Genomic DNA, 111,541 nt, shown 5'->3' on the forward strand with positions numbered 1-111,541 from the left:
CGAGGAATTCGCTCCACAAATGAGGAAGAAGGGGCGGCTGCAAGTAGGAATGGATGCCGACATTGTCGTCTTTGACCCTACGACCGTATCAGACCTAGCCACCTACGAAAACGCGAACCAACCTGCCAAAGGTCTCCATACCGTTCTCGTAAACGGCTCATTAGTCGTTGAGAATAGTGTACTCAAAATAGACGCTGATTCAGGTCAACCAATCCGCCGCAAGCTCGAACGATAAGGTGACCGCTTTGGGCTCAAAGCCGACATTCATCGAACGCGCGACATTGGTAAAGATGGGCTCGGTGCGGTCATTCGGAAAAATTTCGTGAACGTCTGCCTTGCGGACAAAGCCGACCTTTGTCTCGGTATAATCCGTGCGCAGTGTGCGCTAAAATCAGTCATATTCGTAATTTGATGTGTATCAATGTAATTTGATGTGAATTTCACAATACTCCCAGATGCTTGGCTGCTTGAATTGGGAGGGCTTAAGATGCCAGTGATAGTAAAATGCTTGAAGATAGCTGCAGCAATAGTGGTTGTTTTAAGTGGATGCACTGAAGGCCCAGCATATCAAGAGGCGGTCGCGACCCAATCTGCAATTCCGGCTGGTAAAGGGCGGATCGCAGTATTTCGCACGCAACAAGTTCAGGGTTTTGGTGTGAAACCAGCTGTTTTGGTTAATGGTTTGCCAACCGGGAAGTGCGAAGTGGATAGTGTGTTCTTTGTGGATGTTCCCCCTGGCCAACACACGGTGAGCGCAAGCACGATGGAAACGAGCGTCGTCAGAGTAAACGTAGCAGCGGGACAGACAACATACGTACTTTGCACAATCAACGTTGGTGCAGTGATGGGCGTTGTACAACTTGTTCCCGTTAGCGCGGCGAGTGCCACACCAAAGATGAATGAGTTGGTTTTCACTGGACAGTATTAGACACCTTTAGTATGCACCACTGCGATGGCTGCTCCGGGCTCCGAGCTGCTGTTCGCTGCAGGTTTCTCCAACGTCCGCTTTGAGCGGCTGCTGGGAATAAACTGTATCGAAGGTCGCGGTAGGCAGGTAGTCGTTATCGATAAGCGGAAAGACACAGCCACTTAGCCGTTTGCGGGCAGCGGTCTCGTCGCTAACGTGGCGGGCAATGAATGTTGAACACCTGCAGCGATACATTAACGAGGACATGCGTATGTCGCATGTTTATCAACCCGTCATGCTGCTTGAGCTTCTCAAGTTTGGCGGCGAAGCGAGCATCGAGCAGATCGCGAAAGCTATGCTGCTACACGATAGGTCACAAATCGAGTACTAGGAAATCCGTACTAAGAATATGGTTGGGAAGGTGCTGACAAATAACGGCATCGTGGACCCAGTGAAACTTGCGGGCCGGATTGTTGGATACCGCTTAAAAGACATAAGTAATATGAGCGCAGAAGATCGATCTACTTTGATCGGCCAATGTGAAGGCAAGATTGCTGACTACATTGAAAAACGCGGTGACAGCATTTGGAAGCATCGCTTCAACGCGAAGGGTTATGTGCCGGGGTCGGTTCGCTATGAAGTCCTAAAGCAGGCTAAGTATCGCTGTGAATTATGCGGTGCATCTGCCGCGGAAATCGCCTTGCATGTGGATCACATCATCCCTCGTAGCAAAGGCGGTCAGGATGATCTGAGCAACTTTCAAGCACTTTGCATCACGTGCAATACCAATAAACGAGATACAGACGACGCTGATTTTCGCGACGTGGCGAAGGCGTATGCGCATCGAGAGAAAGGGTGCGTCTTTCGTGAAGTATCAGCAGATCGTGTCATCGCTGAAAACGAACTGTGCTACGCTATCCTAGATGGATTTCCTGTTACACCTTTACACACATTGGTAATCCCGAAGCGGCATGTGTCAGACTATTTCGATCTTTTTCAGCCTGAGCTGAACGCAATGCGGCGCATGCTCGAAGAAATGCGCTCTGATATTCTCAACAAGGACTGTTCAGTTTCGGGTTTCATCGGTCGGCAAGGTTTCCTACCACCCCAGCCATGATTTTCCCTAAAATCACGCACTGGATATTTGGCCGCCTATTACCGCTTGTTTTCAGGAGGTTATCATCCGGCTATTCCAGCTGAGACCCGAGTTTATGCGCAACAATGGTCGATTTCGGAGCGCAGCGAACTGCTTGTGCTGATCTGACCAGATAGCCGGGAAGCCGGACTTGATCAGGTAATCCGTGGTCGGGCCGTCAGGCTGATCGCCCGCAGCGATGGCATCCAGAACATCAGGTGCCAGCATTGCCAGGTAGACATCATCCTGAACACGGCGCTTGGAGGTACCTTCTTCTCCCGCGATTTTTGAGAACGTTCAACCAACAACAATCATGGCCAACCACCGGCGCGTTTTGATGACGTTGCGGACAAGTGTTTGATCGATCTGAGGAGGCGGATCAGGTGAGAATTGTGCTCTTCGTCGTTCCATCTGAATACTCGACTTCCAGAATCCAATCCTGCTCGTTGCGGCCCACATATATATATGTCGGACCATCGCCTGGCGCAGGTCGGTCTGTGGTTACGGAACAGGTGAACTGATCGCCATTATCAGCGACTGTAAAGGTCTCCTGATCCACTGTGTCTTCGGCCTTCCCGTTCGCGAAAGGAAACGGTGCCCATAACGCCGATGTGTGAACCGACACAAACCGCGCGACGTGGTCTCCGTTCGTCTCGCTGAGGTCAACCGTCGCGAAACACGCGCGGTGTTCATCGCCGGAAAGGAAGACAACATGAGAGATCTCGTTTTTTGCGATGTGAAGCAGCACCTCTCGCATCGTTGCAAGGTAACCGTCCCAACCGTCGGAATGGATGGCGCTGAGGTTCGTTGGGTCGAGCGACGCGTCACGCTGCACGGCCCGCCTGTGGCGCGGCAGAAAGAGCGAAGGTGTGATGACGAACTTTGGCCCATCGTGGCTGCTGAGGAATGTCTTTAGCGCGGCCATATTTGTGTTCAGTGGATCAGCGTCAAACAGTTTGGCACCGCCCAGGCTGTTGACCTGTCGCCTGCTTCTATCCGTGCGTGTGTCCAGCAGGAAGAACGGGAAACCGTCAAAATCGAACTCAACCCGGTTCGCGCGCAGGCCGTGTTGGTATTTCTTGTAAGCGTCAACTGCGGTCGCAAACCAAGTGGCAGGCGGCTGTCCCGACGGTTCCCAATTGTCGACCAACTCATGATCATCGAGCAACATGTACGATGGGCCCGACCGAAGCGCGGTTCTGACCGGGTTGGCGCGCAACCAATTCTCGTAGGGTGCGCGATAGCGGTCATCCTGATCTCTCGGGTCAAAAACCCCCGCAGTAGCATCAGAATAGATCTGGTCACCTACAAACAGCATGAAACGTGGGGCAGTCGCAGCAGGACCGCGCAGGCGATGCGCCAGACCCGCGTAGGACCTGTACGCCGTCGGACCGTCGAACATCCCGGCGGGGTACTGACAGGATCCGAACACGAACCGCGTGGTGTCTGCCCCGATCGGCGGTTTACGATCCGGCACGATTCCATCATGCAAATCGAAACTCTGATCGCGAAGACTTTCCAGCGCGGCAGTCCCAAAAACCGTATCGGGACCAAACTGCATTTCCGTGACTGCTTGCCGACTTACGCCGGTCTCTGCCTCGGGATCGATCATCAATCGGTCAACTGTACGCAGACCTTTGAAGTTGATCTCTTCGTAAGGTTTCGCGCCCTCTGGTCTCTCCACCGAAAGATGGCGGGCCATCGCTTTTGTCACCGCGTCGCGCATGGCCTGAAAGCTCTCTAGTGTGATTTCGCGCGACACCACATCAGACCGCTTGCCGGTGCGATCAAATTCCTTCAGTGTCTGCCTGTTTTCGACCATGTAATAACGCGCTGCGACGACCGGCGCGAGGCCCCGCGCTTCGTCGTAGACGATGAGGATCAGCGTCGCGTTCCCGGGATGCGCAGGATCATGGTTCGGCATGACATCCGCTGCGGGAATCTCGAACGCATCCCACAATTTTTGTTCAAGCTGACTCGAACGATACACTGCCATGGAATCGAGAATGTCGTCCTCTGTCCACGGGCCGGTCTGGTCCGGTTTCAGGATGCTGTTTCCGGAAACGTGAACCCGCAGCAATACGACCCCTTCGGGTTTGCGATGCGATGGCGCCGCGCCGATCCGCGCGATGTAGCCTTCTTCGGCAACATTGTCCGGTTCCTCAAGCGTCATGATCGGCCCGATCCACGGGGGATAGGCGACTCGCTCTTCGTTTCGAACGTGATTGTTCTGGCCCACATCAGCATCAAGGAACGTTCTAATATTTTCGAACGTTTCCAATCGATCCGCGCCGATCAAACAATCTTGATGCCCCGCTCCTTCAATAATCTTAGGAGCAAGATACTGGACACCGGCATCATGCAGGATCTGCTCCATCCGATCCACCGTCGCGACATTGGAAAGCCCATTGTCGCTACCATGCACGCTCAGAATCGGGATCTTTTTCAAACCTTTCTCCAGCAAATCCCGGGACACCAACGCGTTGCGGCCACGATGGTCGGTCATCAGATCATGGCGTGCAAAATGCAGGGTCGATGCAACAGTGCGCAGGCTCAGAGCACCAAAATGATCGTCGATATGGTTAAGGACCCCGTCTTCCATCCGTGCTGCAGTGAAGTCGCGCCCGTACAGCGCATCCATCCGATGCCGCGTGCGTGTCCAAGGTGTCCGCTTCCAGGGCAGGATCGGGTTCTCGATGTCAAATTCTTCTACCGGGTAAGGCAAGGTGGTGACGACACGATCCCATAGATCGTCGGCCAGCGTCGGGTTTTCAGGCCGGAACTCGTACGCGTCAGGCAGGAATTCCACCAGATAGCGCATAACGTAGCCGCGCAGGATGTTGATGGGGGAAAACACAACAAGCGGTCCCACCTGCGTAAAGGCCATGCGTCCGATTTTCTTGAACAAAGCGTCCGCCGGGGGATTCCCTTGCGCAGACTCCAATATCGCCTGACTGACGACGATCGTGCCCATGCAATGCGCCACCACATCCACTTGCTGAGCCCCGGTGAGTTCCAATGCCTTGTCGATAACCCAATGAACATCCTGCTTTGCGATCTGCTCGAAGGCCCAAGGCTGCTTTGCCGTCTGCTTGAAATATGGGCTCGTGCGCATGTCGGCGATCATCACGTCACGTCCGCTTTCGTACAGATGGCTTGCAATGTTCGGCGTGACGGCCTTGTGGGCAAAGGTCGTTCCGCCGGCGCTGTAACCGTGAAACATCACCACAGGGCGTTCTGTGGTGTTTGAGTTCCGATACCGCGTGATACGCACCTTACCTTCGATCAATTCTTCCGATGCCGAAAACGCTGGTTTCTCTGGCTGGATCGCTCCTTCATCAAAATGCGGCTCTGCCGTGACGGGCAAACCGACAGAGAGTTTCAGCTTGGCAGGTGGTTCAAAATCCACCTGCGGTTCGGATGGCCATTCGTCCGGCGCGCGGAAGCTCCAGATATGGATGCCAAGCAAGAGACGCAGGAAATAGCCCAAAAAGCCGCCAAGATCGGCGATCGCCTTAACCGAGTCCGCTTGCTTCACAATGCGGAACAACGGAACGCCAATCCTTGCCAGATACGCGGTATCGAGTTTCAGAACGCGCGGATGCGCAGTATCAATTCCAGGAAACCCCTCCAACTCGATTTCCATAAGCTGACGCCAGGGGTTTCCGCGTCGATTGTAGGTGAAGCGTTTTATCCCGACGATACGGTCTCCTGACAGCGTGAAATCTCCGCCCGGTGCCGCGTTTCCAATCTGAAGGTCATAGACAAATCTGCGGACCTCGCCCGCGCGACTGGCAATGGCGAAGCCAGATTTGATCCTGCTTAGAAAACCCGGTCCCGGCGGGCCGGAGCCGCCGTCAAAAGCGGCCTGATAAATGTCCCTGAGCCCGCGGTTCCAGAACCAGGCGCGTCCTGCGCGCCAGATCCGACCAAGGAACCAACTGTCCTCCCGCTCCAGCACCTTGAGCGTTCCGCTAAGCGGTGCCCGGAACTTTGCCATAGCGTCAAGCTTCAGCTCTCGCACAGTCGGCGGGTCCCATTTCCTGGCCAATTGATCCCACTCATTCTTGTCAAAAACCCTGATCTCACTCTGGATCAGTCGCTCGCCGGTCGACGTAGAAACATCGAGCACCGGAAGCCCAGGCTGCCCGGGATTCAAGCTTTGCACCGGTTTGGGCTCGAAACGCATTGTCAACTCGACAACAAACAGGCCCGGCGGTTTGCCCTGCGGAGAAAACCGGACCGGGCCGTGCAGGCGTTCTATGACCTCGACCTCGGTCGGTTCGGGCTCAACGGCATGGTCCGTCTCACGAAATACCGGGCGTTCGAATGGTTGCGGTTGTGGTGCCGGGGGTTGCGCGGGATCGTATCCCCAGAATGCGGCCAGATGTCTGGCTGATCGCAGCGCCAGTGCCGCGATTGTCAGAGCCGGGTTCGTTCCAAGCGCAGTTGGAACAATCGACCCGTCCAGCACGACAAGCCCCTCATAGGCATCCGGGGAACTGTCGGACCTGAAGACCCGGCCGGTCGGGTTCACCACCCCGTCAGAGCCATGATCGGCCATGATCAGCCCCCCCAGCGGGTGAACGGTTGTCACCGGGCCGCGCTGGCCTCCGGTCAGAAACGAAAGATCTTCTGGTAAAAGCCGCCACGCCGGGTTTGCTATGAACCGCCCACCCGACCCGGTCGTTAGGTTGGAAAGGGTATCAACACCATTGACGAAGGTTGACGGTTCGTCGCCCGGCCATAGCATTCGCGCTGTTCCGTCAACCTCGAAATCCTTGGACTTGTCACAGACCTCAATCTCACCTTTCGCGCCATCGTCGCCCATAATAGCAAAGACAGCAGTCTGTTTGATCGACTGCGGTGGAATGGCATAACCATCATCGCTCGGGAATCCGGTTCCGTGCGAAGACCAGTCCATGTCCTGCAACGCATGGAGCGCGTTGACGGACCCGAAAACTTCACCAAAGACCACGCGAAGTGAGGCCGGAACCGAAATCTCCTGAATCAGAACGCCCTTGTCCTCGCGCAGGTCGATCACCCCGGTGATGGTCGGGCCAATATTTCGGGTCGACGGTTGAACGGCCTCATCGGCGACCGTGTTGACCTCGGAGCTTGTCGAAAAATCAGCTGCAAGCATGTCACCATTGGTCGAACAGCGTTGCCCCAGCATTTGTGCCGACAAAGCCAACCCATTCGCATGAGAACGTGCAAGGATTTCATTCGACCCCATCGTGCCAGCCGCGATGATGATTTTCGATGCCCGAATACGGGTGACCGAATTCTCGCGCAGGCGCAGGTTTTTGTCGGTGAAAACCGTGTTCGCAATCCAGTTATCCCCATCTTTTGAAACGTATAAAACAGTACCACCGCAATAAATCTCAGCCCCGACCTGATGCGCTTGCACCAGCAAACCGAGATCCAGCGATTCTTTTGCTCCAAAATTGCATCCCGTGGCACAGTCGCCGCACCTGATGCACTTCTTGAGCCGGACATTCGCTCCGTTTGTACGGTCCGTCATGGCGACGGTAATGTCAGCCGACCGAAAGTGCGACGGTGCCATACTTTCTAGCGCCTGATGTTTTTCAAGCGGCCCGTCCGGGTGATTGCCGATCTGGTTGGGCACGCCTCCGATCCTGGCCCCCAGCATTTCTGCCGCCTCATCGTAGAAATTCTGCCACGTGGTGAAGGTCGAGAGTTCAGCTGGCCATCCGGACTGGAACCGTTCAGGAGACGGCGTTTCCATGACCCCTGCATTGATAAGCGACCCGCCGCCAAGGCCATTTGCAACAACCACATTAACCTTGGGGCCTAACCTGACATCAAAAAGCCCCTGCCGGTTGCCATCCCGTCTCAGATATGTTGGCAGTTCGGCAAGACCACTGGGAAAGGCCCCCGGCAAGTACTCGTTTCCGCGTTCCAGCACTCCAACCCGGACAAGTGACCCGCCGTTGGAGCGCCCTGCAAGGGTTGCTGCGGCAACCGCCCCACCATAACCGCTGCCGATGATGAGAACGTCGAAATGAACCTCATTATTGGGTGCGGCACTGACTTCAGCTGCAAGGTGTTCGAACCCTTTTGATAACCAGGCCGTCCGAGATTCCGTATCAAAGCTACTCATTAATGAACCTGTTTGTTTGGTCCGGAAAACGATGGCGCAACGCAGTACTAGATCGGACCAGGATCCAGTTGCATCACCGATCAATTCGGCTGGGACTCGCGAAACCACGAAGAGAAAAAGAGAGATGCGTCAGACGTCCCACTTTGCATTATAGCACATTTCCAGGCGGTCTTCGCGCGACACCACTGACCGGCGTTCCTTAGTGAAATTCACCGGTGCATTGGCTGAACATTCATAAATCGCGGATTCTGTGCAAAACTGGCCCCGGGCAGGCAGCTCGTCGATTGATCGCCTGCCAGCTTTGTTTGCACGCTGGCACGGCAGCGCGGAGACGTTTCGAGTATTGGTGGGACCGGAGGTTTGTCTTGGAAAACGCGTTGATTACGCTTGACAATCTGCTTCCTCTTTCCCTTGTGAAACGGTTGCATGGCACAGACGGTTTGCGGCCCGCAGAGGTGAACCTGTCGGGTGCAACACTCCTGATCGATGTGTCACGGTCCACAGCCTTGGTCGAGCGTGCATCACAACGCGGGCAAGCGGGGCTGGAACAGATCGGCAGGCTTCTCAACCAGTCTTACACGCGCTGCGTCGACTTGATCATTTCGCTTGATGGTGAGGTTGTCAGATTCACAGGTGATTCCATTTTGGCCTTTTGGCCGGACGACAAAGCAGGGGCACAGCGCGCCGTCGTTCAGGCCAAGCGATTTGCGGACACGATTTGCGGCCAGACTGACCTTGGCACCGAAACCCTTGGAACGGCGCAAGAAACCGCTTTCCATGCGGGCATCGGCCATGGCGACCTTAGGCTTCTGGCAGTCGGTGGCGATCCGAATTGGAACCTTGTGATAGGTGGTGATGCGCTGGATCAGGCTGCGCGCGCGCTCGACCAGACTGGCGTGGGCGAAGTCGCATTATCCGGAATGGCACAATTGGCCTATGGCAGTACCGACAAGGCAAAATGGACACCCGCTGCACCGCCTGTCAAGCGCGACGTTGATCCCGACACGGACTGGCTGCTTGGATTCGTGCCCCCATCTGTGCGGAACTCGATGGAATCAGGGTACGTGCAAGGAACACCTGACCCGTCTGTCAGTTCGTCGGGCAATTCCGAGATCAGGCCCGTGTCGGTTCTCTTTGCCCGATTGACCCGCCCCGCTGAAGAGCATCCTAACAAGGTTTTTGACCTGACTGACCTGCATGACCTGTGCCGCGATATTCAATTAGAGTTGCGCGCACGGGACGGGCCAGCAAGTGAGTTCTTCTTTGATGGGAATGGTCTGGTCTGCCTTGCCGGCTTTGGCGGACCTGGCGTTTTCCATCGTGATGACCCGCGACGCGCACTGGACATGGCCCAGGCGATCGTCGCCCTGGCCCACCGAAGAAAGTTGCGCGCTGCCGTCGGTGTAGCAACTGGTGATGCGCTTTACAGGGTGGCGGGCAGTTCCAAAAGGCTTCAACCGATGCTGTTCGGACAGTCGGTCAACCGCGCCGCGCGTTTGATGGCACAAGTTGACGACGACATACTGTGTGACTCACGGACTCAACGGCTGGCTCGAGGTGAGTTCGAATTCACACAAAGCAGATCGCTGCAACTGACCGGCCTTGGTGAAGTTGTTCCGGTCTTTCACCCGGCCCCACGACGCCAACAGATGGAGCGCGAGACAAAACTGATCGGGCGCGGTTCGGAGCTCGAATTCCTCAATACAGCGTTTGAGCACGTCAGCTCAGGTGCAAAACGACTTGTTGTCGTCGTCGGCGAGCCGGGCACGGGCAAGACGACGCTGATCAATGCCTTTGAAGACGGTCTGAAGGAACGTGGGGCTTCGGTTTTTGTTGCGCGCGCCGAACGGGATGACCGGCGAAGCTCACTCCACGTATGGCGGCAACTGCTGCACGCCCTGACCGGTCTGCAAGATCTACGAGATGGTCAAGCTGTCTTTGACGTGATTCAGCAGCACGTTGGCGACGACCCCCGAATTGCTGCAGGCTTGCCTTTGCTCAGCGACGTGCTGGCGATCGAATTGCCTGAATCTCAAAACACGATGCACCTGTCAGGTGCCCACAGAGCCGATGCGACGATGCGTTTGATCGCCGACATCGTCGGGTTACTGGCACCGCGCCCGGTCGCGTTTATTTTAGAGGACAGTCAATGGCTGGACTCGGCTTCTTGGCGTCTTGTCGAATGGGTTCTAACCTCTCTCGACACGCTACTGGTGGTCCTTTGCGTCCGCGCAGGTGAAATACCGCAACCCCTGTCCGATTTAAGCCGGAGCGCGGAAGAGATTGCATCGGGCGCTACGCCAAACCCGGCTGACCTGGCGCAGTATTACCGCCGAGTCGATCTTACGGAACTGGACGAAACCTCGATGCGTCAGCTGATCACGCGGACTCTGGACGGCACGCCAGCAGGGGCGGAAATCGAACATCAGATATTGTCACTGGCAAGCGGGAACCCGTTATTTGCAGAAGAGATCGCCTTGTCGTTGAAAAGCGAGGGAATGATCTTCGAGCGTGACGGCCACTGGCAGTCGGCGCGCCCCCTGCCCGACCTCGGCTATTTCGAAGGCATCGAAAGAGTGATCCGGGAACGTTTCGAACAACTCGATGGCGCCTCTCGCGAAGTTCTGAGCGCTGCATCGATCATTGGTCGCACGTTTGCAGAGCGGCCTCTGCAAGCGCTTCTGGGACACTCGGTGGCTACGGCGCTACAGCGCCTTGTCGACGCGCAACTTATCGTGCGCCAACAACAGGAAAGCCTGTACCAGTTTCGGCACGATCAGATTCGGGATGTTGTCTACAATTCGATTACCAATGATCGTCGGCGACATCTGCATAAGTCCTTGGCCACATGGCTGGAACTGGAACAACCCGATGCGACTGCAAACGGCATCGCGACCCTGGCCCGGCATTTCGAAGCTGCGGGCGCATACGATCAGGCCGTCAAATATGCCGATAGCGCCGCGACCAGTGCATTGCGCAGTGGTGCCTATCGCGAAGTAGAATCTTTCCTCGCCATCTGTCTGGATCACGAGCCTCCGCACAGCAGTTGGACACCCGAGCAAAGGCTGCGATCGGTGACGTGGCGACGGCAGTTGGCAGAGGCGCATTATGGGCGTGGCGACATCCAGGCACAGGGCGTGGCCATTCGCTCGGCTCTTGACGTGGCGGGGCACACCGTACCGAATTCGGCCGTGTCCATTGGCCTGCACCTGGCCACACGCGGCTTGCGTATTCTCACCCGCCAAGCCTTGCCACATAATCGCGACTTTCGCACAGATACTGACGGGGCGCGATGGAATGGTGAAATCGCTCGGTGCCTGAACCAGGCAGCGACCGTCGACTATTTTGAACTGAGGTTCGCGCGTGGCATGTGCAATCTGCTGGGCGCCGTTATCCGGGCAGAGTGGACCGACGTGTCGGTTGAAACGGTTTTGTCCAACTGTCAGTTGGCTGCAGGGCTTGGCATGATGGGGTGGCGCAGGATGAACGCCCGACTGATGAACCGCGCCGAAGACGTGGCGATCAAGCTGGAAGACCCCGCGCTGCAATCGCATGTATGTACGCTCGATGCGCTTTGGCGCGTGGGTGTTTGCGATTGGGGCATGCTCGACAAACGTATTGATCAGGCCCAAAAACTTGCACTGGAATCTGGCGATCAGCTTCGGTGGTGCAACGCGCAAGGCATTCGTTTCTGGTCGCAATACTATCGCGGCAATCTCGATGCGCTGGAAGAGACGACGCGTCTGCTTCTTCTGCGGGCGCAAAACGCCGGAAACATTCAGCAAGAAATTTGGGCGCTTCGCTGCAAGGCGCTTTACCTGCTGCATATCGACAATCCGCGTCAGGCCGTCGATCTGCTGCGTGTGGCAAACACGAGCATGTCTGAATCCGCCGATATTGCAGCCCGGATTTCGGCGACAGGTGCGATGGCGCTTGCTTTGACGCGGATTGGCAAGCATTCCGAAAGCTACGACGCTGCGGTGACAACTATGGAGTTCCTCGACCAGATGCGTCGGCCATCCTCACACAGCGTGATCGTCGGAATTTCGAGCGTGCTCGAAGTCCTTCTGCGCGGTCGGGAAGCGGGTTTGTGGTCAAACCAAAACGAAAAACGCGACTTGGAAGCGCGCGCGCTCGCAAAGCTGTCACGCTACAGCAAGGTCTTTCCCGTCGGAAAGGCACAGCTTGGGCTTTGGCGTGGGCTCAGCCATTTTCTGGACGGAGCCCAGGGCGAAGCGATGTCCGAATGGAAGCAAGCGCGGGACTGGGCCGACAAGCTTCAACTGCGTAAGGATGCAACATTGCTAAATGCAGAAATCCGCCGCTGGCAGGCACGTTGAAACTGACTGGCCGGTTCTGAAAGGGAATTCCGCAAGACAACAGATCAACCGTGTAGTCGCTTTAGAGTTAGCCCCCCGCGATTTCCCGCCACTGGTGCAAAGCCAAGCCTTTAGGATGAAACCGAACCTGAGTTTGCAGGATGCCATTGCCGGGCCATCGGGTCGCTGATTTTCAGGCTATCCACAGCGCGGCTTGCAATTTGGTCAATGATCTCAACAAGATTGACCGGCTTCAGGTAGAAGGCAGGTACTGGCGGCATGATAATGGCCCCCATTTCGGCAACGGCCGTCATATTGCGCAGATGTGCAAGGGTCAGAGGCGCTTCGCGGGCCAACAGAACCAGCGGCCTGCGCTCCTTAAGTTGAACACTGGCGGCACGGGTCAACAGGTTGTCATCCAACCCATGCGCTATGGCAGCCAGTGTGCGCATGGAACACGGCGCGACGATCATACCTGACACAGGGACGGAACCGGACGCGATCGAAGCTCCTATGTCATCTGAGGCGTGAGACCGAGAAACAAGTCGTTGCAAATCCGCAAACGCAGTGGGACCGCACTCTTGGTGTAACGTGAGCTTGGCAGCGGCACTGACAACAAGGTCTGTTTCTACACCTGCGGCCGCCAATCGCCGTGCAACCGCCGGGCCAAGAGCCGCCCCCGAGGCCCCAGATACGCCCAGAACAACCCGAACCTGTTTCATGGCTGCAACTCCGGCATTCTCTTGTTTACAAGGTTTTGCGCGAATTCCAGATCCGCTTCAGAACTGCGCATGACCGTTCCCCATTCCCGTTTCGTTTCGCTTTGAATCTTGGTCGTCGCGTCCAGGCCAATCTTTCCTGCGAGACCAGGCTCGGGTGACGCGAAATCGAGGTAATCCATTGGTGTTCTGTCTAAAGTGATCACATCGCGGCCAGGGTCCATGCGCGTAGCAAGCGCCCAGGCAATATCATCCCAGTTTCGGGTGTTGATGTCAGCGTCGACGGCAACAATCATCTTTGTATAGCTAAATTGCGGCAGCATCCCCCACAGGGCCATCATCACGCGACGCGCCTGCCCCGGATACCGTTTATCGATGGCAACGATAGCAATGCGATAAGAACAGGCGGCTGGCGGTAACCAAAGATCGCAGATTTCAGGAATCTGCGCACGGATCGTCGGCAAAGCCAGACGATTGAACACCTCGCCAATGATCGCCGGCTCGTCCGGCGGTCGCCCGGTATAGGTGGACAGGTACAAAGGCGCTTCGCAATAAGTCACTGCGGTGACATGCATTACAGGGAATGGCTCGGCAGGATTGTAATACCCCGTGTGATCGCCAAAAGGCCCTTCGGGTGCCATCTCGTTTGGTGAAACCCATCCCTCCAGAATGATCTCGGCATCTGCCGGAACCAACATTGGAACAGTTCGTGCAGGGACCAGGCGTGGGCGGCTTTGGTTCAGCGCACCTGCAAACGTCAATTCAGACACAGTTTCCGGCAATGGCAGGGCCGCCGACAACAACGTCGCAGGGTTCGCGCCGAGGACGATTGCGACCGGCATTTTTTTATTGTTCCGCGCCCAGCCTCGGTGGTGACCAGCCCCACCGCGATGGGGCAGCCAGCGCATAATCAGGCGGTTTCGATCCAGTACCTGAACGCGATAGACACCTGCGTTATAGCCCTGCGCGGCATTAGGTTCGCTGCCAAAAGGCCGAGTCAGGACAACGGGCCATGTAATCAGCGGCCCTGCGTCTTCCGGCCAGTGCGTTTGTATTGGCAGTGCGCGCAGGTCCACATCAGGTCCAATGTGGCAAGCATGTTGGACAGGTGCAGTTTTGACAACCTTTGGCCGTGTGGACAGAGCCGCCTTCAGCACTGGCCACCGCGACAGCGCGTCCCGCAATCCGTCCGGAGGTGTCGGCGCCCGCAACGCGGCCAGAAAACTGCCCAGATCGTCCAACCCGTCAAGCGAAACACCCAAACCGGCGGCAACCCGTTCCGTTGTTCCAAACAAATTGGTCACAACGGGGATCGAGGACCCTCTCGCAGAGAAACCCGTTGGCTGATCAAATTGCAGGACCGGCCCCTTGGCCTCTAACACCGCTCGGTGAACGGCAGTCATCTGATGGCGCACTGAAACCGGGTCAGGGATATGCCTGAATTGCCCGTTTTCGTCACACCATTTCAGAAAATGTCGAAGGCTGGGGTATTGCGGAAGGGTGCGAATGGTCTTGCTCCGTCGGTGGTTCCGATCCCCTAGCAGCAAAACCTCGGCATCGAATTGACAACCGTCAAATGCATGGCTTCGCTAACCGCTTAGGACATGTCCGTAATCACCATCTTGAGACAGCAGGAGGTCTGTTTGTCTGTTCCCCAAACCCAGATACCACAATGCCCGGTCGCTTTGGCAACCGCGCTGAGGTTCGTTCCACTCGTACCCCTTTCACTGTCACTGACAGCGTTCTCACGTCGGATCGCAAAAGCTCATCCAGACATGTTTCGCAGGCTCGGGAAACACAATCGGGCCTTGTTTGTTCTGGACCCCACGGATTTGCCGGTTGTTCTGCTTCTCAAGCCAAATAATGGGCTTCCAACGATAACCGTGAGCCGACAGCATGGGGACGGGACAGCGCGAATCTCTGGCCCTTTGGCGGCCCTGTTGGGGCTGGTGCATGGGGCTTTTGATGGCGATGCACTGTTTTTTTCGCGCGACCTTGTGATTCAAGGCGACACCGCAGCGGCTTTGGCTTTGAGAAACGCAATCGATGACGCGGAATTGGACCTCGCGCACGAGGTCACTATTGTGTCTGGCCCATTGGCACGCTCCTTGGAACAGGTAATTGCATTCGCAGAACGTCGAACTGGCCTGTGCCTGACCCGGCCGGAGGACTCTCTTTCATGGTAATGGAAATCGTCTGCCCCGCAGGCACACCCGCCGCCTTGAGAGCAGCGGTCAAGGCTGGCGCTCATACAATCTATTGCGGCTTCAATGACGAAACCAACGCGCGCAATTTTCCCGGTCTCAATTTTGACCGGACCGAGATGCGGTCCGGGATCTCTTTTGCACATGAACACGGCGCCAAAGTGCTGGTCGCGATCAACACGTTTCCCCGTGCAGGCAGCGAGTCCATCTGGCATCATGCGGTGGCAGACGCAGAAACCTGCGGCGCGGATGCGGTGATCCTGGCCGATCTGGGACTGCTGGATCATACCGCGCGGAACCATCCCGGCTTGCGCAGGCATCTGTCCGTTCAGGCAGCTGCAGCCAATGCCGATGTGATCAACTTTTATGCCGAGACGTTTGGCGTCAGACGGGTGGTCTTGCCACGTGTGCTATCCGTACACGAGATTTCCGCCATCAATGCCGAGACCGACGTCGAGACCGAGGTTTTTGTCTTCGGCGGTCTATGCGTCATGGCCGAGGGGCGATGCTCACTGTCCTCCTATGCCACAGGGCTGTCCCCAAATATGAACGGTGTCTGCTCACCGGCTAGCCACGTAGAGTATGAGGAAGATGACGGAGCTCTGGATGCCCGACTTGGCGGCTATCTGATTCATCGCGTCGAACGGAATGCGCCTGCACCATACCCAACGCTTTGCAAAGGGTGTTTTTCTGCAGGAGGAAAGACCGGACATCTGTTCGAAGACCCCGTCAGTTTGAATGCTGAACGGTTGATCCCGCAATTGCAAAAGGCCGGTGTGACCGCCTTGAAAATCGAAGGGCGTCAACGTTCAAAATCCTATGTCGCGCAAGTCGTTCGAAACTTCCGTGCTGCGGTCGATGCATTGGATGCCGGACGTCCGCTGCCCCAGGGGATGCTCGCCCGTTTGTCCGAGGGGCAAGCCATGACAACCGGCGCATACAAAAAGACCTGGAGATAGTCTGATGGAATTGACCGTTGGCCCAAACCAGTTTTTCTGGTCAGCCGAACGCTGGGAATCCTTTTACAGCGATTTGACTCAGTCAACTGTTGACCGGGTCGTGATCGGGGAGCTGGTGTGTTCCAAACGCTTGCCGTTCTATCAAGATCGCATCCCAGAAGCCGTATCCCGACTTTTGGATGCCGGGAAAGAGGTCACGTTGACGACTCTGGCTTTGGTGACACTGAAGCGAGAGCTCAAATTGACTGCGGAGCTGGCAGACATGGGTGTCATGGTCGAGATAAACGACCTGACGGCTCTGGCGTACATCCCCAATGGGTGCGCGTTTTCCGTTGGACCGCTGGTGAACGTGTATAACGAAAGCACGGTGAACTGGTTGGCATCACGAGGCGCCCGACGCATTTGCCTGCCGCCTGAACTCCCTGTCGAGTCCGTCAAGGTTTTGGCTCAGGCCGCAAAGGACAAGGGTGTCGCGATCGAGGTATGGGGTCACGGCCGTCTGCCTCTGGCCATTTCCGGTCGCTGCTATCACGCCAGGCTAAACGGGCGCAGCAAGGACAATTGTCAGTTCGCCTGCGAAGATGACCCGGACGGGCTTGACGTTGTGACCAGTGACGGTGTGCCAATCATGGCGATGAACGGGGTGCAGACCCTGTCGGACAGCTATGCCTGTACGGATCACCAGATTGATCTTTTACGGGATGCCGGAGTATCCGCCCTGCGCCTGTCACCGCAGGCCGACGGTTTCTTGGAGTTGTGCGATTTGTACCGGCGGCGAGTTGATGGCGTGTTGGCCCAAGGTGAATTGGGGCAGGCTATGCGCGACAAACATCCGGATATCCGGCTGAGCGACGGTTTCCTGACGGGTCGCTGCGGTGCCGAATGGTCAGGCACTTCAGACCAGCCCTCCAAGGCGCCGTGACGCCCAAAACAGATAGCAATCGGACTCTTGCGTCTTTTTGGGCGGCACCGTACCGCCCATTGTTCCTCGCGGCTTATCTTTGCGCTTTTATTACAGTGGGCTGGTGGCCCTTGGGCGATTGGATCGGCCTACCCGGCCCAGCCTGCACTCCCAAGGTCCTCTGGCATGTCCACGAACTCATTTTCGGGTTCGCCGGGGCGGCGATTGGCGGGTACATACTGACTGCACTCCCCGGTTGGACAAGGGCTTTGCCAACGCAGGGCTCATGTTTAAAAGCACTGTTTGCTCTCTGGCTGGGTGCGCGTATCGCTACAGCATTTGCCTGCAACACTTTTCCGTTTGTCCCGCTTGCGTTCAACGCCGGTTATTTCGGACTTTTGGCGGTCGTGGTTGGTCGCCACCTATGGTGTGCGCGTGCCTTCAACAAGCTCGGGTTTCTTTGCGCTATCCTTGCGCTCGGTATCAGCGAAGCCTTGTTTATGAGCGCGACTTCTTTTGGTATGCCATGGGTCGCCGTTGACATGACGCTGCCCATGACGCTTGGGGCCACTATGCTGTTGAATGGGGTCGGCTCTCGGGCCATTCCGGCCTTCACCAGCAATTGGCTGCTCAGTAAGGGGCGATCCAATACAATCCCCTTACCAATGGCCGCCTACACAATACTGACACAGGCGTTGCTGGTTGTGTGCATTCTCGCAGCGCTCAATGGTTGGAGTGTCTGTCAAAGCCTAGCGATGATAGCCACAGCACTTTTGCTGATTTGGCAAATGCGCAGATGGCAAACGTTTGACGTGCTGGCAAACCCGCTTCTGGCGGCCTTGCATCTGTCTTACCTGTGGCTGCCCATAGGGTTGCTGATCATGGGCTTGTCGGGGCTGGTATCTGATGTCTATCGCATTGAAGACGCCTTGCACGCAATCACCATTGGAGGGTTGAGCGGTTTGATCATGGCCATCTCGGGCCGAGCTGCCGCCCATACAAAAGCCGGTGACATGAAAGCTCGCAATCCCTTTGTAGTCGGCGTCGTGTTGGTGTGGATGTCTGCAGTGACCCGTCTGACCTCACCGCTGATGCCGGCCTTTCAGCTGGAAGTTCTTGCAGCCGTCGTTTGGTGCATCGGTTGGGCGGTTTTTACCGTCGGCTTTCTTCCCGCCTTGACCGGCCCCGTTCATCGACCAGCTTTTAGTGGCACGAAATACAACCGTTTCGAAAAAATCAGAGACCAATGATGCCAATTAACCTGAATTCGAACCCGACATGGGGTGAACGCTGCACCCGCCAAAGCAAACATCAGTCCACCGCAAAGATGTGCGTCTCAGCAATCCGGCCCGGCTGAAACAGCCGGGCCAGTCTAACTCACGCTGTTGCCGAGGTTCAGTCGTATAGAACCGCCGCGATTTTCGGGTCGTCAATGTTCGACGCGTCGTAATAGTAGAAGCCCGTATCGATCAGGTTCGGAACATCTTCACCGTTCAACGCTGAAACAGCGGCCTTGACGGTCTCATAGCCGATGCCGACCGGGTTCTGGGTGATGGCGCCCGTCATAAGACCGCTTTTGATCGCGTCTTTCTGGGCCTTGCCGCTGTCATAGCCGATGATGACCAGACCTTCGGTGCCCAGTTCCTGAACGCCGTTGACCACACCGATGGCTGAACCCTCATTTGTGCCGAAGATACCCTTCAAATCCGGGTTCGCGGTCAGGATCGCCTTTGTCACCTCTGTCGATTTCAGGTGGTCGCCCTGACCGTACTGAATCGTGACGACCTCGATATCGGGATACTTCTCGGCCATGCGATTGACGAACCCATCACGGCGGTCGATGCCTGTCCGGCTGGTCTGGTCATGTGCCACGACAGCAACCTTGCCCTTACCGCCGAGTTTTTCAGCCATCTTGTCTGCCGCAAGCCCGGCAGCCGCCAGATTGTCGGTGGTGGCAGTTGAAAGCGGGATATCGCTGTCGACACCGCTGTCAAACGCGATGATCGGAATTCCCTTTTCGTTTGCCTGCTTCAGCAACGGGATCGCGGCCTGGCTGTCCAGCGCGGCAAACCCAATTGCCTTGGGATTATTGGCCAACGCAGCCGCCAGCATGTCGATCTGGCGATCGACCATGGTTTCGTTATCCGGGCCTTCAAACGTGATGGTGACGCCATAATCGTCCGCCGCCTGCTCGGCACCCGATTTCACAGCCTGCCAGAATTGATGCTGAAATCCTTTCGAGACCAGTGGGATATAGATATCTTCTGCAGCCGCCATGGAAGCGGGTCCTGCAAGAGTGACCGCGCTTAGGGCCCCCAGAATAAATCGACGTGAAAACATTTCTCTCCTCCAGTTGGTTGATTTCGACTTTGATGAATCGCCCTGATCACCCTGCCTTCTTGCGTCGCGCCATGTCGGCGTAGACGGCAAGGATGATGATTGCGCCGGTCACAACGGTCTGCCATTCCTGTGCAACGGACAGTACGCGCAGGCCATTGGTCAGAACCGCCATGATCAGCGCGCCAATCAATGTGCCCAGAATTGTCCCGCGCCCTCCGGACAGAGACGTGCCGCCGATGACCACGGCCGCGATGGCCTCAAGCTCGTACCCTAGACCCAATGCCGGTTGGGCCGAGTTGAGACGCGACGCAATCAGAATGCCAGCAATGCCGCAGATCGCCCCCGCCAAGGCGTAGATACGCATCTTCCACATATCGGTGTTCACACCCGACAGCCGGACCGCCTCTTCGTTCGAGCCCAGCGCAAATGCATACCGCCCCAGCACCGTACGTCCCAAAATGTACGAGGCCGCGATGGCCACAAGGAACAGGATCAACACACCGTTGGGAATAGGCAGATTCGGGAAGATCTCGCCAATCAATGATCCGCGCGAGATCTGATCAAACCCCGGCGTGTCGTTGAAATAGATTGGGCGCGTGCCCGAAATAACAAGCGACAGCCCCTTTAGGATCAGCATCATGCCAAGCGTGGCAATGAAGGGCGGTATTTTCATCTTGGCCACAAACGTGCCCGAGCACAGACCACACAGCGCGCCTGCCGCAATGGCCGCCGCCACGCCCAACAGCAAGGGCATCCCCAGAAAGGTCAGCGCTACGCCCGCAATCACAGCGCAGAAGGTCATCAGCGTGCCCAGCGAAAGGTCGATCCCGCCAGTAATGATGATCAGCGTTGCCGCTACAGCGAGCACCCCATTGACCGAGGTAGCCTGCAATATGGCGATCATGTTCGAAGTCTGCATGAAATTGGGCGACGCGATCGAAAAGCCGATCAGCAATACGATCAGGCTGGCGAAGGCCAGCAGCTTTTGGTACGCGCCGCTTTCCGACAGACCCGCGAGGGGTTTCTTCTTGTCGACATCCGTTGCTGTGGTCATTGCAATGTCCCTGTTACCTGCATCGCTGCGGCGCGTTGTGTGGCCAGATGCATTATGTCTTCCTGAGTGGTGTTTCTTCCTCCGGGAAGAATGCCGGTCAGGCGGCCTTCGCACATCACCGCGATGCGATGGCTGAGGCGCATGATCTCGGGCAATTCAGACGAGATCACGATGATGGTCTTTCCCTGCTCTGCCAGGTCTTCGAGCAGCTTGTAGATCTCGGATTTCGCCCCTACGTCGATGCCGCGTGTCGGCTCATCAAAGATCAGAATGTCGCAATCGCGCAGCAACCATTTGGCGATGACAACTTTTTGCTGGTTGCCGCCCGACAACAGCCTGACTTCTTGCACGTCCGAGGGTGTGCGGATGCCCAACTGGCTGATATAGCTTTTGGCTGTAGAACTGATCTCACTGTCGTCGAGAACACCACCCGCGCCGGTGAACATATCCATCGAGGCCAGCGCGATGTTGTCGCGCACGTTCATGCCAGTGGCGAGGCCAAAGTGCTTGCGATCCTCGGACAGGTACCCGATCCCTGCTTTGACCGCGTCGGAAGGGGACTTGATCGTAACCACCTTGCCGTGCACCCGGATTTCTCCGCCATCCTTTGGGTCAGCGCCAAATATCGCGCGTGCAACCTCGGTTCGACCCGCCCCCATCAGGCCCGCAAAACCGAGGATTTCCCCCTTCTGCATCGCAAAGCTGACTTCGTGAATCTCATTGTCACGGCTCAGCCCCGTGACTTGCAGAGACACCTCGGCATCGTCCAGATTTGGCGGATCCAGCGGCTCTTCCTTGACTTCGCGACCCACCATCATGGCGATGATCTGGCTGATCGGCGTGTCCGCGGCCCCTACTGTGCCAACATATTCGCCATCCCGCATCACCGTCACGCGATCCGATATCTGTTTCAGCTCGTCCATCTTATGACTGATGTAAACGATCCCCACGCCTTCGGCCTTGAGGCGTCGGATGATCACAAACAATTCAGCGATCTCGGCGTCGTTCAGCGCCGCAGTCGGCTCATCCATGATCAGAACCTTGGAGCGGAAAGATAAGGCTTTGGCGATCTCGACCATCTGCTGTTTGGCGATGGTCAGACTGCCCACCAGAGCTTTTGGATCAAGGTTCAGGTTCATCGAGGCAAAAATATCGGCTGTCTGCGCGTTCAACGCGGCCTCATCCAGGCGACCAAAGCTCTTGCGTGGCTCGCGCCCGATAAAGATATTCTGCGCCACGGTCAGATCATTCATCAGGCTCAGTTCCTGATGAATAATGCCGATGCCCAGATCCTGCGCCTCGCGCGGGCTTGTGGGACTGACCTCACGCCCTTCGACTTTCAGGCCTCCTTCGTCACGCTGATAAATGCCCGACAAAACTTTCATCAAAGTGCTTTTGCCGGCCCCGTTCTCGCCCATCAGTGCGTGAACTTCACCCGGCTCCAGATCGAACTGCACAGATTTCAGCGCGTGCACGCCGGGGAAGAACTTTTCGATCCCCGCCATTTCGACCAACTTAGACATGTTTCCTCCCATTTGCCCCTCTCCCCAGGGGCTGCGCGCGGGTTACATCACCGCGCCAATTTGCCAGGGCACGAATTCCACGCCCCCGAAACCAAGCTCCTCACTTTTGGTTTTCTCGCCCGAGGCGACACGGATCAGAATTTCGAACAGTTCCTCGCCCTTGGCTTCGATGCTGACACCGTCGGTAACGATGTCGCCGCAGTTCAGGTCCATGTCCTCGGACATGCGCGCATACATTTCGGAATTGGTGGCGAGCTTGATGCAGGGCGTGGGCTGATAGCCTGAAACCGAGCCGCGCCCCGTAGTGAACACGATCAGGTTCGCCCCCGAGGCCACCTGCCCCGTGACTGAACATGGATCGAAGCCGGGGCTGTCCATGAAAACAAAACCGCGCTTGTTGATTTGTTCGCCAAACTTGTAAACGGCGCGCAGTGGCGCGGTGCCACCTTTGGCGACTGCCCCCAACGATTTTTCAAGGATCGTCGTCAAACCGCCGCGCTTGTTGCCGGGGCTTGGGTTATTGTCCATCTCACCGCCATTGCGAGCGGTGTAGTCTTCCCACCAGTGGATGCGTTCGATCAGCTTCTCGCCGACTTCAACGGTTTCGGCCCGTCGGGTCAGCAGATGTTCCGCTCCGTAAATCTCTGAAGTTTCCGACAGGATCGTTGTCCCACCATGGCGCACCAGAAGGTCCGAGGCATAGCCCAAGGCCGGGTTCGCCGTGATGCCGGAATAGCCGTCTGATCCGCCGCACTGCATCCCGACGGTAAGCGCACTGACCGGCGCCGGAGCACGCCGTACCTGGTTGGCCAGTTCGGCAATACCGCGTAGTTCGTCCAGCCCACGCTCGATAGTGCGACGGGTGCCACCCTCGTTCTGAATGGTCATATACCGTAAAACGCCGTCAGGGCGGATCGGACGACCGCCGACAAGATCCGCCACCTGCATGACCTCGCACCCAAGCCCGATCAAAAGGATACCCCCGAAATTCGGGTGTTGGGCATATCCGGCAAGCGTGCGGAGTAAGGTTGCATAGCCTTCGTCCTTGCCCGACATCCCGCAGCCAGTGCCATGCACGATCGGCACCACACCATCGACATTGGGAAAGCTGTCCAACAATCCGGATTTCCCGGCTGCTTCTGCAATGAACCGCGCAACCGAGCCAGAGCAATTCACCGTGGTCAGAATCCCTATGTAATTCCGAGTTCCCACCTTGCCGCCGGTCCGGAAGTAACCATCGAACGTCCGCGCCTCTGATCTTCCGGGTAGCGGCTTGTTTGCGCTGGCATGGGCATAGTCCTGTTGGTGCGCGCCCATACCCAGATTGTGTACGTGGATATGTTCGCCAGGGGCAACATCACACTTTGCCTGACCGATGATCTGGCCGTAGCGAACGATGTTTTCACCGGCACGAACCGGAGCCACCGCAATCTTGTGCCCGCGCGCGACCGATTTGGTCAAAGGCACAGGGACGAGCTCAGGCTGCTCACCAGCTTGAAGGTCCCGCAGGGCGATAACGATGTTGTCCTGCGGATTCAGCTTTACGACGTCGCGCGCTGCACCGTTCAAAACACCTATGCCGCCACTTGCCTTCATCATCTTCCCTTATTGTCTGGGTCCTTTTGCTAAGTGGAATCTCACCTCTTGTCAACTAACATGTTAGAATGCTAAATATCAAAACATGAACAAGCCCAATGATATTGATGCCACCCTGCTGCCCGAAATCACGTCGACCGAAGGGACCCTGACCCAGCGAGTCCACAGCGCCTTGAAGCAGGCGATTCTGGCGCTCGACTTCCCGCCCGGCGCGATCCTGCGCAAAGCCCCGGTATGCGAGCGTCTTGGCGTATCGCGCGCACCGGTCGCCGACGCGATTGCACGTCTTGCGTCTGAAGGCTTGGTGGATGTTGTGCCTCAGTCAGGCACGCGCGTTTCCTATTTTTCGATGGAAGAAATTCGCGAAGGCGTCTTCCTGCGTGAGGCACTTGAGCTTGCGGCGGTTGCAAAGGTCGCGCGGGATCTGACCGACGATCAACGCAAGCGGCTCAGCCGCAATATGCGCCTACAGGAACTGCTGATCGAAGATGATGATATTCCTGGTTTCTATCAAGCGGATGAAGAATTCCACGGCCTGCTGATGGAATTTACCGGTTTCCGTCGCCTCAACGACGTGGCGCAAACCGTTTCCCTTCAGGTCAGTCGCGCACGGATGTTGTTGCTGCCGACACCTGGCCGCATTGCAGAGACTTTGGCCGAACATCGTGCGGTCTTTGACGCGATCAGCAAACATGACGAACAGGGCGCAAAGGACGCCATGCGCACACATTTGCGCCAATTGATGCCCCGCATCGAAAAGTTGGAGCAGCAAAAACCAGATCTGTTCAACCTCAGCCCGCAGCCGCACAGCGAGGAAGTATGACCGTTTCCCAGGCAGAATTGCTCAACTCACGGACCACGCGACCTGTGCACCTGACCCGCATGGGGTTCGGCGGCGCACCGCTGGGAAATCTGTATCGCACGGTCTCGGACGAAGATGCGCAAGCTGCATTGCAAGCCGCCTATGACGCAGGCATCCGGTTTTTCGACACCGCCCCTCAATACGGGCTCGGCCGGTCCGAGCATCGGTTTGGCGAAGCAATCACCCGCTTTGGTCGCGAGAACATTCAACTGTCGACTAAAATCGGACGACTGCTGCTGGACTGCAAACCGCACGAGGTCACGCCAGAGGCTTTTGTGGATGTGCCGCAAAAACGTATCGTGTTTGACTACACCTATGACGGGGTAATGCGGTCGCATGAAGCCAGCCGCGCGCGGCTCGGCGTGTCCAATGTGGACATTCTGTTGGTTCATGATGTCTGTGTCTTCAGTCAGGGCAGCCAGGAAATGTCAGACGCCAAGGTGCGCGAACTGTTTGATGGCGGCGGCTACAGGGCTCTGGTTGAACTGCGCGAAGCCGGTGAAATCGCGGCGATCGGCGCAGGCGTGAATGAATGGCAGGTTTGTGAAAAGCTTCTGGGAATGGGTGATTTTGACGGGTTCCTGTTGGCCGGACGCTATACCCTGCTGGAACAGGAAGCGTTGGATAGCTTCTTGCCACTTTGTCAGAAGCGCGATGTCGGGATCATTCTGGGCGGTCCTTATAATTCGGGCATTCTGGCCACCGGTGCTGTGCCCGGGGCCAAGTACAATTATGCTGACGCTCCAGAGGACATTCTGGATCGCGTTCGAAAGATCGAGGATGTCTGTACAGCACATGACACGCCGCTGATCGCGGCAGCGCTGCAATTTGTTTTGGGCCATCCCTGCGTCAAGACAGTGGTTCCCGGTGCGGTCAGTGCAGCCGAAGTGCAGGCGAATGTTGCCTTGCTGGACCGCGATATCCCGATGGCGCTTTGGTCCGACCTGCGTGCCGAGGGCTTGATCCGCCCAGAGGCGCCGCTGCCTGATGAGGCCGCATATGCTGCGTAATATCGACCCGGTCCTGTCACCCGAGCTGCTTTTTGCGCTGCGGGCCATGGGCCACGGGGATGAGATTGTGATCGCCGATGCCAATTTCCCCGGCTCCAGTATCGGTACTGACTGCATCCGGGCCGATGGCTCTTCGGCCAGTGACATCTTACGGGCCGTTCTCTCAGTGATGCCGCTGGACACATTCGTTTCCGATCCGGCACTGACAATGCAGGTGGTCAACGACCCGCAGGCTGTGCCCGATGCTGTCGCGGATTTTCAACGTATCATAGACACAACCGCCGACAATCCGGTCAAGATCCAATGTCTGGAGAGGTTCGCTTTCTACGAACGCGCCGCCACCGCCTTTGCCGTCGTTCAGACAGGTGAACGCAGGCTCTATGGCAATATCATCCTGAAAAAGGGCGTGATCGGATGAGGATCGACGCACATCAGCATTTCTGGGCATTGGCGCGGGATGATTATGATTGGTTGACGCCTGAACTGGAGTCTATTTACCGAGATTTCACGCCAGCCGATCTGGTCCCTTTGCTGGAAGCGGCAAGGATTGACGGCACGGTTCTGGTTCAAGCGGCACCAACTGTGGCCGAGACAGAATATATGCTGTCACTGGCCGATCAAACTTCGTTCATCAAAGGTGTTGTCGGCTGGGTCGATTTTGAGGCCACTGACGCGCCAGCACAAATTGCGGCACTGGCTGACCATCCGGCTCTGGTCGGCCTGCGCCCGATGATCCAGGACATCTCTGATCCGTTATGGATGCTTGAGGATACCCTGACGCCCGCCTTCGAAGCACTGCAACACCACGCCCTGACGTTTGACGCCCTAACCCTACCCGAACATCTTGGGTCGCTTAGAACTCTTTTGACGCGGCACCCCGAGATGAAGGTGGTCATAGACCACGCCTCGAAACCTCTGATCCGGGACGTGATGATTGAAGATTGGGCCAACGACATGGCGTCGCTGGCGCAAGAGACAAACGCCTGGTGCAAACTATCGGGACTTGTCACCGAAGCAAAACCGGATTGGACCGTTGACGATTTGCGGCCCTATGTGAATCACCTATTGAACTGCTTCGGCCCGTCTCGTCTGATCTGGGGCAGTGATTGGCCGGTCTGCACTTTGGCCAGCAGTTACGAACGCTGGTTTGAGACCACCGATGTGCTGCTTGGCTCAATGAGCAGTACCGAATGCCAGGCTATTCTGGGCGGCAACGCAGCGCGCGCCTATAACCTCAGGGATTGAAATGACACTCGACACCATGGATTCAGACGGGTTGTGGCTTGGCCGCATTGAGCGCGCCGGGATCGGCCCTTGCGTTGTCACCTTGCGCGATGGGCGTGTTGTCGACATCACTGCAAAACCGGCGCCCACTGTGCGGGATATTCTGGAACGCGACGACGCGGTGGATTACGTGCGCTCAGCCAAGGGCCTTGATATCGGACCGTTGGATGCAGACCACCAATGGCTTGCCCCATGCGACTTGCAGGCCGTCAAAGCCTGCGGCGTCACCTTTGCAGGATCGATGGTGGAACGCGTGATCGAAGAACAGGCAGCGGGTGATCCATCCAAGGCCGAGGCAATCCGCACACGCATTGGCGACAGGATCGGCGAGAGCCTGTCAAACATCGTGCCCGGATCAGACGCCGCCGCGCAGGTCAAGGCCGCGCTGATCTCTGAGGGGCTTTGGAGCCCGTATCTCGAGGTTGGGATAGGCCCTGACGCCGAGGTGTTTTCAAAGGCGCAGGTTCTGTCATCGGTTGGATACGGCGCGGATATCGGGCTTCACCCGATCTCGACCTGGAACAATCCAGAACCCGAAATCGTATTGGCCATCACATCACAAGGTGAAATCAAGGGCGCTACACTGGGCAATGACGTCAACCTGCGCGATGTCGAAGGGCGTTCAGCACTGCTGCTGAGCAAGGCCAAGGACAACAACGCCTCTTGCGCGATCGGACCGATGATCCGGCTGTTTGACGAAATCTACTCACTGGACGACGTGCGTCAGGCTGAACTGACATTGACCGTCAACGGGCCGGACGGGTTTGTCCTGAACGGCCGCTCCTCCATGTCTCAGATCAGCCGCGATCCCATCGACCTTGTACTGCAGACGATCGGACGGCATCACCAATACCCTGACGGGATCATGCTGTTTCTGGGCACGTTGTTTGCACCGACCCAGGACCGGGACACGCCCGGCGGTGGCTTTACCCATAAACTGGGCGATGTCGTCACAATTGCAAATGACCAACTGGGAGCACTGACCAACGCGGTGCGACTGTCAACGGAATGCCCCGAATGGACATTTGGCGCGTCCCATCTGATGCGAAACCTGGCCCAACGTGGGCTTCTTTGAGAGAAATAGCATGTTAACCGGAAAACGCCTGATGGCTGGTGAATGGGTAGGTTTGGGCCAGACTTTTGCGTCAGAGCTTGCGCCCGGATTCAGCCGTGGCTTTGCCGCAGGCTTACCCGCGGTTGTCGGTGCCGCCATTCCGGCCAGAGAGAAAGCCTATACCACCTTCGGGTGGTCGACCCGCGCCACGCTGGTACGCGAATTCGATGCAACATCCGTTGGCACCCATGCGATCAAACGCATTCGACGACCTGTTTGTTTGCAGGACATTCTAACCGACCTTCTGACCGAAAAACTGTGAGGCCCCATGACCACGACATCATCCAACCGGCTTGCCGGGAAAACGGTTCTGATCACGGCTGCCGGTCAGGGTATTGGCCGCGCGACTGCTGACCTTTTCGCCTCAGAAGGTGCGCATGTCTTTGCCAGCGACATAAATGACGCCACTCTTGCCGAGTTGAGCGAAATTGACAGGATCACTCCACTCAAACTGGATGTTTTGGATGCCGAAGCGGTACGGACGGCAACGTCTGACCTGCCCCATCTGGACGTCCTGTTTAACTGCGCGGGCTATGTTGCGGCAGGCTCGATCCTTGAATGCCCGGAACAAGACTGGGATTTCAGTTTTGATCTCAACGTCAAATCCATGTTCAGACTGATCCAACTGACCCTGCCCGGCATGTTGGAGAACGGCGGCGGGTCGATCATCAACATGTCATCTGTGGCCTCTTCGTTGAAAGGTGTGCCGAACCGGTTTGCCTATTGCGCGTCAAAGGCGGCTGTCATTGGTTTGACCAAGTCCGTGGCGGCTGATTTTGTGGCCCGGGGCATAAGGTGCAACGCCATTTGTCCGGGCACTGTCGACAGCCCCAGCCTGCATGACAGATTGCGCGCCACAGGCGACTATGATCAGGCGATGACCGATTTCATCGCGCGGCAACCGATGGGGCGGATTGGCAGCGCCGAGGAAATCGCTGAGTTGGCCCTGTACCTGGCCAGCGACGCCAGCAAATACACTACTGGCCAGCCATTTGCCATTGATGGCGGCTGGACGATCTGAGCGACAAGGGAAATCACATATGAAACTGCTACGCTTTGGCCCGATGGGCGCAGAAAAACCCGGGCTGCTGGATGCTGACGGCGCGATCCGCGACCTCTCGGACGTGGTCGATGATATTGCAGGGGATGCGCTGGACGACGCCACACTGGCCCGACTGCGCAAGATTGACCCCACCAGCCTGGCCAAAGTAGAGGGCGATCCGCGCATCGGAGCCTGTGTCGCCCGGGTCGGCAAATTCATCTGCATCGGCCTGAACTATGCCGACCACGCGGCGGAAAGCGGAATGGAACTGCCGCAAGAGCCCGTCATCTTTTTCAAAGCGACCTCTGCCATTATCGGCCCCGATGACCCTGTGGAAATCCCGCGAGGATCTGTCAAAACCGATTGGGAAGTCGAACTGGGCGTGGTCATCGGAAAAGAGGCCAAATACGTTTCCGAAGCAGACGCCATGGACCACATTGCGGGCTATTGCGTGGTCAACGATCTGTCAGAACGCGACTTTCAACTGCATCGCTCAGGTCAATGGGTCAAAGGTAAGTCGGCAGACACATTTGGCCCGATCGGCCCTTGGCTGGTGACGCGCGATCACGTTACGGACCCGCAGAATTTGCCGATGTATCTTGAGGTGAACGGCCATCGATATCAGGACGGTTCGACCAAAACGATGCATTTTGGCGTGGCGACAGTTGTCTCGCACCTGTCTCAGTTCATGTCGTTGCAGCCCGGCGATGTGATCTCAACCGGAACCCCTCCGGGCGTGGGCATGGGGCAAAATCCACCAACCTATTTGAAACCCGGCGACCGGATGGAGTTGGGGATTGAGGGGTTGGGTGTTCAGCGGCAAAATGTCGTTGCCGGATAAGGCAGGACCTCTAACTGTTCGACGAGATCGGATGTTTCAAGAGCTTTGAGAGCGGCATGGCAAAGTACCGGTGTTGGCTGCAGATCTGCGGCCAATTTTCAAACAGTCCGGCTTCTATCCGCCTACGTACACTCCGCTTTTCGGCCGATAGAAAATCTTCTGGTCGTGAAGCCGCCCCAATAGGTCATGAATCCTGGTAAGAGCTTCTTCCCGTTCCCTCCTTTCCTGTTCGCTCTCATCCCGATCGGCATGTGACAGAGCGGTCTGAGCGCGACGGAGCGAGTTTTCAATTAAGTCGATATCATCGACAGACAGTTCGAACATGTCATTGTACAGTGGCAACAAAACCTCCTATGGATGCTGGAAACTCAACACTCCTGGGAGTGATTACGCGGGCTTTGTGAACAAAGCCTAGTTTGGTCCTACAGCAACAAGAACGACATCAAGTTCACCCTCAAGGGCCTGTAACTTCCGAAGCTGGTCCTTCGGCAGATTGGCAGTATCGGCGTCAACTGCGGCAAACGCCACAAGCGGGCTTCCGATTTCCTCTTCAAGTTCCTTAACCAAGCTGAGTTTATCGGCCTCAAGCGTTGCAAGTGGATAAAGCATAGCAATCTCCTGTCTCAAGATGTTTGGAACCATAGCCGATTTTCATCGGATTGAGAGCATAATTGGGGAATGCCAGTTTCCAGATGGCGCATCCAAGACGTTCATCCGTTTCTTTCCGGCAGATTGATTTCTGCGCGATGATACGATGCACCCAACAAAGAAGTCCTGCGTAGGATGCCCTGCAATTGCAGGAAAGGTGGCGAGAAGTTTAGTGGGCAGGAGGCAAAGACATACTCAACACGAGCGCCCAGTCCACAGGGAGGATAAAGAAAATGGCCCCCAAGCAAAAAATTTGCGTTGTCCAATCAAGCTAATAGTACCCAAGTTTCTGGTGCGAGTATCAGTGAAGCGGCAAGACAGCCTTACCTCTCAACCCACAAAACTTGTAATCCCGGAAAAGGTGTGGGTCCGCAAATGATGATTGAGACATCAAGGTCGCATTCTTCAATTTATCCACCCAAATGAGAAAGGATATTGTCGCCGTTCCTACATCGTTTCTTCGACTGTAGAAACATGATGAAAGAACATCAGGCTTTAGGCCCGGCACATTCTGCCACCGGGTTGCATTGACGCAGCGAATGAGCCACACGTCTTCGCAATTAGAATGTAAGATATTGTATATTATAAGATTCTTTTTCCTCATTATAAAACGTACCCCCAGTCGCACCCCCAAGCATGTCTTAAAGCCGCGCTTTTTGCGGTCAAGCTGGAGTTCATTTGAGCCGGAACTTGTGTGAAAGCGCATCGGTTTTTGGGTACGTTGCCAGTGTGCGTTTTGCTCCATTCGCCAAATACGTTGACCTCGGGAAATAAATTGTCTTCGGCAAAGTAAATTCGTCGACAACTCATGCCAACCTCCGATGGTAGTGAGATTGATCATTGAGAAGCAAGCCATCGATTTCGCAGTCGTGAACGTCTGCAAATCGTGACAAAGTGGACACCCATCAAATGCCGACGAAGGTCTGTTCAGAGCCCAAACGTACCATTGCTGCGGACAGTACCAAGGTCGCCAAGGTGCAGAAAGCTGACTTTGCAAAGTCCTGCGATATAGATTCCGTTTTCTTACCGTTTGTTCACGGTGCAGCAATTTCGCTACGGAAATGAAGACATCGCAAGAATCTCATGGCCTTACTGGGCTTGACGGAGGAGGGCGCGGTCAACTTGCCATTGCCCAACAGGGTCGCGCCCCCAGCCAAGATAGCCTGAAGAGCAAAAACCTATTAGACTGGAGTCATTTCAACTGTCCAAGAGGCAGTCATGTCTCATAACGTCGGTGAGTGGCTCGAACAATTGGGCCTTGGCGAATACAGTGAATCCTTCGCCAAAAACAGGATCAAATTTGAGCACCTACCATACCTCGGTGAAGATGATTTAATCGAACTAGGTGTTGCAGCCATGGGCGATCGCAAGTCGTTGTCGCGCGCCATCGCTGCTCTTGTTGAAAAAAGAGCTGAACCGTCAGAAACCACGAGCTTAGGAATTAGGTCAACGTCCATGCGCACGGCTGATGCCGAGCGACGACAACTGACTGTAGTGTTTTGCGATTTGGTCGACTCGACCGCACTCTCACAAAAGTTAGATCCAGAAGACCTGCATGATGTTATGCGACAGTATCAGGACACAGTCGCCGGCATGGTTGCCCGTTTCGACGGCCATGTTGCCAAGTTTCTCGGCGATGGAGTGCTCGCTTTCTTTGGCTGGCCGCGTGCATATGAGGACCAAGCGGAGCGTGCTGTTCGCGCAGGAATGGCTGTCACAAAAGCGGTGCAATCTTTAAAAAATGACACCGAACAGGCACTTGCGGCCCGAGTCGGGGTGGCCACCGGACAGGTCGTAATCGGCGACATAGTAGGGGAAACCACGACAGAAAAGGATGCCGTTGTCGGTGAAACTCCTAACCTAGCTGCCCGGGTGCTAAATGTGGCTTTGCCAGGCCAAGTGGTGACAGATGCCTTTACCCACAAACTAATCGGGGGTGCGCTGGAATTTGAAGCACTTGGGGCACACCGACTCAAAGGATTTGAAAAACCCGTTGTGACCTGGCGGGTTGTCGGTGAGCCTGCGGCAGAGACTCGGTTTAAGTCAGCACACACCGGTACTCTCAGTCCAATTGTCGGGCGCAAGCATGAAATAGAACTGTTAAACCGTGCTTGGCAGTTGAGCCGGGAAGGTACAAGTCAGGTTGTCTTGATAAGCGGAGAGCCCGGGATAGGGAAATCCCGATTGTTAGAAGCAATGCGCGTAGAGTTAAACGAAACGGACTACGCACGCATCACAATCAGCTGCTCACCCTATCATACAACTAGTCCATTTTATCCTCTTATCGTCCACTTGGAGCACGTTCTGCGATTTGACCGCGATGATGGAGCCAATGGCAAGTTGGCAAAACTGGAAGGAGCTCTTAAGGGTCTAAACTTACCGTTGAATGAAGTGACACCATTGCTAGCCTCATTATTGTCGATTCCGCTTCCTGACGACAGGTATCCGCCAACAAGACAGGCACCGCCGCAGCAAAAATTGCAGACGATGAACGCAATCGTTGCTTGGCTCTTGGACGAGGCCAGTCAAAGACCGGTCATTTTGGCTTGGGAAGACTTGCATTGGGCGGACCCGTCAACATTGGAATTGTTGGCGCTCCAACTCGAAAAATCTACAACCGCTCCAATCCTCAATATCCTCACCTATCGCCCGGAATTTCAACCGCACTGGCCAAGTCACCGTTGCACGCGCCCAATTATCCTTGATCGTTTGAAGAGAACTGAAGTCGAAAGCCTGATAAAATTGCAAACCGGAGGAGAAGAACTGCCTCAGGAATTGGTCGAGCATATCGTAGGCAAGACTGACGGAGTGCCACTCTTTGTCGAAGAACTTACCAAAGTACTGTTGGAAACGAGTTTCGTGCGAAAGCGAAATGGACGTTTCGAGTTAAATGGCCAGCTGTCGGATACAGCTGTCCCAGCGACGTTGCAGGGCTCCCTCATGGCGAGATTGGACCGGTCTCCCAAATTACGACTGATAGCGCAATTTGGTGCCGTACTTGGTCGAGAATTCGACTATGAAATGTTGTTGGCTGTTTCTTCAATTGAAGAAACAGAACTGCAACAAGGATTGGCTCAACTCGTGGCCGCTGGGCTGCTTCAACAAAGGGGAAGACCGCCTTACGCGAAGTATGTATTTAAGCATGCGCTGGTCCGTGACACGGCGTATGCATCTTTGCTGAAGGCGAAGCGGCGACGATTGCACGCACTTTCAGCGGAAGTGATCAAAACGATGCGTCCAGAGATTGCGGACAAAAGGCCAGAAACATTGGCCTACCATCTTTTAGAAGCAGGCAATCATGAAGCCTCGATTAAGTTCTGGCTCAAAGCCGGTGAGAAAGCGATAGCTCGTTCTTCAAACGTGGAGGCTATTGCGCATTTTAACATGGGGTTGAAATTGGTTCCCGCCATTGATCATCCAACCAGAAAGATGGAGGTTGAGTTAGAGCTACAATCCAAGTTGGCTGTCCCTCTGACATTCTCAAAGGGCTGGACAGCGCCGGAAGTGAGGAGGGCGTATCAGCGAGCGCGCAAACTTTGTGGCCGGCTCGGCCGAACGGAAGACTTGTTCCCAATTCTGAGAGGGTATTGGAACTATCGCCTCTCCAGAGGAGAACACCGACACGCCTTGAGCCTTGCAGAGAAGCTGGGTTCTCTCGCTAAACAAGAGGGCAATGCGCAGCGGCGTGCACTTGGGCACAGAGTGCTCGGCACGAGCCTATTCTTCGTAGGCCAATCCAAGGAAGCTGCGAAACACCTTCAAGCGGGTATAGAAATTGACGACGCTCTTTGCGAACGGCAACGTCGGGAAGAAGTTGCGATTCATGGCGATAGCGCTGGTGTTATTTGTAGGTTGTACTCAGCCTGGAATTTGTGGTTGAGCGGGTTCCCAGACAGTGCCATCCATATGGCAGACGAAGGGCTCTCTTTCAGCCAAGATCTGTCGGTCAGCCATTGTGTCGGTTGGGCGCTGAGCTTCAAGGCTGTTATTCTCAATCATCGCAGGGAGTTCGCGGCTTCTCTGTCCGCATCTGAAGCGGCCGTCACGCACGCCCGGAAACATGGTCTAGCGGCTTGGCTTGCCTTTGGAGGAATGTGCCGGGGCCGCGCTCTATGTGGGTTGGGAGAGTATGAGGAGGGTTTGGACCAGTTGAGAACCGGGCTGAAAAAATGGCACGAAACGGGCGCGGGGCTTGGTGATACTCAATGGCTTGCTTTCCTTTCTGCAAGCTGCATTGACGCATGCCACTTTGACTCGGCATGGGCTGCTATAAAAGAAGCCAAAGCTATTAAATCTTCAAACCAAGAACGCTTTTACCTTGCTGAGCTGGACCGGCTAAAAGGCATCCTACACTTAGAATCTAGTGACATTGCTAGCGCGGAACTTCAGTTTCAAAAGGCGATTGATCGAGCGCGCGCGCAACATGCAAAATCACTGGAGTTACGAGCAGCTACCAGTCTTGCTTCACTGTGGCGAGACCAAAACTGCGAGTCCCGGGCAAGATCACTACTGGCACCAATTTGCAGCTGGTTTTCTGAAGGCTTTGAGACACCTGATTTTTTGGACGCCAATGCTCTACTCAAACAGTAAAGCACGTCCCTTCGTTGCGGGCGTGGCGAACGTTTCCAAGCGACGGTTTCTGTATCATTTCTTGGTTTTTGTACGGCAGGTTTATCCGCTTTGATCCCGTTGAAGATACATTGAGTGAAGGTCGCCTTTGGGCTGACTACGGTCCTTTGAAGTAACAATGCGGATGTCCGCAAAGTCCGCATAGTGGTCGTTCATGCCGAGTGCGGCGAATGACTGCTCTGAGCCCTGAGCGGTCATAAACAAACAACGTTTACTGAGGCCAAGTCGGAAAAGGCTAAAGGTTCAGTATCGGAAGCGAAGGCCTACACCAAATCCTTCGTCAAAAGATCGGTTGCCACCAATTCCCAGAAGCGCTTCGCCGTAGACTGCGATGCCTTCGTTGATGTTGTATCCGATCTGGACTTCTGCAGAGCCAGACCATGCATCTTCTTCCCAATCATATGGGACTTTCAAATCCAACTTGGCCCAGTAGTCGGTTGCGAAGGGTTGTAGCGCGATTAACCTGAGCGCCGTCTGGCTGATGTCGGTATCGCCATTGTAGTCAAAGAAATGCTGTACCAAGGGGATAAGTGAAAGACCAGTATCTTGGTTTCCAAAGGCGACCCCGACGAACGGTCCGAGCTGATCTGAACCTGTCCCAATGCCTTGGTCATCATTGCTAAACTCAACTATCCAGTCGAGGCCCACCGCCGCGCGGTACCCCCAAGTCTCATTGAGCAAGCCCTCCGTTGGGAAGTATATCAATTTAACGAGCGCCTTTTCCCAGTCGCTGGAAGACATCCCATTTGCTGATACATTGTTGTAGTGAAGCTCGTATTTGATCTTCAAATTGTCTAGCGCCATGAAGGCGCCATCAATGAAATAGTCTGTTTTTTCACCGCTATTTCCGTCAGTATGCTGAATTCTGAGATCTGTGTTCCGACCTTTTGAAAGTGGGTTAGAGGCGTTTTCGGCAGCTGCCCCACTTTGAGAAAGGGAGAAGGCCAGAATGCAGGCGGCACTGGTTTTCCGAAATATTGAACTCTTCATTTTGGTCGCTTTTGAACCTCCTCCAGAAATAGGGTCGGCATAGCCAGAAGGATATGTACGCCGACGTTATGTCGATATCACTAATACGCTACAATGGGCAAAGCCGCTTTGTCCGCAACTCGGCCGTAGGTCCTGTTCAAACCGATGACTGGTTCCAGTCGCACTATGGGCATTCGACAATGGCGCTCAGATTGCCGCGTCGACCCGGCGCGCTTCTGGGTTTGAAATCGGAACTCTGCTAAGTCCCCAAGAGCAGCGCAACAAAGGAGCACATCATGGAGATTCACCGCGCCGGGGACCGGCCCTCTCAATTTCCCGGCAATGAGTATTTCACCGGTACGGTCCGCTTTGATCCCGTTGTGACAGGGAATGATCCCTCGCCGGTCAAGATCTTTACGGTGACTTTTGAGCCCGGCGCACGGACAGCTTGGCACACGCACCCTGCCGGTCAAACGCTGTATGTTTTGTCGGGCTTGGGCCTGGCTGGATCTGAAGGGCAGCCTGTGCAGGTGTTGCGCCCTGGCGATACGGTGTGGTTCGCGCCAGGAGAGCGGCATTGGCACGGCGCGTCGCCAGACTGCGCGATGACCCATCTGGCTGTGCAGATGTCCGTCGAGGGCAAGACTGCAGATTGGATGGAGCATGTCTCAGACGAGGATTACAGCGCAGCGCGCGCAGAGTGAAGCGCTTGCGCCTTACCGAGCAAGTCGCAGCGGAGTGACCCCTCTAGAGCCTTTCCTGACCCATTCTACGCCCATTTAAAGGAGGTAACGGATCTTTCGCCTTCGGAGCGCGGCCTTCGTTTGGCCCCTGAAAGGCCCTTACAGCGTGTTTTCACTTTTCTGGATTTCTGGCCGCCTCAGCCACCCATTTACCCTGCAAAATCCCATCGCTGCAAAACGTCTCTCGCCCGTGCCATTTTCTGCGCGTTGGCCACAACGTCATGCGCTCCGTCGCGCACCTCTTCATCGAGCAGAAAAGGCTCCTCGTACCCACATGCATTACAGGCAGCTTTCTCACCTGTAATCACCGTATCCTGCGATCCGCATTCTGGGCATCGTGCCTGGACGTCATCGTTGAACATATCGCGACCTCTCCTTTGTTTACCGATTGCCAGAACCGGGTCCGCCCGCCAACATCGCTGATTGGCGCATCCGCTTGAACTCGTCTGGGGTGACGGTCCCGCTGCTGACATCGATATCTTTTGGGATGCGCGCTCTCTTGTGTCCGATCGCGCGAACGCTGCCCCTTGTGATCTCCAGACAGGTTGACTCGTAACATGTAAGCCCGCTTGTGTTGATTTGGATGGAAGTCTGACCGTTCGCATCAGTTACCAACGGAGCCTGGGGCGGTGGGCTGCAGGCTGAAACCAGCAATGCGAACCCAAAATAAATCCATTTGTTCATACGAAATTCCCTTTTTCTCTAAAATAGGCTGGCAGCTGTTCAGTCAATTGTGTCGGGTGTCAGCTTCGAGCGCATCGAAGACGCTCTCGAAATATCATCGCATGATCGCATCGTGTCCAAAGCGGACCAGCACCAAAACCAGTAATGTTCTCGCACGGACGAAAATCTCAAACGTCGGTCAATTTTACCATAGTAGCAGGCTTGCTTTTTGCGCCTCGAAACCTTTTGGCGTCGGAAAAAGCGAGCGCATCCTGGCAACAAGTTCGATCTCACCATCCAGCATCTTTCGGACAGTGTTCAACCAGTAATTGAAGGTTTCAGATTCCCAATGATCTTGGACCGCGGCTTCGTTTCTGAACACTTCGTAGAAATAGAAACGATTTGGGTTTGTCTCATCCACCATAATATGAAACTGGAAAACTTCGGGTTCTTCACTGACAACATTTTGCGCTTGGAAGATGCTAGCGTCCAAAAAGGGCTGCCGATACTCAGGTTTTACGTTGATCACGAAGAACCCACCAAACATTGCATCGTCCATATTTGTCTCCCTCATTGACCTAAAAGCGGCGAAGGTCGCAAAACACACCTGTCCTGCTGGATGGCGTTAACCTACAGCAATGCGATACCCATGAACCTAAGCGGGTATCCTTTCTTTATCTGCTTCACCCCATCCTAGCGCGCGTGCAAGTTCGTGTGACATTGTGGTAAGTGTATGACCAATCTTTTCTCGCTTCGAAGGTGTAAACACCCGAAGAGACGCCGTAGCGCCGATTGAAAGCGTCGCACCAACACCTGTCTTAGTCAGCGTTGTTGCGACAGAACTGATCCCGCGCTCGAGCTCTTCAACACATACGGCATACCCTTTGGCTCGAATGACATCGAGTTCCGCGGCCAGATCCTTAGGGTCTGTAATCGTGCGATCTGTGTACCGCTTAAGCTGCCCATCCAATCGGTCTTGAGACAGCAGCTCAGGCGACACGGCGGCGATTGCCTTGGCGCAAGAGCACGCGTGCATTGGTCGTTTTCCCATACCTGGATGAAGAAAAGACACGCCCGTCTGCGGTGTCTCCACATGAATAATCTCAACCCAATGGCCCCGTAGCCGAGACAAGAAAAACGCAGCGCCATAGTCATTCGCAGCGCCAGAGAGGACAGGCGCAATCACCTGCAAAAGAGCGGGATCAGAGTGATCGCTCAACGTGATACGCTTTAGCCTAATCCCAATCGCGAACTCACCGCGGGTTGGTGATTCAAGTAGGCCGGACAAAACAAGGTCTTGAACCAGCCTGTAGGTCGTCGGTTTAGGTATATCGGACTGGGCACAGATATCCGCTACGGACGCACGTCCTTTTTGACCCACGATTTCCAAAATCAGCGCTAATCGTTCGAGATGCATTTTTCTCACTTTATGGTAACTAAGTTTTCGATATACGATACAATTTAGGGAATCAAGGGAGGAGCACACGATGGATGGACAATGCTGTGGACCGGGCTTCAAAAGTCCGCAAGAAGCCATCAAAGCCGCCCGAGAAAAGCTACTCTACACGATCGCCATCTACACCGGGACAGGGATCCAGAAACCTGATTACCTTGCTACAGTGGATGTAGACCCTGACAGCCCGACCTATTCTCAGGTAATCAATAGGCTAGAAATGCCGGGGATTGGGGACGAGCTTCACCACATGGGGTGGAACGCCTGTTCGTCCTGTAACGACGACGGCTCGATGTCCCGCAAATACCTGATCCTGCCAGGCGTACGCTCTAACAACCTTCACATCGTTGATACAGCCACTGACCCGCGTGCGCCGCGGTTGCATAAGGTCATCGACGGGGCCGAGATCAAGGCCAAGGCAGATTTATCGGGCCCGCATACGGTGCATTGTTTGGGCTCGGAAATCATCATTTCCTTCCTTGGAAATGCCAAGGGTGAAGCTCCTGGAGGCTATCTGCATCTCGACAAAGAGTTCAACATCGTCGGTCGCTGGGAAACCTCGATGGGCGATATAAAGTTTGGCTACGATTTCTGGTACCAACCGCGCCACAACGTGATGGTCAGTTCCGAATGGGCTGCGCCCAATACCTTCATGCCGGGCTTCGATCTGGAAGAAGTGGGTCATCTGAAATATGGGCGGGAGCTGCATTTTTGGGATTTCGAAAAGCGCGAACCGGTCGAAAGCTTCTATTTAGGTGAAGACGGGCTGTTGCCGCTGGAAGTCAAGTTCCACCATGACCCCGACAGCACGCATGGGTTCTGTGGCGCAGCTCTTTCGACCAATGTGATCCATTGGTGGCAAGACGATGCTAAAAAGTGGCGGTGGGAAAAGATCATCGACGTGGAAAACGAGATGCACCCCGAATGGCCGATCCCGTTGCCGGGGGTTATGTCGGCGATCCTGATTTCGATGGACGACAAATACTTGTACCTGAACAATTGGCTGCATGGAGATATGCGCCAGTATGACATCACCGACCCGCATAATCCCAAGCTGACCGGCCAAGTGTTTATGGGGGGCCTTTTGGGTAAAGCTCCGATCGTTAACGGGGTCGAGGTCGCGGGTGGTCCGCAAATGTTCCAGCTCTCCCTCGACGGGCGAAGGCTTTATGTCACGACCTCGCTGTTCTCGACTTGGGATAACCAGTTCTATCCCGAGATCCGCGAAAAGGGCGGGGTTATGGTGATGATCGATTGCGACCCTGAAAACGGTGGTATGAAGATCAACGAGGATTTCATTGTGGACTTTGGCAAAGAACCGAATGGTCCATCGCGCTGTCACGAGAGCCGGTATCCGGGCGGTGATTGCACAAGCGACATCTGGCTATGACTATGTATACCGTGACGATCGCGAACAGAGATGGCGCGCAATACTGTGTGGATGCGCGGCGCCCACTTCTGGAAACGCTGAGAGAACAGGGCGTCGACTTGCCTTTTGGGTGCAAGTATGGCGGCTGCATTACCTGCGCGGCAAAACTAAAGACTGGCGCGATCGATCAACGCCGACAGGTTGCGCTGAATAATCGGCAAATCGCGAACGGCTATGTGATCCTTTGCGTGGCACGTCCGACATCCGACATCACGCTTGAGATCGGGGTCGAGAGCCATGGCAAGCTGTACCGCAATCCGTTTCTCGACCCTCTCAAACCCCACGAACTCAAGGCTGACATTGCGACGCCGAAGGAAGGTTAACCGATGCCCGAAGCAGATATCAACCACATCTACGATTACGACCCCAAATACCTCGCCGACATCCTGCAGTCGGTTAAAACCATTGCAATGGTGGGGGCTAGCGCGGACAAAACGAAATTCAGCTATGGCGTTCTGCGACAGCTGAGTGAAATCGGCTATGATATTCTACCGGTGAATCCTAACCCGAATGTTTCGGAAATTAGAGGGCTCAAAGTCTACCACTCACTGGAAGAGATCGACAAACATGTTGATATGGTAGACGTTTTCCGCCCGAAGGAAGAGTTATATGCCTTTGCCGAGAAGGCTATCGCAATCGGGGCAAAAGTTCTTTGGGGTCAAATCGGTGTGTACGACGACAAAGCAGCGCAACTCGCAGAAGCGGCGGGCCTTAAAGTCGTGATGAACCGATGCCCCAAGATTGAACTCTTCCGCCCTTTTTGGAAACCGCGCCTGGACCTAAAGATATGATGGGAATTCGATTGGTAGCGGCCTCCTCAGCATCCAATGAGGGTGCCAATTGAGATATTGAGCTTACGGAAGAGAAGACAAGTAATCCTGTCACTCTACACAACCGCCTAGTCTAAAACCAAAAATGACCGATTTGTTTGGCGAACCAAAGGCCGCTTTGTCCGCGATTCCGACATAGCCTCGTTTTTCGCCACTGTCTGCTCTGGGTCAAAGCTGCCGTAGAAAACGCGCCGTTTTTGCGGCCAGAACCTAGACGGAAGTCTTGGGCGTTTTGATCAGTTCGCCTTGCCGCTCCGTGCTGACAGGGAAGTACGAGCTGACCGTTGTAACGACGCTTTCGTGCCCGATGTTTTGAGAGAAGGCTTTGACGGCTTCGCGTGTCGGGTAATGTTTGTCCGCCCAGACTGTAAGAGTCTTGCGAAATGAATGTGGCGCAAAGGTCGGCAGGCCCGCGTTTTCAAAGGCTTGTTTGACCGCTGCTCGGATTGCATTGGGGTTTTGATAGGTCTGTCGCTTCAAGCCGACGACTGCGAATTGACCGTCAACGATACCCATTTCTGGTGGAGGGAAAAGCGGGTCATCCGGACCGAAGAACAATTCCGTCTTAAGATATTGCACCCAATCACGAAAACAGTCGGTGTACATCTGATCGACGGGCATGAAGTATGTTGTGAAGGTCTTGGAGTTTTTCGTCCTTACCTCCCGCGCGTCCTGAAAGACGTAGCCGTCAACCAGGTTTATGTGCTTGAGCTTGAGAGACGCAACAGCGCCATCCCGCGCACCGGAGATCATCAGAAAAGCGACGATGGCTGCGTCGCGCCGGTTAATGTCTGTTGCCGTTGGCCTCTGCAAGAAGGCGTGCCGGACCATCTCCAGAGAAGGGTAAGGCCGCTCTCTTACGGCGTGCGCCACCCGCTGGCCCTTTGCGTCCATGTTGAAATAGTCGGCATCCGAGTGGCGGATGCGGCTTTTGTAGCCGGGTTGGTCGGCCAGCCAGACAACGAAACCTTTGATGTTCGACAATCGCGATGAGATGGTAGCCTTCGCCAATGGTTTGCCGTTTCTCTTGTTGATTTCGGAGTCAAGTTTGGCGCGGTAGCGGACAGCTTGTTCAATCCTAAACTTCTTAAATGAAGCGAAGTTTGTGCTAGCTTCATAATGCAGGATCGCATCGGCAGCCTTATCAATGGTGGCTTCGTCTTTGCGTCGAGCAGCTTTGAGGTATTGTTGGTATCTCCGTTTTGTGCGCTCGTTTTCTTCGTTCACTTTTCTCATGCCAGTTCATCCCTTTCAGATGTGTGTTTCAAACGGTAGGAGCCGGTATCCATTAGGCGTTGCTGGCGAGGTTTTTCTTGAGCCTGAACACTTCAAAGAAATGCTGTGCCTTGGACAAGGAAATGATCCGCGACATGGGTGCTCCGCAGGCGTTGCAAATACCGTTAATTCTGCATGTTTTACTGGTTTGGAAATGCCGCGTGACCGCCATGTCTAGCGGTCGCCGCCCCGCTCTACATGAAAGACAGTAGATTTCATCCTGCGAGAGAGCCTTTTTTCTAGATGCAGACTTTGCCCGGATATAGTCCCGGATCGCTTGCCCGAGGATCAAGTACGGTTTGCGTGACGCTAGCACCACCAACCCATCTTTGATCCAGTTCCGGATCGTGGCGGGTGTTCGCCCAAGCGCCCGCGTCGCTTCTAGCACGTCATATGTTCGTGAGGCTTTAACGAGCATCGGGTTTGGGTATTTAGCCATCAGCGTCACCTTCAAATAGGGCGCGGATGTCCTCAACTTTCCAAACCTTAGTACGCGGGCCAAGTTTTTGAGGCTGAGGAAAGCGCCCATCTTTTACACCCTGCCACCATGCAGATTTGTAAACCGGGATGGGACCGGCAGGTGCAAGAATTTGCGAAAGCCGTACGAGGCCAGTTCGGGGGAAATCTATATTGTCCATTCTGATCAATCCTTGTGTTAGGTGATGTGATCAGGTTATGGATCAAAGTTTGAAATCTGAGGGGAAAATGGTTTTGCCGCTTGGAATTATCTATAAGTAATTGATATTATTTAAGGCTATTTCCGCTAATTCCTGAGGAAATATCTTTATTCTGGCTTCCAGTCTTCAGGTAACCTCTCTGAGCCTTCGCGAAGATACTTTCGTATTGTTTTGCTGGTCAGGTTTAAGCCCAGACGATCTGCGATTCCTTCTATCTCATTGGGAACCTCGCTGCGTTTTTCCGTAGGGTCGAAGCCGTTGGCATCAATCGCCATCGCTACGATGAGCTTTACCATTGAGGTTCGTTCGCGACCGTCAAACTTGCTGTCGATCTTGTCGGGCACATCAGGAATTGCGGTCTTACTGGGCGCTGCTGCTCTGTGAGAAACAAGCTCATAAAACCCTGAGTGAACGGTCAGGTTAACTTCATTGATCCAGACAAAAAGGTCCGCAAACTTTGGTTTGTGCCTTTGATTGTATGGGTCGAACTTCCGCCTTATCACCTCTCTGTGGCGGCTCATGTAGGTGGTCACCTCATCCAGCTTTTGCTTGTTGCCCCTCTCATCATACTCCTTGATCGATGCTACGAACCTGTCTTCTGGCTCAAGCCCAACGGAAAGCCACACAACCTCATCCAAAGAAAGAAATTCGTGCTTGGCCCAATGTTCAAAATCGGCCAACTGTTTTGTGCAAAAGAGTGGCGCTGAATACCAAGGCTTCAACCTACCAAACGCCGCTTCCATCTCTCTTCGAAATCTTGCAACCAAGTCCCTCCCTTTTTCGGATATTGGTTCTCCGTTTGGACCGAAAGTGTCCACAAGTTCCTCGGGTGGCAACCATGCCAATTCCCTGCGGATCGTATTCGACATTTCGTCACGCTTCGCAAACAAGTCCGACACCGCCTGACGGTAGTTTTCACCCTTGGCGGAATCTCTGGCTTTTCAGTGTTGGCAAACAAACCACCGCCGATCCTCGCAATTATTCTTTGGTGTCTTTCTGATTTTTCCGATTGGTCCATGAATGAAACGCCAGTGCTAACTACGGTATCAACTTGCCTTCAGTTCATCTACATATCCAGCCCACCAGTCCGAAAGTCTAACCCGTTCTTCCCAATGTGCGCCTCGCGCGTAGGCGCGTCTCACCTCGTTACGTTCCTCATGAGCCAAAGCCCTTTCTGTTGCATCGGGATTCCAGAGACCGCTTTCATTGGCCAGAGTAGAAAAGGTGGCCCGGAAACCATGCGCGGTCATTTCATCACCAGAGTAGCCCATCCGCCGAAGCGCAGCATTCATAGTGTTTTCGCTCATTGGCCGGTGCCATGAACGCAAGGAGGGGAATAAGTATTCGCTTTCGCCGGTCAAAGGGCGCAGTTCATCCAGCAACTTGATCGCTTGATCTGCCAGCGGCACAAAGTGATCGCGTCGCATCTTCATCTTTCCAGCCGGAATTGCCCATACTCTTTCTGTTTCGTCAAACTCACCCCACTTGGCGTGTCGCAATTCTCCGGGGCGCTGTGCGAGTAGGGCCAAAAGCTGAAGCGCGATGCGCGTGGTAACTTGGCCTTCGAAGACGTCGATCTCGCGGAGCAGTGCGCCGAATGCAATGGGATCCGTTATTGCAGCTCGATGCTGTCTCGTCGGTCGGATCAAAGCATCGCGCAAAGCATAAGTCGGGTCAGTTTCGGCGAGGCCGCTTGCAACCGCGTAGCGGAACACAGACCCAATTCGTGCGCGCAACCGGTGCGCTGTCTCATAGTTGCCCTTCACTTCGACTTTTCGCAGTGTGCGCAAGATCATCGGTGCGGTTATTGCAGTTATTGCTTTCTTACCAAAATCGCGGTTGGCGAGCTTCAGGTGATATGCGGTTTTGTCGAGCGTCGCCTTAGACTTTCCTTCTTTATGCTGCTTGGCCAAGAAAGCCGCACCTATCTTTTCGAAGGTTTGGCCACTGGCTTCTGCGCGGCGCAGCTTTTCTTCCTGCTTCAGTTCTGATGGATCAAGGCCGTTCGCGAGGTTTGTTCGGGCTGCATCCCGGAGTTCGCGGGCCTTGCTCAGGCTCACCGCAGGGTAGTCGCCAAACACAATCAGCTTTTCTTTTCCGTCGACGCGGTACTTGAACCGCCATGACTTTGAGCCGCTGACTTTGACCAGCACGAAAAGACCGTCGAAGTCACTTACCTTGTATGGCTTTGACTTAGATTTCAGGTTTCGAATCTTCGCATCGCTCAGAGGCATGTGGGGGTACGCTCCAATTCAGCCTTTTCAGCGTACCCCCAAAATGACCCCCAATCTGGGGGTACATCGTCGGACTGCAAAAAACACGGGTGGACAAACATTCTCATACAAACCCTTATATAAAGGGCTTAAATGGATGTCACTGGACATTGGGATATTGGAAGATGGTGCCCCCACACGGAATCTGACGTCAATAAAATCAACAACTTACAGGAAATTTTTATGCTCGTTACGTACATCTTACGTCTTTTTACCTGAAAGGTGATGGTCTCCCTTTTAGTTGACGTAACGCTCTATTTCCCCGAAAAAGCATCAATTAATTTTAGAAATCACTCTCCTTTCAATACATCACATCTAGTCCGGACTTCAGCAGAAACACTGGTCTTTCCGCAAGCCTATATCTGGTGCAGGTCACAATCATTTGGAGAACACTTCAAGACGAAAGACACCCTTCAACACTCGAATACGCTGACCAATCACCCAGCACACAAGTAAAGCAAAAGCGAAGTGTCGAAATGAGCCCCGATGAACGGTCATTACCGCGCCAGAAGAATGCTGCGGATGCATTCGACAGCCACGGATCCCAGAGCTGACCCAACAATATTCTGAAAATATTCCCGCTAAATGATCTGCACCCCAGTTTCAAAGACCGTTGGATTAGCCAAGTTTGCCATGATGCGTTTGAAATAAATTCATAGCCACAAGACAAATTGGTTTTCTTGATTTCAATCGGTTATATTCGAATGTGATCACTTGGATGCGGGGGGGACAGGTGAACAGTTCTATTTCTGATGAGGCGCTAGCAAGACTCCCTTTTTGGGTAACACCCCCGGGGGAGACAGACGGTTTTCTGATCGTTGTTGGGTTGGTTCTAGTCATAGTGCTGCTGGGTTTTGGCGCACTCTACTTCACAGTACAGGCCATTCCAGACCGCATGGCAGCCGGTGCTCATAAGGTCCAAATGCAGTTGGTCGGTGTACTTGGGTTAATCTCTCTATTCACCCTGAATAACGCTTTCTGGATCGCAGCTATTCTGATCGCCGCCGTGCCGTTGCATGAGATCTTTCCACTCAAGACCGAAGTAGACGTCTCGGAGAGCGACGATGCTTGAGCTAGTCTTCTCTGCACTGATCACAATTGTCCCGGACTATCTGTATCGCCGCTACAAGCAAGGCAAGCGGTGGGGTCACGAAATAACCCTGTTCAATGTCTGGTACGAATTGCGGTGGGGTTTGACAGCCTGTGCAATACTGGCTGTGACGCTGATTACGTTGATCTTCTATTTCCACCCCTCAACGCGGAATGTCTCTGCGGCGTTTCGCACAGTTACCATTCTGTCGGATCGCGCGGGGCGGGTCGCGGAAGTCTACGTTGCCAATAATGACGACGTGAATGCTGGTGATTCCATTTTCCGATTGGACACCACAAGGCAGGAGGCAGCAGCGGAAACGGCTCAGCGTCGTATCGAAGAGATTGAGGCGGCTCTGGGCCTGATTGCAACAGAAGTCGCGAGCGCCACCGCAAGGGTTGAGGCGACGGAAGCTGAACTTGCTCAGGCTACGAGCGATTTGGAGCGACGTCTGGAGCTTGCGGAACGAAACAACACCGTTGTTAGTGAGCAGGAACTGGAACGCTTGCAAACAGCAATGTCCGGCGCGGAAAGTCAGCGCGCAGCCGCAATTGCCTCCCTCGATGGTGCCAAATTGCGCCAAACTACTCTTCTCCCTGCACAGCTTGAAACTGCGCGTGCGGTTTTGAGAGAGGCTGAGAACGAGATATCAAAATCCACCGTGTTTGCCGAGGTGGACGGGACGGTAACGCAGTTCCTGCTAAAGCCGGGTGATATCGTTAATCCAATACTACGCCCTGCCGGGATTTTGGTGCCTGAGGTCACGGGACAAGGGCGTTTTATCGCGGCTTTTGGTCAGATTTCTGCCAGTGTGCTAAAGCCGGGTATGCTGGTGGAAATCACCTGTGCGTCTAAACCGTTGACCATAATCCCAATGGTTGTGGACGACGTGCAGGAGGCGATTGCTGCGGGGCAGTTCCGACCGGGGGATGCGCTGCTGGATCAGCAGGATCGAGCGCGACCCGGTACAATTACAGCGTTCCTAGCACCTATTTTCCCACGGCACCTTGATAGCATCCCGCCCGGTAGTGCGTGCGTTGGAGTTGCTTATACGAGCCGAGCACAGGAAATCGACGCTGGTGAAATCACGGGCCTGTCTGCTTTCATCGCAAGGATTGTGGATGGCATGGGTATAGCAAATGCAATTGTCTTGCGTGCACAGGCCATTCTGCTCCCTGTTAAGACATTGGTATTCAACTAAGCTCCCAACTAGCAGAAAGGTAGAGTATCGCCATGGGTTGCGACGCAAGCTATATTTGCACGTTTTTGTCGGTTTTCCTTTGGGACCTTATCTACCTGTCACCGATACTTATATTCCTGTCGGTTTTTGTGTGCATTCTGGGGATATCAATTGGTCGGATCGAAGGCTGGTCGACCGGACCGAGCCTTTACCATGCTTTCATAAACGCAACTACGGTTGGCTACGGAGACATAATGCCGGAGAAACCCGCGAGCCGGGCCTTGGCGGTTATCAACGCATTTGTTGGGCTTATCTTTGCAGGCATTGTCGTAGGTATTGGTGTACATGCAGTCGAGACCTCAATGAACGTCGAATTTTGATTTGTGTCGGTTTCAAGAAACGAGAATGACCGATTTGTCCGCGTAGCGGCCGTCAAAGACGACTAGTGCTGCACCTGCAACGAATGGCGGTTGTGTGGCCGTTGCTACTGGCGATAGCGCAACACCGTTGAATCGACTCTGCCTTTCGTCGAGAAAAACTGACCGCAAATCTCTTGCCGGGCTTGATCACTAGTTTTGGCCGGTAGTCAATGTCGGTGGAGCACCGGTTCGAATCCGAGATACGGCTTCGAGCCGTACGTCATCTTACGTACATCTTACGTACATCCAGATCTCATAAGTCGTTGTTTTTAAATGATTTGTGGTGCCCCCACACGGACTCGAACCGCGGACCTACTGATTACAAATCAGTTGCTCTACCAGCTGAGCTATAGGGGCACAGGCAGTCGATTACTTCCTCTGGCGCGGGACTGCAAGCATCATTTTTGGCTCGAACTAGGGTATTGTCCGTTTTCCCGAGAACGTGCAAAAACCACACAGGAAAAAACACCGCATACGTCTGGCAAACCGAATGGTACATGCGAAACTGGACACAACAGCGGGGGTAAGGGAGACGACATGCAGGTGATCATTCATGCTGGCGCTGCCTTTACTGATGAAGGGCGCATATTGTCCTCACTTGCGGCAAACAGACGGCTGCTGGACGGGATGAACACTGCATCCATGGGACCGCGGCTATCCCGGCAATTCGTCAATATCATGTCGGATGCGCTGAGCCAGGGCACCACTGTTGATGAAACCCGAAACAGTTTGGCCCCCCTTTTTCCCGATGACACAAACCTAGAGCGTGTGATTCTGTCGAGCGACAAGTTCTTTGCCCCCCGACGGACCACGCTGCAACATGGTCAGATCTATCCCTTTGCCGGAAAACGGGCAGCTTTTACCGGGACTCTTCTGGAAGGGGCACAACTTGAGTTGTTTGTTGGGTTGGTGAATCCGGGCATTTTTATTCCCAATGTTCTGATGTCCATTCATGAAGACCATCGCAGGGATATTCTGGCCAGCACCGATCTCAGTTGTCTAAGTTGGCTCAGCATGATCGAAGACCTGCGTGAGCTTGCACCCCAGATCCAGTTGACCGTGTGGGAAAACGAAAACTTGCCGCTGATCTGGGGTGACATCATTCGAGCCATGACCGGGCTACCCGAGGAGACCCATCTGCCCGATGAGTTTTCCTTCTTGTCTTCACTTTTGACCGATGCCGGACAAAGGCACGTGCTGGAGATCGTGCAGCACGACAGACCTGCGGATATCCAAAGCCAACGCGAAGAACTGGCACAGGTCCTGGATCAGCACGCGCAGCCGGATCAGGTTGAAGAAGAGTTGGGTTTGCCAGGTTGGAGCGTTGAAATATTCGAAGCGTTTTCAGAGCTTTACGCGCAGGACATGACCGCAATTCGGGCAATGTCGGACGTTCGCGTACTTTAAGCTTCGGTTGTGTCTTTGCGCCTCAAAATGAGAGCTCCGCCACAAATCCGTCAAATCGCCACCTCTCTCGTCATAACGTCAGACTTTTCGTTCATTTCGTCAAATTTCACCCTGCCACTCGAACACCTCTCGGACCATCGTTGGGCGAGGCATAAATTGGGAGGCAAATACAGGTATGTCCTGGAATGTGTGTATCGTAGGCGCAGGCAAGATCGGTCAGATGATCGCGACCTTGCTGAAAGCATCGCCAAATTACACCGTGTCGGTTGCGGATCACGATCTGAAATCACTGTCAGAAATTGCAAAAATGGGCATTTCTACAAAACAGATCGATGCCAGTGACGCGCGAAAACTGGCAGAAAACCTGAAGGGGTTCAACGCGGTCATTTCGGCGGCACCGTTCTTTCTCACACCAAAAATTGCCGAAGCTGCCAAGACAGCAGGCGCACACTACTTTGACCTGACCGAAGACGTAGCTGCCACCAACGCCGTGCGTGCCTTGGCTGAAGACAGTCAGACAGCCTTTATGCCGCAATGCGGGCTGGCGCCGGGCTTTGTAGGTATCGCGGGCGCATCACTGGCCACCGAGTTTGATGAGATCGACAGCCTCCATATGCGGGTGGGCGCGCTGCCGCTCTATCCGACCAACGCGTTGAAATACAACCTGACCTGGTCAACCGACGGGCTGATCAACGAGTATTGCAACCCCTGTGATGCCATCGTGAACGGCCAATTGGTCAAGACCGTGCCGCTAGAGGATTACGAGGTCCTGGGACATGACGGCGTGGAATACGAATGCTTCAACACCTCGGGCGGGCTGGGCACATTGCCCGAAACGCTGGAAGGTAGGGCGCGGTCGGTCTCTTATCGCTCGATCCGTTATCCGGGTCATTGTGAAATTCTGAAACTGCTGCTGCACGATCTGGGCCTGGAACGTCGCCGTGATCTGCTGAAAGAGATTTTCGAATCCGCCCTGCCCCGCACCGATCAGGATGTGGTTCTGGTCTACTGCACCGCCAAGGGCATGATCGACGGCGCGCTGCGTGAAAAATCGCTGATCAACAAGAGCTTTGCCCGTGACATCAACGGCCAGACCTGGAGTGCGATTCAGGTCACAACAGCGGCGGGGGTTCTGGGTGTCGTTGACCTGATGCGCACTGGCACACTGCCCTCGAAAGGCTTTGTCCGGCAGGAGCAGGTGAAGCTTGTTGATTTCCTGAACACCGAATTTGGCGCGCTCTATCGCGCCGGTGACGTTACACTTCAAAACAAGGCAGCCTGAGACATGAAAGATGTTGCAATGAATGCAGAAACCACACTTTCGAAACTGGACCTGACTGCGGCTGAATTGACCGGCGGCACCTTGCAGGTGATGTCTCCGATCGATGGCCGCGTTTTGGCCAATGTGCACGAGACACCTGCCTCTGAGATGGACGCCATCATCGCCCGGTCGCAAGCGGCGTTTAAAGCCTGGCGCGTGGTGCCTGCACCACAGCGGGGTGAGTTGATCCGTCTGTTGGGAGAGGAACTGCGCGCAGCCAAAGACGATCTAGGCGCGCTTGTCAGCTGGGAGGCTGGCAAGATCACGTCCGAGGGTTTGGGTGAAGTACAGGAGATGATCGATATCTGCGACTTTGCCGTTGGCCTGTCACGGCAACTTTACGGCCTGACCATCGCGTCTGAGCGTCCGGGCCACCGGATGATGGAAACCTGGCACCCGGCCGGGCCGGTCGGTGTAATCTCGGCCTTCAACTTCCCGGTCGCAGTCTGGTCATGGAACGCGGCGCTGGCGATTGTCTGCGGCGATCCGGTGATCTGGAAACCATCCGAAAAGACACCGCTGACCGCGATGGCATGTCAGAAGATCTTTGAACGCGCTCTGGCCCGCTTTGGCGACGCACCTGACGGTCTGTTGCAGACCGTGATCGGTGATGCTGCTTTGGGCGAGGCTCTGGTCTCAAGCGAAGATGTACCCGTGATCTCGGCTACCGGTTCGACGCGCATGGGGCGAGCGGTGGCGCCCATCGTGGCGGCCCGCTTTGGCAAGTGCATTCTGGAACTGGGCGGCAATAACGCAATGATCGTTGGCCCCTCGGCCGATCTGGAAATGGCTGTGCGCGCCATTGTGTTCTCGGCCGTTGGCACCGCAGGCCAGCGTTGTACATCCTTGCGTCGCCTGATCGTTCACAACTCCATCAAGGACGAACTGGTGGCCCGCCTCAAGAAAGCCTATTCCGGTTTGCCCATCGGTGATCCGATGGCCGAAGGCACGCTGGTCGGACCTTTGGTGGATGAAGCCTCGGGCGCAGCCATGACAGCGGCGCTGAAGGCGGCAGAGGCCGAAGGAGGCAAGGTGTTCGGTGGCAACCGTGTGACCGAAGGTGTCCCCGGCGGCGTTTATATGGCACCTGCCATTGTCGAGATGCCAGGGCAATCCGATACGGTCAAGACCGAGACATTTGCGCCAATCCTCTATGTCATGGGCTATGAGGACTTCAACGAAGCCATCGCGCTGCAAAACGACGTGCCGCAAGGGCTGTCTTCTTGCGTGTTCACCCTGAACATGCGCGAGGCCGAGCAGTTCCTGACTGCGGCCGGGTCCGATTGCGGCATCGCCAACGTCAATATAGGGCCTTCGGGAGCCGAAATTGGCGGGGCATTCGGCGGTGAAAAGGAAACCGGCGGCGGGCGTGAAAGCGGCTCAGACGCTTGGAAAGCCTATATGCGCCGGCAGACAAACACCGTGAACTACTCAGCGGAATTGCCGCTGGCGCAGGGTGTGAAGTTCGACATCTGAGGCTCGCGCTGTTCGTGAACGAACGGCTTTTGAAATCAACACAACGTGGCCGCATCGGGAAGGCAAACCCGGTGCGGCCTTTATGATCTTTTCAGCAACCCACCGATCGCCGTTGCTTTGACTGTTTGATCAACCAGTCCGAAAAGACCTGAACCGCTTCATTTTTCTGCCCTGTTGGAAAAGCGACGTAATAGGCGCTGCCCGACACGTTCGCGACCTGACCAATTTCGACAAGCGCGCCCGAGGTCAACTCGGCCTCGATCAGATAAGACGGCAGGATTGCAGCCCCCAACCCGGCCACGGCCCCTTCAATCAGCATCGAAAACTGATCAAAGCGCATACCCGGAAAGACAGCACGCGCATCCAACCCCAGACTGGCATGATAGTCCGACCACTGCTCGGACCGAGAGGTGAGATGCAACAGCGGCAGATCGAACACATCTCGTTTCTCACCGAGCCCCGCGCTGCCCAACAGCGCAGGCGCAGCGGTGACCACCAGATGTTCCGGGAACAGCTTGCGCAGCCGAGCACCCGGCCAGTCGTCATGCCCGAAGTGAATGGCAACGTCCACGCGTCTTTCTTCAAGGCTGAACGGCGTCGTGTAGGAATGTAGATCCAGTTCGATCCCCGGATGCAATGCTTTGAAACCGGCGAGGCGTGGCACCAGCCACCGCGTCGCAAAGGTAGGTAGCACGGCCATCGTCAGCAATGTTGCACCATCCCCGGCGGCAATGGCGCGGTTGATCGTGCCACTAAGTCGTTCCAGATCGCCGGCCAGTTCCGCGCGCAACGCGCGTCCTGCTTTGGAAAGCCGAACCGCGCGCCCGACCCGTCGAAACAACGTGACGCCAATCGCCGCCTCCAACTCGCGCACCTGACGGCTGACAGCGCCTTGCGTGACGCCCAGTTCTTCCGCCGCCATAGTATAGCTTTCGTGACGTGCGGCGGCTTCAAAACTGCGCATCAAGGCAAGAGACGGAAGAGCGTTGATCCGGGGCATAAAATCCATGAGCATTAGTCACAGAAAAGATACCTATTAAGGTGTTTTTCTCAAGTAAAATTCACACTAGTTTCAAGCTGAACTTCAAAGGAAGTGCCATGCTGTTCCAACGCGCTGACCGGTTAAACGGTATCGAACTCTCCGAAATCGTGCAGATTTCCGAGGCTGCTGCCCGCCTGCGCACGGAAGGTCGCGATATTGTGGCGCTGTCAACGGGTGAGCCGGATCTGCCCACGCCGCCCCACGTGGTCGAGGCGGCCCATGCAGCGGCGCAGGAAGGCAAGACAAAATACCCACCAACCGCAGGTGTGCCTGATCTGCGCACCGAGATCGCTCGTCAGGCAGGGGTCGAGTTGGCGCAAGTCATCGTGTCGACCGGCGCAAAACAGGTAATCGCAAACGCAATGTTGGCCAGCCTGAACCCAGGTGACGAAGTCATCATGCCTGCGCCCTATTGGACCAGCTATTCCGATATTGTCCGCATGGCAGGCGGTATGCCGGTTGTTCTGCCCTGCCCGATGGAGCAAGGATTCAAGCTGCGGCCCGATCAGCTTGAGGTCGCAATCACACCCCGCACCCGCTGGCTGATGCTCAACACGCCGTCGAACCCGTCCGGGGCAATCTACACGCAGGATGAGATCACCGCCCTGACCGCCGTATTGGCACAGCATCCGCATGTCTGGGTTCTGGCAGATGAAATCTACCAGCACCTCAGCTTCGTCCCCTTCGTTTCCTTAGCCGATGCCGCGCCTGGGCTTGCCGAGCGTATGTTGATCGTCAATGGCGTGGCAAAAGCCTGGTCCATGACCGGCTGGCGCATCGGTTGGGGGATCGGGCCTGCTGAACTGATCAAGGCAATGGTGGTCGTGCAAGGCCAAGTGACCTCGGGCGCGTGTTCGATTTCGCAATGGGCGTCACTGGCCGCCATTACATGCGACCCAACCCTGCTGGCAGAACGCTGCGACCTCTTCGCCCACCGCCGTGATCTGGTGGTTGCTGGACTGAACGCGGTTCCCGGGCTGCGGTGTGACGCGCCTGACGGGGCCTTCTATGCTTTCCCCACTTGCGCGGAATTGCTTGCAGATAACGGCGGACCCTTCAAAAATGACGCTGACTTCTGCGCCTGGGTGCTGGAAGATGCCGGTGTCGCTGTTGTACCCGGTCGCGCCTTTGGTTTGCCCGGACATTTCCGCCTAAGCTTTGCCTACGCACAAGATACAATTGCAGCTGGTCTTGAACGCCTTATGTCGGCTGTAGAAAGGAAACTCTCATGAAACCACAATCCCGTCCGCAGCTTGGCCCTTTCACCTGGGAAGACCCGTTCCTGCTGGAAGATCAACTGGCCGAAGACGAGCGCATGGTGCGCGATTCTGCGCGTGCTTATGCGCAGGACAAACTGCTGCCCCGCGTGACCGAAGCCTTTGCCAAGGAAGAAACCGATCCCAATATCTTCCGCGAAATGGGTGAGATGGGCCTGCTGGGCACCACAATCCCCGAAGAATTTGGCGGCATAGGATCCAGCTATGTGACCTATGGCCTTGTGGCGAGTGAAGTTGAGCGTGTCGACAGCGGCTACCGCTCGATGATGTCCGTGCAGTCCAGCCTGGTGATGTATCCGATCTATGCCTATGGCACCGACGAACAGCGCCAGAAATACCTGCCGAAACTGGCCAGTGGCGAGTTTATCGGCTGTTTTGGCCTGACCGAACCCGACGCGGGCTCGGACCCCGGCGGGATGAAGACCGTCGCCAAAAAGACTGAAGGGGGGTATGTGCTGAACGGCTCGAAAATGTGGATCTCGAACGCGCCGATCGCGGATGTGTTTGTGGTCTGGGCAAAATCCGAAGCGCATGACGGCAAGATCAAAGGCTTTGTTCTGGACAAGGGCATGGCGGGACTGTCCGCGCCCAAGATCGAAGGCAAACTGTCCCTGCGCGCCTCGATCACCGGTGAGATCGTGATGAACAATGTCGAGGTCTCGGAAGACGCGCTGTTGCCCAATGTCGAGGGACTCAAAGGTCCGTTCGGCTGCCTGAACCGCGCACGTTACGGTATTGCCTGGGGAACCATGGGTGCGGCCGAAGCCTGCTGGCACGCGGCCCATCAATACGGGATGGATCGCAAGCAATTTGGGCGGCCTCTGGCGCAGACCCAGCTGTTCCAGTTGAAACTTGCCAACATGCAGACCGAGATCGCCCTTGGCCTACAGGCTGCCCTGCGTGTGGGTCGCCTGATGGACGAAGCCCGCGCCGCCCCTGAGATGATCAGCCTGATCAAACGCAACAATTGCGGCAAGGCACTTGAGATCGCGCGTCACGCCCGTGACATGCATGGCGGCAACGGCATCAGTCAGGACTTTCACGTCATCCGGCACATGGTGAATCTGGAAACGGTGAACACCTATGAAGGCACCCACGACGTGCACGCGCTGATTTTGGGGCGCGCGCAAACGGGCCTGCAAGCCTTCGCCTAAGGACAGTCAACATGGATCGCGCAGCCATTGTGCACGAAAACTTCCTGCGTCGCGTGGCGGCGCGGGATTTCCCAGCGGGTAAGGCCCCAGCTGGTCCTCTGACCCAGACCGAAGCCGTGGGACTGTATCGCGCACAATGCCTTAGCCGCGCGTTGGATCGGCAAAGCCGCGCGATGCAGAAAGCCGGTCAGGGGTTTTATACCATCGGATCTTCCGGGCACGAAGGAATAGCAGCTGTTGCAGCCGCCCTGCGTCCGACTGATCCTGCCTTTCTGCACTATCGCGATGCTGCCTTTCAGATCGCCCGCTCCGATCAGGTGCCGGGACAGAGCCCGACCTGGGATATTCTGTTGTCCTTCGCCTCATCCTCAGAAGACCCGATCAGTGGCGGACGGCACAAGGTTCTGGGGTCCAAAACGCTGTGCATTCCACCGCAGACTTCGACCATTGCAAGTCATCTGCCCAAGGCAGTGGGCGCGGCCTATGCCATTGGCGCGGCCCGCCGCCACCGGCCTGAACATGCTGATATGCCTGACGACGCGATTGTCTATTGTTCCTTCGGTGATGCCTCTGCCAACCACTCAACCGCGCAAGGGGCGTTCAACACTGCGCAATGGACCTCCTACCAATCAGTGCCCCTACCACTTTTGTTTTGTTGTGAAGACAACGGCATCGGCATCTCGACCAAAACGCCGCGAGGCTGGATCGCAGCGACCTTCGAGAACCGGCCGGGATTGAAATACTTCAGCTGCAACGGGCTTGATCTGTTCGACACGTTCCGTGTGGCGCAAGAGGCCGCAGACTATGTGCGCCGCCGCCGCAAACCCGCCTTTCTGCACGTGCGCACCGTGCGCCTTTACGGTCATGCCGGGGCCGATATGCCAACAACGTATCTGCCAAAATCCGAGGTTGAGGAGGAAGAGGCCAACGATCCTTTGCTGCATTCGGTCCGCCTGTTGGAGCAATCTGGCGCGATGCAACCCGAAGACGCCCTGCGTGTCTATACCGACACCTGTGCCCGCGTCGCACGCGTGGCTGACAAAGCCGTAACCCGTCCACGCCTGAAAACGGCAAGCGACGTGATAGCAAGTCTAGTCCCACCCACGCGCCACTGTGCGCCGACCAACGGTCCTACCCCCGAGCAAAGGGCCGAGGTCTTCGGTGGCGATCTCAAGGCGCAGTCCGAGCCTCAGATCATGTCACGCCTGATCAACTGGACCCTGACCGACCTGATGCTGGAACACGCTGAAATCGTGATGATGGGCGAAGATGTTGGGCGCAAAGGCGGTGTCTATGGTGTGACGCAAAAATTGCAGGCCCGCTTTGGCCCCGACCGGATGATCGATACGCTTCTGGATGAACAGTCGATCCTTGGCTTGGCAATCGGCATGGCACAAAACGGGTTCATTCCCATACCTGAAATCCAGTTTCTGGCCTATCTACACAACGCCGAAGATCAGTTGCGCGGCGAGGCGGCCACCCTGCCCTTCTTCTCAAACGGTCAGTACACAAACCCGATGGTCTTACGCATTGCCGGGTTGGGGTATCAGAAAGGGTTTGGCGGGCATTTCCATAACGATAACTCGGTCGCAGTTCTTCGCGACATTCCTGGCCTGATCCTGGCTTGCCCGTCGCACGGAGCTGATGCCGCGCGGATGCTGCGTGAATGCGTGCGGCTTGCGCGCGAGGAGCAACGGCTTGTCGTGTTCCTAGAACCCATCGCGCTCTACCCAATGCGCGATTTACACGAGGTGGGCGATGGCGGATGGATGCAGACCTACCCCGACCCGTCCGAACGCATCGGGTTCGGAGAGGTCCGCGTGGAGGGCGACGGAGATGATCTGGCCATCGTAACCTTCGGCAATGGCGTCTATCTCAGCCATCATGCGCAAAAGGCGTTGCAGGCGGATGGTATCAAATCCCGGATCGTCGACCTGCGGTGGCTGTCACCCCTGCCGAAGGATGCCTTGACCCATGCGATAGCCGGGGCCAAACGTATCCTGATCGTTGACGAAACGCGCCACCATGGCGGTGTGGCCGAGGCGCTGATGGCGCATTTTCATGAATCCGTAAATGTACCACTGGCCCGTATCACCGCCGAAGACAGCTTCATCGCAACCGGCCCGGCCTATGCCGCCACAATGCCGTCCAAAAACAGCATCGAGGCCGCAGCGCGGCGCCTGATGGAGACCGAGGTATGAGCCAAGAAAAACAGACCGCCGTTGTTATCTGCCCCGGTCGCGGAACGTATAACAAACCCGAACTTGGTGTGCTGGGGCGTCACTTCTCGGACAACGCGCTGCTGGCCCACTTCGACCAGATGCGCAGCGCACAGGGCCAGGAAACTCTGACTGCGCTGGACGGCGCGACGCGGTATTCGGTTGCAAAACATACGCGCGGCGATAATGCCTCGGCCCTGATCTATGCCGCTACGCTAGGCGATTTCCGCGCCATCGACCCTGAAAAGATCGACGTGGTGGCGGTGACAGGCAACTCGATGGGCTGGTATTCGGCCCTGGCCTGCGCTGGCGCGTTGATCGCCGAAAGTGGGTTCGAGGTGGTCAACACCATGGGCACGCTGATGCAGGACAACATGATCGGTGGGCAGCTTGTTTATCCATTCCTGAACGCGGATTGGCATCCGGATCCAGTCCGCAAGGCCGAGCTTTTGGCTCTGGTCGATCAGATCAGCGGAACGGATGCAACGCTGACCCTGTCGATTGATCTGGGTGGAATGCTGGTGTTGGCAGGGGATGAAGCCGGGCTGGCTGCGTTCGAAAAAGCCGTGCCAGTTGTGCAGGATCGATTTCCCCTGCGCCTGGCCAATCACGCGGGCTTTCATTCAAACCTTCAAGCCCCCGTGGCCGCGCAGGGCCGCGCGCGACTGGGCGTTGACCTTTTCCAACAGCCCGATCTTCCGATGATCGACGGCCGCGGTCAGATCTGGTGGCCCGGAGCTTGCGACACGCACGCGCTTTGGGATTATACGCTGGGTCATCAGGTCACAGAAACCTACGACTTCACCCAGGCGGTTGCACAGGCCGCACGTGAGTTCGCGCCAGACCTGTTCATTGTCACCGGCCCGGGCACCACGCTGGGCGGGGCTGTGGCACAATCCCTGATCCTCAGCAACTGGGATGGGCTGTGCGACAAGACTGCCTTCCAGAACAATCAGCGCGAAGCACCTTTTCTGGTTTCAATGGGGATGGACGATCAAAGGACACTGGTCACCTAGCCTGACGCCTCACCTTGAAGGCGCCAATGGCTGAGAGGTTGCTCTGGTTAGAGGCTGACAAGTTTGTGCTGACCGTCAGAGCCTAGGAAACTCGTTTGACCAGACCCAAACGCCGCCTGAAAGGCTTTGTCCGTCTTGGCCCATTCCAGCAACGCTTTGGCCTCTTTCAGTGCGTCCGGTCCTGTCGGGGCAGCAGCGATGGCCGCAAGTATCTGCCGCAATTTTGAGCTTTTGTCTGCCACGCTCGCCCCGACCTCAAGCACAAGACCCACAACCGGAGGCGGGGTATACACATAATCCGCATCGGATTGCGCCGCTATACGGGCTTGTAAGGCCGGAACGATGTCGACCGTGTCATGGACATAAGTCCAACTGGTAGACAGCCCCTCGATCATGGGATTGTCAGTCCCGGCCAGCATCGTGATTGGCGTGGTTTTGTAGATCACGATCGGTTTGCCAGCCGCATAAGCGATAGAGGATTCAACAAGACTGCCCCCGTCAGGCACGCGCCCATCCATGTTGAAAACGAGACATGTGCACCGACCGATCAACTGATAAATATCCAGCGAAAAAGTGACTTTGCGCACAATCGAGAGCGCGATTTGCCCTTCCTGCGATGAAATCTGGGGATCAAGAAGCAACGCCATCAACTTGCCCACTTCAAGCCCGTCTCGCTGCGGCAGATAAGTTGTGAACCCCCCGGCCTCAAGCACAGCAGCAATGTTCTGCTGCTCCCAAAGATCCCCGACGCTGAACATCGGCCCCGAGCAATACACGATCTGTTCTGACATTTGAAAAAGCTCCACAAATTGAGTTCATGAATTTACGGAAGTGAGGACACGGGATGCCTTTTGCGCATCCGGAGTATCCGTCCCTGGTTCCAGCGTCTTAAGAACGGTCGCCAACCGATTTCTCGTGGTCCGATCTTCGGACCCAAGTACGTCGTCCAGTGTCAACAACGCGCGAAGCTCTAACGAGCTGGCATGATTGTCGCGCGCCAGGTCCACGGCTTCGGAAACGCTTTCGACTGCCGCTGTGCGGTCGCCCATCGTCGCCTGAACCACTCCTAAAAGGCGTTTCAGTTCCGCATCCCAGAAATGCTGACCCAACATCGCCGACATCTGTCCGCCCGTTTTCAGTACCCCCAACGCAATTTCGGGGTTGCCCTGATCCGCCTGCGCGCTGGCCATAATGGAAAATCCCAGCCCAACGGCAGATTGGCTGCCACTGCCTGACAGGATACCAAGCCCTGCTTCGATATCTTGCAGACGTTTTGCGGGCGGATCGACCTTCTGACCGGCGCGCAGCAGCAGGCACAACCCTTGCCAGAACGGTATCCCGAGGTTGGCGCAGAACATCACGGTTTCATCTGCGACCTCGTAAGCAAGTTCCTCATCCCCACGGTAATGATGGATGAGCGCAAGATAAGACCGTGCGGCGGCCAAGCTGAGGGCGGATTCGAGCCCCTCGGCAAGGGCAACTCCCTGGCACGCGCGTCTGAGACCGGTCTGCGCGGCCCCCAACCACCAATGCGACGCCGCAGCAGCCCCATAGGCCACGACACCCTGATCGGTTCCGACACCATAAGTCACATTTGCAAAATCATCGGGTTGATACAGCGACACCGCCGTTTCTGCGTGGTCGAGCGCATCTTGCACATCGCCGATCTGAAACTTCGCATTCGCAAGCGACGAATGAGCCCGAAGCAGCCCAATGCGGTGATTGGCGGGTTCTGACCAAGACAAAATCTGAAGTGCAAACTCACAGGCTTTACCGCAATCGCCCTTCCCAATCCAATATGCTGCCAAACCATTAAGCGCCGAGGACCGCTCGTCATAATCGTTCAGCGTTTCTGCAATGCTCAGAGCGCGCTCCCACACCGGAACGATTTCATCTGACCCAAACCCTCGCACTCCCATCAACGCGTTACCCAGCAATATCTGCAGTGACAGCTCAGAGATGTTCCGTTCGGGCGTTTCCGGCGCGCCTTCCAATGCCTCAAGCGCGCGTCTGTAGAGTGTCGTGGCATCCTCGACCGCAGCCTGTTTCGCGGCACTCCGACCCGCTTTTTTGAACCATTCCGCAGCTGGACTGAATTGCTCGGACTCAAGCAGGTGGTGGGCCACCACAGACGGGTTCATGGCCCCCTGTCGACTGAACTGGGTCATTAATTGATCCGCTGTCGCTGCGTGAAGGGTCTTTCGTCTTTGACGTAGCAACGTGCCATAAGCTCCATCTCGGGTCAGGGCGTGGCGAAAGAAATAATTGCTTGGTTGCCTCTCATGCTGCCGGATCAGATCGGCACCCAACAACTGATCAAGCGCCGCCTCCAATCCGTCGGCGTCCAGTTCCGAGACCGCTGCAAGAAGCGCCTGGTCAAACGCCTGCCCCAAAACAGAAGCCACCTGAGCGGTGCCTTTGGCATTTCCCGGCAGGCCGTCAAGCTGTTGCATGACCAGGCCGTCAAGCGACGTCGGAATCAAGGAATGATGCCCGGCCTCATCACGCAGCGCCTGGCGCGTCAGCTCCTCCAGAAACAGCGGCACACCCTGCGCACGGTCGATCAATTGCTCCACATCCCCAATGCTGAGACGCTGCGTGTCATCGATCGTCCGAATAAGCTGTTGCGCATCCGTTTCGGCCAGGGACGGCAGTTCAATCGTGTGGCCAATAAGCTTCTTTGCGATACCGTCATTGGCGTTTCGCGAGGTAACAAGACACAGGAACCTTGCGGGAATGTCCCGTTCCAACATCAGGTTCAGCAAGTCAATCGTCGTCGCATCGCTCCAATGCAGGTCTTCACACACCAGCACAACGGGACGTTGAGTGGACAGAAACTCGATCCAATGTACCAGAGTTTCCAATGTCTTCTTACGCAGGCTTTCGGGGCTTTCGCTCCCCAGAACCGAGGTTTCGGGTGCCCGAATCCCCAGAAGGTTGGCGATGACCGGAAACGCATCCGCGGGCCTGTCTTCCCAGGTGGCCAAACCGTCTTTCAAACGGGTCGCGGCGTCTTCGGTTTCCTGCGGGTCCGCAATTCCAAGACTTTTCAGTGCCAGTTCGATGAATGGATGCAAGGCCGCACCTGTTTGAAGCACGTCGCACCTGGCCTCAAGCCACGTATGGGGCGTTTCGGCCAAGCTTGCCTGAAACCTGTCGACCAAAGTACTTTTGCCCAAGCCCGGTTCAGCAAAAATGCAAACGCCCGACCTCTTCCCATCCAGAACAGACTCAAATTCTGACTTCAGCCTAGCCAGCTCCTCGTCACGGCCAACCAGGGTGTGCACCGTCCGCGGCACTGGACGCTTCGCTGCTGTGGATTGGTGCAGGTGATGAAGGACAACTTTGTTCGCAATCCCCTTCAACTGAATCGGCGGCTGCGGTCGCGAAGCGAACTTTCCTTTCAGCAGATCCAACGCAGATTCACTGGTGAAGATCGTGCCCGGCGATGCCGCTGATTGAATGCGTGCAGCAACGTTAACTGTTTCCCCCAACAGGATATCGCCCAGACCGTCGCTGTTTTGCCCTACAATCACCGGTCCGGCATGGATACCTACGCGCGCCTGCAACGGCTCTTTCAGGTTGGGTTGCCCAATTTTCCCCAATCCTCCCAACAACTCGAAAGCCGCGCGTACAGCTCGCTCCGCATCGTTTTCCTGCGCCCGCGGGTATCCGAAATAGACCAGAAGCCCATCCCCCAGATAATTCGCTATCTTTCCACCGAATTTCTCGAAGGTCTGAGTTCCAAATTTCTGAAACGCCAGCATCAGGTTGGCGAAATCCTCGGATTCCATTTTTGTGCTCAACGCTGTCGAGCCGACAACATCAACAAATGCCAGGACAAGCCGCCGCCTCTCACCGCTGAGTCCAGAATCTTTTTGAGTACTGGCGGAGGTCTTCGCCATAAGGTCACCTGCGCGCAAAAAACGAGAAAACAGTTCAGTCAAAATCCATGTATTGTTCAAGCAAACACGCAAAGGTGTCACAAGGTCAAGTTTTGTGATAGATCAAAGGACTAGTCAGACCTCGTACCGAAGTAGGAATTCGAGGCGTTAAAGCGTTATTAAAACATGTATTGGGTGGATTATGGGCGACATCAGATATGTCTGTCTTTCAGATATGCATTTCGGGGCGGATAACAGCATTTTAACCCGTCTGAACGCAACCGATGGTCAAGTAGACCCGATGCACCCCAGCGATGTTTTGATTCACTTGGCTAACTGCCTGAGACACCTGATCAACGAAAACTCAGGCGACCGTCTGCCAACGCTCATTCTGAATGGCGACATTCTTGATCTGGCCTTCAGCACCGAAAATGTCGCTGCAATGGCGTTTCGACACTTTCTTGAACTGACCATGCCGGAAGACCCAGCCGCCCGGCTTTTCGACCCCGAGATTGTATTCATTCCCGGCAACCACGACCATCACCTTTGGGAAACCTGCCGCGAACGCCAATATGCGGATTCCCTGAGTTCCGCCGATTGGAGCACCCCTCTGCCCACCCCGCCGCACATCACACCGATGCGCGACCCGGAAGGGGTGCCAAGTTATTTTGTTAATGCAATCACCCACAGCCTCCCCTGGCTGTCAGAGACGCGGATCAAAACCGTTTATCCAAACTACGCCATCACGTCAGGCGACAAGCTTATCGTGGTCAGCCACGGGCACTTCATCGAAGACGCGTATCTGATGGTCAGCGAGTTTGCGGATCTCCTCTACCCCAAGACAACTCCACCCGAAACGATGGAAGCATGGGAGGCCCAAAACTTCGCCTGGATCGATTTCGTCTGGTCCGTTTTGGGCCGTTCCGGGCATATCGGGGTTGACGAAGAAAACGTTTATAATACTGAAAACAGCCCGAAGGCGATTGGATCATTGCTGGGCAGTGCCGCGCGAAATCTGGTTATGAAAAAGGGCGGCGCGACCGGAAAAACACTTGCCAATGGCGTTGGCGAAATGGTCAGCGCGTTGGTCTCCGACTATTTTGAACGTGGGCAGACCAATACCTTACTCAGCGACGACGGAGCAGGCGTCAAACGGTTCATGCGGGTTCCCGTTCAAGAACAAATAAAATCAGAAATCGACCCTAGCGTTCCTGCAAGCGTTTCTCTTGTTTTTGGCCACACGCACAAACCTTTTGAAGCGATCATGCCGTTGGAGGATTTCTTCGTGCCAAACTTCGCCGCCTATAACAGCGGCGGTTGGGTCGTCGACAGCCCGGAAGTCAAACCGCTCATCGGAGGCGCGATTGTGTTGATCGACGATGACGCCAACCTCGCTTCACTGCGTATGTATAACGAGGGTCACAACACATCGGATTACCGCGTTTCAGTCCAAATCGCCGAAACACCGGAAGACGTGGATAACCCGCTGTATACGCAACTGTCCAAATCCGTCGCCCCCCAGAATTGGCCTTGGGCGGATTTTTCCAAAGCCGCTGCTGTAGCAGTGAAACAGCACAACACACGTCTGGCCGATTTTCTAAAACACTCAGGTGGTACGGGTTAGAGTCAATGGGCGTTCGATTGCGCGGGCATCACGAAACTGTCCAAGCAAAGGTAGAAAGATCAACAGAAAAAGTCTCTCATATTTCAGATTAAAATGGCGCCCGGGGCGGAATCGAACCACCGACACGAGGATTTTCAATCAAGTTCCCAAACGTGATTTCAATGGGTTACAACAAAATTCATCACTTCGCGTATAACTTTTGCAAATCAAAGGGGCGCCCTGAATTCAAGATATTGAAACTATTGCAAAAAACAAAGTGCGCCGACGCCAACCTGGGCGAGCGGACGAAACCAACTCTGTAAGTGACCGCTCCAGCCGGCCTAGAGACAGCAGGAGCGTACGTGACGAGAGGAATGCACGCTCATCAGAAAGGTCAGCAATCACATAGTCAATTTCTTCCGTTTTGATTGAAAGCCAATCCGCATTTGTGAAACCCGTACGCGCGGATTGGTGTGATCACAAATTGGCTGTTCATGTTTAAAAATCGCCGTTTTGATCATCAAGGAGCTTCAGATGAGACTTGCAGCGTCACAACTGCACGAACCAACGATCCTGCTACAGGCGAACAGCGCCAATATGTATCCCGGCGAAGCCGAAGAACGGGCCCTAGTCTGACTGATCAGTCATAGATTTCTACTGCCCGCGCATCCATCGCATATGAAGTTTCGATATTGGCTTGGCCATCTACATAGTTGAGCGATTGGGATCGACTAAGTGCCCGCATTTCTCCGCTTATCCAGACTGGCTTATATAATTCATCGATTTCGAAGCCTTGTTCGTATCGCACATAGACCATCTGATTAGCTGGAGGTGGTGGTGTGTGGATGCAGGCTCCAACTGTCGGAACCAGAAGGAATTCGACCGCCTTCTGGTCGACAATGTCCAGGGGAAGTAGATAGCCAGGAAGACGCACGTTCTCCCCCAAAAGATCAAGATTCGGTTCGCGCGAAGCAATCAACCGTTGGTTCATCACAATTTCGCGTTGTTCAAACAACCAATCTGGGTCAAGGCCTTGAGATACGAGGTCTTCGCGGATCTGAACCGCTTCGGCGCGCTTCTCGTCATCCGCAGTGTCCGAATTCAGAACCTCAATCCGGTAAAGCATGGCCAACGCATTGATCTGAGAATATTCTAGGGTGGCAAATGGATCGTGGTAAGGCCGCTCTTCAGGAAGGAGATCTTGCCAACTTATGTTGCGCGGATCCGCTGCAAGAAGAGGCCCCGCAATCGCAAGGGCGAATAAGATATTCAGAAAATACGTAATGGTCTTCATTTCAGCGGGTCCTCTTATTCAAAGCCGCACCGACAGTCCGTCTGATAGCGTCATACGGTACACCCTTAACGCAGGTATAATACTGGCAAGAAGACCAGAGCAGAAAACGACGGCTATGAGAAGAACCTCGCGAAAACTCGGCAGGGCAACACCGATGCGAAGCCCAAAATTTGCGGCAAGAATCGGATCTATCACGAGCGTAAGGACGCTGAGTGCGACTGTTCCAAGCACGATGCCGGCCAACAACACTAAAACGGCTTCAAGCATGATCAGGGAAAAGACACCGGCTGGTGTTGCGCCCACGGATCGAAGGATCGCAAATTCACGCCGCCGGTTGTCGAGCGAAGCAGACAACATGACCACCATGCCGATCATTCCAGCCACTGCCACAGCGCCTGCCATCAGACGGAGCGCAGTCTCGGCCGTGCTGGTAATCGACCAAAGTTGCAACAGCGCGACATTAGGGAGAACAGCAGTCAGTGCCTCGTCGCGATGATCTGCCAGTTGCCGTTGAATTGAAAGCACCGCCGTCTTCTCCTCAAGTCCGGCAAAAATCGCGTTGATGGTCTCTGGTTCATGATCATGGCCACCGTGATCGTGCCCGCCAGAGGTCCTGGCAGCTTCCGCCTCGTCTTCATGGTCGCTTTCATGGACATCACTGTCGTCATGATCCTGATGCCCTTCTTCGTGCTCGTCAGGCTCGCCGTGCTCCGCATAGTCATCGTCTTGTCCATGGCCGTCGCCGTGATCCACATGCCCGTCCGCAAATTCGCTGTCTGCGTGATCTTCGCTAGGGGAATGCTCGGTGTCATGGTCTTCGTGTTCTTCGGCGACTTCAGGTGCATCGACCAAAACAAACGGGTCCGCACCCTCTGATGCAGGTTCTTCGTGTAAGGCGTCAAAACCCTCGAGCGAGACAAAAACCATTCGGTCAACGGCCGTCCCGGTATGCCCCAGCACGCCGGTCACTGTGAAAGGCGCTTCGTCGTGAACATCAAAGGCGACTTCCCCTGAGCCATGGGCATTCACGATTTCAGTACCTGACGTGTACCCGAAAGCCTGAGCAACTTTTGCTCCAATCACTGCGCCATCTGGAGACTTAAACGGAACACCTTCAGCAAATATCAGCTGCTGGCCGCCACTATGACGAAAGTGGTCAAAATATTGCTCGGACGTTCCGATCACGGGATATCCACGGTGGTTGTCACCCATCATGATCGGCACTGTCCAGCTTACCTGGGGCAGATCTTCGATCATCTCGTAGCTGTCCCAGCTGATACCAGCGCCTGTTGTGCCTACACCAAAAACCGTTGCCATCAGGATCTGCACATCGTTTCCGCGTGCCGCAATGATCAGGTCGATACCTGATGCAGAGTTGGCAAAACCCGCTCGTGCCTCTGTTCGCAGTCGTTCAACGCCAACAATCAAAGCCACGCTCAAGGCAATGCTAAGAACAGTCAACGCAGCGATAAAGCGGCGATTGAGAAGGCTTTTATAACAAAGATTGAACATCACGTTTTGCCTGCGTTCAGCATCGGCAAGTCAACGCTCCGATCGAAGTGTTTTTCCAGGCTGCGATCATGGCTGACAAATAACAAACTCGCCCCTGATGCTTTGCATTCCTTCAACAACAACTGGACAAACGAGCCTTTTGCGTCCTCATCCAAAGCCGAGGTGGGTTCATCCGCCAAAACTACTTCAGGCGCCCCTATCAAAGCACGCGCCGCCGCAACTCGTTGTTGCTGCCCAACACTCAGTGCGCTGGCAGGTCGATTGATCAGCTCAGCATCTTCAAGACCCAGCTCACTTAGCAACCGTGTGGCGGTAGCCTTGGGGTCTGGCCCCGATCGATTGCGACGTTGCGCTGAAAACCTGCAGGGCAGCAACGTGTTTTCAAGCGCACTGAGCCAAGGCAAAAGATTAAAGACTTGGAAAACAATCCCCAAATGATCCACGCGAAAACGGTCACGATCACCTCCGGCCAAAGCCCCGACATCCGTGCCCGCGACGCGAACCGCGCTTTGCGGCACATCGATCACGCCAGCAATTGCCGAGAGCAACGTGGTCTTTCCGCTGCCACTGGGGCCTCTCATAAACACGCTTTCCCCGGCCCCAAGATCAAAGTCATCGATTGAGAGCACCGGGTCGGGTTGACCGGGCCACCGAAACACCAAGGATTTGAGTTCGACAGTTTTCATTGATGACACAGATGCTTTGGTCCGGTTTTTCAAAGATAATTGAGCTTCTTGGTGACCCAGAAAAGGATCTCTGCCAAAACCCCAATGGCTCCGGCCTCGTCTGTCTTAACCAAAGCTGTTCCTGACGTTCCAAATTGCAAGGAATTACTGTCTGCATCTGCAGGTAGTTCAACCAATACGATGTAGCTGGATATCCCGGCTAGTTCCCGCAATGAGGGAAGCCCTGATCTTAGATCAACAGTACCTTCGACAGTTCCGACCGGAAAATCGGAAATACGGCCGGTAATTTCTCCACCGGGTTCCGTTCTTAGTGCAAGCCGGATTTCGTCACCGACCGAAACATTGGCACGACTGGATTGGGGCAGAGTAGCAATTATTGCATAGTCTCCGGGTTCGACAAAAGTTATTGCGCCTTGTAGCGGAGTAGCGCGGTTACCTGGTCGTAGTGATACAGCCGTGACAACGCCGTTTCCCGGCGCTTTTACAACTGTTTGCTCTAAATCCCAAAGAGCTTGCGCAAGTGTCTGTTCGGCCTCCACAACACCTGCGTCACGCCCGTCGATCTTCGCGGCAATACGCCGCTCAAGGCTTTTCTTCCGGGCTTCGGCTGCGCGGATATTCGCGGCCAACTGGTCGATGGTTGAGACAGCCTCTTGCAGTTGGAACGTGGTTGATGCCCCGCGTTCTTCCAAACGGATGATGTCATCACGACGCTGAATTCCGAAGGTCAACTGAGCAGTCAATGAGTCAATCTCTGCCTCGGCGGCTGATAAATCTGATACCAGTTGATCGGCAGATGACTTTGCAGTTTCCAAGACGGCTTCGAGCCGGGAAACCTCGGCTTTGTACACCTCATTATCTATTCTAAACAGAGGCTCGCCTTTTGCGACTTCCTGGTTTGGCTCGACAATGACTTCTGTAACCGTGCCGGCCACATTCGGAGCAATATTCGTTGAAACACCCTGAATGGATACCGGGCCAGTCGGAGTTGTGTGGTTCAGCGCACCGATGACCACCAGAGCGATAACAGCAGCTACACCGTAAACCAGAGTTTTCCAGAACCCATTCCAGGGGAGAAGATGAAACTTGGAAAAGACCAGCCAGACTATTCCAAAGTAGAGGCCAAGTACGATTAACAAGACTTCATTCCTTCGTGATGTTTCCGGAAAGTTCGAACGACCACCCGAACTTACGAGTGATCGCCCTGTTTGTCATGATGACTTAATTGTCACCTTGCTCTTCCAACACTTTGCGGTTGGCTTCACGATGGCGCCACGCCGCGCCCATACTCTCTTTCAGATTTTCGGGAAGCGCTTCCAGAGGAACAACAAGGTCGTCATCAACTGGCCACTCGGTCAGCAGCTCAGGATGATATCCCTCGGGATAGTACAGCTTAGGATCGATCTCCATATCGCGCACGTAGGGTTCCTGAATGTCTTCGCGTCGATGGGGTGGCTTCGGCACGATCAACTGACCATTGCTAAAGTCAAACTGCGGCGCTCGTGAGTTTGGAAAATCAGGCAATATGCCTTCGCGAACCCATATTTGATCTTTGGTGACGTTCACAACGATCCCGTCCGGCGCTCCAAAGTGATAAGGGCCTTTCCAATGCTCGCGGATCTCCGCGACGGTTTCCTCGATCTGATAGGGGTCATAGCTCATGTGAGTGTTCATCAGAAGCCTGGGTTGCACCAAATTGGCAATGTAGCCGGCCGCATAACTGGGCGTGTGATGGGTATCGACGGTATACCGCCCGAGGAATGGCGGCACGCCTTGAACTCCAGAGGAGATTTCGATGATTTCCTGCTGCTGTTCCGTGACGAAGACATCACAGCCTTTGGCGAAAGGAATGTCGATCATGTTGGGTCGACCGTCACCTGTCCAGATAAAGCACATGCCATTCCAATCCATCCGGTATCCGGACGCACCGTCCTTGGCATGGCTTCTTTGCCAGTGTGTGACTTTGACCCCGTCTTCATCATAGATCACGCCGCCATTATCACGGAAATCAAATTCGTTGACTTCGATGTCCCAACCTTTGCCAACGGGAAAGACGCTGAACGCATCCCGGTGCCAGCCGGTCATCATTTTCATGCCTTCTACCATAGTTGCGGTGCCGTACTCTTTGGTGCGGCCGGATGGACCGTGGACCGTCAACTGCTCGTGCCATCCACCGGCCCAGGTTCCGAACATCCACAGGTACGGCAACCCACCAAAGTGGTCTACGTGCAGGTGCGTGATGAATACATCGGTAATTTCATTCAGTGCATATCCACTGGCAATGATGTTCGCTGGTGAGCCCTCACCAATGTCAAACATGAAAATCTTACCGTTACCCAGCTCAACAAGAATCGCCGTGTTCATTTGCCCAGGGCGAATGAACGGGGCAGATCCCATGAAGATAATTCTCATCTCGTTGGGCTGTACATCTTCGGTGCGTGGGAACCAGTTTGCCGCACTTTTCAACCACGGTTGAGGAGAGATGCCCTCAAAGGTCAGACCCTCTTTCCAACGTCCCATTGGGACGCCGCCAGTCAGTGCAGCCTCAATATCTTCTTGGGATGAGGGCTCCTGTACCGGAGGAGCCTGACCGAACACACTTGTGGCGAACAATGTCGCCGCGGTGGCGAGTGCGCTGAGTGACTTAATTGACTTCCTCTGTCTGTTTTGCAGCATATTTTCAGTCCTTTGTTCGAGCCTTGGTGAATATGGGAACCACTTCTGAAATGGCTTTCGGGACAATCTCTGAATTGGTGAATCGAGAGAGATGCTCGGCGATTTCCTCGGCCAGCCCGTCTAGGCTTTCGGTGACAGGATCGATCAGACATGGTGACGTCTGCTCATTGACCTTCCGGGCCCTCTCCAACTCGGTTGAGAGCAACTCGAAGTCACCGCAAAGTGCCTCGAATTCACGATGGTTCTTTCGCATGACGCGGATGCGGTTGATTTGGTCCGGGAAAGCAAGCTCTAGTAAACTGATGTCCGTCATTGCCCCGGCGCCTAATCCCTCTCTGGGCGCCAGCCTGAGGGCACTACGCGCAACGCGGAAGGGTTACACCGTGAAATTAGGGTGACATTCAAATATTCATTTGACAGTATAGAGTTGAAAATACAGAGAAACTTGAAGTTTCAGATGCCCGACAGAGAATTGACCCTTGATCCGGAACGTCACGCGACCCGTGTGAAGTACGCGCTAGACCAGGTATTGGCGAGTGACATATTTGGCAAGGCGGAACGCCTTCGGAATTTTCTGAGCTACGTTGTCGAAGAGGCCATTGCGGGTAGGTCCGAAGCTATTCTTGGCAAAACGATCGCTCAGGATGTTTACTTCAAGAGTTTTGCCAGTGATGACGGCCACATCAACGTTGTTCGTGTGGATGCGGGGCGGTTACGGCGAAAACTTCAGCAGTACTATGAAACGGCAGGTGCTGGAGACGATCTGCGCATTCATATTGATAGCGGCGGCTACGCGCCTTGGTTCGAGGACCGCTCTGGCACAATTCAGAGCAATGTTGATCATACGCCATTCAGGCCAGGATTACCCTGGCTGATTGGCATCCCTGCTGCCACCATAGCGATCATTGCTCTTGCCTACGTCTTGGGCGGGCGCATGGAACAGATTGTTGATCTAAACCCAAAGACATCCGCGCGCTCACTTGAGCGACAGGCTCTATCCGCTAAATCACCCGCTGTAGTACAGGCGTCAAACTACTGCGATCAAGCCCGGGGCCTGCTCTTTCCAATCGCATCTATCGATAACCAGATCCTGGCCAGCGACATATTTAGAATGGCAATAAATGAGGCTCCCGATTTTTACTGTGGATATGCTGGATTGGCCCATAGTCTGGGAACCCGGGCCCTTCAAACGCGAAGCGCGGAAGAGCGTGACGCGCTGATACTGAATTCAGGACAAATGGCACAGAAAGCTGTGGACATTGCGCCCTCAAACGGCTGGAGCCAATCCGCAATGGCATGGGCATCATACGTCTCTGGCGACTATGGCAGTGCATCGGAATATTCAGCGCTCGCCCAGTCGCTTCGCCCCACAGACGGAAATGTTCTGGACTTTCGCGGCCTGATATTGCTGGTTCTGGGTCGTTTTGAAGAAGCGTATGACGTCAGTGACCCAAGCCATCAGCGAGATATTGGAAGCCATCGGTTTGCACACAGGAACATTCATGCAGTTGCCAGCTTTCACATTGGAGAGTTCAGGGAGGCAATCGCGTCTCTGGAATTTGCGAGTGACAATGGTGACCCTGTCAGCGCTCTCTCTTTGGTTTACTTGGCGGCCGCCTATCAGAGGTTGGGTGAGACAAATGAAGCAGAGGAAACACTGAATCAACTGAAACAGTCCTGGCCTGAGTTCAGGCCAGATTTGGTTCTGGGTGCGTTTTACTCCAGCCCAGATTTGTCGGAAGAAGTGATTTCCGCCTTAACGGATGCGGGATGGCGGTTTTAAGATATACCCTTTCGAGCCATGACTGGAGACAGGCCCACGTAGGTACAGTGTGATTTGCCGCCAACACAAGCGAACATACCTTGGTAGTGTTCTTGAACGCCGAAAGCGGTCATCGGAATTTGTTGTAGCTAACGGCAGCTTTGTCCGCTCTTTGCCCATTCACAGGCACCACGGCTGGCGTCGGCTTACAAACAACATCCGCATTGCTAATCTCGTTGCCCTTTCATCGAAGAAATCCGACCCCTTCTACGACAAACCAGCGTTTGTCGGTGACGGAGGGAAGTTCGAGAGTTGCTTTGCCGTATCTCGGCGAAATGAACCATTCACCTTTGCTCGAATGCCAGACCCAAGTGCTCTTTGACGGGTTACTGACTTCCCCTGCCACCATTCCGGCCAACTGCTTATCGATTGCAGAGACGAATTTCTGACGACGCTGATGAGACGGCTGCGTGGTTTTGGGCTTTTCTGCGGCTTCCAGATTGAATTGCTTTTCAAGTGCCATAGGAATCTCCTTTGTTACCCCAACGGCGTCCTGTGGCTCACGGTTGCAGACAAAAGGTTTAAGAACTGAGCACGGCGGTTTAGAAAAACACTTACACTTAAAAAAGAACACTTCGTTCTCTGGCGAACTGTTCCGATCGTGTGTTCAGATGTGTTTTGGGCTAAACTCGCTTTCATGACCATCGAACCCAGACTGGACATTATCGGCGCTGCGCTGGCCGACCCCAGCCGCTCACGTATTCTGTGCGAGTTGATGGACGGTCGGGCATTCACAAACAAGGAGTTGGCCTGCGCTGCGAGTGTCAGTCCGCAAACGGCAACCGCACATCTCAAGCAACTTGAGTCAGCTGGCTTAACGTCTTCCTTGCGCAGTGGACGACACGTATATCACCGGATCGCCAACGAAGACGTTGCTGGCGTCCTTGAAAAACTGGCAAGCCTTTCACCAACCGATCACCTCTCCCGGAACCGCAAGACCGCTTGCGACACACTTCAACCATTAAACTACTCTTGGCAGGTCTGGGGCTCTATTCTCTTTATTGGAGTTGGCATGGGTGCCATCTACCTCCACCTGCTCAATTTCGGTACAAACGAAGTTGGTGCGTCGACGGCTTCCTTGTTTGCCTATCTCGTACCGATACTCGTTGCGGTCGAAGCCGTGACTCTAAGGGGCATGGACCTTCAGCTGTATCAAGGCATCGGCGGCGTGCTGATAATCGGCGGCGTTCTGATCGCAACCCGGTTGCATCTTCGACCAACAGCTGCGGACCATCCGCCTCATTGATGCGGATGTTTCCAGAGACGATGATCAATCCGGCAAGCCAGCTTCCTGAAGATCACTGACAAACCTGTCACGATCACGTTGCTGAAAGTTCTCGAATGCCAGGCGGACCCGCGAACATGTCATATCGGGGCGAATCTCCTTACTCTGACGGACTATCAGCCTTGCCTCTTCTATGCGGTGTTGTCGTATCAGAATTACCGCCAATACATAATGCCCAAATGGGCCAACTGACCTCCCTTCCAATGTTGTTCTTGCGCAGGCTTCAGCTTGTTCCAGATTATCAAGGAGGTAGAGGCACATTGCTTTTGATAACAATTTAACCTTGAAGTACGGTCCGGACGGTCCAAACCGGGTTGCTGTCTCAAAATGCGCCAGTGCCCGTTTCGCCTGTCCATTTACAAGCTGCGTGTACCCAAGTACCAGATGAGCGTTTGCTGCGCTTGGGTTGAGACTGACTGCAAGTTCAGCTTCTGCTATCGCAGCATCGCGCCGGTTGTACAGAGTATAAGCCCGGGCGAGAGTGGCATGGGCGAAACTACTGTGTTCATCCAAGGCTACAGCGCGCTCTGCGTGATAGAGTGCACGTTCCTTTGCCCCTTTGCGGTCATCAACCTGGACGAAAAACAGCTTTCGAAGCTCGGCATTTGCCATAACGGCATGCGCAAGCGCATAGTCCGGCGTCATGTCGATAGTCTTGGATAAAATGTCATTTGCCTTCTGGGTATCTTCGTCCGTGAACTTGAACAGATGCCACAGAGCTTTTTGAACCCTGTCCCATACATTGACCTCACCACGTTTCAGACGGGCTTGCTCTCGCAAGTCGAACCGCAGCTCCCAGTCGATATGCCCGACGACGGCCGCGGCGATTTCCTCTTGCAAGGAAAAGACATCCTCAATTTTGTGATCCAGGCGATCGGCCCAAAGGTCATGCCCATTCGATGTATCTACCAGATGGGCGGTGACGCGAACGCGATGGTCATCATAGCGCACACTGCCCTCTACTAAATAATGTGCCCCGAGGCGTTGCGCTATTTCCTCACCGGACAAAGAAGAATCTTTGAGTAACTTGGTCGAGGTAGGTGAGACCACCGACAGCCAATCCACCTTTGCAAGTTCGGTAACAAGTTCCTGGTTGATGCCCTGCACAAAGCCATTGCCGTCGGTTTGTCCACTGAGATTGTCGAAGGGCAACACTGCGATTACGGGCTTTTGCGGTGCCGGAAGCTGAGTGACCATACGATCGAACAGACGGTCTTTTTCTGCCGGTGGCTCAGTTTTTGGTGCAAGCGTTTCGGTTTCAGTTTGGGAACCGGACAAAAGTTCATGCGTTGCCGGGATTTGGAACACCGGTCCGTGCCGCGGCCAATCAACATTGTTGAGCGTCATATAGTCTTTGAGATTGTGTGCTGCGTACAAGAATGCGTGGCTACGCGCGCTGACGCTGATCTGCTTGTGTGCAAAGTTAAGTCCCACCGCGACGCGTGCCAACAGGTATTGGCTTTCCATAAAACTTAGCCGATGGCTCTCGTGGCGTTCAACCCAGCTCATCGCTCCACGCCGCAGAGTTCTGACGAACTCTACGATCCCAACATCATCCTGCCACAGCCCCAACGTGTGGTGTTTTGAATGAAAGAGCCCGAGATCATCAAGAATGGCATCCCACTGGGCTGGCACGCAGTTTCCGCGTCTCGCCAACAGGTACGCCAACTCGAAATATGCGTGATCATAAAACAGGAACTGCTTGTCTTGGTAAAGCGCCAGATCGATCAGGTAATAGTCAGGATCACTGCTTTGATGTGATCGTACCAGAACATTGTAGCCGTGAAGATCTCCATGTAGCCGGCCTTTGGCCGCTCGGATGCTTAGTCGGTTTGGCAAGTTCTCGTCGCAGGCAAATGCCAATGGGTTTGGGTACCAATGTCCTTCAAACATAAGGCACCGCTCGTTCGGATCATGGCCGCAAACATCGGAAAGGAACTGGTGTAATCGACCTGCCTCAGGATCCAGTCTGTATCCGAGCCATTCAGAGAGCAATTCCCGGGGTGAATGCATACCCGTTGCCATCTGGTAGTCAGAATTCCAATCGTCAAGAAGGCTTCGCGAGAGCCGCTTTAGGACGTTCAAAGCCAGCTCGTAACCACAATCGTTCCAAGGAAGAGAGTATTCCAGCCCTTGCGCCACGACCGTTGAAAGGATCGCGATCTTGCATTCGTGTTCCAGCGAGTTGACGATGCGAGCCATATGTTTGGATCCGAATGCTGGTATTGCTTCGAACGCCTCAAGGTGTCTTTGGTTTTCAGTCTTTTCTTGCCATTCCGGATCGGGAAGTGCGTCAAGTTTGAGAATTGCCTGACCGCTGAAGGTATCGCATGTGATGTCGACAATATAGACAAGAGCGCCAGACTTGCCTGCACTTAGTTGTCGGTGAAAGTAGATTTCACCCTTTACCGACCAGCGGTCAGTTATCAATGGCAGAAGCTCATTGTAGGCTTCCGGCCAAGAGAGATCGTCGATGGCGGGCATTAACAACACTCCGCAGAAGTACCGCCAAGGACTGTGTAATTCTGCGCGGCGGAACTGTCCTTTTGTATGATACACATGCAAACGCGTGAACCAAGTCGTTTGGATGCACTGGTCATAGTTTTCTGCGCGATGGTTGAGCCTGCCCAGTGAAAGCTCAATGCACCGCAAGATGCTCGAATGTCCGCTTTTGAGCAGTTGTGAAGCAGTCTTGACGCATCGGTGAAGTTCTCCTTTGGGCCGTTTGCCACCCTCGGCCCAAAGTTCTCGGACGGGAGCTTTGTCCGCATTGCGGATAGTGATCGGAATGGATCGGGTGTCTGCGTGGACTTCAAAGTGGTCTTTCGTGCTAAGTGCACCAAATGGCCAAGCAGCTGATGTACTCTCGGCGTAACGAGTTTGTTGCCGCGCGGGGGTGGCCACATCTCACCTGACATAGCAGTCAAAAAGTCCAGATACCACGCGCTTGGTGTGCGCGGGGTATAAACAAAATTGCGCCGCGTCCGGGTGAGGCCGGGGGGTTGGGTGCGACATTCCGACTCGGCAGATGCTTGGCGGGGTCTTTCAGCGGATGCCGAGCAATGCGAAATCCCATAAGGGGGCAGATAAGGGGGCTGAAAGCATTGAGGCGCACCAACTCATTGAGTTTATGAGAAAAGTGGCGGAGACGAAGGGATTCGAACTCTCGAAACGGTTTCCTGCCTACTCCCTCAGCAAGGAATGGGCTGCGAAACCGAATTAAGAATTGCGAGCACCATGATCGCATAGGTGGATATTTAGGTGGACATCATTCGACTTTGAGTCGAATTTTACATAAAAATCTATAGGTTAGTTCTATCAAATGGTGCCCGGGGGCGAACGGAAAATCCTCATTATTTCAAACGGTTAGATCAACCTTCCCCGTGCGGCTAACAATTGAGCAACGATATCGAATGGGAAAACACATAGGCCTACCGTTCAAAACGACATTGAACTAAGGCGTGACGATCAAACTAACGGTTACTATGAAACCAATCCGTCGATAGCTCCAACGACCGCCGAAACATGCGAAATAGCGCGCTTAGCATCTTGTAGGCTGCAATCATACAGTGCGCCTGTTGCTGAATTGTAATCTGCATTGTGAACAATAACGTCTCGGCGATAAGCGATCCCGTTTAGTACTCCTTTGGCAGATTCGGATGTTGTTCCAATTGCTTCAGATATTTTTTTCCACTTGTTCTTTTGCCCCCAAACAAAAGCTAAACCGTCCGCAACATCGTCCGCTTTCTGAAAAGTGCGATAACGCACCATATTTTCTACCGCATTTTTAAATTCAACTACAGTTTGAGTAGAACTTGCGTTTTTGATCTTCAAGGCCGCGTCAAATGGAATTCCCTCATTCAACATTTTAGGCGTTAGAGGTAGTCCATTGGCATATTGCTCGATGGCCTTCTCTATAACAAGTTCGGAAACGAAATGATCCATTGCTGAAATTGACGCAACCCAAACGTAGCGCAAGCCAAAATCGGCTGTATATCCCTTGCCATCCAAGTATTCATACACTTGGATGGCCTCATTACATTGTTTGATGTGAGTATCGAAATTATGTTTCGCGGCAGTCATCAGAAATCAAAAGTTCTATTTTTGCGGTAATTGCCTCAAATATTTCATCAAATTGATTAATGTTCGGCAAGGCTTTTTCAAGAATAACACCTTGAATTCCATCAGATTTCAGCTTGTCTTCATCTAGAGCAAAAATCGGCACTCCAGAAACAGTGGCTGTGTGGATTAGTCCTTGAAAATCAGGAACACGACCTAGCGCATAAAGCCCAGTATTGTCATTCGTCAGGACGTGCTTCCATTTCTCGTGGGCTTCTTCATAGCACTCTTTTGAAGCTACCATTCCCGAAGCTGCCAATTTTGGCACTAAGTTTTCAGTGACACTTTGATCGATTTTTTTGATACGATCATCGAATTTTTTGGCTGCTTTGCTAGCATGCTTATTAAAACGAGCATTAATTGTGCCCATAAAAACCGGCATTGAGTCCCTCAAAGGGTAACCCGCATCGGCAAATTTTTCGATATTTGCAATCTTCCAATCGTGCCACTTGGTAAGATGGGTGCCCAGTGTTTCAACGGCCATCAGAGAAAATGGGTCGGGGTTTGTCGGCACAACAAATCCGTCGCACCCCATAAAAAAGTTTTGATTCAATGCACCCAAACCTGGGTTTAGATCGATAATTGTGTAGTCGATACCGTATTTCTCTTCGACCAACCCTATCAAAGCGTGGATTGCGCCGGGAAGATTCTTCAAGACAGATAGAGAACCACTTGTTTCTTGAGCCAAACTAAGTTGGCCCTCGTAAGCTGCTAGATCGGCATGCCCGGGCAAAACAAAGAGTTTGTCATTGTTCTCCGCCAATGGACACTCAAAAGCTTCCAACGCTTGAGGTCTACCCTCAAATACAGGAGCGACACCGTCCTTAATATTATTCAACTTGGTTGATGGGTCGTCGTAGTATGCGTCGAATCTGTCGTACCCTAGTGCTAAGGCGGTCAAATTAACTTGGGAGTCTCCGTCCACCAGCAAAACATTGTGGCCGTGCTGAGTGAGTTTCCAACCAATATTGTAAGCCGAAACGGTCTTTCCCGTTCCACCTTTGTGATTGAACATGGCTATTCGAGATACCACCGCACTCTCCCTAAAATTGTTTTCACGGAACCTATACAGCTGATTTCAAAATGGAAAGTCGAAAAGACTCGCAGTTGCTACTTACTTCGGTCAGCAAAATTGCAGCTACCTAGAATTGCGACGTTGGAACGGACTCGACCAACGCTAGACGTGTTGTTGACGTTCGACACTTTCAAGCCAGTCAGCCCACCATTGCATCATTTCTCGACGACCTTCCAAATATTGGGCTGCGTTGTATGTAGCTCTTACTTTGTTTCTAGGCACATGTGCTAACTGAGCTTCGATCCAATCTGGGTTCCAACCGTTTTCATTCAAATTTGTTGACGCTGTTGTTCTGAAGCCGTGGGGTACATGTTCATCCGAGTTGTAGCCTATCCGCCTGAGAGCCGAGTTCAGAGCACCAGCCGAGATTGCACGTTCCTTCTGGTGCTTCTGTGGGAACAGCCATTCATACGGTTCACTAAGTGGGCGAAGTTCATTCAAGATACCAACCGCTTGCTTTGCCAACGGAACAACATGCTTCCGTTTTGACTTCATCCGGTGGCTAGGAATCGTCCAGTTATCGCCTTCTATTTCTTCCCAACGAGCCAAACGAAGTTCCCCTGGCCGAGTAAATGTGAAAGCAATAAGCTGAAGCGCGGCCTTAATAGCTGGGTCACCGTGATAACCCCTTATCGACCGCATAAGTCCGCCTACATCTCTGGGTTCAGTAATGGCCGCATGATGCTTTGCCTTTGGAGGCATTAAGGCATCCTTCAAATCGTAGGTAATGTCACGTTCTGCCCGACCAGTGGCAACAGCAAATCGAAAAATTTGCCCCATCAAGGTCCGTAGCCTTGAAGCATTTTCAAAGTACCCAAGCGCCTCTTGCTCTCTTAAGATAGGAAGTAGGTCGGTTGGCTTAAGGTCAGCGACATGCTTGCTTCCAATCGTTGGAAGCGTTTTCTCAAGTAGGATTTCCATTTTCTTACGCGTCAGATTGGCCATTCCCTGCCGAACGCGCCTGTCCCTGTATTCACGTGCTATTGCTGCCCATGTATCTGGGTTCGCCTTCGGCTCATGCTTCTTTCGATACACATTCTTTTTGGGAAACGGATCAGTGTTATTCTTCAACGCCGTTTTTGCTTCATCGCGGAACCTGCGCGCTCTTTCTACTCCCAACTCAGGATAGACTCCCAATACTGAAGAACGCTGCCGACCGTTGAACCTGTATGCAAGCTTCCAGGTCTTCAAACCCGTAGGTGAAACCTCAATGAACAGTCCACCACCATCGGAGATTCGAAATCGTTTCGCTCTTGGTTCGATTCCAGCTAGCTCTGCTTCTGTGAGAGGCATGTGTTGCTCCCTGCTATTGCTTCACTGTAAAGAGCAACAATTGAGCAACATAAAAGCTAATTTGAACGCCACCATCACTTGTGCTCCCAGCGAACAGTATAGCAGATTATGCCTTTATTTATAAGGGCTAACGTTAGTCTTCAAACTGATGAAGTGGTGCCCGGGGGCGGAATCGAACCACCGACACGAGGATTTTCAATCCACTGCTCTACCCCTGAGCTACCCGGGCACGGGAACGATGTTCATCGTTGGGTGGAGGCCTTCTATGACTTGCTACCGGCAGTGTCCAGAGGCTTTTTGAGATTTTTTCAATGCGGCCGTTTCGGCATGGGATCTTCGGCTTCGACTTCGGCCTCAAGGTCTTCTTCGCGTTGCGACGGGACGGCGTATGAGCCGTTCAGCCACTTGGCCAAGTCAATGTCCGCGCAGCGTTTTGAGCAGAACGGGCGGAACTTCTGCGTCGTCTCTTCCCCGCAGTTCGGACAGTTCATTTCAGGATCTCCGCCAGCGGTAAACGACTGCGCTTGCGTTGAAGTTCAAAATGTCCCAGCGGGGTCCAGCCCGCCAGGATCGTCTCGTCCGGATCCGACTTGAAAGCAGCGCGTAGAGCGGATTCAAAGCCACGTCGGTCCTTCTTGGGCATCGGTGCCAGATCCAAGGTAATCTGCCCTGCCAAGCCACGCACACGAAGGGCCCGGGGCAACAACTTGGCACAAGCAAAATTGGCTTTGGTACCTGCTGCGAGAGACGTATCCGAACCGGTATTCACGTCCACCGCAACCAAGGCACGTGTGGGTTCGATATAGAGATGCCCACCTCCCGGCAAAGGCTCAGACGTACCGCGCACCACATCGAGTGCATCCAGTACACCGTGGGTTTCGAAACCACCGGCCTGAGTTACAACTTCAGCCGGGTCTGTCCAGTCCCGCCAGGCCAGGATATGCGGGCGGTCGCCTTCGCTCAGAACCTCTGGCTCGGTGCCGTCGTCAGTCATCACCTGTTCCGCTTGCGCCAACATGGCCGAGATGTCCTCGGCTATGTCATGCGCATCCGCACCCGCGCAGCAGGAGCGAAGGATCAGGCCATAAGGGCTGCCACCCATCTGTTCATGCGCAATTTCGAGCAACTGGTCGCGGGTGTCTTCATCCCTAATACTACGCGAAATGTTCAGGCCCGGAGCTTCGGGCGTAACTATAGCGTAGCGACTTTTGAACAGGATCCGATTGCTCACCGGGATGGCCTTGCCGGGTTCGGCATGGCCACTCACCTGCACCAGCAGCAAGGTACCGGGGGCCAAGCCCTTGACTTGTCGTAGGAAAGCGGGGCCGTCTGGTGTCGTCAGGAACATTCCCCCCTGCCCTTTGACCGGGCGGTCCGCGCGGGCGCGATAGATCGTGCCGGGGGTGGGTGCGTCGGCAGCAATCAGGAAGTCGTCAAGCTTGCCGTCGACCATAAGGGCCGCGGCTTCGCGATCCTGGATGTGGTCAAGAACGATGGTGCGACCCTTCATGGTGCCTCGCGATATAGTGGATAACCGATACCTTGCAGCAAAGCGGCGGTTTCGGACAGGGGCAGTCCGACGATGCCGGTGAACGAGCCCGAAATCCAGGGAATGAACGCGCCGGCGGGGCCCTGGATGGCGTAAGCGCCTGCTTTACCTTTCCAGTCCCCGGTAACCAGATAAGCGTTGATCTCGACATCAGACAGGCGTTTGACCTTAACCTGCGAGACCACGTCGCGTTGTAGTATTTGATCCCCGCGCCGTACGGCGACCGAGGTGATCACCCGGTGGCGACGACCGGACAGAGCGTGCAAAAACTCGGCGGCCTGACCTGTATCTTCGGGCTTGCCCAGAATGCGCCGCCCCAAAGCGACGGTGGTATCTGCGCACAACGTGATGTCATCGTCATCCGCTCGCACTGCCTGTACTTTCTCGCGAGTGATACGGCTGCAATAGGGAACCGGAAGTTCCCCTTTCAGTGGAGTTTCATCGACGTCAGGGGGGTGGATGGCATCGGGCTGCACACCAAGCTGGGCCAACAGGTCCAGCCGTCTCGGGCTGCCCGATCCTAAAATAAACGCCATTGCGGCAGGCGTTACTTGAAGCGGTAGTTGATCCGACCCTTGGTCAGATCATACGGGGTCATTTCGACCTGAACTTTGTCGCCGGCCAGAACACGGATGCGGTTCTTGCGCATCTTGCCTGCCGTATGTGCGATGATCTCATGGCCGTTTTCCAGCTCGACCCGAAACGTCGCATTAGGCAGGAGTTCCTTCACGACACCGGGAAATTCGAGCGTATCTTCCTTGGCCATGTTGTCTCCATCATTACGTTGCACCCGCAGAATCTGCGGGGATGTGCGCTTAAATGAGCCTATTTCGGCCTTATTTCAAGGGCAGATTCACCTAAAGGGCGGATATTGTGACCGATTCGACTCGGGGCCCTTGTTCTTCCCAGTGGGTTCGGTTCAACACGCGGCCATCGGCGCGGACCTCGGCAATGGCTGACAGATCAATCTCGGCATAGGTCCAGCCGGGCTGGTTCAGGGTGCCTTCGGCTAGCACTCCAGTGGCTGGAAAGCCCTTGTCCGGTGGGCCGAAAATGCCACCCATACCGGTGTTCATGTCCACGGCCTCGGACCAGTCGTTGTTGCCGACCAGCGAAGCCATGACCGTAACACATTGATTTTCCAACGCTCTTGACATCGCTCCGATACGGACGCGCCAGTAACCAGAAAGAGCTTCGGTGCAGGACGGGACCAGGATCAGATCTGCCTCGCTGAGCGCGCGCCCCAGCAAGGGGAATTCGCTGTCATAACAGATAAGCACCCCGATCCTGCCCAGCGCAGTGTCGAACAGCTTCAGCGGGCCGCCGGGGGCGATATCCCAATCCTCGCGCTCGAACCGGGTCATGATCTGTTTGTCCTGATGGTCGCAGCGCCCGTCCGGCGCATAGAACGCGGCGCGGTTCACCGGACGACCGTGACCCTCCACAACCGGGGCGGACGCGCCCAGAATGTAGGTGTTGTATGTTTTGGCGAGGTGGCAGTGCAGGGTTTGCACATCCCCCATACGGTCGGACACAGAATGGATCGAGCGCTCAAGATCCCCGGCCATCTCGACCCCGTCGAGGGTCGAAAGCTCCATAGCCCCGTATTCGGGAAAGACCAACAATTCGGCGCCCTGCCCTGCGGCTTCGGCAACCCAGCGGTCCAGCTTGTCTTCGTACTGTGCCCAACTGTCGAGCCAGCTGAGATTATAGGCGGCAGTGGCGACTTTCATGGTTTCGCATCCATTGGGACTAGGTCGCCGCGACACTAGTGGAGGACGGCGCGGCATGTACAGGGCATTTGTCTCCGCGCCGTCCATCTGACCTGCACCCGAACGCTGTGGAGGTTTCCCGAGACGCTGGTTCAACGATCAAACGTTAAACCGTCAAAAACCGACTTGCCACCATTCATGTTATAACATTGCTTGGACGACAATTTATAGCCGTACTGCCCGGTGTGATCCGGGTTAACGGCCACTTCTGGATAGACACACGCCCGGATTGGGTGGCCGAGTTTTCGCTGACAGGTGCCCTGTCTTCGGTTCAACCGCTGGGCACATGGTGGGCCAGCCGCTGCAGGGATTTCAATTCTGGTTGACCGGGCTTGCGCCCGAACAACTTCCAAAGGCCCGCGTGATCTTTCGACCGGATGCGGTGCGTGAGGCCGTATCAGAAATTTGCGAAACGTGGGGCATCTCACGTGGTGAAGAGCGTGATCGGCTGTTGGATGATATCGCGGCTCTGTCCGATATCTTTGCCAGTCTGATGAACGCAAAATGGCTGCGGCTGGACGTCGTGACGGCCAACGCATGCCACCGGTTTCACATTGGTGCAGTGACCGCGCGCCTTGTCTGCACCTATCGGGGCACTGGAACGCAATATGGGATCTCGGAGGCTAGGACGGACCCATCGCGCGTTTTCACAACCCCAACCGGCGCGCCGATTTTATTGCGGGACGCGCTCAGGCCTGCCGAACCAGACCCGGGCCTCGTGCACCGCTCGCCGCCAATTGAGGGCACGGGCGAAACTCGGCTGGTGCTTGTTCTGGATCCGATCCTTGACCCCGGCACCGAGTTGGGCCCGATTCTGGTGCACTGATTGAGCGCCCGGGCATTCCTTTTCACGCCCGGACCCGCTCGGCCCACCCACAGACGGTAACGTGAATTGGCATCTGCGGTTGGACATGGTTGAATATGTGCAGGAGGTCCGCGATGCAAAAACAGGAAGAGTTCGAGAAGTTCTACTTCGCCAAGGTTGGGATGGGCGAAGCCTGTGGATGCGCCGAGCGTGTCATTGACGTCTACGAGTTCAACCGCAAAGGCGGTCAGCAATACAAAACAGCGGTGAAACTGGAAAAACGCAAGCGCCTGTCGCTGCGGGCATGGGCTGTGAAATACGGCTTTCTAAGCCGCAGACGCGCGCCCTGACGGGGCACAGCGCGCGCGTGCTGGCTCCAACGCCTACAGGTCCCTGGTCCAGAACTGCAACGGCTTGAGCGTCTCGCCCTCCTCGCCCAAGTCCTTCCATGAAAACTGCGCGATAACGCCCGGCAAAGGCGCGTAGCCGCGTGCGCGCCAGAAGGCGTCAAGCGGGCGATACTGTTCGGGCCGCATGGGGTGATCAGCTGGGCGTTGCACGCTGCAGAAGGCAGATTTGGAGAACCCAAGACGGCGGGCGTGGGCTTCGCGTTCATCGAAGAACTTATGTCCTACACCCTGCCCCCGATACTCCGGCAACAGCACGGACTCTGCGCAATAGAAAATGTCATTCAGATCAAGGCCTGTCCCCTCGAAGGCCGCCGCGAAATCTTCGGCGTGATCGATCAGGGGAGCGCCGGTTGACGCGCCGATCAGGCGCTCCTTGTCGAAGGCGCCGACCACAATTGCTTTGTCGCTGTCGCGGTAGGATTGCAGGTATTTCCGTTCATACTCTAGATCGCCGTCATAGAGATACGGCCATGCATGAAACACCTTGATCCGCAAGCGGGCGACGTCATCCAGAGCAGATTCCAGCGCCGCTCCGGTCAGGGGGCGGACGGTGGTGACCTCAGCCATTCGAAACCTGTTTGGTCCAGTCTGCCAGGTTGTAGAAGGTGGTGACGCGGGTGAACTTGCCGTCTTTGAGGTCAAAGAACGACCCGGCGGGCAGGCGATAAGTCTGGCCATGCGCGTCAGGCAGGCCTCCGTCAGTTTCCAGATAAGTCCCGTTGACAACAAATTCAGCCGCCGCGCGGGTTCCGCCTTGGGCTTCGAACACAACGATGTCGGTCAGGTTCTCTTTGTAGCAGCGGCTCATATGGGCACAGAACGCTGCGAACTTGTCCTTGCCAGTGCGAATCTGGCCTTCGTTCACGTGATGGGCCACGTCATCAGACAGGCAGGCCAGCATCCCATCAACGTCACCGGCGTTGAAGGCGTCGAAATAGGATTTGACGGTCTGGTTCATGTTATCTCCGTAGGTTCGCCCCAGCGTGCTTTCAGATGCTGAATGATCTGATCGCGGCTTTGTCGATAATGGTGTAACTTCTGTTCGCGGGTCTCACCCATCCCCGTAGGGTCCATTATTGGCCAATAATCGACATCGAGATGAAAAACACGGGTCAGTTCCAATGCGCGGCGCTGACTGGCGGGCGAAAGCGCCACGACCAGATCAAACGAGCTAAGATCGTCGCCCCATTCCTGCATCTCGTCAAAGGAACGTGAGCGGTGGCGCGACAGTTCGACACCCACCTCATGGCACGCCGCGATACTAAACCCGTCAATTTCCAGGTCGTTATGCACCCCTGCAGACTGCACATAGGTGCCGGTGCCGTAAAACTTCTTCATCAGCCCCTCGGCCATCGGGGACCGAACCGAGTTGTGGTCGCAACAAAACAGGACCGACTGCGGCAGAGGCTTCACGCGTCAGCCTCCAAAATGCAACACGCAGATCAGCGTAAACAGGCGGCGGGCGGTGTCCGTGTCAATGTCAGCCTTCCCTTCCAACCGTTCCTGCAAAACGCGACTGCCTTCGTTGTGGATGCCGCGCCGGGCCATGTCGATGGTTTCGATCTGGCTTGGCGGCAGCGACTTCACCGCGTCGAAATAGCTTTCACAGATCTGGAAATAGTCTTTGACCACTTGCCGAAACGGACCGAGCGACAGGTGAAACTCAACCGCCTTCTGCTCTTCCTCTGTTGCAACATCAAAGACCAGGCGCTTGTCGCGGATCGACAATTGCAGGCGATAGGGTCCTTCAGGCACAGCCCGGTCATCGCGTTTGGGCAGTGCAAAGCTGTTGGCTTCCAGCAAATCATAGATGGCGACCTTGCGCTCCTGCTCGATCTCGGGGGTCGGCGGGGGCAGGTTTCGGTCATCCAGTTCGATATGCGAGATACGGGTCATTTTTACAGCAACAATCCTTGTGTCAGCACAGACCTATAACAACGAAATTCGCGGGGCAACGCACAGAAACGCCACATCAGCTCAGTCTTTGCGTCAATTCAATCATTCAGGCGGTTCAGACGGGCCGTAACCGACAGGCCATGCGCCTCAAGGCTTTCCGATTGGGCCAGCTGTTCGGCGGCTGGGCCGATGGCGCGCAGGGCTTCGGGGGTCATCTGGCTAAGCGTGGTGCGTTTGAGGAAATCCATCACGCTGAGCCCTGAAGAGAACCGCGCAGACCGGGCGGTCGGTAGCACGTGGTTCGGGCCGCCAACATAGTCGCCGATGGCTTCGGGCGTGTACTGGCCAAGAAAGATGGCACCGGCGTGGATTGTCTTTTCGCTCAACGCCACCGGATCAGCAACGCATAACTCCAGATGTTCGGGCGCGATGCGGTTGGACAAGGTTGCCGCCTCGTCCAGATCGCGCACGGTGATGACAGCACCAAAGTCACGCCAACTGGCCCCGGCGATTGCGCGGCGTTGCAGGGTCTCCAAGCGTTTTTCCACAGCTTCAGCCACGCCTTGCCCGAAGGCGGTGTCATCGGTGATCAGGATTGATTGCGCGCTTTCGTCATGTTCGGCCTGGCTGAGCAAATCCAGCGCGATCCAGTCAGGGTCGTTATACTTGTCGGCAATCACCAGAATCTCTGAGGGGCCCGCGATCATATCGATGCCGACCTTGCCAAAGACACGCCGTTTAGCGGCGGCAACAAAGGCATTACCCGGGCCAGTGATCTTGTCCACCGGCGCGATGGTGTCAGTGCCATACGCCAGCGCGGCAACAGCTTGCGCGCCACCGATGCGGTAGATCTCATCCACGCCCGACAGTTGCGCCGCCAGCAGAACCAGCGGGTTCACCTGCCCGTCCGGCGTTGGCACCACGATAGCCAGCCGTTCCACGCCCGCCACTTTGGCCGGGATAGCGTTCATCAGGACCGAAGACGGGTATGAAGCCAAGCCGCCCGGCACATAAAGCCCTGCGGCAGACACAGCCGACCAGCGCCAGCCCAGCGTCGCCCCGGCATCATCTGTCCAGCTGTGATCGGTAGGCATCTGCTTTTCGTGATAGGCTTGGATACGAGCCGCGGCCAGTTCCAGCGCTGCACGATCTGCGGTCGAGACCTGCTCCACCGCATCCGCGATTTCCTGCGCGCTGAAAGCCAGAGATTCCGGGGTCAGTTCCAGCCGGTCGAATTTTGTTGTTAGTTCGATGACTGCCGCGTCACCCCGGTTGCGGACATCTTCGATGATCTGTGCCACGACCGCATCCACATCCGGGCTGTCCTCGCGCTTGGCCGAGAGCAGGGTCTGGAAGGCAGTTTCAAAATCGGGCGACGTGGCGTCGAGGAAAACGGGCATGATCTGGCACTCCGGGCGTTGCGCCACGGGACATATCGCCCGCAGGGCGCGGCCTCAACCCTCAGTCCCGGGGGTGCAGCGATTTGCGCATGGGGAATTGCGGGATGCCGTTCCAGTCGCCCGATGTGTTCTGGGGTTGCCACCCGTGTTTCAGATAGAACTGGCGCGCGGTTCGGGTGGCATCCAGATGTGCCTCGATGCATCCGCACTCGGCCATTTTCTGCTCCAGCCGGTCGAGCAGTGCGGCACCTACCCCGAAGCCAATATGATCCGGGTCAACGTAGAGCAAGGTGATCTTGCCGGTTTCGAAAATTCCGCCGGCAGCGGCCACCTGCCCTTCGCGTTCGGCCAGCCAGATCTGGGATCCGGGCTTGAACCACCCTCGGATGGTCTCCGGGTCCTTGTTTGCGGTCCACTGTTTCAAGTGATCGGGGTCGTTGTTGTGATCGGCCACACAAAGCTGCGTGATCGACCGGATCAGAACCCGGCTGATGTCGAACACATCGAAAACGGTGGCCGGACGCAGCGCGATGCCTTCTGGCGATTTGGAGAACGCCTGAGAGATACCGCGCTTATTCTGCATTTATTCCGGATGATGCGGGGCCTGACCCGAGGGGGCCTGATACGGGCGCGTGACGTCCTTGAGGGTCACGTCGATAGCTTCGACCTTCAGGCGGATCACACCGTCACCTGCCAAAGTCAGCAAGATATGACCCGCGCCATCCTCGTCTGCTTCGAAATCGACCGACAGTAGGGACATGACCATGTCCTTCTCGCTGCGATCGATGCCCTGACTGGCCACGGACAGGACCGAATCGAAGACCAGCACGGATTGCACCCGTTCAAACGGGCGGTCACGGCGGGTGGCCGCATCTTTGTCTTCCCAGCGGAAGCGGTTCAGCAGAAGGCCAAAACGGCGCTGCGGCGGCTGCCATTTCATCTCGGTCACAGGGAAAACCGCGTCCTGCGCCAAAGTCGAGATCACCTGCAGGTCATCGCTGTCCTCAGCGCCCAGGTTCAGCGGGGCCTCGCGCCCGTCTTCAAAACTTGCGTCTGTCATTGACCCTTGATCCGTTCGATTCTTGCACCTACGCCTTCCAGCTTGCGCACCACATGCTCATATCCGCGATCCAGATGATAGACCCGGCTGACAGTTGTTTCACCCTCCGCCGCAAGCCCCGCCAGAATAAGCGAGACCGAAGCGCGCAGGTCCGTTGCCATCACAGGCGCACCTTTGAGGCTTTCAACACCCGTGACAGTGGCTGTACCACCATGCACCTCGATATTTGCGCCCATACGCACCAGTTCGGGCGCGTGCATGAATCGGTTTTCGAAAATGCGTTCCTCCAACACCGAGGTTCCTTCAGCGGTGCACATCAGCGCCATCATCTGCGCCTGAAGGTCCGTCGGAAAGCCAGGGAAAGGTTCTGTCACCACATCCACGGCCCGTACGCGGCCATTCTTTCGGGCAACATTCAGTCCATTTCCGGTTTCCGTGACGCTGACCCCAGCGGCGTCCAATTTCCTGGCAAAAGACTCGACCAGCGACATGCGCCCGCCCAGCAGTTCGACCTCGCCGCCGCAAATGGCCGGGGCCAGCATATAGGTGCCCAGCTCGATCCGGTCCGTAACAACCTGATGCGTCGCCCCATGCAACCGATCAACGCCCTGAATTTCGATGGTCGGGGTCCCCTCGCCCGAAATCTGAGCCCCCATTTTGCGCAGGCACTCTACCAGATCGACGATCTCAGGCTCGCGCGCGGCGTTTTTCAGAACCGTGGTGCCCTTGGCCAACGTTGCAGCCATGACGATGTTTTCAGTGGCCCCAACGGAGGCAAAGCGCATCTCATGCACCGCGCCTTTCAGCCCGCCCGGAGCCTTGGCGTGCAGATACCCGTCTTTCAGCTCGATCTCTGCGCCCAGCCCCTCAAGCCCCTCGACATGCAGATCCATCGGACGCGCGCCAATAGCGCAACCACCAGGCAGTGACACAACCGCCTGCCCAAACCGCGCCAGCAATGGGCCAAGCACCAGATTAGAAGCACGCATCTTACGTACGATGTCATAATCGGCAGTCTGACTGGTCAGGTTATGACTCGACATTGCGATCACCTGCCCGTCTTGCAGCGACGACACCTCGGCCCCCAGCGATTGCAGCAGGGCGGTCATGGTTTTTATGTCGCTCAACCGTGGCGCATTGGTCAGCGTCAGCGGTTCTTCGCTCAGAAGCGTCGCGGGCATCAGCGTCAGACACGCGTTCTTAGCCCCCGCAATCGGGATTTGCCCGTTCAGCGGGCCGTTGCCCGTCACAAGAATCGAATCCATCTGCTCTTATCCCTCGTCCTTATCGGCTTTGTCCCCGGGTGTCGCCCGCGCCTTGGCCTGCGCCTTGCGCCGCGCCATATTCGCCTTCAGCGCCGCCTTCAAACGCTCTTCTCTTGCGTCCCCGGATTTGCCTTGTTTTTTGGGTGAATTTTTTTCTGTCATAATCTTTCTCTACAGGAGGCGAAAAAAACCGTCCAGACACCCTTGCGCCGCGTTTCGTTTGAGTCTAATCACCCGCCCACAGCGCTGCTGTAGCTCAGAGGTAGAGCACTCCCTTGGTAAGGGAGAGGTCGAGAGTTCAATTCTCTCCAGCAGCACCATCCCCCACAAATCAATGTCCGAAACAGTAGTGAACGCTCCGATTTACGGGCATTTCTGCTGTTTCGCAGTCCTCCATCTGAAGTCCTACGCGACGAATTGAGGCAAAGATTAAGGAATAAGGGCATAAGAAACTCATGTATGACAAGTTCTCGTAATACTTATGCCAATTTCCATATCTATTGATGCATCATTCTGCCGATCTGTTGACTAGTCCAGTTTTAATGAGGGGGTATCTCGGCAGGGTTAGGGGGATGCCCGTTCAGGTTCACCGAGGACCACAAAGCGCGGCATCCCCTGCCGTATTGGATACCGAAATTATCTTTCACAAAGACTTAGTCGATCTTGTTGCGCTGCGCATGAGGGGTGACACCAAAGCTGGATCGGTACACGCGCGAAAAGTGGCCCGGGTTTTCGAAACCGCACGCGATGGCGATCTCGGTGACCGAAGCCTCGGTTTGCAGCAGCAACTTCTGGGCGCGCTCCAGCCGCATTTCCATAAAGTACTTCTTGGGAGAAGTGTTCAGGTACTTGCCAAACAGCCGCTCAAGCTGCCGGGTGGAAATGCCAAGCTCTTCTGCGATGAACGACGGTGAGACCGGAGTTTCGATACTGTCCTGCATGATATTGATCGCTTTGGCGAGGTGCGCGTTGCGCATCCCGTTGCGTGATTGCAGCGAAACCCGCTGCTTCGCCGTTGCATTTCGTACCGCGTTATAAACCATCTGATCTGCCACATCGATCGACAGTTCTTCGCCATGGTCGCGCTCGATAAGGTGCAGCATCAGGTCTGCTGTCGCAGTACCACCAGATGCAGTAATGTGCTTTTCGTCTGCCACAAACACGCTGCGGACCAGATTGACCTCGGGAAACGCCTCCATGAAGGCGTCGTGGTACTCCCAGTGGATCGCAGCCTGCATTCCGTCCAGAAAGCCGGCCTCGGCCAATACCCAGGCACCCGAACATAGGGCCCCGATCGGCGTGCCACGGGCGCGTTCGCGTCGCAGGGTTGCCAATAGGGGTCGGGTCACGTGCTTACGCATGTGAATACCCGACAGCACAAATAGCTGGTCGCATTTGGTCAGGTTTTCCAGCCCGGAATGCACCAGCGTGACTGATCCATTGGAACAAACTGCCTGTTCACCGTGCTCGGACACGAAGTTCCAGCTGTAAAGTTCTTCCCCGCTGACGAGGTTTGCAATCCGCAACGGCTCGACCGCGCAGGAGAACGCGAGGTGCGAGAACTCCTCGACCAGGACAAAAGTGATGCGCCGCGTCTTTGGCATGAGCTTTCCCGTTTTGATCTTGGGGCAGCGCCCGAAGGTGAGTCTATTTTGCGGGGGCCCATGCTGCACGGATTTTTTCTGTATAAAAGTAACATTTTCTTAGGATACATAACGGCGACCGCACTTGAATCGAACGCCATGCAGAAGGGACGAGCTCTGGGCATGAAAGACGAAGCCAAATCGCGCGAAGATGCGTTACGAGAGCATCTGAAAACATCCATCCTGACGTGACGATTGCAGCTAGGTACGGATCTGGACGGGGCGCATTTTTCCGATGATTTTGGCCTGTCGCGCACCCCGCTGCGCGAGGTGTTCCGGCATTTGGCAGGGGAAGGCTATCTTGATCTGCGCACAAGCCGCAGCGCCCGCGAATCCGAGATGTCTTATACCACGCTGCCCGACTTCTTCCTTGCCGCACCAATGGTGTACGGGGCGATCCTGCGTCTGGGCGCGCGTGAGATCGGTGCAGATGTGATCCTGCTGGCCAGCCCGCCCTATTCGGTACCAACCGACCGGGAAAACGCGTTGAACGCGCTGGCCTTCGACAAGGCCGCTGATCTTCCGGTGATGCTGTACAATTGTCCGCACCGCACCGGCACAATGATAGGTGGGGAATTCCTTGACCGCGTGGGCCGCAGCCGAAACTTCTGCGGCATCACGGAAAGCTCGGGCGACATCAACCGGATCCATCTGCTGGCCCGCGATGTTGCCGCTGATGCGGGTGTTGGAACAGGGTGGCAAGTTCATCCAGACCATCAAACACGGCATCACCATGAACGGGATCGACGCGGGCGCGAGGCGGACGAGGCAGTCGAATGACGCGATTTGAACCGAAAAGCCATCGCCTTTGCGACCGAGGTGGCTGCAGACTGCGCCCTGCCGCAGGAAATGTTCGACCCCTGCGGCAAATACAATGCCGCCGCGACCAAAGCGGGCGATGCGCATAATCGCGCCTTTGCCGAGCATCTGACCAAACTGGGCGCAGGCTGGGTGGTTCACACGGGCAAGGCTAAGGTCAGCACCGGACGGATTGTTCTGGCCAACAATGGCCATCTGGAAAGCTCTGGTTTTCTTCAGCGACAGCTTATGCACATCTGCCTTTACACCTCGATCTCGGCACCGTTGGCCGAGGCGCAGATCAAGACCCTGGGCGGGCAATCGCGCCGGTCGGTGACACCGGCGGATCCGATGGGCACATCGGTGCGGCGCATTTCCGGCAGCTATGGGCATCGCAGAACTGATGATGCAAGGTGGCTAAGAGATTGCGAAACACTTTCTGGCGCAGCCCGACCTTCAGCGCCTACCGCCCGAGCCATTCGCCTCGCTTGGCGCGAACAGTTATCTGGTCTGGAAAGAATGGCGATCCGGAAAAGAGTGACAAATAGGCGTCAAGGCAAGCTGAGCTTGACCATGCGCCCGCCATCCACCGTATAGACCTGACCGGTTATGAAGGCTGCGTCTTCCGAGGCCAGAAATGCAACCAGGGCCGCAACCTCCTCGGGCCGACCCGTGCGGGCGACGGGATGAATGTTGGCAATGTCACGGCGGAATGCAACGGGATCGGCCATAGACTCGATGAAATCTTCGTTTAGATCGGTATCTATCCAACCAGGCGCAACGGCATTGCAGCGGATGCCCTCACTCCCATGATCCACTGCTACGGCACGGGTCAGGCCGTGCAGTCCCGCCTTTGATGCGCAATAGGCAGCGTGACCCGTGTTGCTGCCCAAACCTTCGATTGATCCGGTGTTGACGATGCTGCCTTTGGTTTCGCGCAAATAAGGCAGCGCAGCTTTGATCATCAGGAACGGAGCCGTAAGGTTGACCATCAGGTTACGGTGCCAATCGTCAAGGCTCATGTCCTCGACCGTGGCTTCCTGCATCATTCCCGCATTGTTGACCAACACGTCAAGGCGTCCGGCTTGGGCAATCACATCGTCGATCACTTGCGCAGGGCTGTCAGGATCGGTGAAATCCGCAGCGATGCCGTGGAATTCCGTGTCCTCGCCTCGTTGGGCGGTGAAGACCTGTGCGCCGTCGTCCTGCAAACGTCGGGCGATGGCCTGGCCAATACCGCTGCGCCCGCCTGTGACCAACGCCACTTTTCCATCGAACCGCTTCATGAAACGGGTTTCCCTCCGTTGACCTCAACCAGCGTGCCGCAAACATAGCGTGACGCGTCCGAGACAAGGAACATGATAACGTCCGCGATATCCTCTGGCTCGGCTATGCGGCCCAGCGGCACGGTCTGGCCCAGCTCGGCCACGGCCGTATCGGGATCAAAGCCGCGCTTTTCAAAACCTGAACGCAGCATCGGAGTATTCACTTCGTTCGGGCAGACGGCATTAATGCGGATTCCCTGATGCGCGTGGTCCATGCCCATGCATTGTGTCAAAGAGGCGATGGCGGCCTTGGTCATGCAGTAGACCGCGTGACCAGGCCCCGGGCGCAGACCCCAGCACGACGCGGTGTTGACGATGGCGCCACCGCCAGTTTCAGCCATGATCGGAATTGCAGCGCGACAGACGCGGAAAGGGGCTTCGACATTGACACCCAGTGACAGCGACCAATCCGCATCGGATGTATCCGTGACAGACCCGCGCGTAATGACACCGGCGTTGTTAATTACGATGTCGAGCCCACCCAGCGCCGCAGCGGCGGCCTGAGGCAGGTTGTCGGCATAGTTTGGATCAAGCAGATCTCCGGGCAAATGCGCTTCGGCTTCGATACCATCGACTGAACGATCTGCGACGGAGACCCGGGCACCAGCTTCGCGCAAGCGTTGAACGATTGACGCCCCGATACCACCGGCTGCGCCAGTGACCAGAGCTGATTTTCCATTCAGGTTCATAAAGTCATCCACGACTAAAACGATGCAATCGGGTTGCCGAGTTGGCTTTCGTCAGGCACCACGCCCAGCCCCGGCCCGGTCGGCAGTTCGATATGTCCGCCTTTGATCTGAATGCCATTTTCGGGATCGTAATTTCCTTCGATATAAGGCGCGGCAAGCCAGACGCCTTCCAGAAGGTCGGGTCGCACGGTTGCGCCGATATGGGTGCAGGCTGCGGCGATGATGTCTCCACCCCAACTGTCATCACAGGTATGCGGCAGGTTGCGGGCCTCGCAGATATCGCGGAACGCGCGCATGTGGTGCAAACCGCCGATCCGAGTGACTTTCATCCCGAACCCGTCGACCAAACCCGTTCCCGCTGCCGAAATCACCGTGTTCAGGCTGGTGCTATTTTCGTCCATGTAGATGCCATGCGTGACCTGATGCCGGATCTTCTGCAGATCCTCGATGGTATTGCAGGGCTGTTCCATGATGAAAGGGATTTCCGGGCACTCGCGGCTAACCCGCAAAGCGTCGCGCGTGGTCCAGCCCCGGTTGCCGTCCACGGCCAGACGCACACCCGACCCTTTGACGACGTCCCAAACCTTGCGGATGGTTTCGATGTCAATCTCGACCGGGCGACCCCCGACCTTGATCTGCAGACGCGGGTAGCCTTCGGCCATTTTCTCGGCGACCAGTCGGGCAATTTCGTCGGGCGCGCCGACGCCAGTGGCATAGTAGGACGGCACCTTGTCCGTGGTTGCTCCACCCAGAAGATCGCAGACCGGAACGTTTAGATGCTTGCCCAACAGATCGTGCACCGCGATATCGATAGCCGCTTTCGCATACGAGTGCCCGTTCAACAGTCCATTCATCCGGCGGTGCAGGGTCAGGGGCAACGCTTCGGTGCCGACCAAACCGGGGGCCATTTCAATTAAAGCAGCGCGGGCGCCTTTTGCGTGCGCCTCAGCATAAGTCGGACCAACCGGGCAGGTTTCACCCCAACCTTCCAACCCGTTTTCGGCCACAACTTTCACCAGCGTGGTATCAAGCGACCAAACCTCGGCATTGGCCATAGTATAGGGTCCGTCTTTGACCGGCAGGTCGTGGCTGTAGATATGGAGTTCTGCGATCTTCATGTTGTTTACTTGTCCTGAACGAAAAAGGAGCCGCCCGGAATGCGGGCGGGCCAGTACGGGGAGTGTTTATCAGTATGTCTGGTTCAACTCATCTGCTGCCGGTATTTCCCTCTCTCGGCGGGCGATATAGTCCAGAAGGGCTTCGTTTTTAGCGTCGTCCAGTTTGGGTTCTTGATATTCAGCCAGCAATTTCCGGGCATGTTTCAGGGCGCGCTCGGTGATTTCAACTTCACCTTCCGCCACCCATTGTTCGATTGAGTTGTTGTCGAATAGTTCCGGCATGAAGAACGCGGTCTGGAAGTTTTCCTGCGTATGCGGGTGACCCAGATAATGGCCGCCGGGGCCGACCTCCGGAACCGCTGCCAAAGCCTGATCGAAATCGTGCCATTTCGGACCCTCGGCCATGCGATAGGCCATCGCGCATTGTTCCGCGTCGACGATGAATTTGGCGGTCGAGCAATGCATGCCCGCCTCGTTCCAGCCTGCCGAGTGCCAGATATAGTTCGCACCGGCATGCATGACGGCCTGTAGCGTGGTGGCAGATTCATAGCCTGCCTGCGCGTCAAACGTCTTGGCCCCGCCCAGCGTATTCGAGGTGCGCCATGGCACGTCATAGTACCGCGCCATCTGACCGATCATGAAATTCATCAGGCTGATTTCAGGCGTACCTGCCATCGGCGCACCGGATTTCATCGACACGGTCGACAAATAATGCCCCCAAATTGCCGGGCAGCCCTTGCGAACCACCTGTGTGTAGGCCAGCGCCGACAGCGCCTCGGCGGTCAATTGTGCCACGGTTGCGGGCACCGAGGCGGGCGTGTTGGCACCACCCAGAACGAAGGGCGAGCACAATACCGGCTGGTTGCGGCGGCAGAAGGCACGCATGGCGCCCAGCATGGTTTCATCCCAGACCAGCGGGCTGTTGCCGTTGCAATTGCCGGTGGTGACAGGGTGGCTGTCGATGAACTCGTCGCCAAACAGGATGGCGCACATATCCATCACATCCTCGGCGTTTTTGGGCGAGGTTGTCATGCCCATGAACATCTTGTCTGAATACTTCATCGACGAATAGGTAATGCGCAGATGGCGCTGGCTGATCGGGTGATCATACGGTTCGACAATATGGTGGGCCGAACTGTGCAGTGCGGGCATCATGTGCGACAGTTTGTGGAACATCGCCAGATCGTCCAACGTCGGGTTCCGGCGCACGTCATCCAGATCGCGCAAGAAGGGGGCCCCGGTCATCGGCACAAAAATTGAGTGCTTGCCGCCCAGCGCAAGGTTCTTTTGCGGATCGCGCGCATGGTACGTGAATTGCGCCGGAATGGTCGAAATCAGCTCGCGCACCATGTTGCGATCCAGATAGACCAGCTCTCCGTCAACTTTGGCGCCAGCTTTCTTCCAGTCTTCTAGCGCGATGGGGTCGCGAAACTGAACGCCGACGTTTTCCAGAATATCCATCGCGGCATTGTCGATGCGTTCGACCTGACTTCCGTCCATGACTTCACAGACAGGAATGCCCCGGGTCAGACCCGGCAGCATGGCAAAATTCGGAGCGGTACGTTGGGCGCGACGGGCGGAGCGTCCGCCGGACCGCGCGGCAGTACGAGTAGTCAAAGGGCAATCCTCCAATTTTCAAACAAATTGACGGATTCGCAGAGCGATCACCTCTCTGATTGCGATATGTGCTTGCAGGAAGCGACACTGGCCACATTCCGCGATTTTAGCTCGCGCAGCGCAAATGAACCTTTGTTTACCTTTCGTTAAGTGACCGGCTTCATAGTCAATCATGTGCATACATCTGCAACAGGTACCCGTATGGTTGTTTCGGGAGGGGCGCAGAAATGCACCACATGACAGAGATGCTGATTGTTGGCGCCGGGTTTTCTGGGCTGACGATGGCGCTTGAGGCACGCAAACGCGGTATCAAGGATATCGCCATTCTGGAAAAAGCCGATGATATCGGTGGTACGTGGCGCGAAAACACCTATCCCGGTGTCGCCTGCGATGTGCCATCGCATCTGTATTCCATGGCGACCCACCCTAATCCGCACTGGAGCCGCGCTTATGCCGAAGGCGCTGAAATTCAGGCCTACCTGAAGGATGTCGCGCAGCGAGAGGGGCTGTATGACCTGTGCCATTTCGGGCAGGAACTGAAATCGGCCAGATGGGATGGCGCGCGCTGGCAGGTTGAAACCGTCGACGGGCGGCTGTGGTCGGCCCGGTTTCTGGTTTCGGCCATCGGAGCGTTGCATCATCCCAGCATTCCAAATCTTCCCGGCGCGGACAGTTTTCCCGGCCCCTGTTTCCACTCGGCCCAGTGGGATCACGACGTTGATCTAACTGGAAAACGCGTGGCGGTTGTGGGCAACGGGGCGTCGGCCGTTCAATTCGTACCAGAGATTGCCAAGGTTGCGCGTCACGTCACCATCTTTCAGCGCAGCGCGCCTTACGTCATGCCGCGCCCGGATGGCCCAATCGCGCCTTGGGTGCGCAAGCTCTATGCCCGCCTTCCCTTACTGCCGCGTATCCGGCGCAAACTGATTTTCATGTTTTTCGAGTTCCGCCACCGCGTATTCAGGGGAGAGGAACGGGCGATGAACTTTGCCCTAAAGATGTGGTGCAAATCGCTGGAGGGGGCGATTACCGACCCCGAAGAACGGCGTATTCTGACACCCGACTATCAGATTGGTTGCAAACGTATCCTCAGCTCGAACGACTGGTATCCAACCCTGGCCCGCGACAATGTCAGCGTTGTGCCAAAGGGTGTTGCCCGCATCGATGGGGATACTCTCATCGCGTCGGATGGCACTGAAGTCCAAGCCGATGCGCTGATCTGGGGCACCGGGTTTCACGTGACCAATGTGGTCGAGCGGCTGGACATCACTGGCGCAGATGGCGTGACACTACGAACAGCCTGGGCAGACGGTATGAACGCACATCTGGGCACAGCAATTGCAGGCTTTCCTAATTTCTTTACTCTTCTGGGCCCGCATACAGGTCTGGGCCACAACTCGGTCGTGCTGATGATCGAGGCGCAGGTCGGTCATATCGGCCGCGTCCTAAGCGAGATGCAGCGTAAGGGGTTTCCCGCAATCACACCTGATGCAACGAAACAGGCGGGTTTCACGCAAGAGATGCAGGACCGTCACGCCGACAGTGTCTGGCAGACTGGGGGATGTACATCCTGGTACATTGACGAAGACGGCAAGAACACGACTTTATGGCCAGGGACTGTTGGCGAATTTCAAGCGCGTATGGCACAGTCGGGATTGGAACAATACACCCTCGTTGGGCAGGAGCCAGCCAAATGACACTTATTCTAAGCCTGATTGCAGCCTGTGTCATTTTTCTTCTGGCTATGGCTCTGTGGACCCGGCTGATTACGCGTCAGGGGCTTAGAACCGTGCCACAAATGGGCCAGATCGTGCCTGTGCAGGGCGGCAGCATCCACTATGTGGAAAAGGGCAATCCTGACGCACAAACGCTGGTCCTTATCCATGGTTTGGCGGGACAATTACAGCATTTCACCTACGCCTTGGCCGATCAACTGGCCGAAGAATACCACGTCATTGCGCTGGATCGTCCCGGCTGCGGATATTCAACCCGCGACACGGCAGAACTGGCACAATTGCCGCATCAGGCGGCGATGATTGCCGAGTTTCTCGAGATCAAAGGGGGGGATCAGGCCGTACTGGTCGGGCATTCACTGGGCGGCGCGGTGTCGCTGGCGCTGGCTTTGGACCACCCCGAACGAATATCGGGGCTGGCGTTACTGGCCCCCGTGACGCACAGGCTGCCCGAAACACCGGTGATCTTTAAACCGCTCAATATCCGGTCAGAATGGCTGCGTAGCCTGATCGCCAACACAATTGCGGTGCCCATGGCCTCAAAAACAGCGCCGTACAGTCTGGGCGTGGCATTTGGCCCTGAAACCCCACCAAATGACTTTCTGGACCGTGCAGGCGGTGCGCTTGGGTTGCGCCCATCGGCCTTTGTCACGGCCTCGCAAGACGTTGCGGGGCTGGATGCCAGTTGCGATGCGCAGGTTGCCAGATATCCCGAACTGTCCGTGCCCGGGGGTATATTGTATGGCCGTCAAGACGCGCTCCTGTCCCCTGCCCTTCACGGGCCACCGATGACCAAGTTTGGCCTGAGTTATGAAGAACTGGACGGTTTAGGGCATATGATCCTGATCACGGAACCAGAGATATGTGCGGCGTTTATCCGCAAGATGGTGAACGCCACGACCGCTTCGAAGCCGCCCAAGCAGAACCGGGTGCCTGATCCTTTGAAAGAAATCCCCAAGTAGCGTGATTTCCCTCTTGACCCTCACCGGCCCCTCGCTTACATCGCCTCTCACTCAAGGCGGAGTAGCTCAGTTGGTTAGAGCAGCGGAATCATAATCCGCGTGTCGGGGGTTCAAGTCCCTCCTCCGCTACCAAAATCCCGCATGAAATACCTTAAAACAAAGGGGCTTTCATAGGCGACCGGGGCCAGAGCCCCATATAGACCCCCACATATTCCGCGTATGAATGGTATTCAAGGTTCCTCATAGCCGCTGTTGGTGATCTGACTTGCTTCCGAATTCGTTATCTCGTTGAGGAAGCGAGAGTTACGATGCAAATCGATCCGCGCACGTCCAAATTTGAGAAACGAGAATTGAGACGTGAGTGGGAGCATCCAAGGTGTATTGCATGTCTTGTAACTAAGGAATTGAGCGTTGAGCATCTGATACCAGATGGCCTTGGAGGAATCCTCACGTCACGATTTCTTTGCGGGAATGCAACAGCCGATTTGGTTTCTCACTCGAAGCAGCGGCACGCCTCGCTCCTGAACTCCGTAACCCACGGGTCAAATCCCAGGGCAGATGGCAAGAACATAAAGTTAAGTTATTATGTCAGCATTATTGACGTAAAAATGACGGTAATCACGGTTCAATGACTCACGACGAGCCAAAGCCCAAACGCGGTCCAGACGGGAAGTTCCTACCAGGGCACAAACCGCCAAAGTCGCCCGGTCGACCACGAGGGTCGAAGGGCATTCAGGCGCGGGCATCTAAATTGGCAGGCGAACGTCTTGAACAAATGCTTGGACGCGCCACCGAAGTTATTTCTGACGAACTGGAAGATGGTAATCCCACCATCGCGCAATGGCTCATCGACAGGGTTCGACCACCAGGACGATCCGACTATGTGCAACTGACTGAAGACATCAGCTTTGAAACCATCGAAGACATCGTCGTTAGTTCAGAATGCATCGCCATGGCAGTTTCTCAAGGTGAAATCAGCTTGCAGGATTCTAAATGGCTGCAGGAAGCTCTGGGACGACACGTGCAGTTGAAAAGCATAGAGGAACTTTCTGTGCTTCGTGCTCAGGTTGAGAAGCTGCAACGAACCCGCAGCGGACCACAGGCTATGAACAAATCTCTAGTGCCGAAATGGGGCCGCTTACGTGAGACTTACAAGCATGACTAACCGAAGTTGGATATGGTGTCAGATTAGTGTTATGTCTCGCAAGCTTGAATACTAGGCGAACGAATGGAACGGACAAATCCAATCTCTGACTTTGCGGCAGTTACGGCCTCGCTGAAAGCCGCTCGAGATGCTGAAGCGAGACTGGCAGTCGCCATTCGGCATTCGGAGCAGATTGGTGCGCTTCCCCCTAAATTAATGTCCGCACGGCGAGAACTCTATGAAGCAAGCCGATTGCTGTCTTCAGCCATAGCAAACTTTAAAGAAAATGGCTCGTAACAATGGCGACCAAAATTACTGCAGCCGACGACCACTAAGTTTATCAATGGCTGCTTAACGCGACAAAGCCGCCACCTTTGAAGAATGCTCGAATGCCCGTTTCGAGCCCGACCTAAAACGCAAAGTTAAAGGCATGCTGCACTTGCATCCGGCAATTCGCAGTCCAGAGCGGACATCGCCATTTTCTCATCGAGCGGAAAGCGGTCGTTGCCTGCGATTACAAGCTAAAGATCCACAACGATTGAAAGCAGTCTAAAAAACGCAGGCAGTTGTGCCTCACAAGAAAAACTCTGCCCGCTTGACTACCCAGACCATAGCGATCAGGCTGGCGCATACCGCAACAGCTGCCCGCGAACCGGTCCAGATGCGACCCGGCTGCTTACGCAGAAACAGTACCAGCGGCCAGACCAGTAGCACGATCATCACTTGTCCTGCCTCGACACCGACATTGAAGGCCAGCAGGCTGTGCCAGACATTCGGTGCATCGACGCGTAGGATCTGATGCAACATGAAGGAAAACCCAAACCCGTGCAGCAATCCAATGCCCGAAGTGATGGCGAAGGCTTTCAGATCACGGTGTCCCCGTTGAGGCGGTCGGACGGCCATAACGGCTGCGTAGATGATCGACACGGCAATCGCCAGCTCGACCGTCGGGATGAACCACACTCCGCTTGGAGCAAAGCCGAAGAACCCGAGGATCAATGTGACCGTGTGGCCAAGCGTGAAGCCGGTGACCCGAGCCAGTAGGCTGCGCAGGTTTAGCGCTCCGATGATCATACAAAGCACGAATAGAAAATGATCTGGGCCTTCCAGTATGTGGCGGATGCCTTCGAAGAAAAAAGTAGACGCTGCCGCTGTTGCGGACCCTGATACTTTCACCTGATCGTGCATCAATCCCGTAGCGCGGTAGGTGCGAACCTCGTTGTTGTTATAGTCGAGGATCAGGTTCGCGGTATCCTCTTGCCCTGGTAGGCCGGGATTGGTGGTGTAGGACAGGCTGTAAGTATTGACTGCCCCGATGGCGTAGTGAAGGTGCAGGTCGATCATAACGTCACCGACATAGGTTTCGCCCATCTCGGGGGGAAACACAGTGCCATCGGCCATTGCAGTTTGTGCCTCTGCAAGGGCGGCAAACCCCGGTTCAAACCCCAATGGATGGAGGGCTATGGCGACTACTGATGGCTTCTGGGCCTGGTCCTCTATGTATAGATTGAGGCCATCAGTTGTCAGTTCCGCCAATCCCCCCGGATCGCTGTGCAGAGCGCTTTGATCCAAATAGTGCATCAACACGCCAGCTTCGATCTGATTGTAGGTATAGGGCGCAGGGGTTGGTAAACCGTCTTTACCTTGAGGACCCACCAATTCGGCGACCACATAGGACATCGGCACGCGCAGATAAACGTCCAGACCATCTTCTGAATGCAGGACATGATGCACCCGCACGTTCTGGTTCAACTTGAAATGCGCAAGTGCTGGAGGAGTCATTAAGCCGATAAGCAGGGCAATAACCAGGAATACAGGTCTCATGTGTTTCCTCCTTCAGCTGCGCTACTGGCACGTGGTTTCGCTTCAAGGACTGTCAGGCCGGTCATGCGCCATCCGGTGTCGTGTTCGGCAACATCCAACAATGCGCGGTAGCTGATGACTCTCCGGTGCAGATGCCCCCAATGACCGCCGGACACATAAGCGTCCCAACGTGCCAAGATCTGGAGGCCCTCTTTTGCTTCTTGAACTGAGTCTGCAGTGATATCGTCGACGGCCTCGATGCGTGCCAGCGCGCCGGACGGAAGTTCAATGGAAAGGCCTCGCCGCATCTCAGCGCCAACGTCCAGCCTATGTTCCTTCGACACGTACGAACCAAGGGAGGACTGAAAGGTTGCAGCGTCTGCACTCAGCATGGACACGCTCACATTCTGCAACAAACCATCGAGGATCTGGGTCGCTTGATCGCTATTAGGCGTTCCAGCCCACGGTAAACGCATGCTGTGCGTGGCTCCGCTGGACAGGAATGAAAGAATGAGAAGGATCGAAGACGGAGCCGTTAAAGCATAGCGCCGCCAGGACTGACTTTTGAACGCAAAAAGCGCGATCACACAGGCTATGGCCAGCAGTATAAACGATACGACAGGGACATCGAATTCTCTTCCAAGAGGGGCAATGATGGGTTTTGTCTCGGGGGTTGACCACGACGTGAGGAAATTTGTCCATACCACTGTCGGGTCAGTGGAGGTCACTGTTTCCGGAACGCCTCCAGCTAGGTCGGTGACACGAATGGGAACGGGGCTGCCTCGTTCGGAGAACAGTTCCCATGTAAGACTTAGCTCCTCCGGCAGATCGACGTGAGGAAAACTCAGCACAGCACCGAACATAGCGGTGTTTCGTTCTGTGAACTGTTGAGCATCCAGAACCTTTAAACCTTGCAAGTTCAATTCGACCTGTTCCACCCGAATACTTGCAGGATGACGGCGCACACCATCGACAACCAAAGGATTTCTGTTTGCCAACACCTGCGCCGCAGCCTCTTTGATACTTGCAAGTTCCGTGGCGGTCAGGCTCTGTGCGTTGCCCAAACTTAGTTCAGTCCACGCTTCAAGATCACGCAGGCGAAAGACGACCTCGTGCCGGACCTCCTTTGGTTCAACTGATATGAAAGACGTAATTGGCGCAGAACCATGGCGGGCAATCACCCTGTTCTCGAATGCGGTGTACCAAGGGTCATCCCAGTCCAAAGCCAGCGTCTCGGTGGACGAAAGATAGCGATAGTCATTGATTGCGGTTTCGCCGTGCCATGACAGGAAGCCCATCGTAACCAGGGTCGTGCCATTGTCATTGTTGGGGGGCGCGAAGGAGATGCGTTCGGGCCGGCCAGCAAACGGGTATTCAAGCTCAGCGTATATGACTTCAGATGTTTGGGGGGCTGGTTTCGGAGGCTCCGGCATGCCAGCAGTACGAATGGGCATCGGGCGGTCTTTTCGTAGCCTGAGCTCCACCGTTTCAACGGTTGGCTCTAAGGCTGTCTCGCCGATCTTCACAACGAGTGCGGACATCGGATTTTCTGCAAGCAGACTGGGGTTCAACGAAACCGCTGCGTCCGCGACACTGGTCGGAAGGAAGGCGGCATAGTCCTTTAGGTCAATTTCCAATAACACCCGGACACGATCTTCGAAAACCCGAATCTCGGCGAAGTTGGGAGCGCTTTCAGCGCCATTTGTATTGAGATAGTCCGCCTGCACCGCCCCAACGCATAGCACTAACGTTCCCATGATTACCGACGCGCGTTGTAAGAGGCGGGAGGGGGCCGCCGCAAAGGCGGCCCAATCCAGTTTATGTCTCATCTGTTCCATCCTCAGTCAGGCAGCGGAATGTCCGTGCCGAACATCTCGTTGGTTTCGGTGTAGATTTCCTCGATCAACGGGGTGAACACTTCTCGCCCTTGTGTGATGAAGTCGCTAAACCCGACCTTGTCTTCCGGATTGGCTGGCAACTTCTCGGTCACCGAAGGCAACGGCCAGACGTCTTCGTTGATCACGGCCATACGAACCCGAATGTCGTCTTTCGTGATGTTCCAGACCATGTAGTCGGTGGCCAGTGATAATGGACCGTCGTAAGTCTTGCGAATTTGCGCCTCAACAATCGAGGAAGTGTCGAAGTCGTTGAAGAAGTGATACGCCACGGCCATACGCGGCTCGGTCATCGACATCACTTTGCCCATCATGGAAGGCTCAGTATGAACCTGAGTACCCACGTTCAAGGCATCTTCAACTGGCCATTTCTGCTTGGTCACCAAAAGCTCCGGGGGCAAAAAGCTTTCGTGGATCGAGATGTCTGCACCCTTGGTATACTCAATGTACCACTTGTTAGGGTACGTATCGCTGGTAAAGGCGAACATCAGGTCGTTCCATTTCAGCGTGTAGCTGACGGAACCATCCAGCGCGTGCACCGCAGGTATTGTGCGGATGATCACGTCATTCTCATCGTAGATGATCTCGTTTTCGAGCTTGTAGTCGAATTCGTTCATCTCGATTTCAAGGCCAAGGGTGTTCACATTTCCAAGTCGCGACGCGGAGTCCCACGTCATCATCTGTTTCATACCCTCGACCGCGTGGGCTGTTCCAAGTTCAGGAGATGGGCCGCTCGGCCCCCAGACGCGCAGAGGCCTTTGACGATTGCCGATGACGCCACCGACCCAAAGAGCATCCAGATCGCCGATGTGATCCGCGTGCAGGTGTCCAATGAACACCTTGTCGAGGTAGTCATAGGGGATGGCTAACCCGCTCAGGCGCTCAGCTGAACCAGTTCCGATATCAAAAATGAACTTGTCACCATTGCCAAGCTCAACGAGGAAGCAGGCTGCTGCCTGTGCCGGGCGCGCATTCGGCATTCCGGTGCCACAGGCGGTCACCCGCATCTCATCCTCCCCAAGGTCTTCTGTGCCTGGGTAGTAGACATCCCGTTCAGCCAAAGCCTTCACGGGGGAAAAAGTTGGTGCTGCTTCTTGGGCGTGAGCCGCAGATGGAAACAGGATTTGCTCTGCCACCTCCTCGGCGACTTGCGCGGTTTCTTTGGGCGCAATGACCCATGCGCCAAAGGCGAGACCTGCTACGAACACCGTGGAAAGTCTCAAAACTGCTTTTCGTTTCATGAATACGGCTCCTCCAATCCATTGATGAGGCATCGTTCGCTCGGCGTATTGGTTGCCGAGTGAATTCAGTGGGCTCATGATCAGAAATGAATTCACGTAATGTAATGTATTCACTGTGATTCAGGGGTGATTCACGTATAGTGAGCTGACCTAATGTTCTGTTGCAGGGACCAAATTTGGATCAGACGCATTCAATCGAAAAAGCCAGAACTGTCGCCGAGGCAGACGTGCGCTCGGCCTTGGATCGCGTGCTGAACAACGAGATGTTTTCACAAAGCGAGCGTCTGAGCAGCTTCCTAACCTACATCGTGGAAGAAGCACTCGCCGGGCGTGGGGATGCCATACGCGGCAAGACAATTGCGCAGGATGTCTACGAGCGCGCGCCGCAGGAAGGCAGCGACCCCGAGAATATCGTTCGGGTCCATGCTCGCCAGTTACGTCAGAACTTGGCGATGTACTACGAGACTGAGGGCCGTCGCGATCCTGTGCGGATACACTTAGACAGTGGCGGATATTGTCCGAGGTTTGAACATGTAGATTTACCGGTATCCAAGACACTCATGCCGCGACGAACATCATTCCTATTGATGGCGTCGGTTTTCGTTTTCGGCGGCGCTTTGGGCGGCCTGATTGCCCACTCAACCCTCAAACAACCAATTACTTACCCAGCGGTCGAGGATGCGAGCGACGACAGACAAGCACAGCTGACGCGACAAGCTGTCATGGAAAAATCCGCAGCATCTTTACAGGCTGTGAACTTTGCCGAACAAGCACGTGGCATGATCTTCCCAATCTTTGACCGACCACGACAGGAGCTCATCAACAGCGTTTTTCTGCACGTCATAGAAACCGACCCAAACTTTTACGGCGGTTATGCAGGTGCAGCCCAGACCCTTGCGACATTGGCTATACTGTCACCACGTGGTCCCGTCAGGGACGATTTCGCTGCACAGGCCGAGGCGATGGTACAAAAGGCCGTCACCTTTGGTCCGACAGAGCCTTGGGTTCAATCTGCCAAAGCATGGGTTGAGGTAGCTAAGGGCGACTATGACACCGCATACCGCCTTTCTTCCCGAGCCAAAGAGATGTCCACGCAAGACGGGCACATTCTGGATTTCCACGGGGCGGTATCACTCTTCTCAGGGCGGTTCGAAGATGCGATTGAGGCGGCTGATCGCTCATACCTCAAGGGTCGAAGCAACCAGCGATTTGCCAGCCGCAACATTTTTGGCGCGGCCAACTACCACCTCGGAAACTATGAAAAAACGCTGGAAGGCTTTGAGGCCGCTGCCGCCTTTGGCGACCCGGTAAGCGCACCGTCATTGGCCTATCAGGCCGCTGCCTTGCAGAAACTGGGGCGGAGTTCGGAAGCTTCCAGAAAACTACAAGAGCTCGAACGCAGTTGGCCCAACGCTCCACTCAACGTCATGTTCTACGGCATTTATCAAAACGCGGAACTTGCCGATGAACTGCTTGCGCCACTTGAAGAGCTTGGCTGGGAACCGAAAGCAGCGAAAGCTGGCGCCAAAGAGGCAAACGCAGATTGATAGTGATCAAGTTGGCTGGAGCCATCGACGTCATTTATTCGTTCATTTGTTCCTGTCGGGTCGGAGGCGGACCTCTGCCTCAATGGGCTACGCCGCAGCATTACTGAGCCATGTTGGAGGTCTGCTTTGGGCCGTTCGTTTAACTTTGCTAAGTCCGGTTTCTGCGCATTTCCGACATTCTACAGCCGGGATGCTGCCGGGCAGCGAATTGGAGATTTGTCCGCGATGCGGTCCTTCACGAATTTTCGACGAACGTCTGCAATGAGCCCAAAGCAGAAATTGCTTTTCGGAAGCACAGTCTGCCTATCTGAACTCTCAATTTGACTTCAACTGATCGCCTCCGTCACTACTGCAGTTGCAGAATATCTGGAACGCAAAGCTGTCTATATGCCGGCATCTTATCTGCACCATCCGATCGTTTCAGTCGCTTCGGACCGTCTTTGACCTTGATTTTCGGCTTTGCTAGTGGGCCCTTCAAGGTCACAGGCCAGGGGCTCTTCGAAAGAGGTTCGCCAATTTTGCGGGGCTGAAGATTTAGGTCCAAAACCTTGCCCGCCAAATTAACACCGCCAAAGACGACGACTTGGACGTGATCCGTCTCCAATGTGGTTTGTTTCGTCGAAAAACTTCCATTTGAAATGCTAATCGGCGCCCGCAAACATACGATTGGAGCAACCTTTTGTTTCTCTTTGGAAAACACCCAAGGTAGCACCCCTAGCCCTGCCAGATCCAAAAGTTGGGTCTCGATCGAGCCGTCACGCATTGAAACTGTGGCGTTACCGTTCATGCTGTTTGCAAAATGCTTCGGTGAATCGGTTCCGCCGGTCACCGAAAAATCTGCATAGATCGTACCGCTCGCACCCTTTTTGAAGTTCAGGTTGTGAAGAATTTCATCCAGCTGCCAGCCGCCTGCTTTGCCGGTCAACGTGAGTAGATGCGCGTCGTTCGATAGATCCATCTGCCCGCTGACGTCGAAATGAGCACCTCCATATTCGAACTTCAAAGGTCCGGCCTTGAGCTCTTTTTCGTTGAGCGTCAGTTCGCTTTGCAAACTGCTGATGCCCTTGGCACCTTCGATGTGCCGAAGGTCAACGTCGACATCCATATCCATACCGGACAAGAGAATTGAGCGCCCGATAGGTTTGAGCGTTACATCTCTTAACGCACCTTGGCCGCCCTCGTCTTCTTGCTTAGTTTCTTTCTCTTCCGGCTCTGGGCCTCCTATTTTCCGCAATTGTGCGGCAGCCTGAACGATAGTTCGGATCTGATCTATCTTTATCAGGTCACTCTCAATGGAACCCTGCAGCACCGGGTCGCTTGTTGCATCATCAAGATCGGCCATAATCTGCAAGATAGAGTCGGCGACCTCAACATTGGCACTCGCGTTCCAATCAGTGCCTTCGCTAACAAGGTTGATTTCTAGGCGAGCCTGCCCGGTTTCCACACGTTCAAGCGATAGTGCCTCCAAAAGATCCGCTCCGGATGGAACTGCGACATCAATCGCCAAATCCAGGTCCTCGAATTTGAGTACATTCTCGACAGTGCCATGCACCTCAAGGTTCCAGACGTCTGTATCGCTTGTCTTTCCATCCAAATTCGTTAGCGAAAGCTGATTGATGTCGCCGTTCAAATGGAAGTCACCGGAAAACCTGCCAAGCTGGTCGTCTGGTCCCAACAATTCTTGCGAGATCAAACTGCTTGCCGGTATATCCATTAGGCCTTCTGCTGATACGCCTTGCAACTGAAGCGCGTCATCGACCGAACCGTTCAAAATGATAAACGGATCGGCTGGGTTCCCAATTCTAAGGTTGATGTTTCCGACTTTTAAGGCGCCTTCTGGTGTTCTGGAAAGCTCGGAGAACTTAATCGGGGGCGGGCCTTCGCCGGACGTGTCCAACGTGAAACCGTTGGTCTTAATGACCATTTGTCGCTGCGGCACCTGCCCGGGTACGCTGTCGATAACCATGTCGACTGCGATAAGTTTAAGATCATATCGCGAGGCGGCTGGGGCTGGTTCCGCATCTTCTGGGTACAACCTTATTCGGGTTGTTAGCGATACGTCTTCCGGGTTCCCCAATTCTCCGATCTGCCCCGTCAGCGAAAGGCTTTGCCCGCCATCTAATTCCGCTAATACAGATAGGTCATCAATCCTTGCTACGCCGTCGACTGATGTGAACGTTGCGCCAATATTCCCTGTACCTTCCAAAACGCGGCTCAGCTTCAGGATATCGAGAAGCTGGCCAAGTTCGGCAATCTCTACGGTCGTTGCCACTTGCAGACCGTTCTCTTGAGGGACTTCCTCGGCGAAAATCGAAATCTGTTCGAAGTTCACCGTAAACCGAAACGGGTCTTCCGTGGGAAATGTCGCGATTAGATCAAACCTCTCTCCGTTCAGCGAACCGGCCCCGACTGCTGTCGCAACATCGGTTTCCGTATCACGCTTTAAGAGCAGCTCAGGAAGCTGCAAGTCCAACTCAAGTCCGTTTAAATCGTTCTGATAACGAATGGCGATATCAGTCAGATCAATTTTGCGGTCCGTTAGAATTCCGGCTAACAGTGGCGTCGGGGAATTTTCAGGTCTCCCGGCTTCAGCTTCCGTTTGGGAAATGGACTGCCAGTTTCCGAAGCCGTCTTTGTCTGTGACTAGGTTCAGATGAACACCTGAGAGTGAAAGACCTCTCAGTGACAGTTTTCTGTTCCAAAGGTCGCGCGCGGAAACTTCAAACTCAATCTCATCGATTGCTGCAAGTTTCACATCAGCATTCGGAGAACCGGGTAATTCCAGCCCTGCCGCTGACACCTGCAATTGCCGGCCAATACCTAGACGCACTTCATCTTCAATTCTAACCTCCTGGCCAAGTTTCTTAGAGATCAGGTTTTCGACGAAAGTAGTCCTGACCGAGGAAAACAAAGCAGAAGACAGGAAAAGCCAAGCTGCAAACACAGCGACAAACGCGACAGCGCAACAAATCAAAATACCTTTTGCAACGTATCGCACGTTCTTCTCCCAAAATTCCGCTTCATCCAATGGGCAGCCCAGACCATTTAATCCTTAAGTTAATGGAATATATAGTCGGTAAATGATCTGAAGTCTGAATGATCTTGACCAAATAGCTGATATTCTCGCTTATTTGGTCGAACCGCTAAGAAGCGGGTAAAGGACAAACGTTCGGCTAGTGTTGCACGCCCGGTTTCTTAACAGCTGGCTTAAGGTGAGTTAACCACAGAAATTAGTGAAAAAAAACCACGGTCGTTAATGGGATGGAAGACGACCGTGGGTAGCAGTTAGGGGTATGGCTTTTACGAAGCCATCATGTGTTTGGATCAAAACGCCCACAAGAGATTGGTATTTTGAAATTTGCGTATTGAAAGAAGAGCTTACGAGTTCTTCAAGTAATAGGCGTTCACTGACGCTCCGCAGTGCTTTTCGAGGAGTTGTTTGCGGAAAACGCTTTCACACTTGAAATGAATTCACATCGCGATATTTGACTGCTTT

The 111,541-nt window shown here is 55.1% G+C and carries 96 protein-coding genes, 4 tRNA genes and 3 pseudogenes; 46 read left to right on the forward strand and 57 right to left on the reverse strand.

Annotated elements, in window-relative coordinates:
• From ALB80_RS22515 to ALB80_RS17765, 3 genes and pseudogenes are all read left to right on the forward strand, one after another.
• A pseudogene (locus tag ALB80_RS22515) lies at nucleotides 1-235 on the forward strand (D-glutamate deacylase); the annotation flags it as partial.
• Nucleotides 236-487: 252 nt separating this feature from the next.
• Complete coding sequence (locus tag ALB80_RS17760) at nucleotides 488-928, forward strand: DUF2846 domain-containing protein (RefSeq protein ID WP_050605446.1); 441 nt, start codon at nucleotides 488-490, stop codon at nucleotides 926-928.
• 388 nt (nucleotides 929-1,316) lie between these two features.
• Nucleotides 1,317-2,024 carry an HIT family protein gene (locus tag ALB80_RS17765; protein ID WP_050605447.1) on the forward strand — a complete coding sequence of 236 codons (708 nt, stop codon included), beginning with the start codon at nucleotides 1,317-1,319 and terminating at the stop codon, nucleotides 2,022-2,024.
• A 51-nt stretch (nucleotides 2,025-2,075) separates the two neighbouring features.
• Here ALB80_RS17765 and ALB80_RS17770 read toward each other — a convergent pair whose 3' ends face one another.
• Nucleotides 2,076-2,270, reverse strand: coding sequence for a hypothetical protein (locus ALB80_RS17770; RefSeq protein WP_050605448.1), 195 nt, complete (start codon nucleotides 2,268-2,270; stop codon nucleotides 2,076-2,078).
• A 151-nt stretch (nucleotides 2,271-2,421) separates the two neighbouring features.
• On the reverse strand, nucleotides 2,422-8,166 hold the full coding sequence (locus ALB80_RS17775) for an alpha/beta fold hydrolase (RefSeq protein ID WP_050605449.1): 5,745 nt from the start codon (nucleotides 8,164-8,166) through the stop codon (nucleotides 2,422-2,424).
• Nucleotides 8,167-8,531: 365 nt separating this feature from the next.
• On the opposite strand from ALB80_RS17775, the gene ALB80_RS17780 reads away from it, so the two are divergent.
• Nucleotides 8,532-12,506 carry an AAA and adenylate/guanylate cyclase domain-containing protein gene (locus tag ALB80_RS17780; protein ID WP_050605450.1) on the forward strand — a complete coding sequence of 1,325 codons (3,975 nt, stop codon included), beginning with the start codon at nucleotides 8,532-8,534 and terminating at the stop codon, nucleotides 12,504-12,506.
• 110 nt (nucleotides 12,507-12,616) lie between these two features.
• Here ALB80_RS17780 and ALB80_RS17785 read toward each other — a convergent pair whose 3' ends face one another.
• Both ALB80_RS17785 and ALB80_RS17790 read right to left on the reverse strand, forming a co-directional pair.
• The gene (locus ALB80_RS17785) at nucleotides 12,617-13,207 is read right to left on the reverse strand and encodes a UbiX family flavin prenyltransferase (RefSeq protein WP_050605451.1); all 591 of its coding nucleotides are present in this window, start codon (nucleotides 13,205-13,207) and stop codon (nucleotides 12,617-12,619) included.
• Nucleotides 13,204-14,712 carry a UbiD family decarboxylase gene (locus tag ALB80_RS17790; protein WP_050605533.1) on the reverse strand — a complete coding sequence of 503 codons (1,509 nt, stop codon included), beginning with the start codon at nucleotides 14,710-14,712 and terminating at the stop codon, nucleotides 13,204-13,206. Before ALB80_RS17790 ends, ALB80_RS17785 begins: the two co-directional genes overlap by 4 nt.
• Nucleotides 14,713-14,847: 135 nt before the next feature.
• Between ALB80_RS17790 and ALB80_RS17795 the strand changes: the two genes are divergently transcribed.
• Genes ALB80_RS17795 through ALB80_RS17810 form a run of 4 tightly spaced genes read left to right on the forward strand, consistent with a single transcriptional unit; the run spans nucleotide 14,848 to nucleotide 18,518 of the window.
• The gene (locus tag ALB80_RS17795) at nucleotides 14,848-15,390 is read left to right on the forward strand and encodes an SCP2 domain-containing protein (RefSeq protein ID WP_253276914.1); all 543 of its coding nucleotides are present in this window, start codon (nucleotides 14,848-14,850) and stop codon (nucleotides 15,388-15,390) included.
• Nucleotides 15,390-16,367: a peptidase U32 family protein gene (locus ALB80_RS17800; RefSeq protein ID WP_050605452.1), complete on the forward strand. Its 978-nt coding sequence runs from the start codon at nucleotides 15,390-15,392 to the stop codon at nucleotides 16,365-16,367. The genes ALB80_RS17795 and ALB80_RS17800 overlap by 1 nt, the downstream gene beginning before the upstream one ends.
• A 4-nt stretch (nucleotides 16,368-16,371) precedes the next feature.
• Nucleotides 16,372-17,289, forward strand: a complete 918-nt coding sequence (locus tag ALB80_RS17805; RefSeq protein WP_050605453.1) for a U32 family peptidase — start codon at nucleotides 16,372-16,374, stop codon at nucleotides 17,287-17,289.
• Nucleotides 17,250-18,518 carry an NnrS family protein gene (locus tag ALB80_RS17810; protein WP_083445352.1) on the forward strand — a complete coding sequence of 423 codons (1,269 nt, stop codon included), beginning with the start codon at nucleotides 17,250-17,252 and terminating at the stop codon, nucleotides 18,516-18,518. The genes ALB80_RS17805 and ALB80_RS17810 overlap by 40 nt, the downstream gene beginning before the upstream one ends.
• A gap of 145 nt (nucleotides 18,519-18,663) precedes the next feature.
• Here ALB80_RS17810 and ALB80_RS17815 read toward each other — a convergent pair whose 3' ends face one another.
• From ALB80_RS17815 to ALB80_RS17830, 4 genes are all read right to left on the reverse strand, one after another.
• Complete coding sequence (locus ALB80_RS17815) at nucleotides 18,664-19,545, reverse strand: ABC transporter substrate-binding protein (RefSeq protein ID WP_253276915.1); 882 nt, start codon at nucleotides 19,543-19,545, stop codon at nucleotides 18,664-18,666.
• A 109-nt stretch (nucleotides 19,546-19,654) separates the two neighbouring features.
• Nucleotides 19,655-20,662 carry an ABC transporter permease gene (locus ALB80_RS17820; RefSeq protein ID WP_050605456.1) on the reverse strand — a complete coding sequence of 336 codons (1,008 nt, stop codon included), beginning with the start codon at nucleotides 20,660-20,662 and terminating at the stop codon, nucleotides 19,655-19,657.
• The gene (locus ALB80_RS17825) at nucleotides 20,659-22,185 is read right to left on the reverse strand and encodes a sugar ABC transporter ATP-binding protein (protein WP_050605535.1); all 1,527 of its coding nucleotides are present in this window, start codon (nucleotides 22,183-22,185) and stop codon (nucleotides 20,659-20,661) included. The genes ALB80_RS17820 and ALB80_RS17825 overlap by 4 nt, the downstream gene beginning before the upstream one ends.
• A 42-nt stretch (nucleotides 22,186-22,227) precedes the next feature.
• Complete coding sequence (locus ALB80_RS17830) at nucleotides 22,228-23,781, reverse strand: UxaA family hydrolase (protein WP_050605536.1); 1,554 nt, start codon at nucleotides 23,779-23,781, stop codon at nucleotides 22,228-22,230.
• 85 nt (nucleotides 23,782-23,866) lie between these two features.
• On the opposite strand from ALB80_RS17830, the gene ALB80_RS17835 reads away from it, so the two are divergent.
• From ALB80_RS17835 to ALB80_RS17870, 8 genes are read left to right on the forward strand one after another with little or no spacing between them, the layout of a single operon-like run.
• On the forward strand, nucleotides 23,867-24,604 hold the full coding sequence (locus ALB80_RS17835) for a GntR family transcriptional regulator (protein WP_050605457.1): 738 nt from the start codon (nucleotides 23,867-23,869) through the stop codon (nucleotides 24,602-24,604).
• The gene (locus tag ALB80_RS17840; protein WP_050605458.1) at nucleotides 24,601-25,653 is read left to right on the forward strand and encodes an aldo/keto reductase; all 1,053 of its coding nucleotides are present in this window, start codon (nucleotides 24,601-24,603) and stop codon (nucleotides 25,651-25,653) included. The genes ALB80_RS17835 and ALB80_RS17840 overlap by 4 nt, the downstream gene beginning before the upstream one ends.
• The gene (locus tag ALB80_RS17845) at nucleotides 25,643-26,071 is read left to right on the forward strand and encodes an RbsD/FucU family protein (RefSeq protein ID WP_050605459.1); all 429 of its coding nucleotides are present in this window, start codon (nucleotides 25,643-25,645) and stop codon (nucleotides 26,069-26,071) included. The genes ALB80_RS17840 and ALB80_RS17845 overlap by 11 nt, the downstream gene beginning before the upstream one ends.
• The gene (locus ALB80_RS17850) at nucleotides 26,068-26,898 is read left to right on the forward strand and encodes an amidohydrolase (RefSeq protein WP_050605460.1); all 831 of its coding nucleotides are present in this window, start codon (nucleotides 26,068-26,070) and stop codon (nucleotides 26,896-26,898) included. Before ALB80_RS17845 ends, ALB80_RS17850 begins: the two co-directional genes overlap by 4 nt.
• 1 nt (nucleotide 26,899) lies before the next feature.
• Nucleotides 26,900-28,012, forward strand: a complete 1,113-nt coding sequence (locus ALB80_RS17855) for a fumarylacetoacetate hydrolase family protein (RefSeq protein WP_050605461.1) — start codon at nucleotides 26,900-26,902, stop codon at nucleotides 28,010-28,012.
• A gap of 10 nt (nucleotides 28,013-28,022) precedes the next feature.
• The gene (locus ALB80_RS17860; RefSeq protein WP_050605462.1) at nucleotides 28,023-28,313 is read left to right on the forward strand and encodes a hypothetical protein; all 291 of its coding nucleotides are present in this window, start codon (nucleotides 28,023-28,025) and stop codon (nucleotides 28,311-28,313) included.
• A 6-nt stretch (nucleotides 28,314-28,319) separates the two neighbouring features.
• Nucleotides 28,320-29,072 carry an SDR family oxidoreductase gene (locus tag ALB80_RS17865; RefSeq protein ID WP_050605463.1) on the forward strand — a complete coding sequence of 251 codons (753 nt, stop codon included), beginning with the start codon at nucleotides 28,320-28,322 and terminating at the stop codon, nucleotides 29,070-29,072.
• Nucleotides 29,073-29,091: 19 nt separating this feature from the next.
• On the forward strand, nucleotides 29,092-29,934 hold the full coding sequence (locus tag ALB80_RS17870; protein WP_050605464.1) for a fumarylacetoacetate hydrolase family protein: 843 nt from the start codon (nucleotides 29,092-29,094) through the stop codon (nucleotides 29,932-29,934).
• A gap of 114 nt (nucleotides 29,935-30,048) precedes the next feature.
• On the opposite strand, the gene ALB80_RS22740 is transcribed toward ALB80_RS17870, so the two are convergent.
• Nucleotides 30,049-30,276, reverse strand: coding sequence for a hypothetical protein (locus ALB80_RS22740; RefSeq protein ID WP_050605465.1), 228 nt, complete (start codon nucleotides 30,274-30,276; stop codon nucleotides 30,049-30,051).
• 69 nt (nucleotides 30,277-30,345) lie between these two features.
• A complete protein-coding gene (locus ALB80_RS17880) occupies nucleotides 30,346-30,543 on the reverse strand; it encodes a hypothetical protein (protein WP_050605537.1) in 198 nt (65 codons plus the stop codon).
• Between the two features lie 1,257 nt (nucleotides 30,544-31,800).
• Between ALB80_RS17880 and ALB80_RS17885 the strand changes: the two genes are divergently transcribed.
• A complete protein-coding gene (locus ALB80_RS17885) occupies nucleotides 31,801-35,172 on the forward strand; it encodes an AAA family ATPase (RefSeq protein WP_050605466.1) in 3,372 nt (1,123 codons plus the stop codon).
• A 282-nt stretch (nucleotides 35,173-35,454) separates the two neighbouring features.
• Here ALB80_RS17885 and ALB80_RS17890 read toward each other — a convergent pair whose 3' ends face one another.
• Nucleotides 35,455-36,201, reverse strand: a complete 747-nt coding sequence (locus ALB80_RS17890; protein WP_050605467.1) for a hypothetical protein — start codon at nucleotides 36,199-36,201, stop codon at nucleotides 35,455-35,457.
• A 68-nt stretch (nucleotides 36,202-36,269) separates the two neighbouring features.
• Between ALB80_RS17890 and ALB80_RS22255 the strand changes: the two genes are divergently transcribed.
• Nucleotides 36,270-36,443 (forward strand): hypothetical protein, encoded by a 174-nt coding sequence (locus ALB80_RS22255; protein ID WP_157054244.1) that lies wholly within the window; start codon nucleotides 36,270-36,272, stop codon nucleotides 36,441-36,443.
• A gap of 33 nt (nucleotides 36,444-36,476) precedes the next feature.
• Nucleotides 36,477-36,884: a cupin domain-containing protein gene (locus tag ALB80_RS17895; protein ID WP_050605468.1), complete on the forward strand. Its 408-nt coding sequence runs from the start codon at nucleotides 36,477-36,479 to the stop codon at nucleotides 36,882-36,884.
• A gap of 188 nt (nucleotides 36,885-37,072) precedes the next feature.
• Here the strand turns inward: ALB80_RS17895 and ALB80_RS17900 are convergent, their stop codons facing one another.
• The 3 genes from ALB80_RS17900 to ALB80_RS17915 all read right to left on the reverse strand — a co-directional run bounded on the left by ALB80_RS17900 (nucleotide 37,073) and on the right by ALB80_RS17915 (nucleotide 39,003).
• A complete protein-coding gene (locus ALB80_RS17900) occupies nucleotides 37,073-37,285 on the reverse strand; it encodes a hypothetical protein (protein WP_050605469.1) in 213 nt (70 codons plus the stop codon).
• A 506-nt stretch (nucleotides 37,286-37,791) separates the two neighbouring features.
• Complete coding sequence (locus ALB80_RS17910; protein ID WP_050605471.1) at nucleotides 37,792-38,145, reverse strand: putative quinol monooxygenase; 354 nt, start codon at nucleotides 38,143-38,145, stop codon at nucleotides 37,792-37,794.
• A gap of 96 nt (nucleotides 38,146-38,241) precedes the next feature.
• Nucleotides 38,242-39,003, reverse strand: coding sequence for an IclR family transcriptional regulator (locus ALB80_RS17915; RefSeq protein ID WP_050605472.1), 762 nt, complete (start codon nucleotides 39,001-39,003; stop codon nucleotides 38,242-38,244).
• 70 nt (nucleotides 39,004-39,073) lie between these two features.
• On the opposite strand from ALB80_RS17915, the gene ALB80_RS17920 reads away from it, so the two are divergent.
• From ALB80_RS17920 to ALB80_RS17930, 3 genes are read left to right on the forward strand one after another with little or no spacing between them, the layout of a single operon-like run.
• A complete protein-coding gene (locus tag ALB80_RS17920; RefSeq protein ID WP_050605473.1) occupies nucleotides 39,074-40,429 on the forward strand; it encodes a selenium-binding family protein in 1,356 nt (451 codons plus the stop codon).
• Complete coding sequence (locus tag ALB80_RS17925; protein ID WP_172677913.1) at nucleotides 40,426-40,791, forward strand: 2Fe-2S iron-sulfur cluster-binding protein; 366 nt, start codon at nucleotides 40,426-40,428, stop codon at nucleotides 40,789-40,791. Before ALB80_RS17920 ends, ALB80_RS17925 begins: the two co-directional genes overlap by 4 nt.
• Before the next feature lie 3 nt (nucleotides 40,792-40,794).
• Nucleotides 40,795-41,259, forward strand: coding sequence for a CoA-binding protein (locus ALB80_RS17930; RefSeq protein WP_050605475.1), 465 nt, complete (start codon nucleotides 40,795-40,797; stop codon nucleotides 41,257-41,259).
• A gap of 249 nt (nucleotides 41,260-41,508) precedes the next feature.
• Here the strand turns inward: ALB80_RS17930 and xerC are convergent, their stop codons facing one another.
• The 4 genes from xerC to ALB80_RS17950 form a co-directional block, all read right to left on the reverse strand.
• On the reverse strand, nucleotides 41,509-42,534 hold the full coding sequence (gene xerC / locus ALB80_RS17935; RefSeq protein ID WP_050605476.1) for a tyrosine recombinase XerC: 1,026 nt from the start codon (nucleotides 42,532-42,534) through the stop codon (nucleotides 41,509-41,511).
• Between the two features lie 52 nt (nucleotides 42,535-42,586).
• Nucleotides 42,587-43,102 (reverse strand): hypothetical protein, encoded by a 516-nt coding sequence (locus tag ALB80_RS22435; RefSeq protein ID WP_050605477.1) that lies wholly within the window; start codon nucleotides 43,100-43,102, stop codon nucleotides 42,587-42,589.
• A 255-nt stretch (nucleotides 43,103-43,357) separates the two neighbouring features.
• Nucleotides 43,358-44,119 (reverse strand): hypothetical protein, encoded by a 762-nt coding sequence (locus tag ALB80_RS17945; protein ID WP_157054246.1) that lies wholly within the window; start codon nucleotides 44,117-44,119, stop codon nucleotides 43,358-43,360.
• Nucleotides 44,120-44,296: 177 nt separating this feature from the next.
• Nucleotides 44,297-45,484 (reverse strand): integrase arm-type DNA-binding domain-containing protein, encoded by a 1,188-nt coding sequence (locus ALB80_RS17950; protein WP_050605479.1) that lies wholly within the window; start codon nucleotides 45,482-45,484, stop codon nucleotides 44,297-44,299.
• Between the two features lie 772 nt (nucleotides 45,485-46,256).
• On the opposite strand from ALB80_RS17950, the gene ALB80_RS17955 reads away from it, so the two are divergent.
• Genes ALB80_RS17955 through ALB80_RS17965 form a run of 3 tightly spaced genes read left to right on the forward strand, consistent with a single transcriptional unit; the run spans nucleotide 46,257 to nucleotide 48,173 of the window.
• A complete protein-coding gene (locus tag ALB80_RS17955) occupies nucleotides 46,257-46,595 on the forward strand; it encodes a hypothetical protein (protein WP_157054247.1) in 339 nt (112 codons plus the stop codon).
• A complete protein-coding gene (locus ALB80_RS17960) occupies nucleotides 46,588-47,814 on the forward strand; it encodes an HlyD family secretion protein (protein ID WP_050605481.1) in 1,227 nt (408 codons plus the stop codon). Before ALB80_RS17955 ends, ALB80_RS17960 begins: the two co-directional genes overlap by 8 nt.
• Nucleotides 47,815-47,846: 32 nt before the next feature.
• Complete coding sequence (locus tag ALB80_RS17965; RefSeq protein ID WP_050605482.1) at nucleotides 47,847-48,173, forward strand: potassium channel family protein; 327 nt, start codon at nucleotides 47,847-47,849, stop codon at nucleotides 48,171-48,173.
• 320 nt (nucleotides 48,174-48,493) lie between these two features.
• On the opposite strand, the gene ALB80_RS17970 is transcribed toward ALB80_RS17965, so the two are convergent.
• Nucleotides 48,494-48,569, reverse strand: a tRNA-Thr gene (locus tag ALB80_RS17970).
• A 180-nt stretch (nucleotides 48,570-48,749) separates the two neighbouring features.
• Between ALB80_RS17970 and ALB80_RS17975 the strand changes: the two genes are divergently transcribed.
• The 3 genes from ALB80_RS17975 (at nucleotide 48,750) to ALB80_RS17985 (ending at nucleotide 52,416) form a co-directional block, all read left to right on the forward strand.
• Complete coding sequence (locus ALB80_RS17975; protein ID WP_050605483.1) at nucleotides 48,750-49,619, forward strand: hypothetical protein; 870 nt, start codon at nucleotides 48,750-48,752, stop codon at nucleotides 49,617-49,619.
• 175 nt (nucleotides 49,620-49,794) lie between these two features.
• A complete protein-coding gene (locus ALB80_RS17980; protein WP_050605484.1) occupies nucleotides 49,795-50,901 on the forward strand; it encodes a saccharopine dehydrogenase family protein in 1,107 nt (368 codons plus the stop codon).
• Between the two features lie 18 nt (nucleotides 50,902-50,919).
• Complete coding sequence (locus tag ALB80_RS17985) at nucleotides 50,920-52,416, forward strand: aldehyde dehydrogenase family protein (RefSeq protein ID WP_050605538.1); 1,497 nt, start codon at nucleotides 50,920-50,922, stop codon at nucleotides 52,414-52,416.
• 91 nt (nucleotides 52,417-52,507) lie between these two features.
• On the opposite strand, the gene ALB80_RS17990 is transcribed toward ALB80_RS17985, so the two are convergent.
• Nucleotides 52,508-53,425 carry a LysR substrate-binding domain-containing protein gene (locus ALB80_RS17990; protein WP_172677915.1) on the reverse strand — a complete coding sequence of 306 codons (918 nt, stop codon included), beginning with the start codon at nucleotides 53,423-53,425 and terminating at the stop codon, nucleotides 52,508-52,510.
• A gap of 89 nt (nucleotides 53,426-53,514) precedes the next feature.
• Between ALB80_RS17990 and ALB80_RS17995 the strand changes: the two genes are divergently transcribed.
• From ALB80_RS17995 to ALB80_RS18010, 4 genes are read left to right on the forward strand one after another with little or no spacing between them, the layout of a single operon-like run.
• Nucleotides 53,515-54,690, forward strand: a complete 1,176-nt coding sequence (locus ALB80_RS17995) for a pyridoxal phosphate-dependent aminotransferase (RefSeq protein ID WP_050605485.1) — start codon at nucleotides 53,515-53,517, stop codon at nucleotides 54,688-54,690.
• Entirely contained in the window at nucleotides 54,687-55,889 is a 1,203-nt protein-coding gene (locus ALB80_RS18000; RefSeq protein ID WP_050605486.1) for an acyl-CoA dehydrogenase, read from the forward strand. The genes ALB80_RS17995 and ALB80_RS18000 overlap by 4 nt, the downstream gene beginning before the upstream one ends.
• 11 nt (nucleotides 55,890-55,900) lie before the next feature.
• Nucleotides 55,901-58,090, forward strand: coding sequence for an alpha-ketoacid dehydrogenase subunit alpha/beta (locus tag ALB80_RS18005; protein WP_050605487.1), 2,190 nt, complete (start codon nucleotides 55,901-55,903; stop codon nucleotides 58,088-58,090).
• Nucleotides 58,087-59,124 carry an ACP S-malonyltransferase gene (locus ALB80_RS18010; protein ID WP_050605488.1) on the forward strand — a complete coding sequence of 346 codons (1,038 nt, stop codon included), beginning with the start codon at nucleotides 58,087-58,089 and terminating at the stop codon, nucleotides 59,122-59,124. Before ALB80_RS18005 ends, ALB80_RS18010 begins: the two co-directional genes overlap by 4 nt.
• Before the next feature lie 47 nt (nucleotides 59,125-59,171).
• Here ALB80_RS18010 and ALB80_RS18015 read toward each other — a convergent pair whose 3' ends face one another.
• Nucleotides 59,172-59,915: a nucleoside 2-deoxyribosyltransferase gene (locus ALB80_RS18015; protein ID WP_157054249.1), complete on the reverse strand. Its 744-nt coding sequence runs from the start codon at nucleotides 59,913-59,915 to the stop codon at nucleotides 59,172-59,174.
• 24 nt (nucleotides 59,916-59,939) lie between these two features.
• Entirely contained in the window at nucleotides 59,940-63,029 is a 3,090-nt protein-coding gene (locus ALB80_RS18020) for an AAA family ATPase (protein WP_157054250.1), read from the reverse strand.
• A gap of 181 nt (nucleotides 63,030-63,210) precedes the next feature.
• On the opposite strand from ALB80_RS18020, the gene ALB80_RS18025 reads away from it, so the two are divergent.
• Nucleotides 63,211-64,632, forward strand: coding sequence for a metallophosphoesterase (locus tag ALB80_RS18025; protein WP_157054251.1), 1,422 nt, complete (start codon nucleotides 63,211-63,213; stop codon nucleotides 64,630-64,632).
• Nucleotides 64,633-65,251: 619 nt separating this feature from the next.
• On the opposite strand, the gene ALB80_RS18030 is transcribed toward ALB80_RS18025, so the two are convergent.
• The 6 genes from ALB80_RS18030 to ALB80_RS18055 all read right to left on the reverse strand — a co-directional run bounded on the left by ALB80_RS18030 (nucleotide 65,252) and on the right by ALB80_RS18055 (nucleotide 71,092).
• Nucleotides 65,252-65,905, reverse strand: a complete 654-nt coding sequence (locus tag ALB80_RS18030; protein ID WP_050605492.1) for a DUF3299 domain-containing protein — start codon at nucleotides 65,903-65,905, stop codon at nucleotides 65,252-65,254.
• Nucleotides 65,906-65,923: 18 nt separating this feature from the next.
• Nucleotides 65,924-67,417 carry an FtsX-like permease family protein gene (locus ALB80_RS18035; protein WP_050605493.1) on the reverse strand — a complete coding sequence of 498 codons (1,494 nt, stop codon included), beginning with the start codon at nucleotides 67,415-67,417 and terminating at the stop codon, nucleotides 65,924-65,926.
• Nucleotides 67,417-68,103: an ABC transporter ATP-binding protein gene (locus tag ALB80_RS18040; protein ID WP_050605494.1), complete on the reverse strand. Its 687-nt coding sequence runs from the start codon at nucleotides 68,101-68,103 to the stop codon at nucleotides 67,417-67,419. The genes ALB80_RS18035 and ALB80_RS18040 overlap by 1 nt, the downstream gene beginning before the upstream one ends.
• A gap of 29 nt (nucleotides 68,104-68,132) precedes the next feature.
• On the reverse strand, nucleotides 68,133-69,242 hold the full coding sequence (locus tag ALB80_RS18045) for an HlyD family secretion protein (RefSeq protein WP_050605495.1): 1,110 nt from the start codon (nucleotides 69,240-69,242) through the stop codon (nucleotides 68,133-68,135).
• Nucleotides 69,243-69,324: 82 nt separating this feature from the next.
• Nucleotides 69,325-70,779 carry a guanitoxin biosynthesis MBL fold metallo-hydrolase GntH gene (gntH, locus tag ALB80_RS18050; RefSeq protein WP_253276916.1) on the reverse strand — a complete coding sequence of 485 codons (1,455 nt, stop codon included), beginning with the start codon at nucleotides 70,777-70,779 and terminating at the stop codon, nucleotides 69,325-69,327.
• A gap of 4 nt (nucleotides 70,780-70,783) precedes the next feature.
• Entirely contained in the window at nucleotides 70,784-71,092 is a 309-nt protein-coding gene (locus ALB80_RS18055) for a hypothetical protein (RefSeq protein ID WP_050605497.1), read from the reverse strand.
• A 144-nt stretch (nucleotides 71,093-71,236) separates the two neighbouring features.
• Between ALB80_RS18055 and ALB80_RS18060 the strand changes: the two genes are divergently transcribed.
• A complete protein-coding gene (locus ALB80_RS18060) occupies nucleotides 71,237-72,562 on the forward strand; it encodes a tetratricopeptide repeat protein (RefSeq protein ID WP_050605498.1) in 1,326 nt (441 codons plus the stop codon).
• A 223-nt stretch (nucleotides 72,563-72,785) separates the two neighbouring features.
• Here ALB80_RS18060 and ALB80_RS18065 read toward each other — a convergent pair whose 3' ends face one another.
• Nucleotides 72,786-73,064: a hypothetical protein gene (locus ALB80_RS18065; protein WP_253276917.1), complete on the reverse strand. Its 279-nt coding sequence runs from the start codon at nucleotides 73,062-73,064 to the stop codon at nucleotides 72,786-72,788.
• Nucleotides 73,065-73,238: 174 nt separating this feature from the next.
• On the opposite strand from ALB80_RS18065, the gene ALB80_RS22520 reads away from it, so the two are divergent.
• Nucleotides 73,239-73,847, forward strand: a complete 609-nt coding sequence (locus tag ALB80_RS22520; protein WP_050605499.1) for a metalloregulator ArsR/SmtB family transcription factor — start codon at nucleotides 73,239-73,241, stop codon at nucleotides 73,845-73,847.
• Nucleotides 73,848-73,871: 24 nt separating this feature from the next.
• Here the strand turns inward: ALB80_RS22520 and ALB80_RS18075 are convergent, their stop codons facing one another.
• From ALB80_RS18075 to ALB80_RS18125, 10 genes are all read right to left on the reverse strand, one after another.
• Nucleotides 73,872-76,370 carry a tetratricopeptide repeat protein gene (locus ALB80_RS18075; RefSeq protein ID WP_050605500.1) on the reverse strand — a complete coding sequence of 833 codons (2,499 nt, stop codon included), beginning with the start codon at nucleotides 76,368-76,370 and terminating at the stop codon, nucleotides 73,872-73,874.
• A gap of 999 nt (nucleotides 76,371-77,369) precedes the next feature.
• Complete coding sequence (locus tag ALB80_RS18085) at nucleotides 77,370-77,969, reverse strand: hypothetical protein (RefSeq protein ID WP_050605502.1); 600 nt, start codon at nucleotides 77,967-77,969, stop codon at nucleotides 77,370-77,372.
• Nucleotides 77,950-79,020 carry a ParA family protein gene (locus ALB80_RS18090; RefSeq protein ID WP_050605503.1) on the reverse strand — a complete coding sequence of 357 codons (1,071 nt, stop codon included), beginning with the start codon at nucleotides 79,018-79,020 and terminating at the stop codon, nucleotides 77,950-77,952. The genes ALB80_RS18085 and ALB80_RS18090 overlap by 20 nt, the downstream gene beginning before the upstream one ends.
• 162 nt (nucleotides 79,021-79,182) lie before the next feature.
• Nucleotides 79,183-80,373, reverse strand: a complete 1,191-nt coding sequence (locus tag ALB80_RS18095) for a tyrosine-type recombinase/integrase (RefSeq protein ID WP_050605504.1) — start codon at nucleotides 80,371-80,373, stop codon at nucleotides 79,183-79,185.
• 154 nt (nucleotides 80,374-80,527) lie between these two features.
• Nucleotides 80,528-80,602, reverse strand: a tRNA-Phe gene (locus tag ALB80_RS18100).
• A 79-nt stretch (nucleotides 80,603-80,681) separates the two neighbouring features.
• Nucleotides 80,682-80,864, reverse strand: coding sequence for a DNA gyrase inhibitor YacG (locus ALB80_RS18105; protein WP_050605505.1), 183 nt, complete (start codon nucleotides 80,862-80,864; stop codon nucleotides 80,682-80,684).
• Nucleotides 80,861-81,883, reverse strand: coding sequence for a ribonuclease E/G (locus ALB80_RS18110; protein ID WP_050605506.1), 1,023 nt, complete (start codon nucleotides 81,881-81,883; stop codon nucleotides 80,861-80,863). Before ALB80_RS18110 ends, ALB80_RS18105 begins: the two co-directional genes overlap by 4 nt.
• The gene (locus ALB80_RS18115) at nucleotides 81,880-82,458 is read right to left on the reverse strand and encodes a nucleoside triphosphate pyrophosphatase (protein ID WP_050605507.1); all 579 of its coding nucleotides are present in this window, start codon (nucleotides 82,456-82,458) and stop codon (nucleotides 81,880-81,882) included. The genes ALB80_RS18110 and ALB80_RS18115 overlap by 4 nt, the downstream gene beginning before the upstream one ends.
• Nucleotides 82,459-82,469: 11 nt before the next feature.
• Complete coding sequence (gene infA / locus ALB80_RS18120) at nucleotides 82,470-82,688, reverse strand: translation initiation factor IF-1 (protein ID WP_005978431.1); 219 nt, start codon at nucleotides 82,686-82,688, stop codon at nucleotides 82,470-82,472.
• A 91-nt stretch (nucleotides 82,689-82,779) separates the two neighbouring features.
• Nucleotides 82,780-83,655, reverse strand: coding sequence for a carbon-nitrogen hydrolase family protein (locus tag ALB80_RS18125; protein ID WP_050605508.1), 876 nt, complete (start codon nucleotides 83,653-83,655; stop codon nucleotides 82,780-82,782).
• A 215-nt stretch (nucleotides 83,656-83,870) separates the two neighbouring features.
• Between ALB80_RS18125 and ALB80_RS21950 the strand changes: the two are divergent.
• The 3 genes and pseudogenes from ALB80_RS21950 to ALB80_RS18135 form a co-directional block, all read left to right on the forward strand.
• Nucleotides 83,871-83,993, forward strand: a pseudogene (locus ALB80_RS21950) (GTP-binding protein); the annotation flags it as partial.
• The gene (locus ALB80_RS18130; RefSeq protein WP_050605509.1) at nucleotides 83,981-84,520 is read left to right on the forward strand and encodes a DUF1826 domain-containing protein; all 540 of its coding nucleotides are present in this window, start codon (nucleotides 83,981-83,983) and stop codon (nucleotides 84,518-84,520) included. The pseudogene ALB80_RS21950 and the gene ALB80_RS18130, both read left to right, overlap by 13 nt.
• A gap of 113 nt (nucleotides 84,521-84,633) precedes the next feature.
• A complete protein-coding gene (locus ALB80_RS18135; RefSeq protein WP_050605510.1) occupies nucleotides 84,634-84,849 on the forward strand; it encodes a hypothetical protein in 216 nt (71 codons plus the stop codon).
• A gap of 33 nt (nucleotides 84,850-84,882) precedes the next feature.
• Here ALB80_RS18135 and ALB80_RS18140 read toward each other — a convergent pair whose 3' ends face one another.
• The 9 genes from ALB80_RS18140 to ALB80_RS22445 form a co-directional block, all read right to left on the reverse strand.
• Nucleotides 84,883-85,476, reverse strand: a complete 594-nt coding sequence (locus tag ALB80_RS18140) for a GNAT family N-acetyltransferase (protein ID WP_050605511.1) — start codon at nucleotides 85,474-85,476, stop codon at nucleotides 84,883-84,885.
• Nucleotides 85,469-85,867, reverse strand: a complete 399-nt coding sequence (locus ALB80_RS18145; protein ID WP_050605512.1) for a ketosteroid isomerase-related protein — start codon at nucleotides 85,865-85,867, stop codon at nucleotides 85,469-85,471. Before ALB80_RS18145 ends, ALB80_RS18140 begins: the two co-directional genes overlap by 8 nt.
• Nucleotides 85,864-86,322 carry a low molecular weight phosphatase family protein gene (locus ALB80_RS18150; RefSeq protein ID WP_050605513.1) on the reverse strand — a complete coding sequence of 153 codons (459 nt, stop codon included), beginning with the start codon at nucleotides 86,320-86,322 and terminating at the stop codon, nucleotides 85,864-85,866. Before ALB80_RS18150 ends, ALB80_RS18145 begins: the two co-directional genes overlap by 4 nt.
• Before the next feature lie 3 nt (nucleotides 86,323-86,325).
• A complete protein-coding gene (locus tag ALB80_RS18155) occupies nucleotides 86,326-86,805 on the reverse strand; it encodes a UPF0262 family protein (protein WP_050605514.1) in 480 nt (159 codons plus the stop codon).
• Nucleotides 86,806-86,903: 98 nt separating this feature from the next.
• Complete coding sequence (gene hisD / locus ALB80_RS18160) at nucleotides 86,904-88,205, reverse strand: histidinol dehydrogenase (protein WP_050605515.1); 1,302 nt, start codon at nucleotides 88,203-88,205, stop codon at nucleotides 86,904-86,906.
• A 61-nt stretch (nucleotides 88,206-88,266) separates the two neighbouring features.
• Nucleotides 88,267-88,788, reverse strand: coding sequence for a GNAT family N-acetyltransferase (locus ALB80_RS18165; protein ID WP_050605516.1), 522 nt, complete (start codon nucleotides 88,786-88,788; stop codon nucleotides 88,267-88,269).
• Nucleotides 88,789-89,265 (reverse strand): DUF2948 family protein, encoded by a 477-nt coding sequence (locus tag ALB80_RS18170; RefSeq protein ID WP_050605517.1) that lies wholly within the window; start codon nucleotides 89,263-89,265, stop codon nucleotides 88,789-88,791.
• Nucleotides 89,262-90,530, reverse strand: a complete 1,269-nt coding sequence (murA, locus tag ALB80_RS18175) for a UDP-N-acetylglucosamine 1-carboxyvinyltransferase (protein ID WP_050605518.1) — start codon at nucleotides 90,528-90,530, stop codon at nucleotides 89,262-89,264. The genes ALB80_RS18170 and murA overlap by 4 nt, the downstream gene beginning before the upstream one ends.
• A 6-nt stretch (nucleotides 90,531-90,536) precedes the next feature.
• On the reverse strand, nucleotides 90,537-90,692 hold the full coding sequence (locus ALB80_RS22445) for a hypothetical protein (protein ID WP_172677916.1): 156 nt from the start codon (nucleotides 90,690-90,692) through the stop codon (nucleotides 90,537-90,539).
• Between the two features lie 83 nt (nucleotides 90,693-90,775).
• Here ALB80_RS22445 and ALB80_RS18180 point away from each other — a divergent pair.
• Nucleotides 90,776-90,850, forward strand: a tRNA-Thr gene (locus tag ALB80_RS18180).
• A gap of 333 nt (nucleotides 90,851-91,183) precedes the next feature.
• On the opposite strand, the gene ALB80_RS18185 is transcribed toward ALB80_RS18180, so the two are convergent.
• On the reverse strand, nucleotides 91,184-92,134 hold the full coding sequence (locus tag ALB80_RS18185; protein ID WP_050605519.1) for a GlxA family transcriptional regulator: 951 nt from the start codon (nucleotides 92,132-92,134) through the stop codon (nucleotides 91,184-91,186).
• A 378-nt stretch (nucleotides 92,135-92,512) separates the two neighbouring features.
• Between ALB80_RS18185 and ALB80_RS21955 the strand changes: the two are divergent.
• Nucleotides 92,513-92,936 (forward strand): annotated as a pseudogene (locus tag ALB80_RS21955) (dihydrodipicolinate synthase family protein); the annotation flags it as partial.
• A gap of 23 nt (nucleotides 92,937-92,959) precedes the next feature.
• Nucleotides 92,960-93,568 carry a hypothetical protein gene (locus ALB80_RS18195; RefSeq protein ID WP_050605521.1) on the forward strand — a complete coding sequence of 203 codons (609 nt, stop codon included), beginning with the start codon at nucleotides 92,960-92,962 and terminating at the stop codon, nucleotides 93,566-93,568.
• On the opposite strand, the gene ALB80_RS18200 is transcribed toward ALB80_RS18195, so the two are convergent.
• From ALB80_RS18200 to ALB80_RS18215, 4 genes are all read right to left on the reverse strand, one after another.
• A complete protein-coding gene (locus ALB80_RS18200) occupies nucleotides 93,523-94,257 on the reverse strand; it encodes an SDR family NAD(P)-dependent oxidoreductase (RefSeq protein ID WP_050605522.1) in 735 nt (244 codons plus the stop codon). The genes ALB80_RS18195 and ALB80_RS18200 overlap by 46 nt on opposite strands.
• On the reverse strand, nucleotides 94,254-94,985 hold the full coding sequence (locus ALB80_RS18205) for an SDR family NAD(P)-dependent oxidoreductase (protein WP_050605540.1): 732 nt from the start codon (nucleotides 94,983-94,985) through the stop codon (nucleotides 94,254-94,256). Before ALB80_RS18205 ends, ALB80_RS18200 begins: the two co-directional genes overlap by 4 nt.
• Before the next feature lie 14 nt (nucleotides 94,986-94,999).
• Nucleotides 95,000-96,103 (reverse strand): mandelate racemase/muconate lactonizing enzyme family protein, encoded by a 1,104-nt coding sequence (locus ALB80_RS18210; RefSeq protein ID WP_050605523.1) that lies wholly within the window; start codon nucleotides 96,101-96,103, stop codon nucleotides 95,000-95,002.
• 69 nt (nucleotides 96,104-96,172) lie between these two features.
• Nucleotides 96,173-97,720, reverse strand: coding sequence for a trimethylamine methyltransferase family protein (locus ALB80_RS18215; RefSeq protein WP_083445356.1), 1,548 nt, complete (start codon nucleotides 97,718-97,720; stop codon nucleotides 96,173-96,175).
• Between the two features lie 227 nt (nucleotides 97,721-97,947).
• Between ALB80_RS18215 and ALB80_RS18220 the strand changes: the two genes are divergently transcribed.
• The 4 genes from ALB80_RS18220 to ALB80_RS18235 all read left to right on the forward strand — a co-directional run bounded on the left by ALB80_RS18220 (nucleotide 97,948) and on the right by ALB80_RS18235 (nucleotide 101,580).
• Entirely contained in the window at nucleotides 97,948-99,417 is a 1,470-nt protein-coding gene (locus tag ALB80_RS18220) for an NAD(P)/FAD-dependent oxidoreductase (protein WP_050605525.1), read from the forward strand.
• Nucleotides 99,414-100,415: an alpha/beta fold hydrolase gene (locus tag ALB80_RS18225; RefSeq protein WP_050605526.1), complete on the forward strand. Its 1,002-nt coding sequence runs from the start codon at nucleotides 99,414-99,416 to the stop codon at nucleotides 100,413-100,415. Before ALB80_RS18220 ends, ALB80_RS18225 begins: the two co-directional genes overlap by 4 nt.
• A 55-nt stretch (nucleotides 100,416-100,470) precedes the next feature.
• A tRNA-Met gene (locus ALB80_RS18230) sits at nucleotides 100,471-100,547 on the forward strand.
• 619 nt (nucleotides 100,548-101,166) lie between these two features.
• Nucleotides 101,167-101,580 (forward strand): hypothetical protein, encoded by a 414-nt coding sequence (locus ALB80_RS18235; RefSeq protein ID WP_157054252.1) that lies wholly within the window; start codon nucleotides 101,167-101,169, stop codon nucleotides 101,578-101,580.
• A 552-nt stretch (nucleotides 101,581-102,132) separates the two neighbouring features.
• On the opposite strand, the gene ALB80_RS18240 is transcribed toward ALB80_RS18235, so the two are convergent.
• From ALB80_RS18240 to gntH (ALB80_RS18250), 3 genes are read right to left on the reverse strand one after another with little or no spacing between them, the layout of a single operon-like run.
• Nucleotides 102,133-103,383, reverse strand: a complete 1,251-nt coding sequence (locus ALB80_RS18240) for a HupE/UreJ family protein (protein WP_050605528.1) — start codon at nucleotides 103,381-103,383, stop codon at nucleotides 102,133-102,135.
• On the reverse strand, nucleotides 103,380-105,191 hold the full coding sequence (locus tag ALB80_RS18245) for a hypothetical protein (RefSeq protein WP_050605529.1): 1,812 nt from the start codon (nucleotides 105,189-105,191) through the stop codon (nucleotides 103,380-103,382). Before ALB80_RS18245 ends, ALB80_RS18240 begins: the two co-directional genes overlap by 4 nt.
• An 11-nt stretch (nucleotides 105,192-105,202) precedes the next feature.
• Complete coding sequence (gene gntH, locus ALB80_RS18250; protein WP_050605530.1) at nucleotides 105,203-106,498, reverse strand: guanitoxin biosynthesis MBL fold metallo-hydrolase GntH; 1,296 nt, start codon at nucleotides 106,496-106,498, stop codon at nucleotides 105,203-105,205.
• 176 nt (nucleotides 106,499-106,674) lie between these two features.
• Here gntH (ALB80_RS18250) and ALB80_RS18255 point away from each other — a divergent pair, with 176 nt between their 5' ends.
• Complete coding sequence (locus ALB80_RS18255; RefSeq protein ID WP_050605531.1) at nucleotides 106,675-108,045, forward strand: tetratricopeptide repeat protein; 1,371 nt, start codon at nucleotides 106,675-106,677, stop codon at nucleotides 108,043-108,045.
• 346 nt (nucleotides 108,046-108,391) lie between these two features.
• Here the strand turns inward: ALB80_RS18255 and ALB80_RS18260 are convergent, their stop codons facing one another.
• Nucleotides 108,392-111,043 (reverse strand): AsmA family protein, encoded by a 2,652-nt coding sequence (locus ALB80_RS18260; RefSeq protein ID WP_050605532.1) that lies wholly within the window; start codon nucleotides 111,041-111,043, stop codon nucleotides 108,392-108,394.
• Nucleotides 111,044-111,541: the final 498 nt, after the last annotated feature.

The sequence above is a fragment of the Ruegeria sp. 6PALISEP08 genome (genome assembly GCF_001238295.1).
Classification (GTDB): Bacteria; Pseudomonadota; Alphaproteobacteria; order Rhodobacterales; family Rhodobacteraceae; genus Ruegeria.

Bases quoted from the DNA above. Each gene is read 5' to 3' on its own strand.
- ALB80_RS17760 (WP_050605446.1), top strand. From the start codon at position 488: ATGCCAGTGATAGTAAAATGCTTGAAGATAGCTGCAGCAATAGTGGTT.
- ALB80_RS17765 (WP_050605447.1), top strand. From the start codon at position 1,317: ATGGTTGGGAAGGTGCTGACAAATAACGGCATCGTGGACCCAGTGAAA.
- ALB80_RS17770 (WP_050605448.1), bottom strand. From the start codon at position 2,270: ATGCTGGCACCTGATGTTCTGGATGCCATCGCTGCGGGCGATCAGCCT.
- ALB80_RS17775 (WP_050605449.1), bottom strand. From the start codon at position 8,166: ATGAGTAGCTTTGATACGGAATCTCGGACGGCCTGGTTATCAAAAGGG.
- ALB80_RS17785 (WP_050605451.1), bottom strand. From the start codon at position 13,207: ATGAAACAGGTTCGGGTTGTTCTGGGCGTATCTGGGGCCTCGGGGGCG.
- ALB80_RS17800 (WP_050605452.1), top strand. From the start codon at position 15,390: ATGGAAATCGTCTGCCCCGCAGGCACACCCGCCGCCTTGAGAGCAGCG.
- ALB80_RS17805 (WP_050605453.1), top strand. From the start codon at position 16,372: ATGGAATTGACCGTTGGCCCAAACCAGTTTTTCTGGTCAGCCGAACGC.
- ALB80_RS17810 (WP_083445352.1), top strand. From the start codon at position 17,250: ATGGTCAGGCACTTCAGACCAGCCCTCCAAGGCGCCGTGACGCCCAAA.
- ALB80_RS17815 (WP_253276915.1), bottom strand. From the start codon at position 19,545: ATGGCGGCTGCAGAAGATATCTATATCCCACTGGTCTCGAAAGGATTT.
- ALB80_RS17820 (WP_050605456.1), bottom strand. From the start codon at position 20,662: ATGACCACAGCAACGGATGTCGACAAGAAGAAACCCCTCGCGGGTCTG.
- ALB80_RS17825 (WP_050605535.1), bottom strand. From the start codon at position 22,185: ATGTCTAAGTTGGTCGAAATGGCGGGGATCGAAAAGTTCTTCCCCGGC.
- ALB80_RS17830 (WP_050605536.1), bottom strand. From the start codon at position 23,781: ATGAAGGCAAGTGGCGGCATAGGTGTTTTGAACGGTGCAGCGCGCGAC.
- ALB80_RS17835 (WP_050605457.1), top strand. From the start codon at position 23,867: ATGAACAAGCCCAATGATATTGATGCCACCCTGCTGCCCGAAATCACG.
- ALB80_RS17840 (WP_050605458.1), top strand. From the start codon at position 24,601: ATGACCGTTTCCCAGGCAGAATTGCTCAACTCACGGACCACGCGACCT.
- ALB80_RS17845 (WP_050605459.1), top strand. From the start codon at position 25,643: ATGCTGCGTAATATCGACCCGGTCCTGTCACCCGAGCTGCTTTTTGCG.
- ALB80_RS17850 (WP_050605460.1), top strand. From the start codon at position 26,068: ATGAGGATCGACGCACATCAGCATTTCTGGGCATTGGCGCGGGATGAT.
- ALB80_RS17855 (WP_050605461.1), top strand. From the start codon at position 26,900: ATGACACTCGACACCATGGATTCAGACGGGTTGTGGCTTGGCCGCATT.
- ALB80_RS17860 (WP_050605462.1), top strand. From the start codon at position 28,023: ATGTTAACCGGAAAACGCCTGATGGCTGGTGAATGGGTAGGTTTGGGC.
- ALB80_RS17865 (WP_050605463.1), top strand. From the start codon at position 28,320: ATGACCACGACATCATCCAACCGGCTTGCCGGGAAAACGGTTCTGATC.
- ALB80_RS17870 (WP_050605464.1), top strand. From the start codon at position 29,092: ATGAAACTGCTACGCTTTGGCCCGATGGGCGCAGAAAAACCCGGGCTG.
- ALB80_RS17880 (WP_050605537.1), bottom strand. From the start codon at position 30,543: ATGCTTTATCCACTTGCAACGCTTGAGGCCGATAAACTCAGCTTGGTT.
- ALB80_RS17885 (WP_050605466.1), top strand. From the start codon at position 31,801: ATGTCTCATAACGTCGGTGAGTGGCTCGAACAATTGGGCCTTGGCGAA.
- ALB80_RS17890 (WP_050605467.1), bottom strand. From the start codon at position 36,201: ATGAAGAGTTCAATATTTCGGAAAACCAGTGCCGCCTGCATTCTGGCC.
- ALB80_RS22255 (WP_157054244.1), top strand. From the start codon at position 36,270: ATGTCGATATCACTAATACGCTACAATGGGCAAAGCCGCTTTGTCCGC.
- ALB80_RS17895 (WP_050605468.1), top strand. From the start codon at position 36,477: ATGGAGATTCACCGCGCCGGGGACCGGCCCTCTCAATTTCCCGGCAAT.
- ALB80_RS17900 (WP_050605469.1), bottom strand. From the start codon at position 37,285: ATGTTCAACGATGACGTCCAGGCACGATGCCCAGAATGCGGATCGCAG.
- ALB80_RS17910 (WP_050605471.1), bottom strand. From the start codon at position 38,145: ATGGACGATGCAATGTTTGGTGGGTTCTTCGTGATCAACGTAAAACCT.
- ALB80_RS17915 (WP_050605472.1), bottom strand. From the start codon at position 39,003: ATGCATCTCGAACGATTAGCGCTGATTTTGGAAATCGTGGGTCAAAAA.
- ALB80_RS17920 (WP_050605473.1), top strand. From the start codon at position 39,074: ATGGATGGACAATGCTGTGGACCGGGCTTCAAAAGTCCGCAAGAAGCC.
- ALB80_RS17925 (WP_172677913.1), top strand. From the start codon at position 40,426: ATGACTATGTATACCGTGACGATCGCGAACAGAGATGGCGCGCAATAC.
- ALB80_RS17930 (WP_050605475.1), top strand. From the start codon at position 40,795: ATGCCCGAAGCAGATATCAACCACATCTACGATTACGACCCCAAATAC.
- xerC (WP_050605476.1), bottom strand. From the start codon at position 42,534: ATGAGAAAAGTGAACGAAGAAAACGAGCGCACAAAACGGAGATACCAA.
- ALB80_RS22435 (WP_050605477.1), bottom strand. From the start codon at position 43,102: ATGGGCGCTTTCCTCAGCCTCAAAAACTTGGCCCGCGTACTAAGGTTT.
- ALB80_RS17945 (WP_157054246.1), bottom strand. From the start codon at position 44,119: ATGTCGAATACGATCCGCAGGGAATTGGCATGGTTGCCACCCGAGGAA.
- ALB80_RS17950 (WP_050605479.1), bottom strand. From the start codon at position 45,484: ATGCCTCTGAGCGATGCGAAGATTCGAAACCTGAAATCTAAGTCAAAG.
- ALB80_RS17960 (WP_050605481.1), top strand. From the start codon at position 46,588: ATGCTTGAGCTAGTCTTCTCTGCACTGATCACAATTGTCCCGGACTAT.
- ALB80_RS17965 (WP_050605482.1), top strand. From the start codon at position 47,847: ATGGGTTGCGACGCAAGCTATATTTGCACGTTTTTGTCGGTTTTCCTT.
- ALB80_RS17975 (WP_050605483.1), top strand. From the start codon at position 48,750: ATGCAGGTGATCATTCATGCTGGCGCTGCCTTTACTGATGAAGGGCGC.
- ALB80_RS17980 (WP_050605484.1), top strand. From the start codon at position 49,795: ATGTCCTGGAATGTGTGTATCGTAGGCGCAGGCAAGATCGGTCAGATG.
- ALB80_RS17985 (WP_050605538.1), top strand. From the start codon at position 50,920: ATGAATGCAGAAACCACACTTTCGAAACTGGACCTGACTGCGGCTGAA.
- ALB80_RS17990 (WP_172677915.1), bottom strand. From the start codon at position 53,425: ATGGATTTTATGCCCCGGATCAACGCTCTTCCGTCTCTTGCCTTGATG.
- ALB80_RS17995 (WP_050605485.1), top strand. From the start codon at position 53,515: ATGCTGTTCCAACGCGCTGACCGGTTAAACGGTATCGAACTCTCCGAA.
- ALB80_RS18000 (WP_050605486.1), top strand. From the start codon at position 54,687: ATGAAACCACAATCCCGTCCGCAGCTTGGCCCTTTCACCTGGGAAGAC.
- ALB80_RS18005 (WP_050605487.1), top strand. From the start codon at position 55,901: ATGGATCGCGCAGCCATTGTGCACGAAAACTTCCTGCGTCGCGTGGCG.
- ALB80_RS18010 (WP_050605488.1), top strand. From the start codon at position 58,087: ATGAGCCAAGAAAAACAGACCGCCGTTGTTATCTGCCCCGGTCGCGGA.
- ALB80_RS18015 (WP_157054249.1), bottom strand. From the start codon at position 59,915: ATGTCAGAACAGATCGTGTATTGCTCGGGGCCGATGTTCAGCGTCGGG.
- ALB80_RS18020 (WP_157054250.1), bottom strand. From the start codon at position 63,029: ATGGCGAAGACCTCCGCCAGTACTCAAAAAGATTCTGGACTCAGCGGT.
- ALB80_RS18025 (WP_157054251.1), top strand. From the start codon at position 63,211: ATGGGCGACATCAGATATGTCTGTCTTTCAGATATGCATTTCGGGGCG.
- ALB80_RS18030 (WP_050605492.1), bottom strand. From the start codon at position 65,905: ATGAAGACCATTACGTATTTTCTGAATATCTTATTCGCCCTTGCGATT.
- ALB80_RS18035 (WP_050605493.1), bottom strand. From the start codon at position 67,417: ATGTTCAATCTTTGTTATAAAAGCCTTCTCAATCGCCGCTTTATCGCT.
- ALB80_RS18040 (WP_050605494.1), bottom strand. From the start codon at position 68,103: ATGAAAACTGTCGAACTCAAATCCTTGGTGTTTCGGTGGCCCGGTCAA.
- gntH (WP_253276916.1), bottom strand. From the start codon at position 70,779: ATGCTGCAAAACAGACAGAGGAAGTCAATTAAGTCACTCAGCGCACTC.
- ALB80_RS18055 (WP_050605497.1), bottom strand. From the start codon at position 71,092: ATGACGGACATCAGTTTACTAGAGCTTGCTTTCCCGGACCAAATCAAC.
- ALB80_RS18060 (WP_050605498.1), top strand. From the start codon at position 71,237: ATGCCCGACAGAGAATTGACCCTTGATCCGGAACGTCACGCGACCCGT.
- ALB80_RS18065 (WP_253276917.1), bottom strand. From the start codon at position 73,064: ATGGCACTTGAAAAGCAATTCAATCTGGAAGCCGCAGAAAAGCCCAAA.
- ALB80_RS22520 (WP_050605499.1), top strand. From the start codon at position 73,239: ATGACCATCGAACCCAGACTGGACATTATCGGCGCTGCGCTGGCCGAC.
- ALB80_RS18075 (WP_050605500.1), bottom strand. From the start codon at position 76,370: ATGCCCGCCATCGACGATCTCTCTTGGCCGGAAGCCTACAATGAGCTT.
- ALB80_RS18085 (WP_050605502.1), bottom strand. From the start codon at position 77,969: ATGACTGCCGCGAAACATAATTTCGATACTCACATCAAACAATGTAAT.
- ALB80_RS18090 (WP_050605503.1), bottom strand. From the start codon at position 79,020: ATGTTCAATCACAAAGGTGGAACGGGAAAGACCGTTTCGGCTTACAAT.
- ALB80_RS18095 (WP_050605504.1), bottom strand. From the start codon at position 80,373: ATGCCTCTCACAGAAGCAGAGCTAGCTGGAATCGAACCAAGAGCGAAA.
- ALB80_RS18105 (WP_050605505.1), bottom strand. From the start codon at position 80,864: ATGAACTGTCCGAACTGCGGGGAAGAGACGACGCAGAAGTTCCGCCCG.
- ALB80_RS18110 (WP_050605506.1), bottom strand. From the start codon at position 81,883: ATGAAGGGTCGCACCATCGTTCTTGACCACATCCAGGATCGCGAAGCC.
- ALB80_RS18115 (WP_050605507.1), bottom strand. From the start codon at position 82,458: ATGGCGTTTATTTTAGGATCGGGCAGCCCGAGACGGCTGGACCTGTTG.
- infA (WP_005978431.1), bottom strand. From the start codon at position 82,688: ATGGCCAAGGAAGATACGCTCGAATTTCCCGGTGTCGTGAAGGAACTC.
- ALB80_RS18125 (WP_050605508.1), bottom strand. From the start codon at position 83,655: ATGAAAGTCGCCACTGCCGCCTATAATCTCAGCTGGCTCGACAGTTGG.
- ALB80_RS18130 (WP_050605509.1), top strand. From the start codon at position 83,981: ATGGTGGGCCAGCCGCTGCAGGGATTTCAATTCTGGTTGACCGGGCTT.
- ALB80_RS18135 (WP_050605510.1), top strand. From the start codon at position 84,634: ATGCAAAAACAGGAAGAGTTCGAGAAGTTCTACTTCGCCAAGGTTGGG.
- ALB80_RS18140 (WP_050605511.1), bottom strand. From the start codon at position 85,476: ATGGCTGAGGTCACCACCGTCCGCCCCCTGACCGGAGCGGCGCTGGAA.
- ALB80_RS18145 (WP_050605512.1), bottom strand. From the start codon at position 85,867: ATGAACCAGACCGTCAAATCCTATTTCGACGCCTTCAACGCCGGTGAC.
- ALB80_RS18155 (WP_050605514.1), bottom strand. From the start codon at position 86,805: ATGACCCGTATCTCGCATATCGAACTGGATGACCGAAACCTGCCCCCG.
- hisD (WP_050605515.1), bottom strand. From the start codon at position 88,205: ATGCCCGTTTTCCTCGACGCCACGTCGCCCGATTTTGAAACTGCCTTC.
- ALB80_RS18165 (WP_050605516.1), bottom strand. From the start codon at position 88,788: ATGCAGAATAAGCGCGGTATCTCTCAGGCGTTCTCCAAATCGCCAGAA.
- ALB80_RS18170 (WP_050605517.1), bottom strand. From the start codon at position 89,265: ATGACAGACGCAAGTTTTGAAGACGGGCGCGAGGCCCCGCTGAACCTG.
- murA (WP_050605518.1), bottom strand. From the start codon at position 90,530: ATGGATTCGATTCTTGTGACGGGCAACGGCCCGCTGAACGGGCAAATC.
- ALB80_RS22445 (WP_172677916.1), bottom strand. From the start codon at position 90,692: ATGACAGAAAAAAATTCACCCAAAAAACAAGGCAAATCCGGGGACGCA.
- ALB80_RS18185 (WP_050605519.1), bottom strand. From the start codon at position 92,134: ATGCCAAAGACGCGGCGCATCACTTTTGTCCTGGTCGAGGAGTTCTCG.
- ALB80_RS18200 (WP_050605522.1), bottom strand. From the start codon at position 94,257: ATGAAGCGGTTCGATGGAAAAGTGGCGTTGGTCACAGGCGGGCGCAGC.
- ALB80_RS18205 (WP_050605540.1), bottom strand. From the start codon at position 94,985: ATGAACCTGAATGGAAAATCAGCTCTGGTCACTGGCGCAGCCGGTGGT.
- ALB80_RS18210 (WP_050605523.1), bottom strand. From the start codon at position 96,103: ATGAAGATCGCAGAACTCCATATCTACAGCCACGACCTGCCGGTCAAA.
- ALB80_RS18220 (WP_050605525.1), top strand. From the start codon at position 97,948: ATGCACCACATGACAGAGATGCTGATTGTTGGCGCCGGGTTTTCTGGG.
- ALB80_RS18225 (WP_050605526.1), top strand. From the start codon at position 99,414: ATGACACTTATTCTAAGCCTGATTGCAGCCTGTGTCATTTTTCTTCTG.
- ALB80_RS18240 (WP_050605528.1), bottom strand. From the start codon at position 103,383: ATGAGACCTGTATTCCTGGTTATTGCCCTGCTTATCGGCTTAATGACT.
- ALB80_RS18245 (WP_050605529.1), bottom strand. From the start codon at position 105,191: ATGAGACATAAACTGGATTGGGCCGCCTTTGCGGCGGCCCCCTCCCGC.
- gntH (WP_050605530.1), bottom strand. From the start codon at position 106,498: ATGAAACGAAAAGCAGTTTTGAGACTTTCCACGGTGTTCGTAGCAGGT.